The sequence below is a fragment of the Bradyrhizobium sp. CCGUVB4N genome (genome assembly GCF_024199945.1).
Lineage (GTDB): Bacteria > Pseudomonadota > Alphaproteobacteria > Rhizobiales > Xanthobacteraceae > Bradyrhizobium.
Genome location: NZ_JANADP010000001.1, coordinates 3,481,353 through 3,594,482 on the forward strand (window position 1 = coordinate 3,481,353; position 113,130 = coordinate 3,594,482).

110 protein-coding genes and 2 pseudogenes (2 of these 112 running past the window's edge) are annotated in these 113,130 nt (G+C 63.7%); 70 read left to right on the forward strand and 42 right to left on the reverse strand.

Annotated features, from left to right (window positions below):
- The 14 genes and pseudogenes from NLM31_RS15695 to NLM31_RS15760 form a co-directional block, all read right to left on the reverse strand.
- A protein-coding gene (locus NLM31_RS15695) for a PAS domain-containing sensor histidine kinase (RefSeq protein WP_254192798.1) crosses the window boundary here: on the reverse strand, positions 1–495 show its beginning. Its footprint begins 1,836 nt before the window's first position; the window shows 495 of its 2,331 coding nt (coding positions 1–495); it begins with the start codon at positions 493–495; its stop codon lies off the left edge, out of view.
- Between the two features lie 212 nt (positions 496–707).
- A complete protein-coding gene (locus NLM31_RS15700) occupies positions 708–2,081 on the reverse strand; it encodes a cation-efflux pump (RefSeq protein WP_254192799.1) in 1,374 nt (457 codons plus the stop codon).
- Between the two features lie 246 nt (positions 2,082–2,327).
- Positions 2,328–3,299 (reverse strand): zinc-binding dehydrogenase, encoded by a 972-nt coding sequence (locus tag NLM31_RS15705; RefSeq protein WP_254130227.1) that lies wholly within the window; start codon positions 3,297–3,299, stop codon positions 2,328–2,330.
- Between the two features lie 25 nt (positions 3,300–3,324).
- A pseudogene (locus tag NLM31_RS15710) lies at positions 3,325–4,319 on the reverse strand (NAD(P)H-dependent flavin oxidoreductase).
- Positions 4,320–4,674: 355 nt separating this feature from the next.
- A complete protein-coding gene (locus tag NLM31_RS15715; protein ID WP_254192800.1) occupies positions 4,675–5,325 on the reverse strand; it encodes a hypothetical protein in 651 nt (216 codons plus the stop codon).
- 44 nt (positions 5,326–5,369) lie between these two features.
- Complete coding sequence (locus NLM31_RS15720) at positions 5,370–5,573, reverse strand: hypothetical protein (protein ID WP_148754708.1); 204 nt, start codon at positions 5,571–5,573, stop codon at positions 5,370–5,372.
- Positions 5,574–5,740: 167 nt separating this feature from the next.
- The gene (locus tag NLM31_RS15725) at positions 5,741–6,454 is read right to left on the reverse strand and encodes a hypothetical protein (protein ID WP_254192801.1); all 714 of its coding nucleotides are present in this window, start codon (positions 6,452–6,454) and stop codon (positions 5,741–5,743) included.
- Positions 6,455–6,504: 50 nt separating this feature from the next.
- The gene (locus NLM31_RS15730; protein WP_254192802.1) at positions 6,505–7,911 is read right to left on the reverse strand and encodes a hypothetical protein; all 1,407 of its coding nucleotides are present in this window, start codon (positions 7,909–7,911) and stop codon (positions 6,505–6,507) included.
- A gap of 485 nt (positions 7,912–8,396) precedes the next feature.
- The gene (locus NLM31_RS15735; RefSeq protein WP_254192803.1) at positions 8,397–9,170 is read right to left on the reverse strand and encodes a fumarylacetoacetate hydrolase family protein; all 774 of its coding nucleotides are present in this window, start codon (positions 9,168–9,170) and stop codon (positions 8,397–8,399) included.
- 11 nt (positions 9,171–9,181) lie between these two features.
- Positions 9,182–10,201 (reverse strand): 2-dehydropantoate 2-reductase, encoded by a 1,020-nt coding sequence (locus tag NLM31_RS15740; protein WP_254192804.1) that lies wholly within the window; start codon positions 10,199–10,201, stop codon positions 9,182–9,184.
- A 114-nt stretch (positions 10,202–10,315) separates the two neighbouring features.
- On the reverse strand, positions 10,316–10,744 hold the full coding sequence (locus NLM31_RS15745; protein WP_254130234.1) for a CBS domain-containing protein: 429 nt from the start codon (positions 10,742–10,744) through the stop codon (positions 10,316–10,318).
- 195 nt (positions 10,745–10,939) lie between these two features.
- Positions 10,940–12,274: an oxalate/formate MFS antiporter gene (oxlT, locus tag NLM31_RS15750; protein ID WP_254192805.1), complete on the reverse strand. Its 1,335-nt coding sequence runs from the start codon at positions 12,272–12,274 to the stop codon at positions 10,940–10,942.
- Positions 12,275–12,533: 259 nt separating this feature from the next.
- Entirely contained in the window at positions 12,534–13,823 is a 1,290-nt protein-coding gene (gene oxlT, locus NLM31_RS15755) for an oxalate/formate MFS antiporter (RefSeq protein WP_254130236.1), read from the reverse strand.
- 249 nt (positions 13,824–14,072) lie between these two features.
- The gene (locus tag NLM31_RS15760) at positions 14,073–14,210 is read right to left on the reverse strand and encodes a hypothetical protein (protein ID WP_209965316.1); all 138 of its coding nucleotides are present in this window, start codon (positions 14,208–14,210) and stop codon (positions 14,073–14,075) included.
- 298 nt (positions 14,211–14,508) lie between these two features.
- Between NLM31_RS15760 and NLM31_RS15765 the strand changes: the two genes are divergently transcribed.
- Positions 14,509–15,837: an Hsp70 family protein gene (locus NLM31_RS15765; RefSeq protein WP_254192806.1), complete on the forward strand. Its 1,329-nt coding sequence runs from the start codon at positions 14,509–14,511 to the stop codon at positions 15,835–15,837.
- A gap of 216 nt (positions 15,838–16,053) precedes the next feature.
- Here the strand turns inward: NLM31_RS15765 and NLM31_RS15770 are convergent, their stop codons facing one another.
- Positions 16,054–16,497, reverse strand: a complete 444-nt coding sequence (locus NLM31_RS15770; protein WP_254130238.1) for an SRPBCC family protein — start codon at positions 16,495–16,497, stop codon at positions 16,054–16,056.
- Between the two features lie 321 nt (positions 16,498–16,818).
- Between NLM31_RS15770 and NLM31_RS15775 the strand changes: the two genes are divergently transcribed.
- The 5 genes from NLM31_RS15775 to NLM31_RS15795 all read left to right on the forward strand — a co-directional run bounded on the left by NLM31_RS15775 (position 16,819) and on the right by NLM31_RS15795 (position 20,386).
- Positions 16,819–17,790 (forward strand): hypothetical protein, encoded by a 972-nt coding sequence (locus NLM31_RS15775; RefSeq protein ID WP_254130239.1) that lies wholly within the window; start codon positions 16,819–16,821, stop codon positions 17,788–17,790.
- A gap of 171 nt (positions 17,791–17,961) precedes the next feature.
- Positions 17,962–18,345 carry a tautomerase family protein gene (locus NLM31_RS15780; RefSeq protein WP_254192807.1) on the forward strand — a complete coding sequence of 128 codons (384 nt, stop codon included), beginning with the start codon at positions 17,962–17,964 and terminating at the stop codon, positions 18,343–18,345.
- A 109-nt stretch (positions 18,346–18,454) separates the two neighbouring features.
- Positions 18,455–19,414, forward strand: a complete 960-nt coding sequence (locus NLM31_RS15785; RefSeq protein WP_254196194.1) for a hydrolase — start codon at positions 18,455–18,457, stop codon at positions 19,412–19,414.
- Between the two features lie 422 nt (positions 19,415–19,836).
- Complete coding sequence (locus NLM31_RS15790; protein ID WP_028143038.1) at positions 19,837–20,046, forward strand: cold-shock protein; 210 nt, start codon at positions 19,837–19,839, stop codon at positions 20,044–20,046.
- 97 nt (positions 20,047–20,143) lie between these two features.
- Entirely contained in the window at positions 20,144–20,386 is a 243-nt protein-coding gene (locus NLM31_RS15795; RefSeq protein ID WP_254130241.1) for a transcriptional regulator, read from the forward strand.
- Positions 20,387–20,464: 78 nt separating this feature from the next.
- Here the strand turns inward: NLM31_RS15795 and NLM31_RS15800 are convergent, their stop codons facing one another.
- Positions 20,465–21,406 (reverse strand): cupin domain-containing protein, encoded by a 942-nt coding sequence (locus NLM31_RS15800; RefSeq protein ID WP_254196195.1) that lies wholly within the window; start codon positions 21,404–21,406, stop codon positions 20,465–20,467.
- On the opposite strand from NLM31_RS15800, the gene NLM31_RS43010 reads away from it, so the two are divergent.
- The 3 genes from NLM31_RS43010 to NLM31_RS15810 all read left to right on the forward strand — a co-directional run bounded on the left by NLM31_RS43010 (position 21,350) and on the right by NLM31_RS15810 (position 23,082).
- Positions 21,350–21,475 carry a hypothetical protein gene (locus NLM31_RS43010; protein ID WP_256562436.1) on the forward strand — a complete coding sequence of 42 codons (126 nt, stop codon included), beginning with the start codon at positions 21,350–21,352 and terminating at the stop codon, positions 21,473–21,475. The genes NLM31_RS15800 and NLM31_RS43010 overlap by 57 nt on opposite strands.
- 165 nt (positions 21,476–21,640) lie before the next feature.
- On the forward strand, positions 21,641–22,411 hold the full coding sequence (locus tag NLM31_RS15805) for an alpha/beta hydrolase (protein WP_254130242.1): 771 nt from the start codon (positions 21,641–21,643) through the stop codon (positions 22,409–22,411).
- A 143-nt stretch (positions 22,412–22,554) separates the two neighbouring features.
- Positions 22,555–23,082 (forward strand): hypothetical protein, encoded by a 528-nt coding sequence (locus NLM31_RS15810; protein ID WP_254192808.1) that lies wholly within the window; start codon positions 22,555–22,557, stop codon positions 23,080–23,082.
- A gap of 185 nt (positions 23,083–23,267) precedes the next feature.
- Here NLM31_RS15810 and NLM31_RS15815 read toward each other — a convergent pair whose 3' ends face one another.
- Complete coding sequence (locus NLM31_RS15815) at positions 23,268–23,612, reverse strand: ABC transporter substrate binding protein (RefSeq protein ID WP_256562155.1); 345 nt, start codon at positions 23,610–23,612, stop codon at positions 23,268–23,270.
- A gap of 102 nt (positions 23,613–23,714) precedes the next feature.
- Here NLM31_RS15815 and NLM31_RS15820 point away from each other — a divergent pair.
- A protein-coding gene (locus tag NLM31_RS15820) for an IS630 family transposase (RefSeq protein ID WP_254128247.1) occupies positions 23,715–24,657 on the forward strand; the annotation gives its coding sequence in 2 pieces (ribosomal slippage) (positions 23,715–24,053 and positions 24,055–24,657; 942 coding nt in all).
- Between the two features lie 6 nt (positions 24,658–24,663).
- On the opposite strand, the gene NLM31_RS15825 is transcribed toward NLM31_RS15820, so the two are convergent.
- Both NLM31_RS15825 and NLM31_RS15830 read right to left on the reverse strand, forming a co-directional pair.
- Complete coding sequence (locus NLM31_RS15825) at positions 24,664–25,308, reverse strand: ABC transporter substrate-binding protein (RefSeq protein WP_254192809.1); 645 nt, start codon at positions 25,306–25,308, stop codon at positions 24,664–24,666.
- Positions 25,309–25,701: 393 nt separating this feature from the next.
- Complete coding sequence (locus NLM31_RS15830) at positions 25,702–25,851, reverse strand: hypothetical protein (RefSeq protein WP_254192810.1); 150 nt, start codon at positions 25,849–25,851, stop codon at positions 25,702–25,704.
- A 727-nt stretch (positions 25,852–26,578) separates the two neighbouring features.
- Between NLM31_RS15830 and NLM31_RS15835 the strand changes: the two genes are divergently transcribed.
- Positions 26,579–27,112 carry an AAA family ATPase gene (locus tag NLM31_RS15835; RefSeq protein WP_254192811.1) on the forward strand — a complete coding sequence of 178 codons (534 nt, stop codon included), beginning with the start codon at positions 26,579–26,581 and terminating at the stop codon, positions 27,110–27,112.
- A 159-nt stretch (positions 27,113–27,271) separates the two neighbouring features.
- Here NLM31_RS15835 and NLM31_RS15840 read toward each other — a convergent pair whose 3' ends face one another.
- A complete protein-coding gene (locus NLM31_RS15840) occupies positions 27,272–27,751 on the reverse strand; it encodes a GNAT family N-acetyltransferase (RefSeq protein ID WP_254192812.1) in 480 nt (159 codons plus the stop codon).
- Positions 27,752–28,088: 337 nt separating this feature from the next.
- Here NLM31_RS15840 and NLM31_RS15845 point away from each other — a divergent pair, with 337 nt between their 5' ends.
- Positions 28,089–28,364 (forward strand): hypothetical protein, encoded by a 276-nt coding sequence (locus tag NLM31_RS15845; protein ID WP_254192813.1) that lies wholly within the window; start codon positions 28,089–28,091, stop codon positions 28,362–28,364.
- 180 nt (positions 28,365–28,544) lie between these two features.
- Here the strand turns inward: NLM31_RS15845 and NLM31_RS15850 are convergent, their stop codons facing one another.
- From NLM31_RS15850 to NLM31_RS15865, 4 genes are all read right to left on the reverse strand, one after another.
- A complete protein-coding gene (locus NLM31_RS15850; protein WP_254130248.1) occupies positions 28,545–28,727 on the reverse strand; it encodes a hypothetical protein in 183 nt (60 codons plus the stop codon).
- Positions 28,728–29,184: 457 nt separating this feature from the next.
- The gene (gene frc, locus NLM31_RS15855; protein ID WP_254130249.1) at positions 29,185–30,462 is read right to left on the reverse strand and encodes a formyl-CoA transferase; all 1,278 of its coding nucleotides are present in this window, start codon (positions 30,460–30,462) and stop codon (positions 29,185–29,187) included.
- Between the two features lie 63 nt (positions 30,463–30,525).
- Positions 30,526–32,259: an oxalyl-CoA decarboxylase gene (gene oxc, locus NLM31_RS15860; RefSeq protein ID WP_254192814.1), complete on the reverse strand. Its 1,734-nt coding sequence runs from the start codon at positions 32,257–32,259 to the stop codon at positions 30,526–30,528.
- 74 nt (positions 32,260–32,333) lie between these two features.
- Positions 32,334–33,029, reverse strand: a complete 696-nt coding sequence (locus NLM31_RS15865; RefSeq protein WP_254135345.1) for a GntR family transcriptional regulator — start codon at positions 33,027–33,029, stop codon at positions 32,334–32,336.
- Between the two features lie 345 nt (positions 33,030–33,374).
- Between NLM31_RS15865 and NLM31_RS15870 the strand changes: the two genes are divergently transcribed.
- The 8 genes from NLM31_RS15870 (at position 33,375) to NLM31_RS15905 (ending at position 43,351) form a co-directional block, all read left to right on the forward strand.
- Positions 33,375–35,504: an acetate--CoA ligase family protein gene (locus tag NLM31_RS15870; RefSeq protein WP_254192815.1), complete on the forward strand. Its 2,130-nt coding sequence runs from the start codon at positions 33,375–33,377 to the stop codon at positions 35,502–35,504.
- Between the two features lie 61 nt (positions 35,505–35,565).
- Positions 35,566–36,405, forward strand: coding sequence for an IclR family transcriptional regulator (locus tag NLM31_RS15875; RefSeq protein WP_254130252.1), 840 nt, complete (start codon positions 35,566–35,568; stop codon positions 36,403–36,405).
- A 108-nt stretch (positions 36,406–36,513) separates the two neighbouring features.
- Positions 36,514–37,326, forward strand: a complete 813-nt coding sequence (locus NLM31_RS15880) for an NYN domain-containing protein (protein ID WP_254192816.1) — start codon at positions 36,514–36,516, stop codon at positions 37,324–37,326.
- A gap of 85 nt (positions 37,327–37,411) precedes the next feature.
- Positions 37,412–39,214 (forward strand): adenine deaminase C-terminal domain-containing protein, encoded by a 1,803-nt coding sequence (locus NLM31_RS15885; RefSeq protein ID WP_254192817.1) that lies wholly within the window; start codon positions 37,412–37,414, stop codon positions 39,212–39,214.
- Positions 39,215–39,365: 151 nt separating this feature from the next.
- Complete coding sequence (gene gcl, locus NLM31_RS15890) at positions 39,366–41,156, forward strand: glyoxylate carboligase (protein WP_254192818.1); 1,791 nt, start codon at positions 39,366–39,368, stop codon at positions 41,154–41,156.
- Between the two features lie 11 nt (positions 41,157–41,167).
- Entirely contained in the window at positions 41,168–41,953 is a 786-nt protein-coding gene (gene hyi / locus NLM31_RS15895; protein WP_254130256.1) for a hydroxypyruvate isomerase, read from the forward strand.
- A gap of 11 nt (positions 41,954–41,964) precedes the next feature.
- Positions 41,965–42,852, forward strand: a complete 888-nt coding sequence (locus tag NLM31_RS15900) for a 2-hydroxy-3-oxopropionate reductase (RefSeq protein WP_254192819.1) — start codon at positions 41,965–41,967, stop codon at positions 42,850–42,852.
- A gap of 115 nt (positions 42,853–42,967) precedes the next feature.
- Positions 42,968–43,351, forward strand: coding sequence for a DUF1236 domain-containing protein (locus NLM31_RS15905; protein WP_254130258.1), 384 nt, complete (start codon positions 42,968–42,970; stop codon positions 43,349–43,351).
- Between the two features lie 75 nt (positions 43,352–43,426).
- Here NLM31_RS15905 and NLM31_RS15910 read toward each other — a convergent pair whose 3' ends face one another.
- Both NLM31_RS15910 and NLM31_RS15915 read right to left on the reverse strand, forming a co-directional pair.
- On the reverse strand, positions 43,427–44,023 hold the full coding sequence (locus tag NLM31_RS15910) for a thiamine pyrophosphate-dependent enzyme (protein ID WP_254130259.1): 597 nt from the start codon (positions 44,021–44,023) through the stop codon (positions 43,427–43,429).
- A gap of 7 nt (positions 44,024–44,030) precedes the next feature.
- Complete coding sequence (locus NLM31_RS15915; RefSeq protein ID WP_254192820.1) at positions 44,031–44,597, reverse strand: thiamine pyrophosphate-binding protein; 567 nt, start codon at positions 44,595–44,597, stop codon at positions 44,031–44,033.
- Between the two features lie 255 nt (positions 44,598–44,852).
- Here NLM31_RS15915 and NLM31_RS15920 point away from each other — a divergent pair, with 255 nt between their 5' ends.
- The 3 genes from NLM31_RS15920 to NLM31_RS15930 all read left to right on the forward strand — a co-directional run bounded on the left by NLM31_RS15920 (position 44,853) and on the right by NLM31_RS15930 (position 46,771).
- Positions 44,853–45,902 carry a hydroxyacid dehydrogenase gene (locus tag NLM31_RS15920; protein WP_254192821.1) on the forward strand — a complete coding sequence of 350 codons (1,050 nt, stop codon included), beginning with the start codon at positions 44,853–44,855 and terminating at the stop codon, positions 45,900–45,902.
- Between the two features lie 101 nt (positions 45,903–46,003).
- Positions 46,004–46,453, forward strand: coding sequence for a flagellar basal body rod protein FlgC (locus tag NLM31_RS15925; protein WP_254130262.1), 450 nt, complete (start codon positions 46,004–46,006; stop codon positions 46,451–46,453).
- A 105-nt stretch (positions 46,454–46,558) separates the two neighbouring features.
- Complete coding sequence (locus NLM31_RS15930) at positions 46,559–46,771, forward strand: hypothetical protein (protein WP_027531168.1); 213 nt, start codon at positions 46,559–46,561, stop codon at positions 46,769–46,771.
- A 3-nt stretch (positions 46,772–46,774) separates the two neighbouring features.
- Here NLM31_RS15930 and NLM31_RS15935 read toward each other — a convergent pair whose 3' ends face one another.
- The 4 genes from NLM31_RS15935 to NLM31_RS15950 all read right to left on the reverse strand — a co-directional run bounded on the left by NLM31_RS15935 (position 46,775) and on the right by NLM31_RS15950 (position 51,650).
- Positions 46,775–47,353: a GNAT family N-acetyltransferase gene (locus tag NLM31_RS15935; RefSeq protein WP_254192822.1), complete on the reverse strand. Its 579-nt coding sequence runs from the start codon at positions 47,351–47,353 to the stop codon at positions 46,775–46,777.
- 6 nt (positions 47,354–47,359) lie between these two features.
- Complete coding sequence (locus tag NLM31_RS15940) at positions 47,360–49,717, reverse strand: Orn/Lys/Arg decarboxylase N-terminal domain-containing protein (RefSeq protein ID WP_254192823.1); 2,358 nt, start codon at positions 49,715–49,717, stop codon at positions 47,360–47,362.
- A gap of 66 nt (positions 49,718–49,783) precedes the next feature.
- Complete coding sequence (locus NLM31_RS15945) at positions 49,784–50,971, reverse strand: cupin domain-containing protein (protein WP_254192824.1); 1,188 nt, start codon at positions 50,969–50,971, stop codon at positions 49,784–49,786.
- Between the two features lie 199 nt (positions 50,972–51,170).
- On the reverse strand, positions 51,171–51,650 hold the full coding sequence (locus NLM31_RS15950; RefSeq protein ID WP_187437017.1) for an Lrp/AsnC family transcriptional regulator: 480 nt from the start codon (positions 51,648–51,650) through the stop codon (positions 51,171–51,173).
- Positions 51,651–51,784: 134 nt separating this feature from the next.
- Between NLM31_RS15950 and ald the strand changes: the two genes are divergently transcribed.
- Positions 51,785–52,900, forward strand: coding sequence for an alanine dehydrogenase (ald, locus tag NLM31_RS15955; RefSeq protein ID WP_254192825.1), 1,116 nt, complete (start codon positions 51,785–51,787; stop codon positions 52,898–52,900).
- 14 nt (positions 52,901–52,914) lie between these two features.
- Here the strand turns inward: ald and NLM31_RS15960 are convergent, their stop codons facing one another.
- From NLM31_RS15960 to NLM31_RS15970, 3 genes are read right to left on the reverse strand one after another with little or no spacing between them, the layout of a single operon-like run.
- Entirely contained in the window at positions 52,915–54,825 is a 1,911-nt protein-coding gene (locus NLM31_RS15960) for an NAD(P)/FAD-dependent oxidoreductase (RefSeq protein ID WP_254192826.1), read from the reverse strand.
- Positions 54,822–55,463 carry a TetR/AcrR family transcriptional regulator gene (locus NLM31_RS15965; RefSeq protein WP_254192827.1) on the reverse strand — a complete coding sequence of 214 codons (642 nt, stop codon included), beginning with the start codon at positions 55,461–55,463 and terminating at the stop codon, positions 54,822–54,824. Before NLM31_RS15965 ends, NLM31_RS15960 begins: the two co-directional genes overlap by 4 nt.
- Complete coding sequence (locus NLM31_RS15970; protein WP_254192828.1) at positions 55,460–56,953, reverse strand: AMP-binding protein; 1,494 nt, start codon at positions 56,951–56,953, stop codon at positions 55,460–55,462. Before NLM31_RS15970 ends, NLM31_RS15965 begins: the two co-directional genes overlap by 4 nt.
- 171 nt (positions 56,954–57,124) lie before the next feature.
- On the opposite strand from NLM31_RS15970, the gene NLM31_RS15975 reads away from it, so the two are divergent.
- The 7 genes from NLM31_RS15975 (at position 57,125) to NLM31_RS16005 (ending at position 63,417) form a co-directional block, all read left to right on the forward strand.
- Complete coding sequence (locus NLM31_RS15975) at positions 57,125–58,384, forward strand: ABC transporter substrate-binding protein (RefSeq protein WP_254192829.1); 1,260 nt, start codon at positions 57,125–57,127, stop codon at positions 58,382–58,384.
- Positions 58,385–58,474: 90 nt separating this feature from the next.
- Complete coding sequence (locus tag NLM31_RS15980) at positions 58,475–59,377, forward strand: branched-chain amino acid ABC transporter permease (protein ID WP_254192830.1); 903 nt, start codon at positions 58,475–58,477, stop codon at positions 59,375–59,377.
- Positions 59,374–60,393 carry a branched-chain amino acid ABC transporter permease gene (locus tag NLM31_RS15985; protein ID WP_254192831.1) on the forward strand — a complete coding sequence of 340 codons (1,020 nt, stop codon included), beginning with the start codon at positions 59,374–59,376 and terminating at the stop codon, positions 60,391–60,393. The genes NLM31_RS15980 and NLM31_RS15985 overlap by 4 nt, the downstream gene beginning before the upstream one ends.
- A gap of 2 nt (positions 60,394–60,395) precedes the next feature.
- On the forward strand, positions 60,396–61,151 hold the full coding sequence (locus NLM31_RS15990) for an ABC transporter ATP-binding protein (RefSeq protein ID WP_254192832.1): 756 nt from the start codon (positions 60,396–60,398) through the stop codon (positions 61,149–61,151).
- Complete coding sequence (locus NLM31_RS15995) at positions 61,148–61,861, forward strand: ABC transporter ATP-binding protein (protein WP_254192833.1); 714 nt, start codon at positions 61,148–61,150, stop codon at positions 61,859–61,861. The genes NLM31_RS15990 and NLM31_RS15995 overlap by 4 nt, the downstream gene beginning before the upstream one ends.
- Before the next feature lie 166 nt (positions 61,862–62,027).
- On the forward strand, positions 62,028–62,246 hold the full coding sequence (locus tag NLM31_RS16000; protein ID WP_254192834.1) for a hypothetical protein: 219 nt from the start codon (positions 62,028–62,030) through the stop codon (positions 62,244–62,246).
- A gap of 112 nt (positions 62,247–62,358) precedes the next feature.
- The gene (locus NLM31_RS16005) at positions 62,359–63,417 is read left to right on the forward strand and encodes a YeiH family protein (RefSeq protein WP_254192835.1); all 1,059 of its coding nucleotides are present in this window, start codon (positions 62,359–62,361) and stop codon (positions 63,415–63,417) included.
- A 135-nt stretch (positions 63,418–63,552) separates the two neighbouring features.
- On the opposite strand, the gene NLM31_RS16010 is transcribed toward NLM31_RS16005, so the two are convergent.
- The 5 genes from NLM31_RS16010 to NLM31_RS16030 all read right to left on the reverse strand — a co-directional run bounded on the left by NLM31_RS16010 (position 63,553) and on the right by NLM31_RS16030 (position 68,191).
- Positions 63,553–64,425: an ABC transporter ATP-binding protein gene (locus NLM31_RS16010; RefSeq protein ID WP_254130277.1), complete on the reverse strand. Its 873-nt coding sequence runs from the start codon at positions 64,423–64,425 to the stop codon at positions 63,553–63,555.
- A complete protein-coding gene (locus tag NLM31_RS16015; protein WP_254135346.1) occupies positions 64,422–65,279 on the reverse strand; it encodes an ABC transporter permease in 858 nt (285 codons plus the stop codon). The genes NLM31_RS16010 and NLM31_RS16015 overlap by 4 nt, the downstream gene beginning before the upstream one ends.
- A 35-nt stretch (positions 65,280–65,314) precedes the next feature.
- A complete protein-coding gene (locus tag NLM31_RS16020) occupies positions 65,315–66,736 on the reverse strand; it encodes an ABC transporter substrate-binding protein (protein WP_254192836.1) in 1,422 nt (473 codons plus the stop codon).
- A 165-nt stretch (positions 66,737–66,901) separates the two neighbouring features.
- Entirely contained in the window at positions 66,902–67,675 is a 774-nt protein-coding gene (locus tag NLM31_RS16025; protein ID WP_254192837.1) for a Crp/Fnr family transcriptional regulator, read from the reverse strand.
- A gap of 219 nt (positions 67,676–67,894) precedes the next feature.
- Positions 67,895–68,191 carry a DUF971 domain-containing protein gene (locus tag NLM31_RS16030; RefSeq protein ID WP_254196197.1) on the reverse strand — a complete coding sequence of 99 codons (297 nt, stop codon included), beginning with the start codon at positions 68,189–68,191 and terminating at the stop codon, positions 67,895–67,897.
- Between the two features lie 214 nt (positions 68,192–68,405).
- On the opposite strand from NLM31_RS16030, the gene NLM31_RS16035 reads away from it, so the two are divergent.
- The 16 genes from NLM31_RS16035 (at position 68,406) to mmsB (ending at position 86,188) form a co-directional block, all read left to right on the forward strand.
- Complete coding sequence (locus tag NLM31_RS16035; RefSeq protein ID WP_254192838.1) at positions 68,406–69,179, forward strand: ferredoxin--NADP reductase; 774 nt, start codon at positions 68,406–68,408, stop codon at positions 69,177–69,179.
- Positions 69,180–69,282: 103 nt separating this feature from the next.
- A complete protein-coding gene (locus NLM31_RS16040; protein WP_254192839.1) occupies positions 69,283–71,025 on the forward strand; it encodes a fumarate reductase/succinate dehydrogenase flavoprotein subunit in 1,743 nt (580 codons plus the stop codon).
- 30 nt (positions 71,026–71,055) lie between these two features.
- Positions 71,056–71,289 carry a ferredoxin family protein gene (locus NLM31_RS16045; protein WP_008141081.1) on the forward strand — a complete coding sequence of 78 codons (234 nt, stop codon included), beginning with the start codon at positions 71,056–71,058 and terminating at the stop codon, positions 71,287–71,289.
- Between the two features lie 2 nt (positions 71,290–71,291).
- Complete coding sequence (locus NLM31_RS16050; RefSeq protein ID WP_254192840.1) at positions 71,292–72,269, forward strand: HEAT repeat domain-containing protein; 978 nt, start codon at positions 71,292–71,294, stop codon at positions 72,267–72,269.
- 135 nt (positions 72,270–72,404) lie between these two features.
- Positions 72,405–73,577: a fumarylacetoacetate hydrolase family protein gene (locus NLM31_RS16055; protein ID WP_254192841.1), complete on the forward strand. Its 1,173-nt coding sequence runs from the start codon at positions 72,405–72,407 to the stop codon at positions 73,575–73,577.
- A gap of 392 nt (positions 73,578–73,969) precedes the next feature.
- A complete protein-coding gene (gene ytfQ, locus NLM31_RS16060; RefSeq protein ID WP_254130285.1) occupies positions 73,970–74,935 on the forward strand; it encodes a galactofuranose ABC transporter, galactofuranose-binding protein YtfQ in 966 nt (321 codons plus the stop codon).
- Positions 74,936–75,051: 116 nt separating this feature from the next.
- Positions 75,052–76,593 carry a sugar ABC transporter ATP-binding protein gene (locus NLM31_RS16065; protein ID WP_254192842.1) on the forward strand — a complete coding sequence of 514 codons (1,542 nt, stop codon included), beginning with the start codon at positions 75,052–75,054 and terminating at the stop codon, positions 76,591–76,593.
- Positions 76,590–77,582, forward strand: a complete 993-nt coding sequence (locus tag NLM31_RS16070) for an ABC transporter permease (protein ID WP_254130287.1) — start codon at positions 76,590–76,592, stop codon at positions 77,580–77,582. The genes NLM31_RS16065 and NLM31_RS16070 overlap by 4 nt, the downstream gene beginning before the upstream one ends.
- Positions 77,579–78,559 carry a galactofuranose ABC transporter, permease protein YjfF gene (gene yjfF / locus NLM31_RS16075; RefSeq protein WP_254192843.1) on the forward strand — a complete coding sequence of 327 codons (981 nt, stop codon included), beginning with the start codon at positions 77,579–77,581 and terminating at the stop codon, positions 78,557–78,559. The genes NLM31_RS16070 and yjfF overlap by 4 nt, the downstream gene beginning before the upstream one ends.
- Positions 78,556–79,326, forward strand: a complete 771-nt coding sequence (locus NLM31_RS16080; protein ID WP_254192844.1) for a FadR/GntR family transcriptional regulator — start codon at positions 78,556–78,558, stop codon at positions 79,324–79,326. The genes yjfF and NLM31_RS16080 overlap by 4 nt, the downstream gene beginning before the upstream one ends.
- Before the next feature lie 2 nt (positions 79,327–79,328).
- A complete protein-coding gene (locus NLM31_RS16085) occupies positions 79,329–80,255 on the forward strand; it encodes a Gfo/Idh/MocA family oxidoreductase (RefSeq protein ID WP_254192845.1) in 927 nt (308 codons plus the stop codon).
- 2 nt (positions 80,256–80,257) lie between these two features.
- Entirely contained in the window at positions 80,258–81,334 is a 1,077-nt protein-coding gene (locus NLM31_RS16090) for an aldose epimerase family protein (protein ID WP_254192846.1), read from the forward strand.
- Entirely contained in the window at positions 81,334–82,212 is an 879-nt protein-coding gene (locus NLM31_RS16095; protein WP_254196198.1) for an SMP-30/gluconolactonase/LRE family protein, read from the forward strand. The genes NLM31_RS16090 and NLM31_RS16095 overlap by 1 nt, the downstream gene beginning before the upstream one ends.
- Before the next feature lie 74 nt (positions 82,213–82,286).
- On the forward strand, positions 82,287–83,360 hold the full coding sequence (gene chvE / locus NLM31_RS16100; protein ID WP_254130292.1) for a multiple monosaccharide ABC transporter substrate-binding protein: 1,074 nt from the start codon (positions 82,287–82,289) through the stop codon (positions 83,358–83,360).
- A 63-nt stretch (positions 83,361–83,423) separates the two neighbouring features.
- Positions 83,424–85,001, forward strand: a complete 1,578-nt coding sequence (mmsA, locus tag NLM31_RS16105) for a multiple monosaccharide ABC transporter ATP-binding protein (RefSeq protein WP_254135349.1) — start codon at positions 83,424–83,426, stop codon at positions 84,999–85,001.
- Positions 84,998–86,188 carry a multiple monosaccharide ABC transporter permease gene (gene mmsB, locus NLM31_RS16110; RefSeq protein ID WP_254192847.1) on the forward strand — a complete coding sequence of 397 codons (1,191 nt, stop codon included), beginning with the start codon at positions 84,998–85,000 and terminating at the stop codon, positions 86,186–86,188. The genes mmsA and mmsB overlap by 4 nt, the downstream gene beginning before the upstream one ends.
- Before the next feature lie 111 nt (positions 86,189–86,299).
- Here the strand turns inward: mmsB and NLM31_RS16115 are convergent, their stop codons facing one another.
- Positions 86,300–86,455 carry a hypothetical protein gene (locus NLM31_RS16115; protein WP_177195871.1) on the reverse strand — a complete coding sequence of 52 codons (156 nt, stop codon included), beginning with the start codon at positions 86,453–86,455 and terminating at the stop codon, positions 86,300–86,302.
- Between the two features lie 131 nt (positions 86,456–86,586).
- Between NLM31_RS16115 and NLM31_RS16120 the strand changes: the two genes are divergently transcribed.
- The 15 genes from NLM31_RS16120 (at position 86,587) to NLM31_RS16190 (ending at position 101,711) form a co-directional block, all read left to right on the forward strand.
- On the forward strand, positions 86,587–87,162 hold the full coding sequence (locus NLM31_RS16120) for a cytochrome c oxidase subunit 3 family protein (protein WP_254192848.1): 576 nt from the start codon (positions 86,587–86,589) through the stop codon (positions 87,160–87,162).
- A gap of 2 nt (positions 87,163–87,164) precedes the next feature.
- Positions 87,165–87,425, forward strand: a complete 261-nt coding sequence (locus NLM31_RS16125; protein ID WP_254192849.1) for a cytochrome C oxidase subunit IV family protein — start codon at positions 87,165–87,167, stop codon at positions 87,423–87,425.
- A gap of 111 nt (positions 87,426–87,536) precedes the next feature.
- Positions 87,537–87,989 carry a cytochrome c gene (locus NLM31_RS16130; RefSeq protein ID WP_254130296.1) on the forward strand — a complete coding sequence of 151 codons (453 nt, stop codon included), beginning with the start codon at positions 87,537–87,539 and terminating at the stop codon, positions 87,987–87,989.
- A gap of 40 nt (positions 87,990–88,029) precedes the next feature.
- A complete protein-coding gene (locus NLM31_RS16135; RefSeq protein WP_254130297.1) occupies positions 88,030–89,376 on the forward strand; it encodes a cbb3-type cytochrome c oxidase subunit I in 1,347 nt (448 codons plus the stop codon).
- Positions 89,377–89,437: 61 nt separating this feature from the next.
- On the forward strand, positions 89,438–90,250 hold the full coding sequence (locus NLM31_RS16140; RefSeq protein ID WP_254130298.1) for a CbbQ/NirQ/NorQ/GpvN family protein: 813 nt from the start codon (positions 89,438–89,440) through the stop codon (positions 90,248–90,250).
- Between the two features lie 10 nt (positions 90,251–90,260).
- A complete protein-coding gene (locus NLM31_RS16145) occupies positions 90,261–92,174 on the forward strand; it encodes a nitric oxide reductase activation protein NorD (RefSeq protein WP_254192850.1) in 1,914 nt (637 codons plus the stop codon).
- Between the two features lie 79 nt (positions 92,175–92,253).
- Positions 92,254–92,910 carry an HAD family hydrolase gene (locus NLM31_RS16150; protein WP_254192851.1) on the forward strand — a complete coding sequence of 219 codons (657 nt, stop codon included), beginning with the start codon at positions 92,254–92,256 and terminating at the stop codon, positions 92,908–92,910.
- A 7-nt stretch (positions 92,911–92,917) separates the two neighbouring features.
- Positions 92,918–93,868: a sugar-binding transcriptional regulator gene (locus tag NLM31_RS16155; protein WP_254130301.1), complete on the forward strand. Its 951-nt coding sequence runs from the start codon at positions 92,918–92,920 to the stop codon at positions 93,866–93,868.
- Positions 93,869–94,158: 290 nt separating this feature from the next.
- A complete protein-coding gene (locus NLM31_RS16160; RefSeq protein ID WP_254192852.1) occupies positions 94,159–95,469 on the forward strand; it encodes an extracellular solute-binding protein in 1,311 nt (436 codons plus the stop codon).
- 90 nt (positions 95,470–95,559) lie between these two features.
- Complete coding sequence (locus tag NLM31_RS16165; RefSeq protein ID WP_254130303.1) at positions 95,560–96,432, forward strand: carbohydrate ABC transporter permease; 873 nt, start codon at positions 95,560–95,562, stop codon at positions 96,430–96,432.
- Positions 96,433–96,436: 4 nt separating this feature from the next.
- Entirely contained in the window at positions 96,437–97,267 is an 831-nt protein-coding gene (locus NLM31_RS16170) for a carbohydrate ABC transporter permease (RefSeq protein ID WP_254192853.1), read from the forward strand.
- A 15-nt stretch (positions 97,268–97,282) separates the two neighbouring features.
- The gene (locus NLM31_RS16175; protein WP_254192854.1) at positions 97,283–98,290 is read left to right on the forward strand and encodes an ABC transporter ATP-binding protein; all 1,008 of its coding nucleotides are present in this window, start codon (positions 97,283–97,285) and stop codon (positions 98,288–98,290) included.
- Between the two features lie 20 nt (positions 98,291–98,310).
- Complete coding sequence (locus NLM31_RS16180) at positions 98,311–99,084, forward strand: SDR family NAD(P)-dependent oxidoreductase (RefSeq protein WP_254192855.1); 774 nt, start codon at positions 98,311–98,313, stop codon at positions 99,082–99,084.
- Between the two features lie 39 nt (positions 99,085–99,123).
- Positions 99,124–100,770 (forward strand): FGGY-family carbohydrate kinase, encoded by a 1,647-nt coding sequence (locus NLM31_RS16185; RefSeq protein WP_254192856.1) that lies wholly within the window; start codon positions 99,124–99,126, stop codon positions 100,768–100,770.
- 5 nt (positions 100,771–100,775) lie between these two features.
- Positions 100,776–101,711, forward strand: a complete 936-nt coding sequence (locus NLM31_RS16190; RefSeq protein WP_254192857.1) for a carbohydrate kinase — start codon at positions 100,776–100,778, stop codon at positions 101,709–101,711.
- A 6-nt stretch (positions 101,712–101,717) separates the two neighbouring features.
- On the opposite strand, the gene NLM31_RS16195 is transcribed toward NLM31_RS16190, so the two are convergent.
- The gene (locus NLM31_RS16195; RefSeq protein ID WP_254192858.1) at positions 101,718–102,605 is read right to left on the reverse strand and encodes a LysR family transcriptional regulator; all 888 of its coding nucleotides are present in this window, start codon (positions 102,603–102,605) and stop codon (positions 101,718–101,720) included.
- Positions 102,606–102,728: 123 nt separating this feature from the next.
- Between NLM31_RS16195 and NLM31_RS16200 the strand changes: the two genes are divergently transcribed.
- The 6 genes from NLM31_RS16200 (at position 102,729) to NLM31_RS16225 (ending at position 109,644) form a co-directional block, all read left to right on the forward strand.
- The gene (locus NLM31_RS16200) at positions 102,729–104,150 is read left to right on the forward strand and encodes an amidase (RefSeq protein ID WP_254192859.1); all 1,422 of its coding nucleotides are present in this window, start codon (positions 102,729–102,731) and stop codon (positions 104,148–104,150) included.
- 84 nt (positions 104,151–104,234) lie between these two features.
- A complete protein-coding gene (locus tag NLM31_RS16205) occupies positions 104,235–105,185 on the forward strand; it encodes an ABC transporter permease (RefSeq protein WP_254192860.1) in 951 nt (316 codons plus the stop codon).
- Positions 105,182–106,075 carry an ABC transporter permease gene (locus NLM31_RS16210; protein WP_254130312.1) on the forward strand — a complete coding sequence of 298 codons (894 nt, stop codon included), beginning with the start codon at positions 105,182–105,184 and terminating at the stop codon, positions 106,073–106,075. The genes NLM31_RS16205 and NLM31_RS16210 overlap by 4 nt, the downstream gene beginning before the upstream one ends.
- Before the next feature lie 2 nt (positions 106,076–106,077).
- A complete protein-coding gene (locus NLM31_RS16215) occupies positions 106,078–107,091 on the forward strand; it encodes an ABC transporter ATP-binding protein (protein WP_254192861.1) in 1,014 nt (337 codons plus the stop codon).
- Complete coding sequence (locus NLM31_RS16220; protein WP_254192862.1) at positions 107,088–108,092, forward strand: ABC transporter ATP-binding protein; 1,005 nt, start codon at positions 107,088–107,090, stop codon at positions 108,090–108,092. Before NLM31_RS16215 ends, NLM31_RS16220 begins: the two co-directional genes overlap by 4 nt.
- A gap of 58 nt (positions 108,093–108,150) precedes the next feature.
- Positions 108,151–109,644, forward strand: a complete 1,494-nt coding sequence (locus NLM31_RS16225; protein WP_254192863.1) for an ABC transporter substrate-binding protein — start codon at positions 108,151–108,153, stop codon at positions 109,642–109,644.
- 582 nt (positions 109,645–110,226) lie between these two features.
- Here NLM31_RS16225 and NLM31_RS16230 read toward each other — a convergent pair.
- Positions 110,227–110,511: a DUF3303 domain-containing protein gene (locus tag NLM31_RS16230; protein WP_254192864.1), complete on the reverse strand. Its 285-nt coding sequence runs from the start codon at positions 110,509–110,511 to the stop codon at positions 110,227–110,229.
- Between the two features lie 267 nt (positions 110,512–110,778).
- Positions 110,779–111,411, reverse strand: a complete 633-nt coding sequence (locus tag NLM31_RS16235) for a LysE family translocator (protein ID WP_254192865.1) — start codon at positions 111,409–111,411, stop codon at positions 110,779–110,781.
- A gap of 70 nt (positions 111,412–111,481) precedes the next feature.
- On the opposite strand from NLM31_RS16235, the pseudogene NLM31_RS16240 reads away from it, so the two are divergent.
- A pseudogene (locus tag NLM31_RS16240) lies at positions 111,482–112,028 on the forward strand (CorA family divalent cation transporter); the annotation flags it as partial.
- A 229-nt stretch (positions 112,029–112,257) separates the two neighbouring features.
- Positions 112,258–113,130, forward strand: partial view of a cytochrome-c peroxidase gene (locus NLM31_RS16245; RefSeq protein ID WP_254192867.1) — the 5' portion only. It continues 213 nt past the right edge of the window; only the first 873 of its 1,086 coding nucleotides appear in the window; it begins with the start codon at positions 112,258–112,260; its stop codon lies off the right edge, out of view.

Consider the following 113,130-nt stretch of genomic DNA (forward strand, 5'->3'; position numbering starts at 1 on the left):
GCGCGGCGGAGCTGCGAGCAGCTGCGCGGTGGTGATCGCATCGAGCAGGCGGTCGTCGCCCGAAGGATCGCTGTCGATCGGAATGCGGGCGAGGATGCGGCGGTCGATTCCGGCCGAGGTGACGACGACATGGCGGCCCGAGACCCTGGCCCGGGACGGGATCATGTCGGGCAGCAAATTCGGCAGGTTCTCGATGTTCTTCAGCCGCTCCGCGCGCACGGAGGTGACGCGATCGATGCGCTCGGCGAGCAGTTCAGCGAGGGAAGAGATGTCGTTCTGGATCACGAGGCGCTTCTGGCGCGTCTGGTCGACGACCTGGACGAATGCGCCGAGGCAGATCGTGATGAGGAAGGCGATGATGAGCGTCGGCACGGCGCGACGGAGCGCCGGCTCCGCGATCAGGAGCCGATGATAGGCAGGTTTCGCGATCGATTGCGCCAATCCTTTGATCGAATCGGATTGGACACACGCGTTCGCGGCGTCTGCGCGCGCCATGCCTTCGGCCCCCTGGAAACCAGCTTACGACGAGTATCGAAAGCAGCCCCACGTCGCTTTCGAATCACAGCGATTTGAATCCAGTTTGCGCAGGCTGTCGAGAGTCAACGAAAGGTTAACGCGAAATAATTCTTATCCAACACGGAGTTCGTGCGCTTCTCTTCCGCAAACTCACGTGCGCGACGAGTCCGAAACGAGAACGTGTGACTCCATCACGCGCGTGGCGGTTCGGCGTGGCTGATGACGCGCTTCACGCTCGGGAACGCACGACGCAAGCGGCGCTCGATCGCGTCGACATGCTCGTGCACCTTGATCACGCTCATCGACGGCGTGGCGCGGCAATGGAAGTTGACGATCTCGCCGCCCTCGGTATCGCGCACGCGCACATTATGGATGTCGTGGATCTCGCCGCCGGCGGCATATTCGGTGAGCGCGGCGGCGATGGTCTGCACCCGCTCCGGCGCGGCATCGACGCCGAACGGCAGTTCCGGTTCCAGCGGCTCGATATGGACGTCGACCTCGACATCGGCTCCGAACTCTTCCTGGATGCTCCTCTCCAGCGTATTGGCGACGTCGTGGGCGGCCTCGAGTTGCATGTCGGCATCGACCTCGAGGTCGATGCTTACGATCAGCTTGGCGCCGAGATCGTGCACCGTGACGTGGTGGATGGCGAGGCCCGAATTATGCGCGATCACCATGATGCGGTCGCGCACGGTCTCGTTGTCGCGGGCGACCGGTACGGCGGTGAAGGTGAGGTCGGCATCGCCGAAGGCTTTGTCGACGGCGCCTTGCGCGTTGCGCTTGATCTCCTCGACGCGGTCGATCGGGTAGGTTCTGGGCACGTTGACGATGCTGTCGATGAAGGTGGTCGCCCCGACCATGCGCACGCGCAGGCGTTCGACGTCGATCACGCCTGGCACGCTGCGGATCGCGGCGGTGGCCTTCGCCTGGGCGCCTTCCGGCGCGCGGTCGAGCAGCGTCTGCACCGTGGAGCTCGCCATCCGCAGGCCGAGAGCCGCGATCATCACGGCCACCGCTGCGGCGGCCGCCGCGTCACCCCACCAGAAGCCGAAGGCTGCGAGAATCAGGCCGACGATCACGGCGCACGAGCCCATGACGTCGGAGGCGAAATGCAGCGCATCGGCGGCGAGCGCCTCGCTGCGGGTCTCCCGGGCCGCGCGGTGCAGCGCGCGGGCGCGCCAGAGATTGACGACGATATCGATCACCAGCACCACGAACGGGACGGCCGAAATCGTCGGTGGCGGGGTTCCCTCGCGGAGGTGGCTGTAGGATTGCACCAGAATGCCGCCGGCGAGCACGTAGAGCAGGGCGGTCACGCCGAGCGCGGAGATGCTCTCGAGCTTGCCGTGGCCATAATGGTGCTCGTCGTCGGCCGGCTTGTCGGAGACCCGCACCACCGCCCAGGTGATGATGGTCGCGACCAGGTCGATCGTGGAGTGCAGCGCTTCGGAGACCAGCGCCAGCGAGCCGATCGCGATGCCGACCACGAATTTGGCCGCCGCCATGCCGCCGCTGGCCAGGATCGAGATTGCCGCGACCGATGTCTTGTCGTGTTGTCCGCTCATGGCCGGGATTTAGCAGGGCGTTCGCGAACATCAAGCGACGATCCACAGCTATAGTCGCAAGTGAGTTGCAGGAGCGAAGCTATTGCGAATGCTTCCGAATTGAATGCTGGGCTTATGCCGCAAGCTCAGCTCTCGTAGGGTGGGCAAAGGCGCAAAGCGCCGTGCCCACGATTTCTCCGTGATGGATAAAGATCGTGGGCACGCTTCGCTTTGCCCACCCTACGAGATCGGACTCCGGAGCGACGGCTACGGCACCGTCACCACGATCTTCCCGAGGTGCTTGTTCGCCTCCATGTGCTCGAACGCCTTGTCGATGTCATTGAACCCGTAGACCTTGTCGATCGGCAGCTGCAGCTTGCGCGATTCCACCGCGCCCCAGATGTCCTTCCTGACCTCGTCGAAGATCGCGCGGACCTCCTCGATGGAGCGGGTACGGAAGGTGACACCGATATAGCTGATGCGGCGGGCGGCATGCAGGTCGAAGTTGAAGTCGGCATGGGTGCCGCCGAGCCGGCCGACATTGACGATGCGGCCCAGGATTTTGGTCGCGGCGAGGTTCTGGTTGGCGACCTTGCCCGAGACCTGGTCGACGATGAGGTCGACGCCTTCGCCGTTCGTCGCCTTCAGGACCTCGTCCACCCATTTCGGATCGGAGGAGTCGACCGCGAGGTCGGCGCCATATTCGGTCAGGCGGCCGCGGCGATAGGCATCGGTCGAGGAGCCGATCACCATCCTGGCGCCCTTGAGTTTTGCGATTTGCATCGCCATCAGGCCGACACCGGAGCTTGCGCCCTGGATCAGCACGGACTGTCCCGGTTGGACGCCGCCGACGGTGACGACGGCGTTGTGCATGGTGGCGAGCGCGACGGGGAGGGTGGCGGCTTCCTCGAAGTTCATGTTCGAGGGCGCGCGGAACAGCCGGCCGTGGTCGGCGAGCGTGTACTCGGCGAACGCCGCGCCGCCGGAGCCCATGATGCGATCGCCGACCTTGACGCCCTTCGCATCCGGCCCGAGCTCGGCGACTTCGCCGGCCCATTCCATCCCGAGCACGGTGCCGACCCCGCCCGCGGCGCCATGGGCGTGTCCCTTGCGCATGCCGGTGTCGGCGCGATTGAGCCCACAGGCGCGCACGCGAACCAGCACTTGCGTGCCTTTTGGTTTAGGTTGAGCGACCTCGGAAATCCGAGCGCCGTCAGGGCCGTAGACATAAGCCTTCATGAATTACTCTCGCTTCTTGCAGTGATTATTCCGCTGCTTGCGCGCTTGGTTGAGCGATCATGCCTCCGAGCCGGCTGCGAATGATCGCCTCGGCTTCGCGCACGATGCGCGAGATCAGCTCGCCGCAGCTCGGGATGTCCTGGATCAGGCCCTGCACCTGGCCGGCCGACCAGATGCCCTCGTCCGAATTGCCGGTCGCGTAGACCATCTTGCCGCGGGCGCCGGCGACGAGCTCGCGGATGTCCTCGAACTTGGCGCCTTCCTTCTCCATGGCGACGACCTTGGTCGAGATCTCGTTCCTGGCGACGCGCGAGGTGTTGCGCATGGTGCGGAAGATCAGCTCGGTCTCGCGCTCGTCATTGGCGACGATCTTCTCCTTGATGAGCTGATGGATCGGGCTCTCCTTGGTCGCCATGAAGCGGGTGCCCATGTTGATGCCCTCGGCGCCCAGCGCCAGGGCGGCGACGAGGCCGCGGGCATCGGCAAAGCCGCCGGAGGCGATCATCGGAATCTTGACCTTGTTGGCGGCGGCCGGGATCAGGATCAGGCCGGGGGTGTCGTCCTCGCCGGGGTGGCCGGCGCATTCGAACCCGTCGATCGAGATGGCGTCGACGCCATCCGTTCGGCCGAGAGCGCGTGGCGGACGCTGGTGCATTTGTGCACGACCTTGACGCCATGCTTTTTGAACTCTTCGACATGCTCCTGCGGCTTGTTGCCGGCGGTCTCGACCACGGTGATGCCGGCTTCGATGATGGCGGCGCGGTATTCGGCGTAAGGCGGCGGCTTGATCGCGGGCAGGATGGTGAGATTGACGCCGAACGGCTTGTCGGTGAGGTCGCGGCAGCGCGCGATCTCCTTGGTCAGGTCCTCCGGCGTCGGCTGGGTCAGCGCGGTGATGAAGCCGAGCGCGCCGGCGTTGGCGACGGCTGCGACCAGCTCGGCCCGCCCGACCCATTGCATGCCGCCCTGGACGATCGGGTGCTCGACGCCGACGAGTCTTGTGAACCGTGTCTGCAACATCGTCTGTTTCCCCCACCTGCTTGGCAGGCTCTGTTTTCATTTGATGGGCGGAGGATGCCGCCGGGGGTGGAAAATGTCTATTGCGCCGCTGCGCGGTGGGTCATGCGGGCAGTGGGGGGTGATTCCGCAGAGCGGATAATTGCGATGCTCTCCTCCAAGAGATAGGAGGGCGCTCACACATTCTCCGCCGTCGTCCCGGCGAAGGCCGGGACCCATAATCACAGGGAGAGGTTTGGCGACGATTCTTCGTTCGGCACTACGATCGCGCACAGTCGACAGACCTCGCGGTATGGGTCCCGGCCCCCCGTGCGCAATTGCGCACTAGGCCGGGACGACACCGAGAGATGCCGTTACGCTACTCCGCCGACAGCCGCACCATCTGGCGGCCGCCGTTCATGTCTTTCAGGCTGTTGACGAAGTTTTCCGGGCGCTGCCAGCGATAGGGGACCTTCAGGCCCATGTACTCGGCGATGTCGCCGATGAAGCCGGTGCAGTTGGTGGTCTCGGCATTCCAGACCGGCGAGCTCGCCTGCAGTTTCTTGATGTGGGCGAAGACGCGCTTGGCATCGGCTTCGTTGAGATACACGCGATAGCTCGCGGTCAGATATTCGGGGTCGAGATCCCCGTAGCTCGCGCCGGTCTCCGATGGCACCCAGGTGAGGTGACCGAGCACGTAACTCCAGGTGTCGCCCTTGGGCGTGAGGCCCGCGACCTCGACGGCGCGCTCGCTGGTCTTGCCGTACCAGACGAAGGCATGGCCCCAGCTTGCTGCCGTCCGGGCGCGGAAGTCGACGTAGTAGGGACCTTTCTCCGCACGCGCGACCGGGCGCCGCGTCGATTGCGGCGCCTGTTGCGACGAGGAGTCGGTCGTAGCAAGCGCATTTGCATCGGCAACGCGCTTGTTCGCTTCGTGGGCCGAGGCCGATGGCATCATGCATGCGGTCATGGCCGCAAGCCCGAGACCTGCAAGGATGCAGAATCCCGATCGATCAGGTCTGTTCGTCACGCTGTGCCCCTCGACTGTCGGCCGGCTACGCAGATGCTTGCAGCTCAGTAGCGCGCTGCGACCGGGCCGGGCGCCTTGCCGATCGGGGCCTTGCCAATCGGGCTCTTGCCAATCGGCATCTTGCCGATCGGGGCCTGCTCGGCCGGATAGACCGGCACGGGCTGGCGGCGCGGCAGATCCGCAGCGTTCGCAGCCGTCACCAGAGCAAGCGTTGCACCCAGAACAAATACAATCTTCTTCACAGTCATACCCCTAGCAGGTTTGGTCCAAACACGGCTGAGCCGTGCCCCCAGACACGCCTCACACAAGGGCGGCGGAATGCGTCCACAGTGCGGCACCCCCGCGACTTGTTGGCGGCATTGATCGGATCCGCACAGATGTGTTGTATTTCGGAGTGTTTCTGCCCGCCGCGCTTTCAGCGGTCGGCGGTGAGGCGGAAATGCATCTCGATCTTGGCCGGCGATGGCTCGCTCGAGGTGCGCCAGGGTGAAAAGCCGGGCATCGGATCGGGATCGGAACCGAGATCGATCGGCCAACGCTGCGTCGGCACGCCCGGAAGCGTCAGGCTGACGGCGCGGTGGCGCGTCTTGTACATCAGGGACGCCGTGGAAATGATCGCCTTGCGGTCACCGTCATGCGCGCGCCAGTTCGCCGGCAACATGGGGTTGGCATAGCCTTTCGCTTCCTCGACCTCGATGTGCACGTCCTCTTCCTTGTCCGGCAGGGCCATGCCGGGGGGAAGCCGAAACTCGATCTGGAGCGTCATGAAGCCGTGGCTGAGATCGGGCGAGCGGATGAGTTCGTACCATCCCCAATATCCGAGGATGGCCACGATGAGCAGCACGGTGACGGCAAAAGGAAAGGAGAGCCGCGTGGTGCGGGGTGGCGCGGCATCGGCGGTTTCCGCAGGCGGCTGGGGCGCGTCCCGGACCAGACCGAAGCGCACGAACAGCCAGATGCCGGCAACCAGGCCGACCATGCCGCCGATCGGGCCGATGTTGAAGAAGGCCCCCATGGCGATGCCGCCATCACGGTCCGGTCCCGCCAGCATGACGACCAGCGCGGCAAGGCCGGACCAGCCGGCGAGCGCGCCGAGGACAGCGGACAGAAAGCCGAGGATGATACGCATGTGCGGTTGGTCGCAGCCAAGTCAATCGCGGTTCGAACCGGTCAGCGGCTTCACCCGATCCGGTTCAGGCTGTTGCGGATGGTCGAGAAGATGCCGCCGATGTCCTTGCGGAGCGCATCGAGCGCATTGAAATTCTCGAAGATGCGGGCGAGGCGGTCTTCGACCTCGCGCTTGCTCCTGGTCAGCGCGTCGACGCGCGAGGTGAGGGTGACATCGCCATTGGCCTCGATCTCGCCGACGGTTTTGGCGAGAAGATCGCGGGTGGTGCTGACATCCGCGATCATGGCCTCGATGCCGAACACCGGCGCCTTCAGCGGAACGAGATCGGCCTGCGATTTCGACAGCTCCGTCTTGAAGGCGTTCAGGGTCGCCAGCGTTTCCTGCAGCGCGCCGAGGCGCTGGCGCGACTGGAGAACGAAATCGTTCAGCGCGTTCTGGCGGTCGACCAGTGTGTTGCCGTCGGGATCGGTCTCGACGTCGGCGAGCGAGCGTTCGAGCTGGGTCCGGCGCTGGCCGAGCTCCTCGAAATCGAGCCGGATGGTTTTGAGGATGTTGGTGCTGTCGTCGATCCGGGCCAGGCGCTGCTCGATCTCGTTTTTGTTGTTCGACAGCGTCTCGACGCGTGCGCTGAGCGGGGCCTCGCCGCCGGTCTCGAGCTCGTCGACGCTCTTGGCGAGCCGGTCATGGCTGAGGCTGAGCTCGCCGATCAGGGCGTTGATGCCGGCGTCCGACGATCGCAGCGGCGCCAGCTCGGCATAGGATTTCGCCAGATCTTCCTTGTACTGGTTGAGCGTCGCGAACGTGTCCTGCACCGCGTTGACCCGGCCCAGCAGGGTCGAGACGTCGCGGGCGATGTCCTTCAGGCGGTCGGCGAGATTGTTCTTGCGGTCGTCGGTTTCGAGATCGAGCAGCGCGCGCTCGAGCTGGTTCTGGCGGTCGCGGATCTCGGTGAAAACGGGTTCGACCGCGCGGCGCTGATCGGCAACCTTGCCGACCGTCTCGCGCAACGCCTGCTGGTGGCGGCGGATCTCGGCGAGCTGGTCGTGCATGTCGGTGGACTGGTTGCGGCCCTGCTGGAGCAGCGCGCGCTGCTCGGTCTCGCCGAGCTTGTCGTGGAGCGCGGAGACGGCCTCCCTGGGATCGCTCTCGATCAGGTGCTGGACGGTGGTATCGAGGTGATTTTGCAGGGCGTGAGCGACGACGACGTCTTCCCGGGTCTTCTTGAGGCGGTCGCGCAGCTTGTCGAGGCGCCGGTCCTGACGCGAGAGCCGCCAGGCCGAGGTGCCGATCAGCGCCAGCCCCACCACGAGGATCGCGCCGGCTGCGATGCGTTGCGGCATCGGCAGGGCGGCAAACATGCCGGGCAGATGCGTGACGTCGTAACCGAACGCCTGCGGGGCGAGAAACGCGATGGCGGCGAGCAGGACCACCCAGGCAACCAGGAAAAACAGCCCCATCGTGACGCCCCCGCGCCGGCACACATTTTCGCCATGATTGCTATTGGAGAGCGGAACCGAGATCAAGGGCCGGGCGGCGTGCCGGGGGGCCTCCGGGCGCGCGATTCACAGCCGGTTGCGTCGGCCGTTCGCTGCACGGCCGGTGCAGGTTGCCGGGTTCTCCCGACATGGACATTCGCAGCCTGGATGGAGCGCAGCGCAATCCGGGGCGCGGTCCCCTCAGCGCGCGTCGAGGCGAACGGGCGCACCCCGGTCCATTATTTCCCGAGGAAGTTCGAGCGCATCTTGTCGGCGAACCAGACCAAGAAGATCGCACCGAACGCGAGAGCAAAGTACAGAACCGTCCACAAAAGCGCATAACCGGCTGTCGTCATGGCGTCCTCCCTGGCATCAGAAATTGATTGCCGGGAGGATAGCGACGGCCACGATGGCGCAATTTGCGCAGGATCAATTTTGCCGCGCTGCGGCGAAAATCACCGGCGAGGCTACAGCCGAAACTCGTTCGTCAATTCGCCGATGCCGTCGATCGCCACGGTGACCGTGTTCACGGGCTCCTTCATCACGCCGACGCCGACCGAGGTGCCGACCGCGATGAGGTCGCCGGGGAGCAGGGTCATGTCGTGGGAGATCTTGCTGACGAGCTGTTGCGCGCTGAAGATCATGTCGGCGATCGGATAGTTCTGCCGCTCCGCGCCGTTGAGGATGGTGCGCACCGTGAGCTTTGCCGGATCGAGGCCGGTCGCGATCACCGGGCCGAACGGACCGTAGTCGTCGATGCCCTTGGCGCGGGCCCACTGGGGAAAGGTGGGATCGCTGGTGAGGATGTCGTTGGCGGTGATGTCGTTGACGCAGGTATAGCCGAAGATGAAGCCATCGGCTTCCGCCGGCGAGACGCGGGCGCAGGTCTTACCGATGACGATGCCGAGCTCGCCCTCATAGGTGGTCTTGCCGTCGTAGTAGGAAGGACGGCGGATCACGGCGCCGGGCGTCGTGATGGTGGTGGTGGCCTTGAGCAGGTAGAGCGGCTCCGGCGGTTCGGGCTGATTGAGCTTGGCCGCGAGCGCGTGAAAATTATTCCAGAGCGCGACGATCTTGCTGGGCGCGCAAGGCGCGAGCAGCTCGACCTCCGACAGCGCCAGGGTTTTGCCGGTCGCCGCGTTACGGCCGAACAGCTCGCCTTCATGCACGCTGATGCCTGATGCGGTCAGCGTGCCGAAGCCGGTCGCGCCGGCGTGGCGGAAGCGGAGCCATTGTTTCATCTCGCTTGCCATCACGCCACCGCCAGCGCGCGAGGATCGGTAGGCGCGGAGACGCCGTCATAGAGGCCGGCGACGCGGGCACGCTGCGTCACCATCGCCAGCACCGAGTCGAGTGCGGGCGTCGGGATCTTGGTCAGGCGGCCCATTTCCTGCACAACGGTGACGAGCGGGTCGATCTCCATCGGCCGGCCGCGCTCGAGATCCTGCAGCATCGAGGTCTTGTGTGCGCCGACCTTGCGGGCGCCCTCGATGCGGCGTTCGACATCCACGCGGAACTTGACGCCGAAGGTTTCGGCGATCGCCTGCGTCTCCACCATGATCGCGCGCGATAGCGCCCGCGTGGACGGATCGGTGCAGATCACGTCGAGCGTTGCGTGCGTCAGCGCGCTGATCGGGTTGAAGCAGACATTGCCCCAGAGCTTGAGCCAGATCTCGTCGCGGATGCGGTCGAGCACCGGCGCCTTCAGGCCGGCGGCGACGAACAGATCGGCGAGGTGCTGCACGTCCGACGTGATCTCGCCGGAGGGCTCGCCCAGCGGAAAATTGTTGCCGTAGACGTGGCGGATCACGCCGGGCGCCTCGATCTCGGTGGCGGGATAGACGATGCAGCCGATGGCGCGTTCGGCCCCGAGCTCGCGCCATTGCCGGCCGCCGGGATCGATGCTCTCCAGCGTCGAGTTCTCGTACTCGCCGCCGTGCTTGTGGAAGTACCAATAGGGGATGCCGTTGACCGCGGTGACGATGCGGGTGTGCGGCCCGAGCAGCGGCTGCATCTTCTCGATCACGCCGGTGATCGAATGCGCCTTCAGCGTGACGATGATGTAGTCCTGCACGCCGAGCTCGGCCGCGTTGTCGGTGCAGCGGGGATAGACGGTGTGCTTCTCCTCGCCGGCGAGCAGTGTCAGGCCGTGCTCGCGCATCGCGGCCAGATGCGCGCCGCGTGCGACCAGGCTGACATCGGCGCCTGCGCGCGCCAGCTGCACGCCGAGATATCCGCCGATCGCGCCGGCGCCGTAGATGCAGATCTTCATGAAATCCTCGCGGGATCAGAAACCGGAAATTTGGGACGAAAGATCCGGTCCGGCTCGGAGGTGTCCGAGCCGGGGCCGGTAGTCGCAGGGGAAGAGGTTCGCCGCTTTAAGTGATCAGGCTGCCGCTTGCGGCGAGCCGTTCAGCGCCTCGTCCACGGCAGCCGCGATGTCGCGCATGCTGATGACGGAGACGAGGCTGTAATCGTCGATCACGGGCAGGTGCCGGATGTGATTCCGGTTCATCAGGTGCCGGACGTGCTCGATCGTGTCGGACGAGGTGCAGGAGACGAGCTGCTGCACCGATACGAGCTGCGAGACTTTGACGTTGATGGCATTGGCGCCGTGCTCGGCCACCGCGCGCACCACGTCGCGCTCGGTGAACATGCCGACCGCGGTGTTGCCTTCGGAGCGGACCACGTCCTTCACCACCAGCGCGCTGATGTTGTTGGCCCGCATCAGCTTGGCGGCGATACCCACCGTTTCGTTCATTCGCACCGTGACAACGCGCGGCGTCTTCTTGCGCAGAATGTCTCCGACCAGCATGGCAACCTCCCTGGGTGAACGATGAGGGAAGTGTGGTATACATAATGCCAATCGTCAAGCGCTGGTTTTGGCTGATCCGAAAATTCTTGCGGCAGCAATACTGACGTTTGTCGTCGGGACCACGCAGCAGGATTGAGAAAGAAAAAGGGGCGCATCGCTGCGCCCCTTCTGACCGTCGTGCCGGCGTGTGGTCGGCTACGCCGTCCCGGTCTTGGCTCTGGTCTCGGCACTTGCTGTTGCGGTGCTGGCGCTCTCGGCTTCCTTGCCCAGGATGAAGGAGCGGCGCAGCGGCTTGATCACGAACAGCGCCATCAGCGCGGCCGTCGCGTTCAGCGCCACGGCCACCACGAACACGGCCTTCCAGCCATAGGCGGTCGAGATCACGCTTGCGAGCGGGACGAGCAGGGAGGCGGTGCCCTTCGCGGTGTAGAGCATGCCGTTGTTGGTGGTCGCGTATTTCGAACCGAAGGTGTCGCCGCAGGTGGCCGGGAACAGCGAGTAGATCTCGCCGAACACGCCGAAATAAATCGCGGTGGCGAGCACGAACACGAGCGGAACGTGACCGTAGGCCGACAGCGTCAGCAGCATCAGCGCCGCCGTGCCGAAGGCGATGAACATGGTGTGCTCACGGCCGATCGTGTCGGACACGAAGCCGAAGAACGGGCGGCCGAAGCCGTCGAAGATGCGGTCGAGCGAGATCGCGAACGTCAAGGCGGCCATCTGGAAGCCGGCAAGCGAGACCGGCGTGTCGGCGATCTTGAAGTCGTGCGCGATCGGCGCGATCTGGGCCGCTGTCATCAGGCCGCCGGAGGCGACCATGACGAAGACGAGATACATCACCCAGAAAATCGGGGCGCGCAGCACCTGCGGCGGGGTGAAGTCGATCTTGGTCTGCGGCAGGTTGAGCTGCTTCTTCTTCGGCGGGATCGAGAGCCGCGGCGGCTGGATGAAGAAGGCGAGCAAGAACACGATCACGCCCTGGCCGATGCCGAAGGTGAGGAACGCGTGCTGATAGCCGCTCGTCGCGATCATGGTCGCGATCGGCACGATGGTGAGCGCTGCGCCCGCGCCGAAGCCGGCGGCGGTTGCACCGGCGGCGAGGCCGCGGCGATCGGGAAACCATTTCAGCGCATTGCCGACGCAGGTGCCGTACACCGCGCCCGCGCCCATGCCGCCGATGACGGCCGCCGCGTAGAGCACCGGAAGCGAGTCAGCGTAGGAGTTGAGGATCCAGGACAGTGCGATCATCACGCCGCCGAACATGATGACGATGCGCGGGCCGTATTTGTCGACGAACCAGGCCTCGATCGGCACCAGCCAGGTCTCGGTGACGACGAAGATGGTGAAGGCGAGCTGGATCGCGGCGCGACCCCAATGGTACTTGGCATCGATCGGATCGACGAACAGCGTCCAGCCATATTGCAGGTTCGCGATCATCGCCATGCAGACGATGCCCATTGCGAGCTGGAGCCAACGGAAACCGGTTCGTAGGGGCGCAGCGGTCACGGCGCCGTCCGTGCTGGACATCATCAACAACCTCCCAAGCGCCTGTCTGGTCACGACACTGCTGCCCATATGACGGAGTGTCGCAAATATTGTGGCTTATCGTCGCAAGCGCGGGCGGCAGCTTGGTATACCATATTCCAGAATGCAAGGCCTATCTTGCCGCCCGGCTCAAGAAAAGTGCAGGTTCCTTCGGGTTTCCGGTATTGGGGTATATTCGGGCAAAACGAAAACGCCCGGCCGTGAGGCCGGGCGTCGTTCGCGAGATGGTGTTGGTTGGACGAGTTCAGACGCTCGATTGCGCGACCACGACCTTGCGCCAGGGTTTCAGCACCAGGATCGCCAGCAGCGAGGCGAGGATGTTGGCGCCGGCCGCGAGGATGAACACGTTGTCCCAATGGCCGGAAGTCTGCTGCACGTAGTTTGCAAGCGGCACCAGCAACGCGGCGGTGCCCTTGGCGGTGTAGAGCAGGCCGGCATTGGTGGTCGCGAACTTCGCGCCGAACGTGTCGGTGCAGGTCGAGGGGAACAGCGAGTAGATCTCACCCCAGGCAAAGAACACGAAGCCCGACAGGATCACGAACCAGATCGGGTCCTGGCCCCAGAGATAGAGCATCCAGATGCCAAAACCTTCCATGCCGAAGGCGATGAACATCGTGTTCTCGCGGCCGATCATGTCGGAGATCCAGCCGAAGAACGGACGCGTCAGGCCGTTGAGCACGCGGTCGATGGTCGCCGCGAACGTCACCGCGGTCATGGTCATGCCGATCAGCGTGACCGGCACGGCGTCGACCTTCCAGTCGACCGCGATCGGCTTCAGATTCGCCGTCACCATCAACCCGCCGGCGCCGACGATCACGAACATGAAGTACATCAACCAGAAGATCGGCTGACGCAGGACTTCGGTCGGCTGGTAGTTGCGCCGCGTCTGCGCCAGCGCTGCGTTTGCCACCACGGCCGGCACCTGGCCCGGCTTCGGCGCCAGCAGGAAAAACGCGAGAATGCAGATGATGATGCCCTGTCCGAGGCCGAAATAGAGGAAGGTGGTCTGGAAGCCACTATCCTTGATCATGGCCTGGATCGGCGCGACGGTGAGCGCGGAGCCTGCGCCGAAGCCGGCGGCCGTGATGCCTGCGGCGAGACCGCGCTTGTCGGGAAACCATTTCAGCGCGTTGCCGACGCAGGTGCCGTAGACGCCGCCGGCGCCGATGCCCGCGACGATCATGCCGAGATAGTAGCCGTTGAGCGTGGTGGCCTGCGCGTTGATCATCCAGCCGATCGCGCAGAGCACGCCGCCGACGAGCACGACGATGCGCGGACCGTATTTATCGACAAACCATCCTTCGACCGGCACCAGCCAGGTCTCGAACAAAACAAACAGGGTAAAGGCCCACTGGATCGACGCGCGATCCCAACCGAATTTCTTCTGGATGTCGGGGACGAAGAACGTCCAGCCGTATTGGTAGTTGGCGATCATCACCATGGCCGCCACGCCGATCGCCAGTTGCGCCCAGCGATACGTGTCGCTGACGCGGGCGGCTGCAGGAGCCGTTGTTGTCTGCACCATGTCCGTCATGAATCCTCCAATGAGCGCTTCTGTTTTTTTGAGCGAGCGTTAGAGGCATTCTTGTATTCATTATGCCAAGCTTCAAGCGCGCGGCGGCCCATTGTGCGCTTATGACGCAACCCCGTTTTCGAAGCTGCGAGAATGGGCCGATTCCCAAATAGAAATGGCCCCGCAGAGCAGGGCCATTCTTCAAAAGTAGGAGTTCGCTGGTTTTACAACCGCCGCGACAATTCGACGCGCCGGCGCTCGTCCTGGCCCTTACAGGCCGAAGCGGGGCAGGTCGCCGTTGTGGTTCGAGATCTCGGCGCTGGCCATCAGGAAGCGGTCGACGGCGGCCATGAAGCGGGCGAACAGCGAGGCGGAGGGCGCGAGCGCGACGGAAGCGGACTTGGACATCGGAATTCCCTTTCTCAAGACAGTCAGTACTGCTGCCTCATTTCGAAAGGCAATCTATGTATACCAGATGCCACTGTCTATGCATGTCATTGCATGGCAGCATTCGATTTGCCGCATTGCAGCATAATGCTTCGTTAAAAGGGGCCTCTGGAGCCGAAAACCCGCGGTTTGGGGCTCAAAAAGGGTAAGAAAGCGGCTCCGGGCCAGTACGGATCGGCGCTCGAACCCGGCTCTTGGCACCGCAGTGCAAAACGGTTAGTGGTTCGCCCCCTTTTCCAAGCATCTTACAGAGTGGTTCATGTCGAGCGCCTCGCCCGCCGTCTCGATCGGCATCGATTTTGGGACCAGCAACACGGTCGTCGCCCTTGCGGTGGACGATCGCCGGGTCGAGGCCATCCGCTTCGATCATGGCGGACAACGCCACAGCACCTACGTCTCGGCCCTGTGCTTCTGGGAGGACCGGCCGGGCGCCGGCGCCCAGGCCGAAGGCGGCCCATGGGCGATCGAGCAGTTCCTTGAAGGCCGCCATATCTACCGCTTCCTGCAGTCGTTCAAGACCTTTGCGGCGAGCTCCAGCTTCAACACCACCCAGGTGTTCCGGCAGCGCTTCAAGTTCGAGGATATTCTGGCGGCGTTCCTGCGCACGCTGGCGCGCCATGGCGGCGACAAGTTCGGATTCGACGTGGCGAACATCACGGTCGGCCGTCCCGTGCGTTTTGCCGGCGGCAATCCCGACGACGATCTGGCGATGCAGCGCTATCGCGCCGCGTTTGAGCGCCTCGGCGCCGGTCACGCGCGCTATGTTTATGAGCCGGTGGGGGCGGCGTTCTCCTTCGCCCGCCGGCTGGAGCGCGATGCCACTGTGCTGGTCGCGGATTTCGGCGGCGGCACCAGCGACTTCTCGGTGATGCGTTTCTCGCGCGCGGGCGGCGTCTTGCGTGCCGAGCCGCTTGGCCATGCCGGCATCGGCATCGCGGGCGACACGTTCGATTATCGCATCGTCGATCACGTCGTTTCGCCACGGCTCGGCAAAGGCTCGAGCTTTCGCTCGTTCGACAAGGTGCTGCCGGTCCCGAACAGCCACTACACCAACCTCGCGCGCTGGCATCAGCTCGCGCTGATGAAGAGCAACGGCGATCTCCGCGAGCTGCGGGAGCTTGCACGCACCGCGGTCAAGCCCGCGCTGCTCGAGGATTTCATCACCATCGTCGATCTCGATCTAGGCTTCTCGCTGTATCGCGCGGTGTCGGACGCCAAGGTCGCGCTCTCGGCCAGGGACGAGGTCGACTTCCGCTTCAAGGGCGGCGGTGTCGAGATCGGCTCGACCATCACACGGAAAAATTTTGACAGTTGGATCGCCGACGACATCGCCCGCCTGGGCGCCACCGTCGACAAGGTGCTGGGCGAGGCCCGCATTAGCGCGCGCGACGTGGAGAAGGTGTTCCTGACCGGCGGCACCTCGTTCGTGCCGGCGGTACGAAAACTGTTCGCCGACCGGTTCGGCAATGAGCGGCTGATGTCGGGCGACCAGTTCGAGTCGATCGCCTACGGCCTCGCGCTGATCGGGTACAGCCCCGAGCCGGATCGCTGGACCGCGGACGGCGGGCTCAGGAAGGCGGCCGGGTAGCGCGCAATGCGGCCATCCTTCGAGACGCCCGCCTTCGGCGGGCCCTCAGGATGAGGACGGAGTTTGTGGTCGCAGTTTCGACGGGCGCCGATGCCGCTTAGCCTCATCCTTGTAAGTCAGATCGTGCCGGATCGGCTAAGATAGCCGGCGCGGTAACGGACGGGAGACCGCGCAGCGGTCGTCTCGAAGGACGAGGCGTTCGCTGCGCTTGCGCCGCTACTGATTGATCTCCGGCTCGACGAGCCGCGCCAGGTTGCGCAGCGATTCCTGCCAGCCGAGATAGCAGGCCTCCACGGGAATGACGTCGGGAAGGCCGGCCTGCGTGATATCCACCTCGGTGCCGACAGAGACCTTCTTCAGGATCACGGTCACCTCGATCAGGCCCGGCAGGTTGGGATCGTCGAACTTGTCGGTGTAGCGCAGACGCTGGCCCGGAACGAGCTCGAGATATTCGCCGCCGAAAGAATGGCCGTTGCCTGTCGTGAAATTCCGGAACGACATCTTGAACGTGCCGCCGACCTTGGCCTCCAGATGGTGCACGGTGCAGGTGAAACCGTTGGGCGGAAGCCATTTTGCCAGCGCATCGGCCTCGACGAAGGCGCGATAGACCTTTTCAGGGCTGGTCGTGAGAACGCGGTGCAGGCGTACTGTGCTCGGCATGGTCGTTATTCCCTGTGAGTTGCTGGGCGCGAAGACTTTTGCCCATCATGGCCCAAGGACGAGCGTGGCCCCGCGGATCCGACATGGGGCGCCGAATTTTTTCACCTGATGTCGCTGCCGAGTTGACGCCGGTCGTGACGGCGTCGCCTGTATACGGCGCGCGATGTTCGCACAATTTGAGAGCATCTACGCTCCGGTTCACACTCCGAAACACTCAAGCCGGATTTTGGCCTCGCATCTCAGCGATGAGTCCGTTGCCGGTCGCGCCGCATGACGACGCGACCGCGCGATGATTCAATCGCAACTGGGGGACTTCGCGACATGAAGCAGAAGACGCTGCGTTACCGGGCCTTGCGCCGGGTCCGCAGCCTGCCAGCCGAGACCGCTTCGCGTTTGCTCGGAATGCCGGCCATCAGCCGGAAATTGAACGAGGGCTACGAAAAGGCACGGGCCTCTCACAAGCCGCGCCTGCCTCAACTTTCGCCGCTCGATACGGACATCGTCGCCGGGCTGGAGACGAACGGCGTCTACATCACCTCGCTCGCGGCGCTGAACCTGGCTGGGACGGATGCGCTCTGGACGTCGGCGACCGACATCGCGAACGCCTATTCGCTCCGCGCAAGAAGAGGCGAATTCGCCGGCCAGTATACGGTGCAGGTCGGCGCCGAGGAGATGATGCGCCATCCGCACATCGTCCACTGGCCTCTCAACGACCGCATCCTCGACATCGTCGAGACCTATCTCGGCTTGCCCGCGGCATGCGACACGCTGAATTTCTTCTACACCGTGGCCGATGGCCGTCAGGTCGCGGCGCGCCGATGGCATCGCGATGTCGAGGATCGGCGGATGGTCAAGGTGATCGTCTATCTGCACGATGTCGATGAGGAGGGCGGCCCGCTCGAAGTGCTGCATCGCGCCTTTCCGGGCTGCGACCGGCTTGACGGCGCCAATTTTCCGGTTCTGACGCAGGAAATGCTGGAGCAGCGGCTCGGCGGGTCGCTGGCACGCGGTGATGTCACGACCTGCACCGGCAAGGCCGGGACGGTGATCTTCGCGGATGTTGCGAGCCGCTACCATCGCGGCCGCCCGGCGATCGCGCGCGACCGCTCTGCGCTGTTCTACAATTTCTTCTCGCGCTCGCCGCTTCGTCCATTCTTCTGCGAGCGGCACGTGTTCTCGCGGGCGCAGCTCGTCGAACTTGCGGCCGGCCAGACCGCGCGGGCGCGCGATTGCATGCTGTGGCACGCAAACGTACCTCTGCTCGCCCGGATCGTACCACGCGCACGGTTCTAGAAGGGACGAAGCCACAATTCCGCTGTCGCGTCTTCACCGTGGCTTGATTGGATGTCTTGGCATCAATCGCTATCTGCTCCTTCAACGTGATTTGGCCGTGTCCAGACTTGGCCGCGTCCAGATCCTGGCCGCGTCCAGATCATCCCGCCACGAGGAAAAGGAATACAACTCATGCCGTTTGTTCGCATCGATCTTCGCAAGGGCAAATCGAAGGAATACCGGAAGACGCTGGGCGAGATCATTTACGTCGCCATGCGCGAGTTGATCAACGTGCCGCAAGACGACAAATTCCAGGTCATCACGGAGCATGACCACGACGACCTCAATCATGCCGAAAGCTATCTGGGCAATCGCTACAGCCAGGATGTCGTCTTCATCCAGATCACGTTAAACGCCGGCCGCTCCATCGAGATGAAGAAGGCTTTCTACAAGCGTATCGTCGATGAATATCAGAAGCAGCTGGACGGGCGTCCGGACGATATCGTGATCAACCTCGTGGAGACCGCGAAGGAGAACTGGTCGTTCGGGCATGGCATTGCACAATACGCGACGTGACAGGCCGCCGGAGCGGAGACCGGCCGTCAGTTGATGAGTTGAAGCCACAATTCCGCTACGGTTGTTCCCTCAACTCCCGCGCGAAATCGGGGGGCGTCCGTTGCGCAAGGTGGTTTGGGCTTTCGCCATCGCACTCTGCTGTCTTGGCTCATTTGCCAAGGCCGCAGGCATTCAACTTCTCCAATCCGATCCGGCGCTGTCGGGCGCGATCTGGTATCCTTGCACGGCGGAGCCGGCGCATGTGGCGCTTGGCAATCTTGCGGTGCCCACGGTCGATTGGCTGCCCGGCGCTCAAGACTGTCCCGTCACGGGGGCCAAGCTGCCACTGGTCATCATCTCTCATGGCAATAGCGGCTACTTCGCACTTCATCTCGACATCGTCGAAGCGCTGGTGAACGCCGGCTTTGTCGTCGCCGCGATCAACCATCCCGGCAACAACACCAACGACATGTCGGGGCGAGGGATGTCTGTCTGGGCGTCACGCCCAGCGCAGATGGTGCGCTTGCTCGATTTCATGTTGAACGAATGGAAGGACAGGGCGGTGATCGGCCCGACCAGGGTCGGCCTTTTTGGCTTTTCGCTGGGGGGCTTTACCGGGCTGGTGCTGGTCGGCGGTCAGCCCGATTTCCACAGGCTTGCTTGCAAGCCGGACAGCAAGTCGGCGGTCTGCGAGGAGCGGCGCGCCGGCGAGTTTCCATCCGATCCGCCACACGATCCACGGATCAAGGCCGCCGTGATCGTGGATCCGGCCGTGGGCTTTACATTCACCCCTGAAAACCTGGCTGGCATCAAAATCCCGCTGCTGGTCTGGCGGTCAGAACTGGGGGGCGGGGGTGTGGAGGCGGAGAGCGTCGCACGCGTGACCCGCAGTCTGCCGGGCAATCCCGACATTCACGTCGTACCGGCCGGTCATTATGCATTTCTGCCGCCCTGCACGGCGGAGCTCGCAGCATTGAGGCCGCAGGTCTGCACCGATCCCGACGGCTTTGACCGGGCCGCCTTTCACCGCGCGTTCGACGTAGCGGTGGTGAAGTTTTTTCGCGAGCAGCTCGCCGGCGGAGATCGGTGAGCATCGCGTTCGTGAGGAAGCGAGGATGTCTTAACCGCTTTGGTGCAGTCGCATCTCCTTGAAGACGCCTTCGCGCTGCATCTTCTTCACTATCGCGCGGACGCATTTGTCGTTGTGAAGCGACCCTACAACCTACAAAGGATGCCAAAATGCGGTTCGTGACGGCTCGTCCGCCTTTCGCCGGGCAACTTGAGTTTGAGTCCCCAAACCCGCGAAGGTTTCCGTAGAAGCCGCGGGCGCGACTAAATCCGGCTGCTGCCTTGCTTATATGGATGGTGAGGTATACCCTCGTTCTGTTCGTTCAGCCGCTGTGCCTTGTTGAATGCGCCCGCGGGCTCCTTTTCCATCGACATCGACGAATTGAAACGGTTCTGCGTGAGCGTCACGCGGAACGCACATGTGTGCTCTTTGGAGAAGAGATAATGACGACAGGTACTGTGAAGTGGTTCAACGGCCAGAAGGGCTTCGGATTCATTCAGCCCGACGACGGCGGCCAAGATGTGTTCGTTCACATCAGCGCGGTCGAGCGGGCTGGTCTTGCGGGTCTCGCCGAGGGACAAAAGGTCAACTTCGAGGCCAAGACCGACAAGATGCGGGGCAAGGTCAGCGCTGAGAATCTCTCGCTGGCTTAAGCCCTCCAGTGCCGTTTCACGGATGTACTGAAACGGCCATGCGACCCGCTCGATCCCCGGATTGAGCGGGTTTTGTCAGTTTCCGAAAGGGTGAGAGATGAGCGCCAGAAAATCGGCTGAACCGTCACCCGAAAGCATCGCGCGCTCCGACCGTCAGCGCTTGGCTGCTCAAGAAGGCGCGCAAGCGATGGCGGACGCCGAAAAGCAGGCCGTCGACATCCGCAAGAACATGGCACGGCTTCGTGAGCTGCGCGAAGCCAGGGAAGCAGCCGACGCAACTCGTCAGGCATCATTGCCGGCACCGGGCGTCACCAAGCGCAAGAGGAAGCAGCCGCAATAGCTTTGCGCGGGCGGGCAGATGTGCCGGCTTGCGACCACCTTTGCGATGCAAAAGCTGGTCCCGAAAGCCGGTCCAAGGTCAATCAGCAGCTTCCTGCGGAATGTCTGCTTGCCTTGCACCGCTATCAGATTGTCTGGCGGCTCGGTACCGACCGGGCGATAGGCCGTGATGTCGATGGAACAGCTTGGAAAATGCCGCCGCTGTCTCGTAGCCGACCCGGCTGGCAATCCGTGCAATCGGCTCATCGCTGGTTTCCAGCAGGAACGCGGCTTCCGCCATCCGGCGCGCGATCACATAGCGGTGCATGGACTGGCCGACGAGCTTGGTAAAGCGCGCCGAAAATGCCGAGCGGCCGAGCCCGACGCGTTGGCCAAGATCGCTCAGCGTCCAGGGGCGCTCCGGGTTTTCGTGAATGAGCTTGAGTGCCGGTCCGATATGAGGGTCGGATATGGCCCCAAGCCAGCCGCCTTGTCCGGGACTGAGAGATGCGATCCAGCTTCGGAGCACCTCGACAAAGAGGACTTCCGTCAGTCGTGAAAGCGCGACCCGTTGGCCGGGACGCTCGAGCGCGGACTCGCTGACCATGCGGCGCAAGATTGCTTCAAGCCAACCACCATCCGCCATCGGCTTCAGCAGGAGCACGGGCGGAAGCAGCTCCATCACGCTGCCGAACAGCGGCCGTGACACGGTGAAATTGCCGCAGATCATGGTCGAGCGCGGCTTTGCTCCTTTGCCGTGACGAACGACACCAAGACGCGGCGACGAGCGGTCGATATCCATGATCCGCAAAGGCTTGGCCCGGCGATCCGAATAGAACACATGCGGCTCGCCTCGCGTGATGACGACAAAGTCGCCCTCGGACATTTCGATTTGCTGCCCCCGTTCGAGGCTGAGGGTCGCTGAGCCCTGGCTGAGATAGTGAAACAAGGCGTAGGGGCGCGCCGGCAACTCGAGGTGCCAGGGATGGCCGAGCTCGAAGTGAAAAAGCAGCGTGCCGCCGAGACGAACCCGATCGAGCACCTGGGCGAGTATGTCCATGCCGTCCAGATTAGATCGATGGACGATAGGACACAACATCTGGACGATTGATCTCTATCGTCCGGAAGAACGGCGGAATAGGTCACCGGGCGCGGCGAGCCGACATTACGAGCGGCGACCATCCGCCAACGGTGGATGGAAGAACCGCGATCTTGCTGGAAACGCCTGTCCATTCCCCCGGACCGTGTTGGTCCGACCTGCCAACAGGAAGAATTGATGCGAAATATCCTCCTCTCTGCTGCCACCGTACTTCTGGCCGGAACGACATTGGTCGGCTCCGCCTCTTCCGCCGAACTGCCCAAGGGGGCGGTCCCCAACATCGTGCTCGTGCACGGCGCTTTCGTGGACCAGACGAGCTGGCAGCCCGTCGCCGAGATCCTCACGAAGAAGGGCTACAACGTCACGCTGGTCGAAAATCCGCTCACCTCGCTTGCCGCCGATGTGGATGCCACCAAGCAGGCGCTGGCGAAGCAGAACGGCAAGACCGTCCTCGTCGGCCACTCCTGGGGTGGCGTGGTGATCACGCAGGCCGGCAACGATCCGAAGGTGTCGGCACTTGTCTACGTCTCCGCTTTCGCGCCCGACGTGGGACAATCTCTGGCGACCCTCGCCAAGAGCGGTCCGGCGACCGAAGGCGGCGCGGCGATCCATCCCGACGACAAGGGCAACCTCTACATCGATCCCAAGGTGTTCCCATCCGCGGTCGCGGCTGACCTTCCTCCGCAGATCGCGGAAGCCTTGGCGAACCATCAGCTTCCGTTGAACCACACCGCGTTCGAAGCACCGGTCGATGTTGCCGCGTGGCGCGACAAGCCGACGTTCTATGTGATCAGCACGAAGGACAAGGTGATCGCGCCGGAGGTCCAGAAGCTTTTTGCCGCCGGTATGAAGGCCCAGACGACGGAAGTCGCCGGCAGCCATGCGTCGCTCGTCGTTCATGCGAAAGAAGTCGCCGCGGTGATCGAAAAGGCCTCGCTCGCAAAGTGACAACGCTGCTCCCGGCGCCCGCGTGCCGGGAGCGCTCACTGCGACGGCATGCATCTCGTGATGTCCCGCGCCGTTCGCACGACGCAGCGAGAGCTGACATGCGCCGCCAAACGTAGGCTCAGAAGCCGAGAGGAATTTCGAACGTGATCAAATTGCTTCTTGCCATTCTCATGGCCTCGGCCCTTTCCTCCGGCGCGATGGCCGCGTCGCCCGAGATCGGAGAGGAGCCGCTGGATTCGGCTGTGCTGAGCACGATCAAAACGAAATTCGGCACGCTCATGGAATTGGCCAACAGGCACGATTTCGACGCTCTGCATGATATGTTCTGGCAGTCACCCTCGACCCTGTTGGTGGCGAAGAGCGCGATCCAATCCGAGGGGAACTGGGCCGGCTTTTGGGGCAACGACGCGGTTGATCGGAAGCTCCGTGATATCGGCAGTTCCGGCCCGGTCGTGCTCGAACCAGACTATGCGAAGCTCAGGGTTGTCGGCCTGACGCGCGATGTCGCCGAATCCTACGTGCCGATGAACATCACGGTGTCTTATGCGGGACAGGATGGAACACCCAGGCCATTTCTCATGATCATCAACTGGCTTCGCGTCGGGGAGGACTGGAAGATCGCGTCCGAAATCATTCTGCCAATACCGCCTCTACCCGCCACGAAGGGCTAGATGCCGGCCCGTACCGTTCGGGACGAAGCCGATAGGGAGTGCGCCTATCCTGGGGCGTGTACTCATAAGGCAACGAGACATTTCGGGCACGTCTGCTTAGCCTCCAACTGCGGCGCGAGAGCGGACATTCCCGGATCAGCGCCTAGGGCCAACAACGGACTCATGCACCGCAGCAATCAGAATTGTTATTCGATTACCTCGTCGGCGCGTGCAAGCAGCGATGGCGGCACCGAGACTCCAAGCTCCTTCGCCGTCTTGAGATTGACCACTAACTGGAACTTTGTTGGTAGCAGCACCGGCAGGTCTGCGGGCTTTTCGCCCTTCAGAATGCGGCCCATATAAATCCCTCCTTGTCGTATGCCGTCGAATTCGCTCGCGCCATAGCTCGCAAGAGCGCCATCTTCACCAAACGACGGACGGGCTAAAATGGGAAGCTTGTTTCGCATCGCTAATCGCGCAATTCGGTCGCGAAGGCTGGAGAAGAAAAGATTGTCACCGATTAGGAGCGCCCCGACGTGTGCTTGGACCAGCTTAGAGCGGTTTCCACTTTATGTGAATCGGAAGGGTACAGGGGATTCCCTCGGTCGCGCAAATCAGATTCGATTGCTCTGGCTTTAACGACGGGGCGAGCGATGGCGAAGGGATATTCGAAAGACCTGAGAGTGCGTGCGGTGGCACTTGTCGAAGACGGCGAGAGCAGACGGGAAGCCGCGCGCGTGCTCGGTCTCAGCGCCTCGACCGCGATCCGCTGGATCGAGCGCTGGACGAGGACGGGCAGTGTGGCGGCATTGCCCGGCACGGGCCAGAGCCGCTCTCCGCTCGAGGCGCATCGCCAGTGGCTGCTCAATCTCATCGCCGCGGAGCCGGACTTGACACTCGAAGAGATTCGCGCGCGGCTCAAGTCCGAGAAGCGGCTGAAAGTCGGGACGACATCGGTCTGGCGCTTCTACGAACGCCACGACATCACGTTCAAAAAAAACTCTGCACGCCGCTGAACAGGATCGCTCCGATGTCGCTGCCGCGCGCGCCGAGCTGAAGGCCGAGCAATCCAAGCTTGAAGCGCCGCGCCTCGTGTTCATCGACGAGACGGCGGTCACGACGAAGATGGTACGGCATTACGGCCGCTCACCGCGTGGCGAGCGTCTCGTTGCGAGCGTGCCGCACGGCCACTGGAAGACGCTGACACTCGTTGCCGCGCTGCGCATCGATGGCTTGACGGCGCCGTATGTCTTCGACGGGGCGATGGACGGGCCGTCATTCCTCGCTTATGTCGAGCAGATCCTCGCGCCGACGCTGCGCAAAAGAGACATCGTCTTCATGGACAATCTGCGTACCCACAAGATCGACGGCGTTCGCCAGGCGATCGAAGCGGTCGGCGCCAAGGTGCGCTATTTGCCGGCCTACTCGCCCGATCTCAACCCGATCGAAATGGCATTCTCGAAGCTGAAGACCGCGCTGCGCAAGGGCGCGGCACGCACCGTCAAGGCGCTCATGAAACTGATCGGCAAGCTCATGAAGACATTTGCGCCCGACCAGTGCGACAACTACTTTCGACATGCAGGATACGGGGCCTGATCCACATCAAGCGGAAAATGCTCTAGTCATTGCCGGCTCGAGGTCGGCTTCTTTGGTGGCTTCTACAATAACAACTTTGAGCCCGAAAAAATTTATGGCCGATTGAACCTCTGTCGTATCTGCGACGGTATCAAGAAAATTTGGATTGTTTAGCATGCCGACCGTCGTGGTCGCCGGCAACAGCTCATGCACGAGTTCAATAAGTTTAGCGGTTGCTTCGGCACCTGCGCGTAAAAGGACGCCGGTGACGTTTCCTCCGGGATGGTTGAAACTCGCAACAAGTCCGATGCTGACCGGGTCAGCGGTAGTAACAAACACAATGGGAATGGTACTCGTGGCCTGTTTCGCGGCGAGCGCTACGGCCGCGGTTCCGAAGATGAGATCGACCTTTCGCTGCACCAGATCGGCTATCAGCGCCGGCAGACGGTCCGGTTGTCCGTCTGCAGTGCGGTATTCAAACGAAACGTTTTGGCCGACGTAGAACCCCATTTCGTTCAAGCCGCGAAGAAAAGCGGCACGGCCTCTGTCGGGCTGACTCGCTGCGCCCATATTGATCCGGCCAATTACACGCATCGCAGGTTGCTGCGTGCGCGCCACCAGTGGCCGCGCCACCGCGCCACCGAGAGCTGCGATGAACGTGCGCCGCCTCATGTCCCGCTCCCAGGCTCAGGTGACAGCATCGTAGCGGTTTAGTCGGGCGCATTGATAGCCATGAAAGCCATTGCCGCACTGCACAGATAATGTCGCAGTGGGGTCACAAGCCGTAAGCTTCAGTTTGAGCAAATGCTTTCCGGTTCGCGCCTCAGAGCGGACACGGGCGTCTATGAGCACACGTCCTAGGCCGTGTACCCATGAACCGGCCGATGACGCGACGACGGTTGCGTCTGCTTTGCCTCTCTAGCGACCAAGTTCGTGCGCGACGCACTATGTCGCGATGGGCCAGGAGCGGGCATACGGCAAACAGAAGCCCCGGCGCATTTCCGGGGCTCTGTTCCTTCGTTCGTCAGCTTTGTGATTAGATCGTGGCGCACGGCATCGTCGCCGTTACTTCTTTTTATGCGCCAACGTCCGGAGCTTCATCGACTTTTCAGCAGCGGCTACCTTCTCAGATTCTCTTGCCTGCTTGATCGCGAGATCACGCTTTTCTCTTTCTTCCGAAGTCATCTCTCTCAGTTCTAGCGGCTTGAGCGGCATTCAATCCTCCTGTTCCGGCCAAAGGATAACACGGACAATCGTCCTCGCGGCGCTTTTTCACTGATGGGTATCACATCATTACGCCTCGCGAGACATAGCGTTTCGGCCACCCTCGTCACCATACGCTCAATTTTCAAGAAAGCGCGTTCAACTTCTTCAATGGGTCAAACTGAGAAGAACTCTAGCTGGGCAAAGCCGGTCCCGCTTTTCTGCCCATAAGCTTACCATCGCGCACCACGCTGTCGCTCGGCTTCCAGGCGATCATCGAGAGATCTGGCAGGCTACCTCTTAGCCGTGCGCCGTGTTAGCGTCAGCAAATGACCGAGGCACCTTCGCACGACACATTCGAACTTCGGCGGCAGAACGACGATTTGGTCTACCGCTTCAATCGGCAACAAAGGTCTGATGGGAGCGTAGGTTACAAGCGAGAGGACGGCGACCATTGGATAGTCCGAAAGCCGGACTGGGGATGGATCTCCTTCGATTGCGCGACGCAGGCATGCATGGGCCGACCGTGGAATGTGCTGCCTCATGAGCAAGGGGATTTTCCACCGGAAGGGGACTGGGTGAGTCGAAAGGGTGCGAAGTCTTATGTCTACACTCTCGTCTATTCCGCTTGAGAAAGCGGCGAGCGCTTGTCTGCTAGGGACACCCACAATTGGAAATTGCGGCGATAGACCAGTCAGGGTTTGCGCCCAATGTCAGGACCGCGTGTGAGTCGGCGAGGATGGGGCTGGTCATTCTTACAGGTGCTTCGGGTTCGGGAAAAACCACTATCGCAGAGAGAATAGAGCAACAGGATGCGGGCCGTGCTCGCGTATTCAGGTTTGATAGCATCGGGGTGCCGTCGCCGGAAGAACGCATAGCGAAGTGGGGGGTAGGTTCGGGGCCGGGAGGCGGATGGCAGCGGGCGATGACTATCGAGTGGTTGAACCGGATCGCGCAAGAACGCGGTTCTCTCCCGATTCTATTTGAAGGCCAGATGCGCCTGTCGTTCATAGCCGAGGGGCTGGCAACTGCAGGAATTGCCGAGGCTCGCGTCGTGTTGGTGCATTGTGACGATGCAACCCGAACGCAACGGCTGTGCAATGAACGCAACCAACCCGATTTGGCCAACCCCGACATGATGAATTGGGCAAAATTTCTTCGAGCCGAGGCTGAGGCGGGCGGATTTGAGTTGCTGGACACGTCAAAGATTTCGATCGAGGACAGCGTTAAATACGTTTGCGAGCGCCTTGGGATCGAGCCATCTGGCGGATAGCCCGCGAGGGGAAAACTGAAAAAGGACTCTGGCAAAGTAAATCCCATCCGCTTTGTCACCACGAGCCGACCAAAGCGACTCGCGCCGTCAGTTCGCTCTCGGGCCAAGAGCCGACTCCAACTGCGGGCCTAAGCCGACGAGCGCCTGCCCGGTACTGCATCATGTCTCGCCAGGAATGACGTACAGTAGGGAAGGCAGTATGGTTTCGGGCGAGAAATAGAACGGTCCTTCGCCGATCCTGATCGCGCCCATCCGCTTATAAAACTCTTCCGCCGAAGGTTCGGCAGTGATCATGAGGGCTCCGGCCTTGATCCTTTTTGCGCGAGCTACGGCCGCCCCGAAAAGAACTCGACCGATGCCTCGCTTCCAATGCACTGGATCAACATAAAGACCGTAAAGCTGCGCAATTCCCTGGAGCGCCGTCGGCGTCACGGCAACGACACCAACAATCTTGCTTGCGCTGTCTTCGGCCACCTGAACACAATTGGCGCCAATTAATGGGACCGTTACCGTAAGCGCGGGCATGGTTCTGTCGATAAACGCTTCGTCGTGCCCCGCGTGCAACGTCGCACGCACACAGAGGCGCGTTAGCTCACGTTGTTCTTCAGGCTTAGCCTCTCGAACCGTATAGACATCCATTGCCCCCCCGTTTTCCAGCCGCAATCCTGTTCAGATTTGGGGGCGCCCTCGAAAGTCGGCAATGGGTCAGAAGCGGCGGTTGAGGCAAGCGTCGTCCGGTGTCCGGTCTACGCCGGTAGCCGACATCACAACAGGATCAGCAAGGTTCGGCTAAGGGTCAGAAGCGGACGGCCATAGACTTCCCTGGAAAGGTCAACTACGGGCCAGAAATGACCGTCTATTATCGGAGATCGCCCTTTGAAGTGTCCAGGCTCTCTGATGTGATCGATAGCCATCGGCGGAGCTCAGGCGTTGGACGCCGAATGCCCTGCTTTGCGCGACGGCCAATCGATCTGGCATGTTGGAAGAACACGTACGCGGGGAGCAGGATCACAACCATGGCGGTCCCGAGATAACCAGCCCCGAAAAAGAAGGTACAAGCGATCCAAGCGACGAAGAAAACGGTATGCCACAGCAAGGCGAACCCGAGGTAAGTTGTGGCGGTTGGGATACCTTTGCTCATGCTGATCACTTATGCATCCTCGCAATCCGCAGCAAGCTGATCCTCCGGCTTGCCGACCAGCCCATGGTAAAGATTGCGTTTGGCTTATCGAAACGAGAACTTCCGCTTTGAGTCAAAGCCGCGGTTGAGGCAAAGCGTCGTCCGGCGTCCGGTCCACCGCCGGTAGCCGACATCACAACAGGATCAGCAAGGTTCGGCTAAGGGCCACAAGGCGACATCGGCCTTTCTTACGCGGCCCTTAACCGCGCTTGGCGTTATCAGAATCCGACGCCGCCCTTGTGAGCACACGCCCTAGTCTTCGCCGGCCTTTGACCGAGCTTCGCGGGCCAATCGTTCCGCTTTGAGCCGCTCGCGGTTCTCGTGGAGGGAGTGCTGGGCCCTCGCATAGTCGTTCATCGGCTTCTGCGGTTTGACGGGCTTGAACGCCTTGTCGGCTTCGCGCCTGGCGCGATCAGAGGAATGATCTCTCAACATGTGTCGATCTCGATGTGCTTGAAACTGTGTGGCCCGCGAATTCGCCGACGTCCCGTCCGCGTTCGCGGGCTGGTGAAACAGGCGTTGTCCTTGGCGTGGAGAAGTCGGGTCTGGGTAAACAACTGACGCCGACCGGCTCGGTTCCTCGAAAGACTGTCCGATGCCAAATAAAGGCCGGGCTGGTCGCGAACCGGCTAATGGTCGAGGCAGGGCAGAGACGAGCCTCTGCGTCGAGATGCCCTTATGGGCCGGCGTTCGCTTTTTGGATTGTGACAGATTACCCCTGTTTTGCCCGACGCGTCAACAAAAATTCGTAAAATGCGAAATATGCTTCTGCAGCCAAGGGATTGGCTACTGTGCATGGGGTTGTTTTCCAGTTTTGGTTTGGGCTTGGGATTGCAAACAAAAAGGGCCGCCTCGATGGGCGGCCCTTTGGTCTCGCGCGTTGTGGCGTCGCTTATTCAGCGGCCTGCTTCTGCGGCGGGTCGAGCGCGCCGGACTTGTGGATGTCGGCGACCTGGTGGTCGCTGAAGCCGAGCACGGCGCGCAGGATCTCGTCGGTGTGCTCGCCGAGCAGCGGGGAGCGGGTGACGTCGCTCGGTGAATCCGACAGCTTGATCGGGTTGCCGACCGAGATGTACTTGCCGCGGGTCGGGTGATCGACCTCGACCACGGTGCCGGTCGCGCGCAGCGACTGGTCCTCGGCGATCTCCTTCATCGACAGGATCGGGCCGCAGGGGATGTCGTCCTTGTTGAGGATCTCCATCGCCTCGAACTTGGTCTTGGTCATCGTCCACTGCTCGATGCGGGCGAAGATCTCGTTCAGGCGCGGCAGGCGGGCCGGGGGCTTGGCGTAGTTCGGATCGGTCTTCCAGGTCGGCTCGCCGATCACGTCGCAGATCTTCTCCCAGACCGGGGCCTGGGTGATGAAGTAGATGTAGGCGTTGGGATCGGTCTCCCAGCCCTTGCACTTCAGGATGCGGCCGGGCTGGCCACCGCCGGAATCGTTGCCGGCGCGCGGCACGGCATCGCCGAACGGAATGCCTTCGCCGAACTGGCTGTATTCCTTGAGCGGACCGTGGGCGAGACGCTGCTGGTCGCGCAGCTTGACGCGGGCGAGGTTGAGCACGCCGTCCTGCATCGCTGCCGTGACGCGCTGACCCTTACCCGAATGGGTGCGCTGATAAAGCGCGGTGACGATGCCGAGCGCCAGATGCAGGCCGGTGCCGCTGTCGCCGATCTGCGCGCCGGTCACGAGCGGCAGGCCATCGCGGAAGCCGGTGGTCGAGGCGGCGCCGCCGGTGCACTGCGCGACGTTCTCATAGACCTTGCAGTCTTCGTACGGTCCGGGGCCAAAGCCCTTGATCGAGGCGACGATCATCTTCGGGTTGATCGCCTGGATCTTCTCCCAGGGGAAACCCATGCGGTCGAGCACGCCGGGGCCGAAGTTCTCGACCAGCACGTCGCATTTCTTGATCAGCTCGGTGAGGACTTCCTTGCCCTTGGGGTTCTTGGTGTCGAGCGTGATCGAACGCTTGTTGTGGTTGAGCATGGTGAAATACAGGCTGTCCACGTTCGGGATGTCCTGCAGCTGGCCGCGGGTGATGTCACCCACGCCCGGGCGTTCCACCTTGATCACGTCGGCGCCGAACCATGCGAGCAGCTGCGTGCAGGTCGGTCCGGACTGGACGTGGGTGAAGTCGAGAATGCGAACGCCCTCGAGCGCTTTGGTCATTGTGTTGCTCCGTACTCTGTCTGCCCCCGCGAACCGCAGGGAATAAAGGTTGAGGGGGTGGACTTACTTCTTCTTCTGCAGAACGCTCTGCGGATTGAGGTTGCCGATGCGGCCGCTCTCCGAGCCCGCGGCCGGATCGATCACCGCGTTGATCAGCGTCGGCTTGCCGGACGCCATCGCCTCGTTGACGGCGCGCTTGAGCTCGTCGGGCGAGGTCGCATTCACGCCGACGCCGCCGAAGGCTTCCATCATCTTGTCGTAGCGCGCGCCCTTGACGAACACGGTCGTCGCCGGATCGGCGTTGACGCTGTTGACGTCGGTGCCGCGATAGATGCCGTCATTGTTGAAGATGACGACGCAGATCGGCAAATTGTAGCGGCAGATGGTCTCGACCTCCATGCCGGAGAAGCCGAAGGCCGAGTCGCCTTCAACCGCCAGCACGGGGTGGCCGGTTTCGAGCGCAGCCGCGATCGCCTGCCCCATGCCGATGCCCATCACGCCCCAGGTGCCGACGTCGAGACGCTTGCGCGGGCGGTACATGTCGATGACGCCGCGGGCGAGGTCGAGCGTGTTGGCGCCTTCGTTGACGAGGATCGCCTCGGGATGATCCTTGATCACGTTCTTCAGCACGCCGAGCGCGCCGTGATAATCCATCGGCGACTTGTTGTTCATGAGCTTCGGCGCCATCTTGGCGACGTTCTCATCGCGCTTGGTCACGATGGCCTTGGTCCATTCCACCGGCGGTGCGGTCCAGCCCGTAGCGATGGCCTGGTTGAAGGCTGAGACCACCGAGCCGATGTCGCCGACGACGGGCGCGACGATCTCGACGTTGGAGTCCATTTCCTTCGGCTCGATGTCGACCTGGATGAACTTCTTCGGGGCTTCGCCCCAGCTCTTGCCCTTGCCGTGCGAGAGCAGCCAGTTCAGCCGCGCGCCGATCAGCATGACGACGTCGGAGTCCTTCAGCACCGTCGAACGCGCCGCACCTGCGCACTGCGGATGGGTGTCGGGCAGCAGGCCCTTGGCCATGCTCATCGGGAGGAACGGCACGCCGCTCTTCTCGACGAAGGTCTTGATCTCTTCATCGGCCTGCGCGTAGGCCGCGCCCTTGCCGAGGATGATGAGCGGACGCTTTGCGGCCTTGAGCACGTCGAGCGCGCGCTTGACCGAAGCGGGCGAGGGGATCTGCGCCGGAGCCGCGTCGATCACCTTGACCAGCGACTTCTGGCCGGCCTCGGCGTTCATCACCTGGCCGAACAGTTTTGCCGGCAGGTCGAGATAGACGCCGCCCGGACGGCCCGAGACCGCGGCGCGGATGGCGCGGGCGAAAGCGATGCCGATGTCCTGGGCGTGCAGCACGCGATAGGCCGCCTTGCACAGCGGCTTGGCGATCGCGAGCTGGTCCATTTCCTCGTAGTCGCCCTGCTGGAGGTCGACGATCTCGCGCTCGGAGGAGCCCGAGACCAGGATCATCGGATAGCAGTTGGTGGTGGCGTGTGCGAGCGCAGTGAGACCATTGAGGAAACCGGGCGCCGACACCGTGAGGCAGACGCCGGGCTTCTTGGTGAGATAGCCGGCGATGCCTGCGGCGTAACCGGCGTTCTGCTCGTGGCGGAAGGAGATCACGCGAATGCCTTCGGCCTGCGCCATGCGGCCCAGATCCGTGATCGGGATGCCCGGCACATTATAGATGGTGTTGATGCCGTTCAGCTTGAGCGCGTCGATGACGAGATGGAAACCATCCGTCAGTTCCTGCTCGGTGCCCGGTGCTTCGGACTTGGTCGCGGTGTTCAGCATGGGCCTTGTCTCCCTGGTCTCAAGATAACGGGGCGAATTTTTCGCCCTTCTGGTGAATGTTGCTAGGTGAAGAGTTACGTGAACAGTTCCTGGCCATGCGCTTCGACGTAAGCGGCAAGGCCAAGGGTGTGGTCGCGGGCGCGCTTCTCGGCGAGCTCGGTGTCGCGGGCCTCCAGCGCTTCGATCATGGCGAGATGCTCGGGCAGCGAGGTCGCGGTGCGGTCCTTGCGGCCGATCGTCAGCTGGCGATAACCGCGCACGTGCAGCAGCAGGTCGTTGGTGAGATCGACCAGCACCGGTGATTCCGACAGCGAGATCAGCGACTGGTGGAAGGCGATGTTGGCGCGCGAATATTCCTCGACGTGATCCTCGGGCAGGCGGTCCTTGCCGAAGTCCTTGAAGAAGTCGCGCAGCGCCGAGATGTCCTTCTTGCGCGCGGTGGTGGTGATGAGGCGCGCCGCCATGCTCTCCAGCGCCGCCCAGGCGCGGATCATGTCGACGATCTCGCTCTTGGTCCGGCGCACGACCATGATGCCGCGGCGCGGCACGGTCTTCACGAAACCGTCCTGCTCGAGCATTGCGATTGCTTCGCGGATCGGCGTGCGGCTGACGCCCAGGCGTTCGGACAACGCGCGCTCGTCCAGCATCACCGGCTCGGGCGTCGAATAGATGTCCATCTTGAGGATGGCTTCCTTCAAGGCGTCATACGCCTTGTTCTTGAAGCTGCTCTCCGGGGCAATACGAACGATTGCGATGTCTGCCTCGGCCATGTTCGGCAACGCCTTGGTTGGTTTCCGCAGTGACACGACGATTCTCCTCCAGTGGGAGTCGTCTTTTACAGGAATATTTACCGGAAAGTTTTTGGCATACCACATGCCAGAATGTCAAGCTGCCTATTTTTTGCGGCGTTCTAAGGTGGTCTCTGACTTGACAAGTTGGCTTCTGGCATACCAAATGCCATCGCTAGCCATTTTTGATCCAAGCTGGCGGAGTAATCAAGGCATTTCGCCGCTCCGTTCCGCCAAATGGAACAGAGCGCGGCGATGGCAAGTATCACGGGCAGCCGCATCACGCGCGCTTTGCAAAGCAAGAACTGAAGGTCAAGGGAGAAGCTCATGTCCAATTCGAAAGACGTCGTCCGCAAGGTCCTTGACCAGGTCAAGGCCGACAACCGCACCAGCCTGACCGCCCCCGAAGGCAAGGTGGTCTGCGACGCCTACGGCATTCCGGTGCCGAAGGAGGACGTGGCCAAGTCGGCGGGCGAGGCCGGCAAGATGGCGTCTTCCATGGGCTTCCCGGTGGTGATGAAGATCGTCTCGCCGGACATTCTCCACAAGACCGAGGCCGGCGGCGTCATCGTCGGGGTCAAGACGGCGCAGGATGCCGAGAAGGCCTACGAGACCATTCTCGGCAATGCCAAGAAGTACAAGGCCGATGCCAAGATCGAGGGCATCCAGGTACAGCAGATGCTGGCCGGCGGCACCGAAGTCATCGTCGGCTCGATCACCGACGGTTCGTTCGGCAAGCTGGTGGCCTTCGGCCTCGGCGGCGTGCTGGTCGAGGTGCTCAAGGACATCACCTTCCGCCTCGCGCCCGCAACCAAGGAAGATGCGCTGTCGATGCTCGATGGCATTCAGGCACACGAAATCTTGAAGGGCGTGCGCGGCGGCGAGCCGGTGAACCGTACGGCGCTCGCCGACGTCATCGTCAAGGTCTCGCAGCTCGTCACCGACTTCCCTGAAATCGTCGAGCTCGACCTCAATCCTGTGTTCGCCACCGCAAAGGACGCGATTGCAGCCGACGTGCGCATCGTCGTCGACTTCGCCTACAAGCCCAAGCCGAAGCCGCGTCCGACCGAAGAGATCGTCGCGGCGATGAGCCGCATCATGCAGCCGAAGGCGGTCGCCGTGGTCGGCGCCTCTGCCGAGGACGGCAAGATCGGCAACTCCGTGATGAAGAATCTCATCAACGGTGGCTACAAGGGCGAGATCTATCCGATCCACCCGAAGGCCTCCGAGATCCTCGGCTACAAGGCCTACAAGAGCGTCAAGGACGTGCCGGGCGTGATCGACACGGCGGTGTTCGCGATCCCCGCAAAGTTCGTGGCCGCAGCGCTCACCGAATGCGGTGAGAAGAAGATCCCCGGTGCGGTCCTGATCCCGTCGGGCTTTGCGGAGGCCGGTGCACCGGAGCTGCAGGCCGAGATCGTCGAGGTCGGTAAGAAATACGACATCCGCCTGATGGGGCCGAACATCTACGGCTTCTATTATACGCCGGCGAACCTCTGCGCGACCTTCTGCACGGCTTATGACGTCAAGGGCCACGCGGCGCTGTCGTCGCAGTCGGGCGGCATCGGCATGGCCATCATCGGCTTCTCGCGCTCGGCGAAAATGGGCGTGTCGGCGATCGTCGGCCTCGGCAACAAGTCGGACATCGACGAGGACGATCTGCTCGCCTTCTTCGAGCAGGATCCGAACACGAATCTGATCGCGCAGCATTGCGAAGACCTCAAGGACGGCCGCGCCTTTGCGGAAGCCGCCAAGCGCGTCTCCAAGAAGAAGCCGGTGGTCGTGCTCAAGGCCGGCCGCACCTCGGCCGGCGCCAAGGCGGCCTCGTCGCACACCGGCGCGCTCGCCGGTAACGACAAGATCTATGAGGACGTGCTGGCGCAATCCGGCGTGATCCGCGCGCGCAGCCTGCGGCAGCTGCTCGAATTCGCCCGTGGCGTTCCGGTGCTGCCGACCCCGAAGGGCGAGAACGTGCTGATCATCACCGGTGCGGGTGGTTCGGGCGTGCTGCTGTCGGACTCCTGCGTCGACAACGGCCTGTCGCTGATGTCGATGCCGCCGGATCTCGACGCGGCCTTCCGCAAGTTCATCCCGCCGTTCGGCGCGGCCGGAAATCCTGTGGATATCACCGGCGGCGAGCCGCCGATCACCTACGTCAACACGGTGAAGCTCGGCCTCTCGGACGAGCGCATCCACTCGCTGATCCTCGGCTACTGGCACACCATCGTCACGCCGCCGATGGTGTTCGCCCGCAACATGGTCGAGGTGAAGAAGGAGATGGAAGCGAAGGGCTTCGTGAAGCCGATCGTTGCCTCGCTCGCCGGCGACGTCGAGGTCGAGGAAGCTGCCGAATATCTCTACCAGAACGGCATCCCTGCCTATGCTTACTCGACCGAACTGCCGGTCGAGGTGCTGGGTGCCAAGTACAAGTGGGCCCGCGGCGCGGGCCTGCTCTGAGACGTGGAAGTCTCTTCACCTCTCCCCGTCCGCGGGGAGAGGTGATATCAGTCAGGTCGCGATGAGCAAGAACGTGATCCGGCGTAAATCACTAGAAACACGATCGGCAGCAGAGGCCGATCGTGACGGCGGCGTGCAATCCGTCGACCGCGCGCTGTCGATCCTCGAGACGCTGGCTGAGGACGACGAGGGCTATCGCCTTAGCGATCTCGCCGTCCGCACCGGCCTGTCCGCCTCGACCGTGCATCGCCTGCTGGCGACGCTCGAAAGTCGCCGCTTCGTACAGTTCGACCGTGCCGAATCGAAATGGCATGTCGGCGTGCGCAGCTTTACGGTGGGCGCGAGCTTTGCGCGTCGGCGCAATTTTACCGCACAAGCCATTCCTTATTTGCGCAAATTGCGCGATCTGACCCGCGAGACCGCCAATCTCGCCGTGGTCGACGACGAATTCATCATCGTGCTGACCCGCATGGAAAGCCGCGAGATCATGCGCTCGCTGACCAAGGTCGGCGGTCGCGTCGCGATGGTGACCTCCGGCGTCGGCAAGGCCGTGCTCGCGACCTATTCCGACGAGGATGTCGGCGCCGTCATCCGCCATCACGGTATGCCCAGGCTAACCGAGAAATCCATCGTGAGGCCGAGCGACCTCTTTAAGGAACTCGCGACGATCCGGAAGCAGGGCTTTGCGGTGGACGACGAAGAAGCCGAGATGGGCCTGCGCTGCGTCGCCGCTGTGGTCTACAACGCGCTCTCGGAACCGCTCGCCGCGATCTCGGTGTCCGGCCTGACCAGTCGCGTCACCGACGCCCGGCTGCCGGAGATCGGCCGCGTGGTGCGTGAGGTCGCCGCTGAACTGACGGCTGCGCTCGGGGGCGTGACGCCGGTGGTGAAGCCAGCCTGAGTCGGATTTGCAGTCCGGCGTGCCTCGTCGAAAGAAATCACCTCTGGCGGCAAGAGCCCCAACATCGGTATATCCATCAGCCGCTGTCGCGTCTATCTGGGGAATGCCATGCCTTCTGAGCTTCGTTCGCCCCGTCTCGCTGTCCTGATTGACGCCGATAACGCCTCCGCGAAGATCGCCGATGGGCTTTTCGAAGAGATTGCCAAGATCGGCGAGGCCAGCGTTCGCCGCATCTACGGCGACTTTTCGAACGCGCGATCGAGGGGCTGGGCCGATATCTTGTCGAAGCACGCTATCATCCCGCAGCAGCAGTTCGCCTATACGACGGGGAAGAATGCCTCCGACATAACCCTGGTCATTGATGCGATGGACCTGCTTCACAGCGGCCGGTTCGACGGCTTCTGTCTGGTGTCATCCGACAGCGATTTTACCCGTCTCGCCGCCCGCATCCGGGAGCAGGGCGTGGATGTCTTTGGGTTCGGCGAACACAAGACGCCGGAGAGCTTCAGGCAGGCCTGCCGACGCTTCGTTTATACAGAGAACCTGCTTTCCGGCACGGCGAACACTCAAGACGCCGGGGCGGGGGCGACGCCGCTTCAGCCGCACAATGCCGCGACGCCCATCATCAAAAAGGTCATCACCCAGATGGAGAGCGAAGACGGCTGGGTGACGCTCGGGGAGGTCGGGCGACAGCTCGCTAACCTCGCTTCGGATTTCGATCCGAGGACCTTCGGTTTCCGCAATCTGAGCAGCCTCGTGCGAAAGACAAATTCGTTCGAGATCGACGAGTCAAAAGGACGGTCGATGCGGATTCGGGTCAAGCCGGCTGCCGCAGCACCGCCGAGGACGCGGAACTCGCGCAGACCAGCAGCCAGACCTTCGAGGTCAGGGCCTGCGGGTGGGTCGGCGCCTAAAGCGTAAGCAGGGCCTGCCGCTATATTTGAGCTTGCCCAGTCTGGCGCAGGGCGTAACCATCGTCCGACCTTAACGCCATGCGAGGGTCCTGATGACCAAGCTCACCCGTTTCGCCGTCGCGCCGCTCCACGCCATGACGCGCCGTCTCGCAGATGTCGCCTCCGCGCGCGTCGCGCCCGACCTCGTCATTTCCGGAGCGCGGGTGCTCTCGACCTATTCGGAGCGGATCCATCCGGGACGGGAGGTCTGGATCACCGGTGGCCGCATTGCCGCGGTGAAGGCCGCCGGCGCGGCGAAGAAGGCCTGGAGCGACGTTTCGCTCTACGACGCCGCCGGCGGCATCATCGCGCCGGGGCTGGTCGATCCGCACATCCACATCGAATCCTCGATGGTGACGGCCTGCGCCTATGCCGAGGCTGCGCTGCTGAACGGGACCACCACGATCTTCTGCGACAGCCATGAGATCGGCAATGTCATGGATGTTGCCGGCGTCGAGGCGATGCTGGAGGACGCGCGCGAAGCGCCGCTCTCGATCTTTCTGACGGTGCCGTCGACCGTGCCGGCGACCTCGGCCGAACTGGAGACGGCGGGCGGCGATCTTACGCCCGACAAGATCGCCGGCCTGTTCGACCGCTGGCCCGAAGCGGTGGCACTCGGGGAGAAGATGGATTTCGTGCCTGTCACCATGGGCGACGAGCGCAGCCACGCAATCCTAGCGGCTGCGTTGAAGCGCGGCCGGCCGGTCTCCGGCCATGTCTATGGCCGCGAATTCGTTGCCGCCTATGCGGCAAGCGGCGTGACCGACACCCATGAGGCGATCGACCGCGATATCGCCGATGATCTGCTCGATGCCGGCGTCTGGGTTTTCCTGCGCGGCGGCCCGCCGACCACGCCGTGGCACTCGCTGCCGCAGGCGATCCGGACGATCACCGAGCTCGGCGCTTCGCACAAGCGCACCGCGGTTTGCACCGACGACCGCGATGCCGATGATTTGCTGCTGTTCGGCCTCGACTGGGTGGTGCGCGAGGCCGTGAAGGCGGGGATGTCGCCGGAGCAGGCCTGGTCGATGGGCTCGCTGCATGGCGCCACGCGCTTCGCCATGGAAGGCGACATCGGTGGGCTCGGCGGCAGCCGCCGGGCCGATCTCGTTTTGATGGACGATCAGCTCAAGCCGCAATCGACGTGGTATGGCGGCGAGCTGGTGGTCGAGAACCGCAAGATCACGCCGCGGCTCGATCAGGCGCTGTCGCAGCGCTACCAATATCCGAAAGCGGCCTATGTCACCGTAAAGCTGCCGGAGAAGCTCAAGTTGACACCGGAGCTTCCGACGAAGGCCTGCACCGTCAACGCGATCAAGACCGCGCTGCCCGGCATCACGCTGATCCATGAAAAGGTCGCGATCGAGCCGGCCAAGGACTGGCCGTCGCTGTTCGCGCGCTACGGCCTGTGCTTCGTCACCGTGGTCGAGCGCCACGGCAAATCGGCCGGCAACGTTGCTTATGGCCTGCTCAAGGATTTTGGCCTCAAGCGCGGTGCAGTCGCCTCAAGCGTCGGCCACGACAGTCACAACATCATCGTCGCGGGCACGAACGAGGGCGATATGCAAGTCGCGATCGCAGCGATCAAGGCGCAGCAGGGCGGCGTCTGCGTCGTTGCCGATGGCAAGGTGAGGGCGCTGGTGCCGCTGCCAATCGCGGGCCTCCTCTCCGATAAGCGCGTCACGGAGGTGGCCGAGGAGGTCAAGGTGCTGAAGAAGGAATGGGCCGAGGCCGGCTGCACCATCCCCTACATGGGCTTCAATTTGATTCCGCTATCGGTCATTCCGGAAATTCGCATCACCGACAAGGGCCTCGTGCTGGTGCCGCAGATGGAACTGGCGCCGTTGTTCGAGTGAGGCGCTTTCACGTACTTCCCGATCTAACTGCTTGAGAGCACCGTAGTTTTTCTACGGCTGCCGCATCGTGGAAAATAAAATCTGCTTCGTTGAGATCGCATCCCGCGCACCTGATGATCTCGCTCGCTGACTTAACCAAGCGAGGTCTGATATGGCGAAGATGCGAGCTGTCGATGCAGCCGTGCGTATCCTGGAGAAGGAAGGCATCTCGACCGCCTTCGGCGTTCCCGGGGCAGCGATCAACCCGCTTTACTCGGCGCTGAAGAAGCGCGGCTCGATCCGCCACATCCTCGCGCGCCATGTCGAGGGTGCCTCGCACATGGCCGAGGGCTATACCCGGGCCAAGGCCGGCAATATCGGCGTCTGTATCGGCACCTCGGGGCCGGCCGGCACCGATATGATCACCGGACTCTATTCGGCGATCGCCGATTCCATTCCGATCCTCTGCATCACCGGGCAGGCGCCGCGCGCGCGGCTCTACAAGGAGGACTTCCAGGCCGTCGACATCGAATCGATCGCAAAGCCGGTGACCAAATGGGCGGTGACCGTGCGCGAGCCGGCGCTGGTGCCGCGCGTGTTCAGCCAGGCGTTTCATGTGATGCGCTCGGGCCGGCCGGGGCCGGTGCTGATCGACATGCCGCTCGACGTGCAGCTCGCCGAGATCGAGTTCGACGACGAGACCTATGAGCCGCTGCCCGTCTACAAGCCGACCGCCTCGCGAAAGCAGGTCGAGAAGGCATTGGAGATGCTCAATGCAGCCGAGCGGCCGTTGATCGTGGCGGGCGGCGGCATCATCAATGCCGATGCTTCCGACTTGCTGGTCGAGTTCGCCGAGATCGCCAACGTGCCCGTCGTGCCGACGCTGATGGGGTGGGGCGCGATCCCCGACGATCACGTGCTGATGGCCGGCATGGTCGGACTTCAAACGAGCCACCGCTACGGCAACGCCACGCTGCTGGAGTCCGACTTCGTGCTCGGCATCGGCAATCGCTGGGCGAACCGTCACACCGGCTCGGTCGAGACCTACACCAAGGGCCGCACCTTCGTGCATGTCGACATCGAGCCGACCCAGATCGGCCGGGTGTTCAATCCCGATCTCGGCATCGTCTCGGACGCGAAGGCTGCGCTCGAGCTCTTCGTCACCGTCGCCAGGGAGTGGCGGCGTTCCGGCAGGCTCCGCGAGCGCCAGGCGTGGCCGGCGGCCTGCCGCAATCGCAAGAAGACCATGCTACGCAAGAGCCATTTCGACAACGTCCCGATCAAGCCGCAGCGCGTCTATGAGGAAATGAACAAGGCGTTCGGCCGTGACACCACCTATGTCACCGTGATCGGCCTGTCGCAGATCGCAGGAGCGCAGTTCCTCGGTGTCTACAAGCCGCGCAACTGGATCAATGCGGGACAGGCCGGGCCGCTCGGCTGGACGCTGCCGGCCGCGCTCGGCGTGCGCGCGGCCTGTCCGGATCGCGACATTGTGGCGTTGTCGGGAGACTACGACTTCCAGTTCCTGATCGAGGAGCTCGCGGTCGGAGCGCAGTTCAATCTGCCCTACATCCACGTCGTCGTGAACAATTCCTATCTCGGCTTGATCCGCCAGGCCCAGCGTGGCTTCGACATGGACTACCATGTCCAGCTCTCCTTCGAGAACGTCAACGCACCTGAGCTCAATGGCTACGGCGTCGACCATGTTGCCGTCGCCGAGGGCCTCGGCTGCAAGGCGATCCGCGTCACCGATCCCAAGGACACGCAGGCGGCATTCGCCACCGCGCGCGACTTGATGAAGAAGCACCGCGTGCCCGTCGTGGTCGAGTTCATCCTCGAACGCGTCACCAACATCGCGATGGGGACCGAGATCGACAACATCGTCGAGTTCGAGGAGGTGCTGGACCTGCCGCTCGACGAGGTCGGGACCATCAGGTCCGGCGTGCTGCAGCCGGCAGAATAGGGGACCGCATCATGCCGAAATTCGCTGCCAACCTCACCATGCTCTTCAACGAGATGCCGTTTGTCGACCGCTTCGCCGCGGCGAAGGCGGCGGGCTTTGCCGGGGTGGAATATCTCTTCCCCTATGATTTCGACAAGGCGCTGTTGCGCGAGCAGTTGGAGGCCCACGGGTTGACCCAGGTGCTGCACAATCTGCCCGCCGGCAACTGGGCTGGTGGCGAGCGCGGCATCGCGATCTTGCCCGATCGCACCGCCGAGTTTCGTGACGGCGTGTTCCGCGCCATCGATTACGCCAAGGCGCTCGATTGCGACCAGCTCAACTGTCTCGTCGGCATCGCGCCTGTGGATGCCGATCCGCGCGAGCTGCAGGAGACGCTGGTTGGAAACCTGCGCTTCGCGGCTTCGACGCTGGCGCGGGAGAACATCAAGCTGCTGGTCGAGCCGATCAACACGCTCGACATTCCCGGCTTTTTCCTCAACGGCACCGAGCAGGCCGTGCAGCTGATCTCCGAGGTACGGTCGAACAATCTGTTCATCCAGTACGACATCTACCACATGCAGATCATGGAGGGCGATCTCGCCCGCACCATGCAGGAATATCTGCCGCAGATCTCGCACATTCAGCTCGCCGACAATCCCGGCCGGCATGAGCCGGGCACGGGCGAGATCAACTATCCTTTCCTGTTCCGCCACCTCGACGCGATCGGCTATCGCGGCTGGATCGGCTGCGAATACAAGCCGCGCACCACGACGCTGGAAGGCCTGTCCTGGCACGCCGCGCAGACTTTTGAGACCTGAGGACATCTGACATGATCGACATCGGCTTCATTGGACTTGGCACCATGGGACGGCCGATGGCCGGCCATCTTCTCGCCGCGGGCAATCGCGTTCTCCTGCATGACGTCTCGCCGGTCGCGCCGGAGCTGATCGCGGCCGGCGGCATCGCCTGCAAATCGGCCAAGGAGGTCGCGGAGGAGGCGGACGCCGTCATCATCATGGTGCCGGATACGCCGCATGTCGAAGCTGTGCTGTTCGGCAAGGACGGCGTTGCGGGCGGCATCTCCAAGGGCAAGATTGTGGTCGACATGAGTTCGATCTCGCCGTTGGCGACCAAGGAGTTCGCGAAGAAGATCGAGGCGCTGGGCGCGGATTATCTCGATGCGCCGGTGTCGGGTGGGGAGGTCGGTGCGAAAGCTGCGAGCCTCACCATCATGGTCGGCGGGCCCGAGCGCGCCTTCGGCACCATGAAGCCGATCTTCGACAGGATGGGCAAGAACGTCACCCATGTCGGGGCCAATGGCGACGGCCAGACCACCAAGGTCGCCAACCAGATCATCGTCGCACTGACGATCGAGGCGGTGAGTGAGGCGCTGCTGTTTGCGTCCAAGGCCGGCGCCGATCCCGCGCTGGTGCGCAAGGCCCTGATGGGCGGCTTTGCCTCGTCGCGAATTCTCGAAGTGCATGGCGAGCGCATGGTGAAGCGCAATTTCGATCCGGGTTTCCGCATCGAGCTGCACCAGAAGGATCTCAACCTCGCCCTCGAAGGCGCCCGCGCGCTCGGCCTGTCGCTGCCGAGCACGGCGGTGGCGCAGCAATTGTTTTCATCCTGCACCGCCCATGGCGGCAAGGGCTGGGATCATTCGGCGATGGTGCGCGCGCTGGAACTGATGGCGGGCCACGAGATCGCCGCGGCCTGAACTGTTACGCGGTAACACTCTTTCGGATTTGGCGCGTCTTTCGCCACGGCGGAACCGGAACAATGCTCCGGCCCCGCGGTTGAAGGCGCATCAACAAACACTGGAGAGTGTGGACATGAAGACCCGTCTTGCGATTTCGTTGGTTGCCGCGTCGCTGCTGGCGTCGAGTGCAGCCTTTGCCCAGTCGACGACCGAACAGGGCGCCCGGAACGGCGCGCGAGCGGGCGGCGACATCGGCGGTCCGGTCGGTGCGGTGGTCGGCGGCACTGTGGGTGCAGCAGTCGGCGCGGGCCTCGAAATTCCGAATGCGATCCTCGGCGGCATCCCGCGCGATGATTCGGTCGTGGTTCAGGAGCGCGTTGTGGTCGGCGAGCCGCTGCCTCCCACCGTGGTGCTGCGCCCGGTGCCGAATTACACCGAGTATCGCTATGCGGTCGTGAATGATCGCCGCGTGATCGTCGAGCCGCGCACCCGGCGCGTCGTCAAGATCATCGACTGATCGGCGCACTAGCGATTGAAAGATCCGGCCCTGCGGAGGGACCCTCCGCGGGGCCTTGTCGTCTATGACGAGACGTCAGAGCGGCTCGCGGACACCGAGGCCGTGCATGAAGCGCTCGCGGATCTGTACGGGATCCCTGCGGGTGGTGCCGACCCCGGGCTTATCGTCGATGCGCAGTGCGATCAGGCTGGGCTCGTCAGCCGACATCGCTTCGTCGATCAGCCGCTCGAAATCGTCCTCGTCCGCGGCCCAGGCGCTGTTGGTAAGGCCCGAGCCCAAGGCGATCGCGACGAGATCGGCGACACCGGCGGCCGGCGTCGGTTGCGCGCCGGTGATCTGGTAGATGCCGTTGTCCATGACGATCATGATCAGGTTCTTCGGCTTCAACGCCGCGATGGTCGAGAGCGCGCCGAGCTGCATCAGGAGCGAGCCGTCGCCTTCCAGCGCAAAGACGCGGCGGTTGGGCTGCGCCAGCGCCACGCCGAGTGCGATCGGGAAGGCGAGGCCCATGCTGCCCAGCATGTAAAAGTTCTGCGGGCGGTGACCGGCGGCCCAGAGGTCGAAATTGGTGTTGCCGATGCCGCCAACGACCGCTTCCTCATGCTTGAGCTTTGCGATCAGGCGCTTCGTCACATCGAACCGGTTCATCACCTTGGTGTTGCGCGTATCCATGGCGACCTCACTTGTCGAAAGTCTTGCCGCCGGTGAGCAGCGGGTTGAGGATCAGTGCCACCGGGGCCTGCGTGGTGACGGCCTGCTTGATCGAGCGGTCGGCGATGAATTCGAGCTCGTCGAGCCGGGTGATGGTGTGGTGCTCCAGCGCCAGCGAATCCAGCACCGGGCGCATGGTGCGGCAGACCAGGGACTGGCCGTAATTGAATTCGCCGAGCGTGCCGCGCTCGGAGACGAACATGATCAGCGGGATCTGGTAGGGCACCGCGAGCGAGGCGAGCGTGTTGGCGAGCGTGGCAAAGCCCGAGGTCTGCATCAGCACCGCGCTGCGCCGTCCGCCCATCCAGGCGCCGGAGACGATGCCGACGGCTTCCTCCTCGCGCGCGGTAGCGAATGTCGTGAAGAAGGGATCCGCGTGCAGATTCTTGATCAGTGGTGTCAGCACCCGGTCGGGTACGTAGGGAACGAGGCTGACCTCGTTCCGCTTCAGGGTTTGCAGGACGATGCTATGCCAGCTTCTGTCGCCGGACCCCGGTCCCGCCTGGGACGAGGCCTGCTGTTCCGCAATCGCCATCGCGCTCTCCCTTGTGCCGCGCAGGTTTCTTGGTCTTGACCATTGTCTTGGTCGTCGCGGCGGCCTTCCGAAACTTGACGGAGCGGGCGGGATTGTCAACATGTCCGGGCCGGCACCGTGATCTGCGCCAGACGGGCTGCCGAGGCCGGCACCGCCATGTCATAAGCGGGATAATGAGAAAACGGAGGGACGCATGGACGGGGCGCGTATCGCGCTGAGCTTGCGGGTCTCCAGGAGAGAGCCGGAAGGGTCCTGATGTCGGTCAACAGCAAGCGCGTCTTCTACGTCAAATACCTGGCCAACCCGATCTACATCGACATCATGAAGGCGCGGTCCGACGTCCGGCTCGACCGCATCGAGAACGAGAGCCCCGAGGACTTTTACGCTCCGATCCTGAGCGCGGCCCATGTCTACCAGATCGGCGCCGCCCGCGACGAACTGGCGCCGCATTTCCATGTCGATGCTGGCTTCCTGAAGCGCACGCCGAACCTGCTGCTGGTCTCCAGCAACGGCGCAGGCTTCGACCCCGTCGATGTCGAGGCCTGCACGGATGCGGGCGTGCTGGTCGTGAACCAGTCGGGCGGCAATGCGCATTCGGTGGCCGAGCATGCGCTGGCGATGATGCTGACCTTGTCCAAGCGCATCATCCAGTCCGACCGCAAGCTGCGCCGTGAGGCCAACGTCAACCGCAACGAGCTCGTCGGCAACGAAGTCGAGCACAAGACCGTCGGCATCATCGGCCTCGGCAATGTCGGCCGCCGTATCGCAGCACTCTGCAAGGGCCTGCTCGGCATGAAGGTGCTGGCCTATGACCCCTACCTCTCGAAAGAGGTGATGGCGGACCGGGGCGGCGAGAAGGTCGAGCTCGACGACCTCCTGCGCCGCGCGGATTTCGTCTCGATCTCCTGTCCGCTCAACAAGGGCAGCCGCAACATGATCAGCGTGCGCGAGTTCGGCCTGATGCAGCCGCACGCCTATTTCATCACCACCGCGCGTGGCTTCATTCACGACGAGGATGCTCTGCTAGGGGCGTTGCGCGACAAGCGCATTGCCGGTGCCGGCCTCGACGTCTGGTCCAAGGAGCCGCCGCCCCCGGAGCATCCGCTGCTGCAGTTCGACAATGTGCTGGCGAGCCCGCACACGGCCGGTGTCACGATCGAGGCACGTCAGAACATGGGCCGCATCGCGGCCGAGCAGGTGCTGGAGACGCTCGACGGCAAAAGGCCACCGCGCATCATCAATCCCGAGGTCTGGCCGGTTTACGCCGAGCGCTTCAAGCAGGCCTTCGGCGTGACGCCGGGGTAGGGCGCGAAGGGCTGTTGGTTACCACGATGAAAATGCAATGCGCTGCATCTTATCGATGGCATGAATGAACGCGTATGACTTGTCCCGGTAGATTAGGGGGCATGAACATACTTTCGATTGCGACATCCGGACTTTCTGCCGCGAGCTTGCGCGTGAACGTGGCCGCGAGCAACATCGCCAATGTCAGCACGACCGGCCCGCTACCCACCTCAGGCGGATCGAGCACATCGGCTGGTGCCGGCAGTTCGAGCACCAGCTCGACTTATCCCGCAGCCTATGTGCCGCTGCGGGTCGATCAGGTCGCCCAATCGAGCGGCTCGACGCCGGGCGGTACGATCGCGACGGTGTCGACCGTTTCGCCAAGCTATACGGCACAATCCGACCCGAACGCTCCCTTCGCAAACCCGGACGGTCTGGTCGCTGCGCCGAACGTCGATCTCGCCAGCGAACTCGTTCAGCTGGCGACCGCGAAGTACAGCTTCATTGCCAATGCGAAGGTGATTCAGGCCTATTCGGAAACGACAGAGTCGCTGCTCGATATCAAGACGTGATGGCTGACGGATCGCGCCGATACCGGATTTGATCTCGGTCAAAATTCGCCTCCCCGAAACCAGGTAAAAGGGATTAGATTGTTGCCGGGGCAGCAGGGAGGTCCCATGTCAACTTATGTTGTCAGGTTCATGAAGGACGTGCTCGGCCAGTATGGCCGGCAGATCGAGGTCTGTCAGGGCGCGCTCGAGATCGACGCCGCCGACGAGGACGAGGCCAGGGAGCGGGCGAAGGCGAGGTTTTGCAAGGACCAGGCGCTGCATCACTGGTCGCTGCATGCCGACCGCATCCAGGTCAGGCCGGCCGACTTTCCGTCGTAAGGTTTAACGTCCCGGTGCCGTGAGCGATGGCGGCGCGGTGACGCCGGCGCCGAGCGAACGCTGCACCATGGCGGTATCGGACCAGTGGCCGTGCCGATAGGCGACGCCGCAGAGCAGGCCGACGCGCGCAAATCCGAACTTCTCGTGCAGCGCCAGCGAGGGCGCATTGTCGGCATCGATATAGCCGATCAACTGGCGGAAGCCAGCCGCCGCACAAGCGTCGATCAGCTCCTGGAGCAGCAGCCGTCCGACGCCGCGACCGAGATGCTCGTGGTGCACATAGATCGAGTGTTTGGCCGTGTAGCGATAGGCCGGGCGCTTGCGGAACAGCACCGCGTAGGCATAGCCGACGACCTCGCCGCGATAGGTCGCAACCAGATGCGGCAGCCGGGTCTGCTTCAAGTTCTTGCGCCGGTCGCGCAGATCGTCGGGCTCCGGCGCGCCGGTTCCCTCGACGTCCCGTGGCACGCCATTGCGGACATGATGGCGGTAGATCGCCAGCATCGCCTCGATATCGTTCTCACGTGACGGCCGGATCAGAACCGGCTCGTCATCGGTGCGTGCAATCGCTGTTTCGTTCATCGGCACCTACTCGGCAACGACGTAAGTATAAAGCCCAATGCGACCGCGCGCATCGACCTCCTTGTAGACGCCCTGGATTTCCACATCGAAGCCTGGGAACGTGTTGAAACAGGTCTCGAACATCTTGAGATAATCCACCATGGGCTTGGCCCGTTCCGTCAGCCGCTCGCCGGGAACGATGGTGGCGATCCCGGGGGGATAGACCACAAAGGGCGTGGTGGCGATGCGGCCGGCGATGGCCTCGATCGGCAGATAGTCGACGTCGTTCTTGAACAGGAAGCGCGCGGCATCGCGCGGCGACATCGCAATCTCCGGCATGTGCTCGGGCATGAATTGCCGTGCCTGAAGCGCGCTGACGTCGGCGGCGCGGAAGAAACGGTGCATCTCGCCGCAGAGGTCGCGCAGCCGCACGCCGGCGTAGCGTGCCTGCCGCCGCTGGTAGAATTCCGGGATTGCGTCGGCCAGCAGCGCATTGTCGTCGTGCAGTCGCTTGAACGCGACGAGGCCGGAGATCAGTGTGCCGGCCTTGCTCGCCTCGACGCCCGGCGTGAGCAGGAAGAGCAGTGAGTTGAGGTCGTTCTTTTCAGGCACGATGCGGTTTTCGCGCAGATATTGCGCGACGACCGGGGCAGGGATGCCGTGATCGGCATAGGCGCCGGTGGTGCGGTCGAAGCCGGGGGTCAGCAGCGTCAGCTTGTTCGGATCGGTCATGGCAAAGCCTTCGGCCATGCCGGCGAAGCCGTGCCAGTTGCTGTCGGGGCCGAGCTGCCAGAGCGCGGGATTGGTGGCGAGCTCGTCGGTCGACAGCGTCTCCCAGGCAACGTTATGCGCGGCGCCGGGGCGGCCGACGTCGGGGATGGCGACGCGATCGGGCACGAACGGCTCGAAGAACCAGCGCCGGTCCGCGTTCTGTTCTTTCTCTTCGAACTCCCGGCGCATCGCGCGGATTTTCTTGCGCAGCTCGATGCCGAGCCTGATCGTGTCGTCCCACAGCACTTCGCCGGAGCGACCCTTCATCATCTGCGCGCCGACGTCGAGCGAGGCGAACAGCGGATAGAACGGCGAGGTCGAGGCGTGCTGCATGAAGCTTTCGTTGAAGCGGCGGTGCTCGACGCGGCGCTTCTGGCCGCGGATGTGGCGGTCCTTGATGTGGATCTGCGAGGCCTGCGAGAAGCTGGCGAGCTGCTTGTGGGTCGACTGCGTTGCGATGATGCCCGGCGCCTCCGGCGGAAGGTTGGCAAGCCCCATGGCGAAGCGGCCGGCATAGAGCGGATGGAACTTCATGAAGCCGGCCCAGGCCTCGTCGAACAGGATGTATTCGCAGAGATGGCCGATGCGCTTCAGGATCATTTCGGCATTGTGGATCGTGCCGTCATAGGTGCATTGCTCGACCACGGCGACGCGGAATGGCCGCTCCTTGCGCCAGGCGTCCTTGTCCGTGACCAGCGGATGGTTGCGGATCGCCTCGCGCAGCGCCTTCTCGTCGAGCACGTCCCAGCGCATCGGTCCGATCAGGCCCCAGGCATTGCGGATGGTCGGGACATAGACCGGGATGCCGCCATTGATCATCAGCGCGCCGTGATGGGCGGCCTTGTGGTTGTTGCGGTCGAACAGCACGAGGTCGCCGTCGGTGACGAGCGCGCCCAGCGCAACCTTGTTCGAGGTCGAGGTGCCGTTGAGCACGAAGTAGGTCTTTTCAGCGCCGAAGATCGCTGCCGCCTCCTTCTGCGCCTTCAGCGCCGGCCCCTCATGGGTGAGGAGATCGCCGAGATCGAGCACGGAATTGTCGAGATCGTCGCGGAACACGGATTCGCCGAGATGCTCGACGAACACCCGGCCGATCGGGCTGCGGTTGTAGAACACCCCACCATTGTGGCCCGGGCAGGTCCAGAGCTGGTTGCCTTCCTCGGCATAGTCGACCAGCGCGCCGAAGAACGGCGTCTTGAGCGTCTCGGCATATTGCTTGAGCCGGCTGATCAGGTTCTTGGCGATGAAAGTCGGCGTCTCCTCGGACAGGAAGACATAGCCGTCGATGAAGTCGAGCACCTCGACCGGCAGGTCCTCGAAGCGCTTGCGCCGGATCAGCAGGATGATCGGGAAGTCGAGGCCGCGGCGTCGCATCAGGTTGATCAGTGCCGAGGTCTTGCCCTCAAGCCCCTTCTTGCCCCAATCCACCACCATGCAGCCGATCGCGGCATCGGTCTGCACCGCCATTTCCGCGTCTTCCAGCTTGCGGGCCCTGACCACCTCGAAGCCGGAGCGCTGGATCTCCTCGATGATCTGGTTGAAGCGGACGCCCTCGAGGTCGTCGGCGTCGAAAACAGGTGCGGCGAACAGGAAGTTGAAGCGCTTGAAATAGTCCATGGCGTGTCCCGAATGTGCAGAGACTGACAGGTCTCGGCACATTCGATGACAGTTCTATGACAGTGCTCAGCTTGCGCTGGCGATGACCATCCGCTTGCGCCCGAAATTGGCCACGGCCGCCTCCGAGACGCCGAAATTATTGGCAAGCAGATGGCGCGGCGCCTTCGCCAGCCAGTCGCCGAGGCTGCTTTCGTGGTAAGTGCCGCTGTCGAGCACACCGATCACTTCGGCATCCTCCTGGCCGATGTTCTGGATGGAGTGTCCGCAATTGGCGGGGATGTAGGCGCATTCTCCGGCCGAGATGTCTGCAACCGCGACCCGCTTGTCGAACGCGAACAAGGTCACGCGCGTACGTCCCTTCAGGACGTAGTGCCATTCGTTGGCGTCGGTGTGCCAATGCGGTTCGTGCATCGCGCCGGGTTTGAGCTTGAGCACGGTTCCGGTCATGGTGCTCGAGACCGGAAACTCCTTGGCGGAGGCGACGTAAAGCTGACCGCCCGCCGTGCTCACGCGCGGCTTCTGCGCCATCAGTGCGAAGCGGTGGGTGCGGTCGCGCTCCAGCGCCCGGGCGACTTTTGCCTGCGGACCGTCGAGCGCCAGCACCTCGCCCTGCATGATGTAGGTCTCGGCCTTCGGATTCGGGCTGAAGGTCTCCGTGGAAACGCCCAGCGCCTGGGACAAGGCCGGCGCGTCGTAGCGGCTCATCCAATCGCTGATCCCGAAGGTGCCGTGCTCGGAATAGAGACCGTCATCGAAGGCGAGGATGGCGTGACAGGGGGCTGGCCCCAGCGTCTGGATGGCGTGGCTGTGACCCTTCGGGAAGAACCAGAGATCGCCAGGCCCAAGGTTGGCGACTTCGAGCTGGCCCTCGGGATCGACCACCGTCACCTGGCAATGGCCGTCGACGAGATAGGCCCATTCGGCCGAATTGTGCCAATGCATTTCGCGGGCGCCGCCCGCGTTGACGAACAGATGCGCGCCGGCAATTCCGGTCGCGAGCGGAAGCGTGCGGGTCGTGACCTCGCGCGCCCAGCCACCGGATGTGGCCTTGATCGGTCCCTTGTCGAGCGAGGCCGTGAACACCACGGGATCACCTGATTTCCGCGGGATCGTCTTCAGGAACTCGGATGCCGGGGCGACGTCGTAGCCGGCAGCATGTCCATCGGGCGCTGCGAGCGCGGATTTGGCGGCGCCGAGGACTCCGGCACCGAATGCAACGGATTGAATGAAAAGACGGCGGCTGGATTTGAACATCGAAGACCTCAAAACCGAAAGGTTGTATGAAACGGATCGCGAAAACGGCGATGCTGCACACCTTCATAGGTCCGCGAAGGCGCCCGTTGCGCCTCAACCGTTCGGCTGAATTGGCCTCAATTATCTTTGATGCCGGAATGAATGCGACTGTGAAGTGATGCGCTTGACGGCGCGACCGCGCGCGCCGCGGACGACTCGGCTACCGCTTCGTCTCGCCGAACACCACCGTCGGCACCGCGCGATTGACGACTTCGCGCAAGGCAAAACTCGATTGCACCCGCGCCACGCGTGGCAGGCGCGACAGCTCGGTGCGATGGATACGCTCGAAATCCTGGATGTCGCGGGCGAGCACGATCAGGATGTAGTCGTCGGTGCCCGACATCAGGAAGCAGCGCACCACGGAGGGGCACTTCACCACCTCCGCCTCGAACGCCTTCAGCGCCTCGTCGCTCTGGCTCTCCAGCGCGATGCGCACCAGCACCGTGGTGGTGAGGCCGAATTGCGCCAGATCGAGCGCGGCCTGGTAGGCCTGGATGTAGCCGTCATCCTCCAGCGTTTTCTGCCGCCGCGCCAGCGCGGTGCTGGAGAGGCCGACCTTGTTGGCGAGCTCGGTGTGGCTGGCGCGCGCATTGGTTGTGAGTTCCGCGAGGATCGCGAGATCTTTCCGGTCGAGGGCCAAGGTTTTGATTCCAGCGTCAAAGGACATTTCCACGACCGAAACGGGCGCGGGACGGCCAAAGCTAGCGGATATTTGCACGAAACCAAACCGGCCTCGTCGCTACGATCACGGGGGGAATCAAAAAGGAGCTGAGGATGCGTGTCGGTGTGCCCAAGGAGATCAAGGTCCAGGAATATCGCGTCGGGCTCACCCCGGGCGCGGTCCGCGAATACGTCGCAGCCGGACATGAAGTGACGGTCGAGACTGGCGCCGGCAGCGGCATCGGCGCGTCCGACGAGGTCTATCAGCGGGCAGGGGCCTCCATCGCCGCGAGCGCACGCGACATCTTTGCCAAGTCCGACATGATCGTGAAGGTGAAGGAGCCGCAGAAGGGCGAATGGACCCAGCTCCGCGAAGGCCAGATCCTGTTCACCTACCTCCATCTTGCGCCGGATCCCGAACAGGCCAAGGGCCTGCTCACGTCCGGCTGCACCGCGGTCGCCTATGAAACCGTCACCGACGCGGCCGGTCACCTCCCCCTGCTCGCGCCGATGAGCGAAGTCGCCGGCCGCCTCGCCATCGAGGCCGCCGGCGCCGCGCTCAAGCGATCGGCCGGCGGTCGCGGGCTGCTGCTCGGTGGTGTGCCCGGCGTGCAGCCGGCGCGCGTCGTCGTGCTCGGGGGCGGCGTGGTGGGAACCCAGGCCGCGCGCATGGCCGCAGGCCTCGGTGCCGAAGTCACTGTGATCGACCGCTCGATTCCTCGTCTTCGTGAGCTGGACGATGTCTTTCTCGGGCGGGTACGCACCCGTTTCTCGACCATCGAGGCGGTCGAGGAGGAGGTGTTTTCCGCCGATGTCGTGATCGGCGCAGTGCTGGTGCCCGGCGCCAGCGCGCCAAAGCTCGTGACGCGTGCGATGCTCAAATCGATGCGGCCGGGGGCCGTGCTGGTCGATGTTGCGATCGACCAGGGCGGCTGCTTCGAGACCTCGCATGCGACCACGCATGCGGAGCCGACCTACGAGATCGATGGCGTCGTGCATTACTGCGTGGCCAACATGCCGGGCGCGGTGCCGGTGACGTCGAGCCAGGCGCTGAACAATGCGACGCTGCCGTTCGGTTTGATGCTCGCTGCCAAGGGCTTTGCCGCCGTGCTGGAAAGTCCGCATCTGCGCAATGGGCTGAACGTGCATCGCGGCCGCATCACCAACAAGGCGGTCGCGGAAAGTCTCGGGATGGACTTTGCGCCGGTGGGGAGTGAACTCGCGGCCTGACGATGTGGTGAGGTTTATGCCTTCGTCAGCCGGTACTGCCCGAGATCCGGATCGTGCGTCATGCGCCAATAGTCCACGAAACGCCACGGCATCGCCGAAAACACGCGGCCGCTCGCGTTGCGGTAGTAGGTGCTCATGCCCGGATGGGTCCAGATCATCGCCTCGTGCTCGGTATCGACCTTGCGGACATAGTCGTCGAGTACGTCCGGGCGGACGTCGATGGCGGCAACGTCGTGCTCGATCATGTTAACGAGGCAGGCGGAGATGTAACGGCTCTGGCATTCGGACTGGAAGATGACGCTGCCGCCATGAGCCGGCCCTGAGTTCGGGCCGAGCATGCAGAAGAAGTTGGGGAAATCTGGCACGGTGAGACCGAGGAATGCTGTCGGATTGTCGTTGGCCCAGGCCTCGCGCAAATTCCTGCCGTCGCGACCGCTGATGTTGAGGCGCGCGGCCATCTCCGTCACTTTGAAGCCGGTCGCGACGACGATGATGTCGGCGGGACGGCGCTCACCGTCGGCGGCGACGATGCCGCTTTCATCAAAATGGTCGATCGCGTCGGTGACCAGCTCGACATTGTCGCGCGTCAAGGTCTTGAACCAATTGTTGTCGAGCAGGATGCGCTTGCCGTACGGCGGATAGGTCGGCACGCATTTTTCGATCAGGTCGGGCCGGTCCTTCAGCTCGGTGAGGATGAAGTCGGTCAGCTCCTGACGATGCCGGTCGTTGCCTTTGTTGACGGCACGCTCCGGATGGGGCCAGGCCGGATCCTTGCGCAGGAACGGCAGCAAGCCGTCGCCATAGCGCCAGAACATGTTGAAGCGGTACCACTGCACATAGAAGGGAAGGTGCGCGAGCAGCCAGCGCGCGCCTTCGCTGATCGGGTCGGCATAGCCCTTCACCGGCCGTGCCCATTGCGCGCTGCGTTGGTAGACGGTGACCGAGGCGACACGGTCCGCGATCGCCGGCACCAGCTGCATCGATGTCGCGCCGGTGCCGATCACGGCGACATGCTTGCCGTCGAGCTTGATGTCGTCCGACCACAGCGCCGAGTGAAGTATCGTGCCTTTGAAGTTTTCTTCGCCCTTGAAGTGGGCGCGTGAGGGATCGTTGAGCTGCCCGATGGCCGAGACCAGCGCGGTGGATTCGAAGGTCTCGTCGCCCGCCTGCGTCTTCAGCGTCGAGATCCAGCGCCGCTTGCCGTCGTCCCAGCGCGATGCCGTCAGCTCGGTGTTGACGCGCAGATGCTTGCGGATGCCGTATTCGTCGGCGACCTTGAGCAGATAGCCGAGCAGCTCCTCGCGCTGGCAGAAATAGCGCGTCCACGCATTGCCCGAGCCGAACGAGTAGGAATAGGAGTGGTTCGGCGTGTCGACGCCGCAGCCGGGATAGCGGTTGATCCACCAGGTACCGCCGAGTTCGGCGTTCTTCTCGACGATAGTGTAGGGGATGCCGAGATGGCCGAGCGCCACGCCAAGCGCGATGGCACAGACGCCGGCGCCGACGATCAGAACGTGCTGGTCCGCAAGCTTTCCGTCCGAAGGCTGCTTGGTCCAGCGCGGCTCGCGCGACACAAAGCCCATCTCCTCGCGCATCAGCGGTGCATATTCCGGCGCGACGTTTTCGCCGAGGCACGCGCGCATCATCTTCAGTAGCAGCTCTTCGCCGGGATCGGTGATGACAGGCGTCGGGGTGCCATCGGCAAAGAGCTTGACGACGGCGGCGCGGATTTCGTCCTGGATCTCGCGGGGCACACCGGCCTCGGGGTCGGGGATGAGACGGATGTCGCGCTTGGGCAGATAGGGCGGTTCGAGCCAGCGCGTGTCGCCGGTCATGTGCACCAGCACCATCAGCAGGCAGCGGATGTCGGCTTCGGCAATCGCCGAGGCGAGGTCGAGCGGCTGGCGGGGAGATTCGATGTTCATGGCGTGTCCTGATCTCCGGATGCACTGAAGAGGCCGCGCGTCATCAGCTTGCGATAGGCGGAGATGACGTGGTCCGGCACGGCGGTGACGCCGTCGGCCGAATAGGAATAGCGTCGGCTGAGATATCCACGCGAGCCCATCAGCATGTGCACGATCGCCTCGAACTCCTCGTCGCTGTAATCCGCGATTGCGCCTGACCCTCGCGCGCGACGCAAGATGCGGACATAGGCGACCGAGATGTTGTCGAGATGCTTCTGGTAGCCGATCGGCGCAAAAAACTCGGCCTCGTTGAGGATGCGCAGGAATTCCGGCACCTCACGGATGAAGTCGAAGAAGGCGGAGAAACGCGCGATCTCCTGTCGTGCCGCGTCCGCCGTGCCCGTGCGCGCGCGGATGAACTCGACCATGTCGAGGCCGATCTTGGGCAAGAGCTGGTCGAGCAGTTCCTGCCGGTTCTCGAAATGATTGTAGAACGTGCCTTGCGCGACGCCGGCTTCTTCGGTGATCCGGGCGACGGAAGCTTCGGCATAGCCATGCTTGCCGACGACCTTGGTCGCGGCGTCAAAGATCTTCTGCTTGGTCCAGGCGTTGCGCTCGACGCGGTTGAGCTTCGTGACCTTGGCATTCGCTTGCGTCATTCAGACGTCTCCAGCTCGGCGCGCAGCACGCGCTTGAGAATTTTACCCGACGGATTGCGCGGCAGGCTGTCGCGGATGATCAGCTCTTTCGGTACCTTGAAGCTCGCCAATCGTGCGCGGCAGTGCTCGGTGAGGGCAGGGAGCGCAAGGCTTGTGCCTTCGGTCAGCACGACAATGGCGACGGGACGCTCGCCCCAGCGTGCATCGCGCAGGCCGATCACCGCGACCTCGCGTACTTCAGGCAGATCGTAGATCACGCGCTCGACTTCGGAGGAGGCGATGTTCTCGCCGCCGGAGATGATCATGTCCTTCTTGCGGTCGGTGAGATACAGAAAGCCGTCGTCGTCGAGATAGCCGATGTCACCGCTGCGGAACCAGTCGTCGAAAAAGGCAGACGCCGTCTTCTCCGGATCCTTCCAGTAGCCGCGTGTGATCTTCGGTCCGCGCAGGCAGATCTCGCCGTTGACGTTCGGCGGCAGCGTCTTGCCGTCCTCGTCGCGGATCTCGATCTCGACATGGGCAATGGCGCGGCCGGTCGAGCCGATCTTCTCGATCTCGCGGCCGGCTTCCATAAAGGTGTCGCCGCCCACGGTCTCGGTCAGGCCATAGGCATCGATGTAACGCGCATTGCGGAAATACTCGGAGAAGGCACGGATGCGCAACTCCGGCGTCTTCTCGCCGCCGCCGATCGCCCATTTCAAGCTCGAGACGTCGTAGCGATCGCGGGTCGGGCAGGTGAGCATCGCCGTGGTCATGACGGGCGCGAACCATGCGGCGTTGAGCCTGTCGTCGGCGATCGCCGCAAGCGCGGTCTCCGGCTCGAAATTGCGTTCGACATGGATGAAGCCGCCATGCCAAAGCACGGCGATGCCGGGCAAATCGAGCGCGCCGACGTGATAGAGCGGACCGACGACGAGCAGGCGTGTATCGGTGCTGATGCCCAGCGCGATGGTCTGGTCCGCCGACTTCCAATAGAAATTGGCGTAGGTCAGCATGACGCCCTTGGGGCGGTCGGTCGTGCCCGAAGTGTACATCAGCCGCATCAGGTCGGATGGCTGGCGCACATGCATCGGAGCCGGGGGCGCGTCACTCGCAAGCCGCGTCACGCTCTGCTGCGCGGCTTCGTCGAGTACGACAATCGTCGCGCCGGCTGCATTCGCCGCCAATTCCTCGTCGACGATCAGCAGCCGCGCCGCGGCATTGCCGACGATGTAGCTGACCTCATCGCGCGAGAGCCGAAAGTTGATCGGCAACAACACTGCGCCGAGATGGCTGGTGGCGAAGACGAGCTCCAGGAACGCCGCGCTGTTCTTCATCAGGACGGCCACGACGTCGCTCGCCCCGATGCCCTGGGCCGCAAGCCAGCCCGCGGCCTGTCGGACGCGCGCGTCGAAGGCGGCGTAGGAAATCGCCTCGCCGCGGTATTTCAGCGCGGGCCGGTCCGGCGTTTGCCGGGCGTGAAAGGCGATGAAGCTCGAAAGATTGATCATTTGACGGGCTTTGGGCCAGTTACGGCCCTGTTTCCTCGGATGATGAATTCTGACTCATAATTCATAATTGGCTTGACGTCACCCCCCTTGCTCTGAAATCCTCATGCCTACGGAGACGAGACGATCTCCGACAGGAATCAGGAAACGCCGACCCGAAAGAGGGAGGGGAAGATGACGAGAACCCGCACGCCGGGCATCAGCCGCCGTTCGACACTGGCGCTGATGGGCGCCGGCGCGATGACGTTTGCCGCCCCATGGGTGGCACGCGCGCAGGCCAAGACCATCAAGATCGGCATGCCGACGATTTTGTCGGGCCGCGTCGCACAGCTCGGCACGTCGTCGCGCAATGCGGTGATGCTCGAGGTCGACAAGGTCAACGCCGCCGGTGGTCTCGCGGGCCGACAGATCGAGATGGTAATCCGTGACTCCAAGGGCCAGCCGCAAGAAGCCGCCCGCGTCGCGCGCGAACTCGTCAATACCGATGGCTGCGAATGGCTGATCGACGGCGAGGCGTCGTCCGGTTCGTTCGCGGTGCATGAAGTGGCGCGCGATCTCGGCGTGCTCTGCGTCCACACCTGCTCGGAAGCGTCCTCGTTGACGGCCGATCCGAAGCAGCACATCCCGAACGCGTTCCGCTGTGTGCGGCAAGGCATTCACGATTCCATCGTCGGCGGCAGCTACGCGGCTGCGATAGCGAAAGCGAAGGGCCTGAAGAAGTGGGCGACCTGCTCACCGGATTACGCCTATGGCCGCGACACCACGGGCGAGTTCACGCTGTATCTCAAGCGCTTCGCGCCCGACGTCGAGGTCATCAGCGAATCCTGGCCAAAACTGTTCCAGCCCGACTACACCGAGGTCGTGACCAAGATCCTGCAGGCCAAGCCGCAGGCGCTGTACTCGTGCCTATGGGGCGGCGATCTCACTTCCTATATCGACCAGGCCAACATCTACGCGATGTTCACGCAGATGGAGGTGTTCGCGGTCAACATGGCCGACTACACCGCGCTCACCGTGGTGAAGAACCTGCCCAAGGGCATTCATTCCGGCAATCGCTACATCAAGACGTTCCCGACCACGCCGGAGAACGCCGCCTGGGGCGATGCCTACAAAGCCAAGTACAACGAGTATCCGACCAACTGGTCGTGGCAGAACGCGACCGCGGTGATGTTCCTCGCGGACGCCGCCAAGAAAGCGAACTCCACCGACGGCAAGAAGATCGCGGAGGTGCTGAAGGGCCTCACCATCAAGTGCCCGTTCGGCGCCGACGGCACCGTGACGATGCGCGGCGACGACCACACGCTGGTCGGTTACGCCATCGGCTGGGGTACCACGATCCCACAGGAGCCTTACGTGCCCGAGGTCAAGGCCGGTGACTGGAAGACGATCTTCGAGCTCGAGACCGAGTGGAAGAAGAGCAAGGGTTATATCTGATCACGCGCAGGGCGGGGACGGGCAGCCGTCTCCGCCATCTTTGTTTCGTTTTCCGCGCCGCCTTTGGCGCACGACAATGAAAGTGCTCCCGTGGATCTCGACGCGCTCACCGGCTGCCTCTCCAGCTCCGCCTGCCTGGTGACGCAAACCACCAGCGGCCTCATCATCGGCATGTTGCTGTTCCTGGTCGCGGTCGGGCTGACGCTGATCTTCGGCGTGCTGAAGGTCGTCAATTTCAGCCATGGCGCCTTCTATATGTTCGGTGCCTATTTCGCGATGACAGCCTATCATCTCACCGACAGCTTTGCGCTGGCGATGCTGGCGGGCGCGGCCGGCACCGCCATTCTCGGCCTGATCTTCGAGCGCTTCTTCATGAGTCGCGTTTATGGCGCCGACGTGCTGATGCAGCTCCTCGTCTGCTATGCCTTCGTGCTGATCTTCGACGACGTCGTGCGCATCATCTGGGGACCGGAATTCAAGTCGATGGGTATGCCGGCGGCGTTCCAGGTGATGCCGCTGTTCATCGCGGGCGGCGTGGTGCCGCCGTATTACCTCCTGCTGATCGGCATCGCGCTTGTTGCGGCGATCGTGCTCGGCATTGGATTGTCGCGCAGCCGCATCGGCAAGGTGATCCGTGCCGCGGCGCATAATCCCGGCATGGTGTCCGCGCTCGGCATCAACACCGGCCTGATCTATGGCGGCGTGTTCGCGCTCGGCGGCATGCTGGCGGGTCTGGCCGGCGCGCTGGCCGCGCCGGTGCGGTCGTTGACGCCCGGGATGGGCTTCTCGGTGCTGATCGAATCCTTCATCGTCACCGTGATCGGCGGCATGGGCTCGATCCTGGGCGCTCTGATCGGTGCGCTACTGCTTGGCCTGATCAGGTCCTTCGGTTCGCTCGGCTTTCCCCTGTTCACGGAAGGCCTGATGTACCTGTTCATGGTGATCGTGCTGGTCTCCAAGCCAACCGGCCTGTTCGGCAAGGAGGCGGCATGACCGAACTGGAGGCCGGGCGCGCGCAAGCGCTGGCACCGGGGCGCGACGGCGCGTTGCTGCATCGCTACCGCGACGTGCTGATCGCGCTGATTGCCTTCGCCGTGCTGGCGAGCCTGCCGCTGTTCACGGGCAGCAAGGCGCTGCTCGATTTCGTCATTCGCTGCTCGGCCTACGGCCTGTTCGCGACCTCGCTCAATCTGCTGGTCGGCTATACCGGCTTGACCTCGTTCGGTCACGGCATGTTCTTTGGCCTTGGTGCCTACAGCTTCGGCCTGATCATGCAGAAGCTCGGCGTACCCATTCCGGTCGCCTTCGTCGCAACGCTTGCGATCACGGCGGTCATCGCCGCCATCATCGGCGCGATCTGCGTGCGGCTGAAGGAGATCTATTTCGCCTTCGTCACGCTGGCCTTCCAGATGCTGATCCACTCGACCATTTTGTCCTGGGCCTCCTTCACCGGCGGCGACCAGGGCCTGCGCGGCGGTATTCCGCGCCCGGTGTTCCTCGGCATCGATCTCGCCAATCACGTCCATCTCTATGTCGCGAGCTGCGCGCTGCTGATCCTCGGCCTGCTGGCGATGCGCCAGATCGCGCAATCTCCGTTCGGCTACACGTTGCGCATGATCCGCGACAACGCCGCGCGCGCGAGCTTCCTCGGTATCGACGTCTGGCGCGCCAAGCTGACCGTCTTCGTGCTGGCGGCGCTGTTCGCCGCGATGGGCGGCATGGTGATGGCGCTGTTCGTCTCCGGCGCCTATCCGGAGTTCGCCTACTGGACGATCTCGGGCGAGGGCATCTTCATCAACATGCTCGGCGGCGTCTCGACTTTTTTGGGGCCGATGGTCGGTACCGTGCTGCTGCTCCTGCTCAACGACACCGTCACGCGTTTCACTGAATATCATGGCATCGTGCTCGGCGTTGTCATCCTGTTCTTTGCGCTGGGCCTGCGCAAAGGCCTCCTGGATTTCGTCGCCGAATGGTTTGCGCACCGGCGCGATGCAGGCGAGGGGCGCTAGCGATGCTCGAGATCCGCAACCTCGTAAAGTCGTTCGGCGGCGTGAAGGCGACCAACGACGTCTCACTGGACTTCCCCGACGGCTCGCTCACCGCGGTCATCGGCCCGAACGGCGCCGGCAAGAGCACCTTCTTCAACCTCATCACCGGCGCGCTGAAACCTGACACCGGCCAGGTCCTGCTCGACGGCGTCGATCTCGCCGGCCGTTCGCCGCCGGAGATCGTGCGTCACGGCATCGGCCGTGCCTTTCAGGTCGCGAGCATCTTCAGGTCGCTAACGGTGCAGGAGACCATGCTTGCCGCCGTCAGCGCCGACCAACGCTCGTCGGCAGTGCTGCACAAACGCTTTCCGCTGCCGGAGACGCGCGACCGCGCCGAACATGTGATGGAGCTGCTGGGCCTCGCGGGAAAGCGCAATCGCACCGCGGCGACACTGTCGCATGGCGACCAGAAGCTGCTCGACATCGCGCTGGCACTGGTGCTCGAACCAAAGGTGTTGCTGCTGGACGAGCCGACCGCCGGCATGGGCCCGGAGGAGCGCTGGCGCATGATCGACAAGGTGCGCGAGCTCTGGGAGACCCAGAAGATCACCGTCGTCTTCATCGAGCACGACATGGACATCGTGTTCAAGATCGCGCCCAAGATCGTCGTGCTCTGTTACGGCCGCATCCTCGCGACCGGCACGCCGGACGAGATCCGCAGCAACAGCGCCGTGATCGACGCCTATCTCGGCACCGAGCATGCCGGAGCCGCCGCATGAGCGCTGCCGTCATCGAAGTCGCCGATCTCGACGTCTATTACGGCACCAGCCAGATCCTGTTCGGCGTCGGCCTGTCGGTGCGGCAGGGCGAGACCATGGCACTGCTCGGGCGCAACGGCGCCGGCAAGTCGACGACGATGAAGGCGATCATGGGCCTGGCGCCACCGCGGCGCGGCAAAGTCAGTCTGCGCGGAGCGGTCGTCTCCGGCCGGAAGCCGCATCACATCGCGCGCGCCGGGCTCGGCTTCGTGCCGGAGGATCGTCAGATCTTCCCGGAGCACACCGTCGAGGACAATCTCGTCATCGGTCGCAAGAAGGGTCCTGACGGCCAGGACGAGTGGCCGATCAAGCGCATCTACGAGGTGTTTCCGCTGCTCGAGCCGCTGCGCCATCGCATCGCCGGCCGCCTGTCCGGCGGCGAGCAGCAGATGCTGGCGATCGCGCGCACGCTGATGGGCAACCCGGCGCTGCTGCTGCTCGACGAACCGAGCGAAGGGCTCGCGCCGATCATCGTGCAGCGGATCGGCGAGTTGTTGCGGCAGCTCCGCCAGCTCGGCTCGACGGTGCTGATCGCCGAGCAGAACATGCATTTCTGCCTGGGGCTGGCGAGCCATGCCACGGTCATCGACAAGGGCCAGATCGTCTATGCGGCCGGGATCGACGAGCTGAAGGCCAATGACGCCATTCGGCGGCGCTATCTGGCCCTCTAAGCCGGGCCGCCGGTGTCCAAATGGGCCGGAAGAAGAAAACTATTGCGTCATGGGCGCCCGGCGGAAGGAGTTTCCCCTTCGGGGGGCAAATACGCCAATCGCTTCCATTGCCGTTTGGGGCCGAAACGACGACATTCCATCCAGAATTTGATGGATTGACATAGCCATGGAACGCACTGGATTTGAGCCCTTCGGCGAGCAGCTGGTCTCGGCAACGGATACCCAGCCGAAGTCGCGCGCCGCAAAGCTCGTGCTGCGGGCCGGCACGGGCCTGTTTTGGTCGCTGGTCGCCGCGATTGTGGTGGCGCGCGCGGCTTTCTTCGAGCCGGGCGTCTATGACAGCTTCAGCCACATGGCTTCGCTCGCCAAGAAGCTGTTGTTCTGAGCCGGGTTATTCCGGGGCTGAGGATAGAACTTCCCTCGGCCCTGATATGCTGAAAACTTATTCCCCAACCCGAGCGCCGTGCGTATAAATCTTTCTCCTCTGGGAGAGATTTGTGTCGCAGAATCAAGCATCCAGCCCGGCCGATTCCAAGCCGACCACTGCCGTAAGCCGCATTCTCGCGCTGATTCCCGGCATTCTTCTCTGCATCGCCGTGGCCGGCGTCTCGGCCCTGCTCGAACGAGCGGAGCTGGGCGTTTTCGAGCATCCCTATGTCGAAGCGCTGGTGATGGCGATCCTGCTCGGGATGGCCGTGCGCAGCTTCTGGAAGCCGGCCCCACGCTGGCAGGCCGGCATTGCCTTCAGCGCCAAGCAGCTGCTTGAAGTCGCGGTCATGCTGCTGGGCGCCTCCATCAGCTTTGCCGCCATCGCGGCCTCGGGCATCGCCCTTTTGGCGTCGATCGCGGCCGTGGTCGTGGTGGCCCTTTGCGTCTCCTTCGGTCTTAGCCGTTTGCTTGGCCTGTCCACGCGGCTGTCGATCCTGATCGCCTGCGGCAATTCCATCTGCGGCAATTCCGCCATCGCGGCGGTGGCACCGATCATCGGTGCCAACAGCGACGAGATCGCATCCTCGATCTCCTTCACCGCGATCCTCGGCGTGATGATGGTGCTGGGCCTGCCGCTGCTGATCCCGCTGTTGCAGCTCACCGCCACGCAATACGGCATCCTCGCGGGCTTGACCGTCTATGCTGTGCCGCAGGTGCTCGCGGCGACGGTGCCGGCCGGCCTGATCTCCACGCAGATCGGCACGCTGGTCAAGCTGATGCGCGTGCTGATGTTGGGGCCCGTGGTCGTCGGCCTGTCACTGGTGGCCTCGCGCTGGCAGACCGGTGCCAAGAAGACCAATGTCGGCTTCTTCCGCCTGGTGCCGTGGTTCATCCTCGGCTTCCTCGCGCTGGCGACGTTGCGCTCGCTCGAGATCGTGCCGGGCACGGTGGTGGGACCAGTGACGAAGATCACCAGCTTCCTCACGGTGGTGTCGATGGCTGCGCTGGGCCTCGGTGTTGACGTGCGCGTGCTGGCGAACGTCGGAGGCAGGGTGACGGCGGCGGTAACGCTGTCGCTGATGCTGCTGCTGGGGATCAGCATCGCGCTGGTGCACTGGTTCAAGTGATCAGGGCGACGCTGCCGTAGGGTGGGCAAAGGCGTGGCAGCGCCGTGCCCACCATCTTTCGAACGTCGAGATAGTCGTGGGCACGCTTCGCTTTGCCCACTCTACGAGACTGCCATGCCCGCTAGCGGGAGTGAATCAAATCACATCCGCCAGGGAATGGCCATGCAGCTCGATGTTGAGCCCCTGCATGCCCATGTCGCTGATCTCACCGCCCATCGCCTTCAGGCTCTCCTCGCGGATCAGCGACATCAGCCCGCGCCGCAAGGCCAAAAACTCCGACGACATCATCATCGACTGCTGCCGCGGCCGCTCCAGGGGAATCGGGATCTCGGCCTTGATCGAGCCAGGACGTGCGGTCATGCAGTAGACGCGGTCGGAGAGGAAGATCGCCTCGTCGATGTCGTGGGTCACGAACAGCACCGAAATCTTCAGCCGCTGCCACATGTTGGTGAGGATCTGCTGCATGATGACGCGGGTCTGCGCGTCGAGGGCGCCGAAGGGCTCGTCCAGCAGCAGGACCTTCGGGCCCGTCGCGAGCGCGCGGACGATGCCGACGCGTTGCTTCATGCCGCCGGAGAGCTTTTCCGGATAGTGCTTCTCGAAGGCTTCGAGGCCCGCGAGCCCGAGCAGCGTGCGCGCGGCGCGTTCGCGCTGCGAGCGCGGCATGCCACGCATCTTCAGGCCGAACTCGACATTCTCCCGCACCGTCTTCCAGGGGAACAGCGAATATTGCTGGAACACCATGCCGCGCTCGGCGCTGGGGCCATTCACGCGCTCCCCATCGACCGTGACAATGCCCGTGGTCGGCTTGAGAAAGCCCGCGACCGCATTGAGCAGCGTCGACTTTCCGCAGCCGGAAGGGCCGACGATGGAGACGAACTCGCCCGGCTTGACGTGGATCTGCGTGTCCGTGACGGCCTGAACCGGCCCCTCGATGCTGTCATAGCTGAGGGAGAAGTTTCTGACCTCGATGTGGCCCTTCGGTTCGCTCGCCAGAATCTCGCTCATCTCGTCGACCTCCACGGCATCACCAGATGTCCTGCGGCCCTGATCAGCAGGCTCGATCCGAGGCCGAGCACGCCGATCGCGATCATGCCGAGCGCGATGTCGGCATACTGGACCAGCGAATAGGCTTCCCAGGTGAAATAGCCGATGCCGTACTGGCCCGAGATCATCTCGGCCGCGATCAGCGACACCCAGGCGACGCCCATGCCGATGGTGAGGCCGGTGAAGATGTGCGGCAGCGATGCCGGAAAATACACCTCGCGGAAGATCGAGCGCTCGCGCGCGCCGAGACATTGCGCGGCGCGCACCAGCACGGGATCGACCAGCGACATGCCGTGGAGCGTGTTGACCAGGATCGGGAAGAACGAGCCGAGGAAGGTGATGAAGACGATGCTCTGTTCGTTGGTCGGCCACAGCATGATTGCCATCGGCACCCAGGCGATCGCCGGGATCGGCCGTAGCACTTCGGCGACCGGGAAGATGATCTCATGCACCAGCTTGAAGCGGCCCATGATCAGGCCGAGCGGCACCCCGACGATCGCCGCCAGCGAGAAGCCGATGAAGATGCGGCGGCAGCTCAGCACGATGTGCATCAGGAATTTGGGATCGTGGATCGCCTTGGTGAAGCTCGCATAGACCGCCAGCGGCGAGGGCACATTGGTGAAGCGCACGAAGAATACGACGCGGTAGGTCGTGAGCAGATGCCACACCAGCAGGAAGGCGAGCAGTGAGATGATGCCGATCGCGGTCGCGCGCAGTCGTCCCTGGTTCAGCCGGTACCAGCGCAACGCGAGCGTGCCGAAAGAGGGCGGCGGCGCGGGCGGTGCGGGAGCCGCCTCCACGGTTGCGGCTGGCATGCTGTCGTCGCGCTGTCTGAGGATCGCGGGGCTGCTCACGTCTTCCCTCCGCTGACGGCCGTCTTCACCGCGTCGTCGAAGCCGAGCACCTTACCGCTGATCTTGGCGGCGTAGGCCTCCGCGTCCTTCTTGAGCAGGAACGGCGCGACGTCGCCATTGCCGACCGCGAAGAAGGCCTGGTCGGCGAACAACTTGATGCCGCGCGTGGTGTCGAAAACGTAGGCGACGTTGATCTTCTTGCCCTTGGCCTTGAAGTCGGCATAGGCGCCGAGCGTGCAAGCAGCGGACGAGAACGGCAGGATGCCGGCGTCGTCGACCCAGACCTCGCCGGCCTTGCGCGGATCGGTGATCGGCTTCCTGCAGAACGCGTCTTCGCCGGTGATTTCGTAGTTCTTGGTGCTTCCAAGCTGTGCGTCATAGTCGAGCTTCATCTCAGCATACGCCTTGCGGATATAGCTGTCGTCGACCCACTTCTTCGGATCGAACTCCTTCATGCGGCCGAGATTCTGCAGCACCTTGACGTCGGTCGCGGCCGCATCGATCAGCGCCGGCTTGACCGTCGGGTCTGTGGTCATGTTGCCGCTGGGACCCAAGAAGATGTAGACGACTTCCTTGTTGATGCCGGTCCATTCCTGGATCTTCTCGGCGGCGAGCTTGGGATCGTCACGCAGCCACTGGTTGGCGGCGATCAGCGCCTTGAGGTAGGCGACGACGACCTCCGGATATTTCTCGGCGAAATCGGTGCGGACGACGATGCCGTGGAAGGTCGGCAGATTCGTCTCGACGCCGTCAAAGATCTTTCGCGCGAAGCCGCGGAAGGGGAGCAACTCGGCGAAGGGGACGAAGTCGGCATGCGCGTCGATCTTCTTCTCCTGGAGGTTGGTCGAGCCGACCTCCGGGCTCTGGCTGACGAGCTGGAAGAAATCGGCCGCATAGCCGCGGTCCTGCATCGCCTTCAGCACCATGCCGTGCGCGGCGGAGCCGAAGGGTACGCTGACGAGCTTGCCCTTGAGATCGGCGAGATCGTAATAGGGCGAGTCCTTGTGGACGACGATGCCGTTGCCGGAGCCGGAAAGGCTGTAGGCGGCGATGCCGATCAACCGGCTCTTGCTCTCGGGATTGCTGTCGAAGGTGAAGCCGTTCACGATCAGCGGATAGTCGCCCATCATGCCGATCTGCAGCTTGTTCGCCATCATCGCGTTGGTGACGGGCGGACCGGACGTGAAATTCTGCCACTCCAGCTCGAACTTGATGTTGGCGTATTTGCCCTCCTTGGGCAGGTATTTTTCGAGGAGATGGAGCTGGCGGATGACGACGCCCGCGGTCACCGTGTTGGTCGTGGTGTCCTGCGTTCCGATGCCGAGGGTAACGGTTTCCGCCGAAGCCGGCTGCGCGAGGAGCAGCGCCAGCGACGTCACCGACATCGCGATCGAGAGCGTGGGAAGATGGCGGACCATTTTCATCCTCATTCGGTTGGATGTGCTGTGGTTGCCATGATTGGGGGAGGGCACCGACAGGGCAAATCCGGAATGATGACCGCAGTCGATTAGTTGCCGGGAAAAGCTGATTGCATACTCCTTGGGCAGCCCTGCACTATAAAGCCGCTTGCCTGTGCACCGGCTCTAGTCGCCGCTCTGGCCGCGCATCTCTTCCAGAATGTCGGTCCGGCACACCACGATCTGCGAGCGCTTGGTCACCACGATTCCCTTCTCCTGCATGCGCTTCAGGCTGATCGTGACCCATTGCCGGGTCGCGCCGACCATGTGAGCGATGTCAGCGTGGGTGAAGGCAGCCGCAATCACGCGCCCGTCGGCGTCCTCGACGCCGTAGAGCTCGACGAGATGCAGCAACAGATGCGCGAGGCGCTGCGTGATCGAGCGCGTTCCCAGCATCTGGGCCAGCGCAGAATAGCATTTGCCCTTGAAGGTCAGGCCCTCGATGAGGCCGATCGCGAGGTTCGGGATCTCTGCGGCAAGCGACCGCAGTTCCTTTCCGGGCAGGTGCACCACGCTGCAATTGCTGGATGCGACGCCGGACCATTGATGCACGGTGCCTTCGAACACTTCGGGCCCGCCGACGAAATTGCCGACATGCCAATAGGCGAGCGTGATCTCGCGCCCGAGTGGCGAGGTGTAGAACACGCGGATACGACCGCTCTCGATCAGCCAGATGCCGTCATGCTTGCCACCCTGGCTGAACAGCGTCTGGCCGCGGTTGAGCACTTTTCGCCGGCCCTGCTTCAGCACCAGCTCGCGCTCGCGCTGGGTGAGCTTGTCCATCAGTGGCGGCGGCCCGCCGATCCATTGCTGGTTCTCGGTCAGCAGCAGCGAGGAGCTGCCCGCAGGCCGGACTGCCGGGGGGACAGTCCCGCGAACCGCATTCGCCGCCTGCAACATCGTCTTCCTCCGGAACGTTGAAATCGTTCTAAAGAGGAGCAATGTCCGTGCCAGATGGGGACTGGAACGAAGTCTCGCCATCCACCTCGATGTCATCGCCCGCGAAGGCGGGCGATCCAGTATTCCAGAGGCGTCAATGGGTTACGGACAGGCCGCGGCGTACTGGATTCCCCGCCTTCGCGGGGAATGACAGCGGAGCGGGGGGGGGACGCTCGGCGCCTATCGCCCCGCCAGGCTCAGCAAATACGGCTTCGGATAAATGCCGCGATTGTGCCCATCCGAGAACGAGATGTTCACCCCATAACCGAGGTCGCCGATCTCGGTGATGGCGATGCCCGGAAACGCTTCCGGGAAGCGGTCGTCGAAGCGGGCGCGAGTGCAGTGGGCGCATTTGCAGGAGAGACGGAGTGTCTCCGCCGGGACGCTGAGTGCGCCGCCTTCGGTGGTGCGGACGAGGAGCGTCGCGAGATCGGCGCTTGTTTCGTAGTCGGCCACGGTCGGTGCCACCAGGGTCATGGTCATGATGAACGTCCTGCTAGTCTCTACGTCGGCGCCGGCACGCGCGAATAGCAACTAATTGCCAGTATCGGCGTGGTCGCGCGTTCTTGCTGCCTCGCCTTCAATCACCGCCCGCGAAATGTGAAACTAATCGACCGGGAATTTCACTTCCGAATTGCCGGACTCCCGTCTCTCCGAAACCTTGTGCGTCATCGAGGGCTAAGGAGAGACCATGAGCGCATTTCAGAAGGAAACGGTTTTGTCGGTCAGGCACTGGACCGACTCCCTGTTCAGCTTCACCGCGACACGTGATCCCGGCTTCCGCTTCCAGAACGGTCAGTTCGCGATGATCGGCCTGGAGGTCAACGGCAAGCCGTTGATGCGGGCCTACAGCATGGCCAGCGCCAATCACGAGGAGGCGCTCGAATTCTTCTCGATCAAGGTACAGGACGGCCCGCTGACATCGCGCCTGCAGAAGATCAGGGAAGGCGACATCATCCTGGTCGGCCGCAAGGCGACCGGCACGTTGATCACCGGCAATCTCATTCCCGGCAAGCGCCTGCTGCTGCTCTCGACCGGCACGGGCCTCGCGCCGTTCGCAAGCCTGATCAAAGACCCCGACGTCTACGAGAATTACGAGACCATCGTGCTTGCCCATGGCTGTCGCCAGGTCTCCGAACTTGCCTATGGCGAGCACGTCGTCGACGGCCTGCGCAATCACGAATTTTTCGGATCTCTGATCCGCGACAAGCTCGTCTACTACCCGACCGTCACCCGCGAGCCGTTTAGGAATCGCGGCCGCATCACCGATCTGATCGCCTCCAACCAGCTGTTCGACGACATCGCCCAATCCGGTCTCGATATCGCAACCGATCGCATCATGCTGTGCGGCAGTCCGGCGATGCTCGAGGAACTCCCCGCGATGTTTTCCGCGCGCGGTTTTGTCGAGGGCAACCACAGCCAGCCCGGCCATTTCGTGATCGAGAAGGCCTTCGTCGAGCGCTGAGGCGCAAATCGGCTCCCGGCGACAACTAATTGCTATCGCCGGGACGTCCCCTGAACAAATCTGATGCAAAGGCGCCGGACACGCGGCGAACCAGGAGCAAGCGATGGCACTAGATCAGATCGTCGACGGACTTTCGGAGGTTTCCTGCGATGTGCTCGTGATCGGCGGCGGCACGGCCGGCCCGATGGCAGCGCTGAAGGCGAAGCTGAAGAATCCGAAGGCCAATGTCGTTCTGCTCGAGAAGGCCAACGTCAAGCGCTCCGGCGCGATCTCGATGGGGATGGACGGGCTGAACAACGCCGTCATCCCCGGCTATGCAACGCCGGAGCAGTACACCAAGGAAATCACCATCGCCAATGACGGCATCGTCGATCAGAAGGCGGTCTATAAATACGCGCAGAACTGCTACAAAATCATCGAGGAGCTCGACAGCTTCGGCATTCGCTTCCTGAAGAACGAGAACGGCGACTACGCCGTCAAGAAGGTCCACCACATCGGCACCTACGTTCTGCCGATGCCGAACGGCGAGACCGTGAAGAAGGCACTCTACCGCCAGCTCCGCCGTGCCCGCATCCTCATCTCCAACCGCTACATGGCGACGCGGCTGCTGAAGTCCGGAGACGGCCGTATTGCCGGTGCGATCTCCGTCAACACCCGTACCGCCGAGATCCTGGTGATCAAGGCCAAGGCCGTGATCCTCTGCATGGGCGCCGCCGGCCGGCTCGGCCTGCCGACCTCCGGCTACATGTTCGGCACGTACGAGAATGCCGCCAATTCCGGCGACGGCTATGCGATGGCCTATCACGCCGGCGCCGCGCTCGCGAACCTCGAATGCTACCAGATCAATCCGCTGATCAAGGATTATAACGGCCCGGCCTGCGCCTACGTGGCCGGTCCATTCGGTGCCTTCACGGCCAACAACGAAGGCTCCCGTTTCATCGAATGCGACTATTGGTCCGGCCAGATGATGCTGGAGTTCTATAACGAGTTGTTGTCAGGCAAGGGCCCGGTGTTCCTCCAGCTCAAGCATCTCCATCCCGACACCATCTCGGAGATCGAGTCCACGTTGCACAAGGTGGAGCGGCCGACGCGCGGGCTGTTCCAGCAAGGACGTGGCGTCGATTACCGCAACGACTCGATCGAGATGCACATCTCGGAGATCGGTTTCTGCTCCGGTCACAGCGCCTCGGGCGTGTTCGTCGACGACAACGCCCGCACCACCGTGCCAGGTCTCTATGCCGCCGGAGACATGGCAAGCGTGCCGCACAATTACATGCTCGGCGCATTCACCAACGGTTCGGTCGCCGGTATCGACGCGATGGAGTTCGCCGACAATCACGACTTTGCCGAGTTCGATGCGGCCGATGTCGCGAAGGAGCGTGACCGCGTGCTGGCGCCGACCAGGCGCGAGGACGGCATTCCGCCGAACCAGGTCGAGTACAAGACGCGCCGGCTGGTGAATGACTATCTTCAACCGCCGAAGGTTACGCGTAAATACGAGCTCGGCATGCGCCGTCTCGCCGAGACGCGCCAGGACATGCAGGAGCATATGATCGCGCGCAATGCGCATGAGCTGCTCCGCGCGCTGGAAGTGCAGTCGATCATGGACTGCGCCGACATGGCCGTGCACGCCTCGCTCTACCGCGAGGAAAGCCGCTGGGGCCTTTACCACTGGCGCACGGACTTCCCCGAGAAGGACAACGAGAACTGGTTCTGCCACACGCTGCTGAGCAAGCAGAACGGCAAGATGACCAGCGAGAAGCGCGCGGTCGAGCCCTATGTCGTTCCGATCGCGGACGACGAGAAGGATCTCTACGACAAGCAGCGCATCCGCGCCACCGCCTGATCCACCGCACCTAGCAACAGGAGACATCAAATGCCTCTCGCGTCCTATCAGACATCGGTCCCGGTGGTCGTCGACGACGCCAAATGCATTGCCGACAAGGGCTGCACCGTCTGCGTCGACGTCTGCCCGCTCGATGTGCTGCGCATCAGCGACATGACCGGCAAGGCCTACATGGCCTATGACGAATGCTGGTACTGCATGCCCTGCGAGGCCGATTGCCCGACCGGCGCCGTCACCGTCAACATTCCCTATCTCTTGAGGTGAGCATGTCGAGCCCGTTCGAATCCTACGACGATCTCGAAGACGCCGACGAGCGGCTTCAGGCCGCCGATCCCGCCGAGCGCCGCGTCGCCATCATCGCGCTCGGTCATTCCGGCGACCCCGCCGCGGTCGGTCATCTCGCCGGTATCGTGACCGATCCCGACGCCGGCGTCCGTCAGCAGGTCGCGATGGCGCTCGGCGAATTCGACGGGCCGGAGGCCGCAAGCGCGCTGGTGAAGCTGCTGGTCGACCCGGAACGGATCGTTGCAGCGGCTGCGGCCGACAGCATGGCCGAGTTCAAGGATCCTGCCTGTGCAGATGTCATCCTGCCATTGGTCAAGCATGCCCATGCCTTCGTCCGCATGGGCGCGCTGCGCGCGCTGAAGGAGTTGCGGCGCAAGGATACGCTCAAGCCCGCGCTGGAAGCGCTGCAGGATTCCGATGCCGCCGTGCGCGTGCAGGCGATCGGCGTGATCGGCTTTCTGAAACTGGAGGAATCCATTCCCGCGCTGACCGCGCTGATCAACGATCCCGATGCGCATGTCCGCCGTGCCGCTGTGAGCGCGCTGGCCTTTTCGCAGATGAAGCCCGCGGCCGAAACGATCACGCGAGCCTTGAAGGACGCCGATTGGATGGTCCGCGAGATGGCGGCGGAAACGCTCGGTCTCAACGTCAACGGTTCGATCGCCGCCGACCAGCTCGTCGGCGCTCTCGCCGATGAGTTCTGGCAGGTGCGGCTGAAGGCGATCCGCAGCCTCGGCAAGATGAAGATCGAGCGCGCGGTGCGGCCGATCGGCAATTGCATCAACCACGACCAGGCGAATTTGCGCAAAGAGGCGGCCGCCGCGCTCGGCGAGATCGCCCATCCCGATGGTGAGGCGTTCCTGGCCGTCATCGCCGACGATGCCGATCCGGATGTCCGCAAGAATGCGCGCTGGGCGCTGCAGCAGATCGCGGCGCGTAAAGCGCGAGCGGGGGCATAAAGCCGCGGGCGGGGGCATAGCGGCGGCGCGGCCTGCCGCTCTGGACTTCCCCCGCCAGACGTTTATTGGTCTTCGCCAATGGGATCGGCCGCTCGCGAAAGTGGCCGATTCTGAGAAACAGCGAGGACGCCGGCCATGACGAGTTTGACGGTTAAGGACCTTCTTCCCGAGGATGGAACGAAGGGAACGTTGGTCGGTCGCGTCTGGCTGCCGCAGGCGAGCGGCCCGGCCGTGGTTGCCGTGCGCGCCGACGGTGTCTTCGACGTCACCGCGAAATTCGCGACGGTCAGCGCCCTCTGCGAAGAGGACAATCCGGCCAAGGCCCTTGCCGCGACCAAGGGCGAGCGCATCGGCGATCTCGAAGCCATCGTCGCCAACACGGCACCCGATGGGCGCGACCCGAAAAAGCCCTGGCTGCTCGCGCCGGTCGATCTCCAGACCTTGAAGGCTGCCGGCGTCACCTTCGCCATCTCGATGCTGGAACGCGTGATCGAGGAGCGAGCCAAGGGCAATCCGGCCTCGGCCGAAGCGATCCGGAAAGAAGTGACGCGGTTGATCGGCGACGATCTGTCAAAACTCAAGCCCGGCTCGGACCAGGCGATGCATCTGAAGCAGGTGCTGATCGACCAGAACGCCTGGAGCCAATATCTCGAAGTCGGCATTGGCCCCGATGCCGAAGTCTTCACCAAGGCGCCGACCCTGTCCTCGGTCGGGACCGGAATGGATGCCGGACTGCATCCGAAGTCGACCTGGAACAATCCGGAGCCGGAGCTCGTGCTGTTCGTCTCCAGCAGCGGCAAGATCGTCGGCGGTGCGCTCGGCAACGACGTGAATCTGCGCGACTTCGAGGGTCGCTCGGCGCTGCTGCTGTCGAAGGCCAAGGACAACAACGCCTCATGCTCGATCGGACCGCTGCTGCGCCTGTTTGACGAAACCTTCACGCTCGACGATGCGCGCAAGCTCGATATCAGCCTGAACGTGACGGGCGCGGATGGTTTCGTGCTCGACGGCCATTCCTCGATCAGCATGATCAGCCGCGATCCGACCGACCTCGTCGCGCAGACCATCGGCAAGGTGCATCAATATCCTGATGGCTTCGTTCTGTTCCTCGGCACGATGTTCGCGCCGGTCAAGGATCGCGAGGCGCCGGGGCAGGGCTTCACCCACAAGCGCGACGACATCGTCACGATTTCAGCGCCTCAACTCGGCAAGCTCGTCAACCGTATGCGCACCAGCGACGAGTGCGAGCCCTGGACGTTCGGCATCGGCGCGCTGATGAAGAACCTGGCGCAGCGCAAGCTGATCTAGTTTCTTCGCCGCTCCCAGCGCTCAGTTCTTCCGTCATGGCCGGGCTTGCCCCGGCCATCAACGTCTTGCTCCGGTACGAGGAATGTGGATGCCCGGGCCTTCGCCGCGCCGAAGCGGCTTCGGCCGCGCAGGCGGGACAAGCCCGGGCACGACGAAAACACGCGATCGCAAATCGCCTTCATCTCCGCGTTGCATCAGTGGAACAAGGTCGTGTTTGGCGCATCATCTGCGCGGCCGTCGGCATCCCCGCGTCATTCGTCCAAATAGTCAAATAATATGACTATACGAGCGCAGACTTCCGTGAAATAGTCCCTCCCGCCGCCTCAAAGGCCGGCCTGAGGGTGTCATGTTACCAAATGGCGCCCCGGACAACATTTTGGGAGACACGCCTGATGACCTTCAAAGCCCTTTTTGCGGCCAGCGCCACGGCCGCGTTGTTGCTCGCGCTGCCGGCCAATGCGGCCGAGCTCACCGTCGGCTTCTCGCAGATCGGATCGGAATCCGGCTGGCGCGCGGCCGAGACGTCGGTCTCCAAGCAGGAGGCCAGCAAGCGCAAGGTCAATCTCAAGATCGCCGATGCGCAGCAGAAGCAGGAGAACCAGATCAAGGCGATCCGCTCCTTCATCGCGCAGAACGTCGACGCGATCTTCCTCGCACCCGTGGTGTCGACCGGCTGGGATTCGGTGCTGAAGGAAGCCAAGGAAGCCAAGATCCCGGTCGTGCTGCTCGACCGCGACATCGATCCGTCCGGCAAGGACCTCTATCTCACCGCCGTCACCTCGGACAGCGTGCATGAAGGCGCGGTCGCTGGCGAATGGCTGGCCAAGACCGTCGGCGACAAGGCCTGCAATGTCGTCGAACTGCAGGGTACGGTCGGCGCAAGCGTCGCTGCCAATCGCAAGAAGGGTTTTGACACCGCCATCGCCAAGCACGCCAATTTGAAGGTGGTGCGGAGCCAGACCGGCGACTTCACCCGCGCCAAGGGCAAGGAAGTGATGGAAAGCTTCATCAAGGCCGAAGGCGGCGGCAAGAACATCTGCGCGGTCTATGCGCATAATGACGACATGATGGTCGGCGCCATCCAGGCGATGAAGGAGGCGGGCCTCAAGCCGGGCAAGGACATCCTGACCGTCTCGATCGACGCAGTTCCCGACATCTTCAAGGCGATGGTGGCCGGCGAGGCCAATGCCACGGTCGAACTGACGCCGAATATGGCGGGGCCGGCCTTCGATGCCGTCGCGGCGTTCAAGGAGAAGGGCACCGTGCCGCCGAAGTGGATCCAGACCGAATCCCGGCTTCTCACCGCCGCCGACGATCCGCAGAAGGAATACGACAGCAAGAAGGGCCTCGGTTACTGAGGCGGGCGTCTCGCCGGGCCGCTCCGTGCGGTCCGGCACCCCCTTCGCATCCGCCGCACGAACGAATAGGCTGGGTGTCCGCAGCATAAGCGGGCGCCGGTGGGAGTGACGTCGTTATGGAGAATAGCCTTGATCCGGCTCCTTCCCTGTTGGAGGTGCGCGGGATCAGCAAGAGCTTCGGTGCGGTGCGCGCGTTGCAGGAGGTCGGCTTCACGCTTCGCGCCGGCGAGATCCATGCGCTGCTCGGCGAGAACGGCGCCGGCAAATCCACGCTGATCAAGGTCGTCACCGGCGTGTTCCCGCGCGATGCCGGTGTTGTCCGTCTGGGCGGCGAAGAGGTTGCGCCGCGCTCGGCCAAGGCCGCGGTGCAAGCCGGCATTGCCACCGTCTACCAGGAGGTCAACCTGCTGCCGAACCTGTCGGTGGCGCAAAATCTGTTTCTCGACCGCCAACCGATGCGCTTCGGCATCGTGCGCGAGGGCGAAATGCGCCGCCGCGCCAAAGCGCTGCTCACGGAGTTCGGCCTCGATATCGATGTCGCAGCGCCACTCGGCAATTATTCGGTGGCCATACAGCACGTCACCGCGATCGCGCGTGCCGTCGATCTCTCCGCCCGCGTGCTGATCCTGGACGAGCCGACCGCGAGTCTCGACCGTCATGAGGTCGAGATCCTGTTCGGCATCATGCGCCAGTTGGCCAAGCGCGGCATTGGCATCGTCTTCGTCAGCCATTTCCTCGATCAGGTCTACGAGATCTCCGATCGCATCACCGTCTTGCGCAACGGCCGCCTGGTCGGCGAGCGCGAGACCGCTTCGCTGTCACGGCTCGAACTGATCCGGATGATGCTCGGCCGCGAGCTGGCCGAGACCACCAGCGCGCGGGCGGCGGCGAGCGAACAGAATGCGCGCGAGGTGTGTGCGAGCTTCGAGAATTACGGCAAGGCCGGCTATGTCGCCCCGTTCAATCTCGAGCTACGCCATGGCGAGGTCGTTGGTCTCGCCGGCCTCCTCGGCTCGGGCCGCACCGAGACGGCGCGGCTGGTGTTCGGCGCCGAGCGCGCCGATGGCGGGCGGGCGAGGGTGGAGGGTGCGCCCGTGCGGCTGCAATCGCCGCGCGATGGCGTGCGCCACGGCTTCGGCTATTGCCCGGAGGAGCGCAAGACCGACGGCATCGTCGCCGAACTCACCGTGCGCGAGAACATCGTGCTGGCGCTTCAGGCCAAGCGTGGGCTGCATCGGCCGCTGTCGCGCCGTGAACAGGACGAGCTCGCGCGCCGTTACGTCAAGATGCTCGACATCCGCCCGCCCGATGCCGAACGGCCGGTCGGCCTGCTTTCCGGCGGCAATCAGCAGAAGGTTCTGCTGGCGCGCTGGCTTGCGACATCGCCGCGGCTGCTCGTGCTGGATGAACCCACGCGCGGTATCGATGTCGGCGCGCATGCCGAGATCATTCGCCTGATCCGCGAGCTCTGTGACGACGGGCTGGCGCTGCTCGTGATCTCCTCGGAGCTCGACGAGATCGTGACCTATTCCGACCGCGTGGTCGTGCTGCGCGATCGTGCCCATGTCGAGGAGCTCTCGGGCGAGGCCATCGACGTCAGCAACATTCTCGCGGCCATCGCCGCCGATGGCGCAGCGATGCAAGAGGCCCGGGCATGACAGCGTTGTTGCCGCGCCGCGGCCTTGCCCAGATCCTCGCGCTGATCGTCATCCTCGCGGTCGACCGCGTGGTGTCGCCGCAATTCTTCGATCTGCGTCTCCAGGACGGCCGACTGTTCGGCAGCCTGATCGACGTGCTCAACCGCGGTACGCCGGTGGCGCTGCTCTCGCTCGGCATGGTGCTGGTGATCGCGACGCGCGGCATCGATCTCTCCGTCGGCGCTGTGATGGCGATCTGCGGCGCCATCGCCGCGAGCCTCGCCGACAGCCACGGCCTGCCGGTGGTGCTGGCGGCCGCGCTCGGCGCGGGGCTCGTCTGCGGGTTGTGGAATGGCTTCCTCGTCGCCGTGCTTGGCATGCAGCCGATCGTGGCGACGCTGATCCTGATGGTCGCCGGTCGCGGCATCGCCCAGCTCATTACCGAAGGTCGTATCGTGACCTTCACCTCGCCGGATCTGGTCTGGCTCGGCAACGGCGCCATTCTCGGCGTGCCGGTGCCGATCGCGATTGCGCTCGGCATGCTGATCCTGACCGGCGCGGTGGTGCGCGGCTCGGCACTCGGGCTCCTGATCGAGGCGACCGGTGGCAATGCGCGGGCGAGCGAACTTGCCGGCGTCGGCACGCGCGCGATGATTCTGGCGGTCTATGTCTGGTGCGGCGTCTGCGCCGCGCTCGCCGGTGTGATCGCTGCGGCCGACATCATGGGCGCGGATGCCAACAATGCCGGCCTGTGGCTCGAGCTCGACGCCATCCTTGCGGTGGTGATCGGCGGCACCTCGCTGTTCGGCGGCCGCTTCAGCCTTGTCCTGGCGGTGCTCGGTGCGCTGATCATCCAGACCATGAACACCGGCATTTTGCTGTCAGGCTATCCGCCGGAGTTCAACCTGCTGGTCAAGGCCGTGGTGGTGCTCGCGGTGCTGTTGCTGCAATCGCCAAAACTGTCAGGCTTTGCCGGCATCATGGCGCGGCTGCGGAGGACGAAACCATGAAAGGCCTGCCGCCCGTCCTGATCACGGCCATCGTCCTCGTCGCAGGCTTCGCCCTCTGCGCGCTGCAGTTTCCCAACATCGCCTCGACCCGCGTGGTCGGCAATCTCCTCACCGACAACGCCTTCCTCGGTATCGTCGCCACCGGCATGACCTTCGTCATCATCTCCGGCGGCATCGATCTCTCCGTCGGCTCGGTGATCGGCTTTACCACCGTGTTCGTGGCGCTCGCGATCGAGCGCTGGGGCGTGCCTCCGCTGGTCGCTTTCGTCGCCATCCTCGCACTCTCGGCCGCCTTTGGCGCTGCTATGGGCGCGATCATCCACGTCTTCGACCTGCCGCCCTTCATCGTGACGCTCGCCGGGATGTTCCTGGCGCGCGGAGCCAGCTTCCTGCTCTCGACGGAATCGGTGCCGATCACCGCGCCGGTCTATTCGACCGTCTCGGACTTCGCGTTGCGCATGCCCGGGGGCGGGCGATTGACCGCGATCGCGATCATCATGCTCGTGATCGTGATCGGCGGTGCCTTGCTGCTGCACCTCACCCGGTTCGGTGCCAACGTTTATGCGCTCGGCGGCAGCCGGGCCACGGCGAGCCTGATGGGCGTCGCGGTCGGCAAGATGACAGTGAAGATCTACATGCTGTCGAGCCTGCTTGCGGGCATCGCCGGCATCGTGTTCTCCTTCTACACCAGCGCCGGCTATTCTCTCTCTGCCGTCGGCGTCGAACTCGATAGCATCGCGGCCGTGGTCATCGGTGGCACGCTGCTCACGGGCGGGCAGGGCTCGGTGATCGGTACCTTCCTCGGCGTGCTGATTCAGGGCATGATCCAGACCTACATCAATTTCGACGGGACGCTGTCGAGCTGGTGGACCAAGATCGCGACCGGCGTCTTGCTGTTTGCCTTCATCGCCCTGCAGCAGGGGCTGGTCGCGCTGGCGCGACGGCCGGTGGCGAAACGCGCGGGAGCCGACTCATGACCTCGCGCATCGTCGTCATCCCGACACGGCGGGCCCATTCCAACCACGCGGAGGTCGCCCGCTCAATCGGCGTCGACATCATCGCTAGCCGCTATGCCGAAGGGGCGCGGCTTCCGGGTGACGCCGAGCTGATCGCGATGTTCGGCGTGTCGCGGCCGGTGCTGCGCGAGAGCGTGAAGACGCTGGTCGCCAAGGGGCTTTTGACCACCAAGGCGCGGGTCGGCACCGTCGTGCGCGAGCGCACCGCCTGGAACATGTTCGACGCCGACGTGCTGGCCTGGCATCTCGACGCCGGCATCGACAAGCGTTTTCTCAACGACCTCGCCGAGATCCGCCTCGCGGTCGAGCCGCGGGCCGCGGCGCTGGCGGCGGCGCAGCGGTCCGAGGAGGATATCGCGGAGCTTCGCCGCAGCATGGAGCGGATGCGGCTGGAGGCTTCCGATTCCGTCGGCTTTGCCGATGCCGATCTCGCACTGCACGTTGCGGTGGCGCGGGCATCGGGTAATCTGTTCATGCGCTCGATCGGGCATGTGATCGAGGCCGCCCTGCGCGCCTCGTTCCTGCTCAGTGCCCCGGTCGAGCCGGAGGACCGCGATACCGTGCTGCTCTGGCACCAGAAAATCGTCGACGCGATCACGTCCGGCGATGCCGGGGCGGCGTCGGAGGCGATGGTCTACGTCATTCACAACGGCATGCGCCGCCATGAGGGCACCGAGATCGAGACGGCCCCCGCCGAGCAGCTGCCGTCTGCGGAAAGTGGAGAATAAGCGTGACTGAACTTCGCATCGCCATCGTCGGCTTCGGCAAGATTGCGCGCGACCAGCATGTCGGCGCGATTGCCGCAGTGCCAGGCGCGATGCTCGCTGCAATCGCGAGCCGCAACGCATCGCTGCCGAGCGTACCGCATTTCGCGACCGTCGAGGAGTTGTTGGAGAAGGGACCGCAGATCGACGCGGTGTCGCTCTGCACGCCGCCGCAGGTGCGTCGCGCCCAGGCTGCCGCGGCGCTCGCCGCGGGCAAGCATGTCATGCTGGAGAAGCCGCCCGGCATCGGCGTTGCCGAGCTCGGTCCGTTGATCGCGATGGCGGTGGAGGCAGACCGGACCCTGTTTGCAACCTGGCATTCGCGCCATGCACCTGCGGTCGAGCCGGCCCGCGAATGGCTGGCTGCGCAGCGGATCAGATCGGTGCATATCAATTGGAAGGAAGACGTCCGCGTCTGGCATCCCGGCCAAGCCTGGATCTGGGAACCGGGCGGGCTCGGCGTGTTCGATCCCGGCATCAACGCGTTGTCGATCCTGACCCGCATCCTGCCGAAGCCGGTGTTTGTCACCGCGGCTGAACTCGCTTTTCCCGCCAATTGCCAGTCGCCGATTGCCGCCAATTTGACGTTGACCGATATCGACGGCCTGCCGATCACAGCTGAATTTGACTTCCGCCAGACCGGGCCGCAGAGCTGGGATATCCTGGTCGAAACCGACGAAGGCCGGATGACCTTGTCCCGCGGCGGCAGGGTCATGGCGGTCGACGGCAAGGTTGTCGCCGACGCACCTGATGAGGAATATCGCGAACTGTATCGGCGCTTCGTCAAGCTCGCCGCGACCGGCGCGAGCGACGTCGACCTGGCGCCGCTTCGTCTCGTTGCCGACGCTTTCCTGCTCGGCAGGCGCAACATCGTCGAACCGTTTGTGGACTAGACATGGCTGGCTCAAGAACAACAAAAGACGCTTTTGGAACGCTGCCTGATGGACGCAAGGTCGAGCGCATCGTGCTGCGCGGGGAGGGCGGGTTCGAGGCTCGCATCATCACCCATGGCGCGGTGATCCAGGCGCTGATCGCGCCGGACGCGAAGGGCGGTTGCGACGACGTCGTGCTCGGCCATGATGCCTTTGACGGCTATCTCGCCGAACGGAAGTTTTTTGGCGCGACCGTCGGCCGCTATGCCAACCGTATCGCCAACGGGCAGTTCTCGCTCGATGGCGAGACCTTCCGGCTGCCAATCAACAACGGCCCGAATGCGCTGCATGGCGGCCTCGATGGCTTCGACCGCAAGCTCTGGGACATTGCCGAGCTCGACGATGGCGCCAGCCCCGCAGTCACGCTGACCTACACCAGCCCGCATGGCGAGGAGAATTATCCCGGCAAGCTCGATGTACGCCTGACCTATCGCGTCACCGGCCCGACCGAGCTGTCGCTGACGATGGAGGCACGGACCGACCGCCCGACCATCGTCAATTTGACCAACCACAGCTTCTTCAATCTGGAAGGCGCGACCTCGGGCAAGTCCATCCTCGATCACAGGCTGACGGTTGAGGCCGAGCATTTCCTGGCGATCGACCCCACTGCGATTCCGCTGCCGGAGCCGCCGCGCGCAGTGGCGGGCACGCCATTCGATTTTCGTGAGGCCCACGCGGTCGGCGCGCGCATCCGCGAGAACGATCAGCAATTGCGCAACGGCAAGGGCTACGACCACACCTACTGCCTCGCGCGCGACGGCAAGCTTGCGCTCGCGGCCCGGCTGGAGGCGCCACAGTCGGGGCGGATCATGGAACTGCTGACCGATCAGCCCGGCTTGCAGGTCTATTCCGGCAACTATCTCGACGGCACGATCTCAGGCAAGGGCGGCAAGCTGATCCGGCAGTCGGATGCGTTGTGCCTGGAGCCCCACATGTGGCCCAATTCACCGAACCGGCCTGATTTTCCGAGCCCGCGCCTTGATCCCGGCGGCGTCTATCGGCATCACACCGTCTATCGCTTTGCCGTGAGGACGCCATGATGGAAGAGGTGCCGACCTCGGTTCTCTCCGCCGAACACTGTCACCTCGGTGAAGGTCCGACCTACGATGTCGCCACCGATACCGCGTGGTGGTTTGATATTCGCGAGGGACGCCTGTTCGAGGCGCATCTCGGCGGTGGCACAATCCGTGTCCATGCGCTTGGCCGGATGGCGAGCGCGCTTGGACGGATCGATGCCGAACGCCAGCTGGTCGTCGCGGAAGATGGTTGTTACGTCCGCACGCTCGCCGATGGCGCGATGACGCTGTTCTGCCCGCTCGAGGCGGATAATCCCGCGACGCGCTCCAACGATTGTCGCGTCCATCAATCCGGCACGTTCTGGATCGGCACCATGGGACGCAAGGCCGAGCGGGGGGCGGGCGCGATCTACGCATTGCACCGCGGTAAAATCTCGACGCTGTTTCCCGGCATCAGCATTCCCAACTCGATCTGCTTCTCGCCCGATGGCGCGACCGGCTATTTCACCGATACCGCGCGCGCCGTGCTCTATGCGGTGCCGCTCAATCCCGCCACCGGCCTGCCGCGCGGCGAGCCGGAGGTGCTGCTGCGCCACACCGGCATCGGCGGGCTCGACGGCTCCGTGTGCGATGCCGATGGGCAAATCTGGAACGCTTGCTGGGGCGCGGGCCGCGTCGATGTCTACTCGCCGCAAGGCGAGCACCTGCGCTCGTTGCGGGTGCCGGCCAGGCAGGCGAGCTGTCCCGCTTTCGTCGGCGCCGATCTGTCGCGCCTGCTCGTCACCTCGGCCTGGCAGGATATGGATGCGGAGGCGCGCGCCGCCGATCCACAGGCCGGTTGCACCTTTCTGCTACAAGCCTCCGCGCGCGGTCGCGCGGAGCCCGACGTCAAGCTCGCATAGGAGATCCCAAGCCGACCTTTACCTCTGTTCTCGACGACACTAAGAAGCAATCTGACACCCAAAGGGAGTGAAGCATGTTGAAATTGAAGACGACATTTCTCGCACTGGCGCTGGCCGGTGCTGCATCGATGGCCGCAGGCGTCACCGCCTCCGCCCAGGACAAGGCGACCGTGGGTATCGCGATGCCGACGAAATCCTCGGCGCGCTGGATCGACGACGGCAACAACATGGTCAAGGTGCTGAAGGAGCGCGGCTACAACACCGACCTGCAATATGCCGAGGACGACATCCCGAACCAGCTCTCGCAGGTCGAGAACATGGTGACCAAGGGCGCCAAGGCGCTGGTGATCGCCGCGATCGACGGCACCACGCTGTCCGACGTGCTCAAGCAGGCCAAGGCAAAGGGCATCACCGTGATCGCCTATGATCGCCTGATCCGCGGCACGCCGAATGTCGACTATTACGCGACCTTCGATAATTTCCAGGTCGGCGTGCTGCAAGCGGAATCGATCGAGAAGGGGCTTGGCCTCAAGGAAGGCAAGGGTCCGTTCAACATCGAGCTGTTCGGCGGCTCGCCCGACGACAACAACGCCTACTTCTTCTACAACGGCGCGATGAGCGTGCTGAAGCCCTATATCGACAGCGGCAAGCTCGTGGTCGCCTCCGGTCAGATGGGCATGGACAAGGTCGCGACCTTGCGCTGGGACGGCGCCACCGCCCAGGCCCGCATGGACAACCTGCTCAGTGCCTACTACGGCAACAAGAAGGTCAACGCGGTGCTGTCGCCCTATGACGGCCTCTCGATCGGCATCATCTCCTCGCTGAAGGGCGTGGGCTATGGCAGCGCCGATCAGCCGATGCCGATCATCTCGGGACAGGATGCCGAGGTGCCCTCGATCAAGGCCATGCTGCGCGGGGATCAGTACTCGACCATCTTCAAGGACACCCGCGATCTCGCCAAGGTGACCGCCGACATGGTCGACGCCGCGCTGGCCGGCAAGCAGGTGACGGTCAACGACACCAAGACCTATGAGAACGGCTCCAAAACCGTGCCGTCCTATCTGCTGAAGCCGGTCGTGGTGTATAAGGACAATTGGGAGAAGACCCTGGTTGACAGCGGCTACTACAAGAAGTCGCAGTTCCAGTAAGACTCTCGAGTTTCCCTCTCCCCGTTCGCGGGGGGAGGGATCTAACGGATGGGACGCAACGCAATGACCGCCATGCTGGAGATGCGTAACGTCAGCAAGAGCTTTTCCGGTGTGCAGGCTCTGCGCGACGTCAATTTCTCGGTCGAAGCTGGCCAGATCCACGCCCTTGTCGGTGAGAATGGTGCTGGCAAGTCGACCTTGATGAAGGTGCTGAGCGGGGTCTATCCGGCAGGCAGCTACGAGGGCACCATCGTCTTCGAGGGCGAGGAACGCCGCTTCCGCGACATCAACGATTCCGAGGCGCTCGGCATCATCATCATCCACCAGGAGCTGGCGCTGATCCCGCTGATGTCGATCGCGGAGAATATCTTTCTCTCGCATCCGCCATCAAAGTTCGGCGTGATCGATCGCGACCAGGTCTACAAGCGTACCCAGGAGTTGCTGGCGCAGGTCGGTCTGAAGGAATCGCCGGATACGCTGATCACCGATCTCGGCGTCGGCAAGCAGCAACTGGTCGAGATCGCCAAGGCGCTGTCCAAGCGTGTCCGGATGCTGATCCTGGACGAGCCGACGGCGAGCCTAAACGAGGCCGACAGCGCCGCCTTGCTGGAACGCCTGATGAAATTCCGCGAGCAGGGCATCGGCTCGATCCTGATCTCGCACAAGCTCAACGAGGTTGCCAAGGTCGCGGACCACATTACCGTGCTGCGCGACGGCCGCACTGTCGACGGCATCGACTGCCGCGCCGAGCCGATCCAGGAAGACCGCATCATCCGCAGCATGGTCAACCGCGATCTCGCCCATCGCTTCCCCGAGCGAAGCGCGAAGATCGGCGAGCCCGTGCTCGCGGTTTCGAACTGGTCGGTCTATCACCCCATCCATCCCGACCGGCAGGTGATCAAGAACGTCAATTTCGGCGTCAGGCGCGGCGAGGTCGTCGGCATCGCCGGGCTGATGGGCGCCGGCCGAACCGAGTTCGCCATGAGCCTGTTCGGCCGCTCCTGGGGCACCCATATCAGCGGCCGCATCGCCCTCGAAGGCCATGAGATCTCCCTGCCGAGCGTCGCAGCTGCAATCGATGCCGGCCTTGCCTATGTCACCGAGGACCGCAAGCAGCTCGGCCTGATCCTGGCCGACGACGTCCGCAAGAACATTACGCTGGCAAGCCTCAACCAGGTCGCGCCGGGGCGGGTGATCGACGACATCGCCGAGCTGAAGGTCGCCAGCGACTACCGCAACCGCATGCGGATCCGCTGTTCCGACGTCTACCAGGAGACCGGCCAGCTTTCCGGCGGGAACCAGCAGAAGGTCGTGCTGTCGAAATGGCTGATGACCGACCCCAAGGTGCTGATCCTGGACGAGCCGACCAGGGGCATCGACGTCGGTGCCAAATACGAGATTTACTGTATCATCAACGAGCTTGCGGAAGCCGGCCGCGGCGTGGTGGTGATCTCCTCGGAGATGCCCGAGCTGCTCGGCATCTGCGACCGCATCTGCGTCATGAACGACGGGGCCTTTGTCGGCGAGTTCCCGGGCGCCGAGGCGACACAGGAAAAGATCATGCGCGCCATCATGCGCAACGAACGAAGCAACGGTAACGGCGCGGTCGAGGCCGCGGAGATGGGAGGATCGCAGCCATGACCGACAAGACGGTTTCGCTGCCCGAGGAGCGCCGCCACGGCAGCTTCATCAAGAACAATCTGCGCAACTACGGCATGCTGATGTCGCTGGTCGCGATCATGCTGTTCTTCCAGGTCATGACCGGCGGTACGCTGCTGCAGCCGCTCAACCTGACCAATCTGGTGCTGCAGAACAGCTACATCGTCATCATGGCGCTGGGCATGCTGCTGGTGATCGTCACCGGTCATATCGACCTGTCGGTCGGTTCGGTCGCGGGGTTCGTCGGTGCGGTCGCCGCTCTGCTCATGGTGACCTACAAGGTCGACTACACGCTCGCCTTCCTCATCTGCCTCGCTGTCGGCGCGGCCATCGGCGCCGCGCAGGGTTATTGGGTCGCCTATTTCAAGATCCCGTCCTTCATCGTGACCCTGGCCGGCATGCTGGTGTTCAAGGGCCTCGCGCTCGCGGTGTTGCAGGGCCAGTCGCTCGGCCCGTTCCCGTCGACCTTCCAGAAGCTGTCGTCGGGCTTCATTCCGGAACTGCTGCCCGAGGCCGGCACGCTGCATCCGACCTCCATGCTGATCGGCGCGGTGCTGGCGCTGGGTCTGGTCTACGCCAGCGCCAAGGGCCGCGCGCGTGAGGTCTCGCACGGCATCGAGGTCGAGCCCTTTGGCTTCTTTCTCGGCAAAAGTGTCGTGCTGGCCCTCGCGGTGCTCTATTTCACCTATCTGATCGCGACCTATCGCGGCCTGCCCAACGTGCTGGTGATCATGAGCGCCCTGATCGCGCTCTATGGTTTCGTCACCCGCCGTACCGTGATCGGCCGTCAGATCTATGCCGTCGGCGGCAACGCCAAGGCGGCAGGCCTGTCGGGCATCAAGACCGAGCGGCTGACCTTCTTCACCTTCGTCAACATGGGCGTGCTGGCCGCGCTCGCCGGGCTCGTCTTCGCAGCCCGCCTCAACACCGCGACCCCGAAAGCGGGCCTCGGCTTCGAGCTCGACGTCATCGCCGCCTGCTTCATCGGCGGCGCATCGGCCTATGGCGGCGTCGGGCGCGTCGGCGGCGCCGTGGTCGGCGCCATGATCATGGGCGTGATGAACAACGGCATGTCCATCCTCGGCATCGGCATCGACTACCAGCAGGTCATCAAGGGCCTGGTGTTGCTCGGAGCCGTGTGCATCGACGTTTACAATCAGCGGCGGTAGCTATATCGGCGATGCCGTAGGGTGGGCAAAGGCGCAGCGCGCCGTGCCCACCGTCTGTCCCCGATGAGAGAGAAGTGGTGGGCACGCTTCGCTTGGCCCATCCGGCAGCTGTTATTGCGTCGTGAACAGCACCGTCGCGATGGCGACGGAGAGGCTCACCGCTGAGACGGTCGCCACCGTCGACAGCACACCCATCTTCCGCAACGCGATCGCGAACACGATGATGATCGGCGTCGCGGTCATCAGCCCGAGTTGTGCTTCGCTCATCCTTGTTCGCTGCTCCGTGAAACGCTGAGGCGGTTCTTACCGCGCACCAGCGTCTTCCAGTTTGTCCTGCGACAAATTCCGAACTGGATCGGTGAGCTATGGCTGGCCGGTGTCCTGATCCGGAAGAGCAGATGTCGGCGGCGGAGTGCGAGCAACCGGGATCCGGTTGGGGGATTTTGGAAGATCTCCCCGGCGATCCCATGATCTGGGTGCTGATCTTCAGCGAGCTCGCCGCGTTCGGCCTGTTTCTCGGCGCGTTCGTGGTCGCGCGTGCGATCCATCCGGCGCTGTTCGCTGAGGGGCAGGCGGCGCTCGATTCGAGCCTTGCCGGGCTCAATACGATCGTGCTGGTGACCAGCGGCTGGGCCGCGGCCCGGGCGACAGGATCCGCGCGGGCCGGTGAGAAGCGGGCATCGCGCCGCTGGCTCCTCATCGCCATGACGCTCGGCGGATTCTTCATCGCCATCAAGCTTGCCGAATATGCCGGGGAGATCGGTCGCGGCATTGGCCTGGAGACCAGCACCTTCTTCACGCTCTACTTTCTCCTGACGGGCTTTCACCTCCTGCACGTCGGCCTCGGCATCGTGATCCTCGCCGTGGTCTGCCGCCGCGCCGAGACGGTAGGTGTCGAGACCGGCGCCGCGTTCTGGCACATGGTCGATCTGGTCTGGATCGTCATGTTCCCGATTCTCTATCTGGTGCGATGACGATGCCGGATCGGCTTGACATCAGCTGGCTCGTGTTGATCGGCCTCGCGCTCGCAACGCTCCTGCTGCCGCCGCTGTTGCCGCGCCCGCTGCTCGCCAACGCACTGGTCTTGATCCTTGCGCTCATCAAGGGCCGGCGGATCGCGCTCGCCTTCCTCGACCTTCGCGCTGCGCCGGTGCTCTGGCGCGGGCTCGTCGGCGCCTGGATCGCGATCCTCGTGCTGTTCGCCTGGCTCGCCTCGGCGATCGTCAGCTTGATCTGACGCGGTCAACGCTCGCGCTCATTGCGCCGCGACAAAGACCCGTCCGCGCCGATCGGCAAGATACAGCATCACTGCTCTTTCACGACACGACTCACACGGAAAGGACTGGCAATGGCTGAACGCCTGACCAAGTCGGCGGCTCGAAACGTCTTCTACGGCGGCTCGGCCTTTTTCTTTGCAATCTTCCTGGGGCTGACCGCGCACAGCCACTACTACATGGTCACGACCTCGACCGACGCGCCCACCCTGACCGCATCGGTCGCGCGCGGCAAGCATGTCTGGGAGCGCAACTCCTGCATCAACTGCCACACGCTGCTGGGCGAGGGCGCCTATTTCGCGCCCGAAGTCGGCAATGTCTGGGATCGCTGGGGCGGCAAGGAAGATCCGGCCGGCGCGCGCGAGACGCTGAAGGCCTGGATGCAATCGCAGCCCTCGGGCGCGGAAGGGCGGCGGCAGATGCCGCAATTCAACCTGACCGACCAGGAGCTCAACGATCTCGCCGATTTCCTGCAATGGGTCAGCACGATCAAGCGCCAGGACTGGCCGCCGAACAAGGCCGGCTGAACCGGCCCGCATTCTTCTTTCAAGACAGAGAGAAATCGAGATGAAATATCAGACCCAGAAAGTCGCGATGCTGTATTTCTACGGCGCGCTGACGCTGTTTCTGGCCCAGGTCGTCTTCGGCCTGCTTGCCGGAACCATCTACGTCCTGCCCAACACGCTGTCGGTGCTGTTGCCGTTCAACATCGTCAGGATGATTCACACCAACGCACTGATCGTTTGGTCGCTGATTGGCTTCATGGGCGCGACCTACTACCTGTTGCCGGAGGAGACCGAGACCGAATTGTTCAGCCCGCTGCTGGCAAAGATCCAGTTCTGGATGTTCTTCTGCGCGGCGGCCGTGGCCGTGGTGGGTTATCTCTTCCACTACCATGAGGGCCGCGAATTCCTCGAACAGCCCTTCATCATCAAGGTCGGCATCGTCGTGGTCTGCCTGATGTTTCTGTTCAACGTGACCATGACGGCGCTCAAGGGCCGCAAGACCACGGTCACCAACATCCTGCTGTTCGGCCTGTGGGGCGTTGCGATCTTCTTCCTGTTCGCCTTCTACAACCCTGCCAATCTCGCGGTCGACAAGATGTACTGGTGGTACGTCGTCCATCTCTGGGTCGAGGGCGTCTGGGAGCTGATCATGGCCTCCGTGCTCGCCTTCCTGATGATCAAGCTCAACGGCATCGACCGCGAGGTCGTCGAGAAGTGGCTCTATGTCATCATCGGCCTTGCGCTGTTCTCCGGTATCCTCGGCACTGGCCATCACTTCTACTGGATCGGCGCACCCGGCTACTGGCAGTGGATCGGCTCGCTGTTTTCCACGCTCGAGGTCGCGCCGTTCTTCACCATGGTGATCTTCACGGTGCAGATGACCTGGAAGGCCGGCCGCAAGCATCCGAACCGCGCTGCGCTGTTGTGGTCGGTCGGCTGCTCCGTGATGGCATTCCTCGGGGCGGGCGTCTGGGGCTTCCTGCACACGCTGTCGTCGGTGAACTACTACACCCACGGCACGCAGGTCACCGCTGCGCACGGCCATCTCGCCTTCTTCGGCGCCTACGTCATGCTGAATCTGTCGGTGATGGCCTATGCAATCCCGCAGATCAAGGGACGCGCGCCCTACAATCAGTGGCTCTCCATGACCAGCTTCTGGATCATGTGCACGGCGATGATGGTGATGACGTTCGCGCTGACTTTTGCCGGCGTGATCCAGGTCCATCTCCAGCGCGTGCTCGGCCAGAGTTACATGGACGTGCAGGATCAGCTCGCCTTCTTCTACTGGGTGCGGCTCGGCTCCGGTGTGTTCGTCGCGATCTCTGCGCTGATGTTCGTCTGGGCGGTGCTGGTGCCCGGCCGCGAAAAGCCGGCGACCATCCCGGGCGCGTTGCAGCCGGCCGAATAAGCGAGAACGGCGGCCGCGACGATCGCGGCCGCCTGCCCAAGAGAATTTCCGGAGAAGGACCATGAAAGCAGCTCTTCACGCCGTGCCGGCCTCCGCGCCAGCGCTTCCGGCCTATGTCCCCAGCGGCAATGAATGCGTGCTGTTCGAGCATGCCTGGCGGCATCGCTTGCCGGTCCTGCTGAAAGGGCCGACCGGCTGCGGCAAGACGCGCTTCGTCGCACACATGGCGGCGCGGCTGGGATTGCCGCTCCACACCGTCGCCTGTCACGACGATCTCACCGCCGCCGATCTCACCGGCCGATTCCTGCTGAGGGGCGGCGACACCGTGTGGACCGACGGTCCGCTGACGCGCGCGGTGCGGGAAGGCGGCATCTGCTATCTCGACGAAGTCGTGGAGGCACGCAAGGATGTCACTGTGGTGCTGCATCCGCTCTCGGACGACCGCCGCATCCTGCCGCTGGAGCGGACCGGCGAGGAGCTTGCGGCGCCCGACAGCTTCATGCTCGTGGTCTCCTACAATCCCGGCTACCAGACGCTGCTGAAAGCGCTGAAGCCGTCGACGCGGCAGCGCTTCGTCGCGATCGAGTTCGGCTTCTTGCCCCCGGAACAGGAGGTTGCGGTGGTGGCGGCCGAGAGCGGTCTCGCGCCCGATTACGCGCGGCCACTGGTCGCGCTGGCCGGTCGGCTCCGCGCGCTGAAAGGGCATGATCTGGAGGAGGGCGTCTCGACCCGCCTCGTCGTCTATTGCGCCACCTTGATTGCCGCGGGAGCGTCGATCACCGAGGCCGTGCTCGCCGGCATGATCGAGCCGTTGACCGACGATCCCGACGTCAAGGCTGCGCTGCTCGACGTCGCGCGCGCCGTGATTTCCTGAGAGGGCTGTGATGCTCGATTTCCTCGAGCTTGAAGAAACCGTCGGCCGGGCCTGGCATCGTCTCGTCGGCGGCACCGCGAGTTACCCGGTTCATGCCGACCACGCCGTCTCGCTGGCTGATATCCGCCCGCGCATCGCCGTGATGTTCCGTGCGCTCGGTGGCGAGGCGGGCGTCCAGATCGCGAGCGCGCGTGCTCGCCGGACCGGACACCGGCTCGGATGGCGACAGCGCATCGGGCTTGGCGACGAGCGCCTTGAGCAGCCCGGGCGTGATCCCGCCACCATTTTCCTGCCTGACAGCATCGCAATCTTCGCCGACCGGGAATTGAACGCCGCGCTGTATCGGTGGCTCGCGGCCTGGTTCGCATTTGCACCCGTCGATACGATCGGCGAGGCCGATCCGCTGCGGCGCGATCTCCTGAATCTGCGGCGGGTCAGCGAGATCGCGGTACTGGTGCTCACCGAATGCCCGGGCCTTGCCGAAGACTACGCCCGGCTCGCTGCTGCTGTGGCGATGGCCCGGCCGCGCCGGCCGCTGCCGCGCATCGAGCAGGACATGGAGCAGATCGTGCTCACGCTGCTCGGCGCCGATGTGCCACCCGCGGGCAAGTTGTGGCCAGCCATGATGGGAACAGGTCCGTTGCCGGACGAGGCCCCGCCGGGATATCAGGCCATCCTGCCGTGCCCGCTGTGGGGCGATTGCTGGACGCGCGAGTTCGCACCGGCGGGAATGCAGGATGACGAGGTGGGCGGAAGCAGCGCGGCCACGCCGCCGGACGAGCGCAAGCGTTTCGCCGTCCGCGAACGCGACGATGGCGCCGATCGCCGGGATCCCTTTGTGCTCAACCGCTTCGAAAAGATCCTGGCGATGGCCGAGATGGTCAATGTCGATCGCCCTGCGGACGACAGTGATGACGAGGACGCGCAGAAAGCGGCCGATGATCTCGAGGAGATCACGCTTGGACACCGCAGCGGCAAGCCCGCGACCCGGCTGAGATTCGATCTCGACCTACCGCCGGAAGCGCTGGATGCCTCGCGATTGAATGCGGAGGTGACCTATCCCGAATGGAATTATCGCAGCCGGTCCTATTTGCCCGATCATTGCCGCGTGCTCGCCGGCGTGGCGTCCGAGCGAGGTGAAATTTGGACGCCCGACGAGGGCATGCGCCGGCACATCCGCCAGGTTCGCCGCCGTTTCGAGATCTTGCGGCCGCGCCACGAATTGATGCGCGCGCAAGCCGATGGCCACGACCTCGATCTCGATGCGCTGGTGCGGGCGCGTTGCGATCTGCGCGCCGGCAGCGGCGCGCTTGATCGCGTTCATGTGGCGATGCGGCCGCAAGGACACGATCTCGCCGTGACCTTGCTGGTCGACGTCTCGCTCTCGACGGATGCGTGGGTTGACGGCCATCGCGTGCTCGACGTCGAGAAGGAGGCGCTGCTCGTGCTTGCCCACGGCCTTTCGGCCGGCGGCGATCACCACAGCATTTTGACCTTCACCTCGCGCCGGCGCGCCTGGGTACGGCTCGAGATGGTCAAGGCGTTCGGCGAGCCGATGAGCGGGGCGGTGGAGCGCCGCATCGGTGCGCTGAGGCCGGGCTATTACACCCGGATCGGCGCCGCGGTGCGCCACGCCTCGGCCGAGCTCGCGCGCCAGCCCCAGCGCAAGAAGCTTCTGCTCGTCCTGACCGACGGCAAGCCGAACGATGTCGATCACTATGAGGGGCGCTTTGCGGTCGAGGACACGAGAAAATCGGTGCAGGAGGCGCGGCGGCTTGGCATCGCCGTGTTCGGCGTGACGGTTGACGCTACCGCGCAGTCCTATTTTCCGACGCTGTTCGGCCGCGGCGGCTACGCCATCGGCGGCAACATCAGCCGGCTGCCCGCCGCGCTGCCGGCGATCTATCGACAGGTGGCCCATTGAACCAGCGCGACAAAGCCCGCGACGCCGTGTTTCCCTGTGAGCTATTGCCCAGCAGGTGGGTATATGATCGAATACCCGGATGGACCCGGGTCGGCCAGAACTGATCATCTTCGATTGCGACGGCGTGCTCGTCGATAGCGAGCTGCTCAGCTGTCGCTGTCTGTCCGAGGTGCTGGCGGAGTTCGGCTTTCAACTCAGTGTGCAGCAGGCTCTCGAACTCTTCCTCGGGCGCAGCACCAAGGCGATCGAGCAGCACTATCGCGATCTCGGGCAGGTTCTGCCTGACGACTTCCTTCCGCGCCTGAAGGCACGCGTGCTCGATACCTTTGCGGGGGCGCTCCAGCCGATCCCCGGCATCGGTGCCGTGCTGTCCGGATTGAAGATGCCGCGCTGTGTCGCATCGTCGAGCGACCTCGACCGCGTCTCGCTGTCGCTCGATGTCACCGGCCTCGCGCCGCATTTCGGCGACCGGCTTTACACGGCGCAGATGGTCAGGCACGGCAAGCCGGCGCCGGATCTCTTTCTCCACGCTGCCGGGAAAATGCAGGCCAGCCCTTCGCGCACGCTGGTGATCGAGGATAGCGTCAGTGGCGTGCAGGCCGCCAAGGCGGCCGGCATGATGGTCTGGGGATTTGTCGGCGGTGGCCATTATCGCGCACGCGATGGCCGGGCTATATTGTCCGCCGCCGGAGCCGATCGGGTCTTCGCGCGCATGAGCGATTTCTGGGAGGCGTGAGGCCGGCATGGCCGTCGAGAACGAAAAATCCAGGCTCGACGACGCCGCGCGTGCCGGCTGGCTGTATTTCATTGCCGGCCACACCCAGGACGAGATCGCAAAGATGCTGCAGGTGTCGCGCGCCTCGGCGCAGCGGCTGGTGTCGCTGTGCCTCGCCGAGCGGCTGATCACGTTCCGGCTCGAGCATCCGATCGCCGCCTGCATGGAATTGGCCGCGCGCCTGAAGGAGCGGTTTGACCTCAGCCATTGCGAGGTGGTGCCGGCCGACCCTGCGGCCCCGCAGGCGACCGCCGGCATTGCCGAGCGCTGCGCCAATCTGCTGGACGCAACGCTGCGTTCGGAAACGCCCGTCATCGTCGCGCTCGGCACGGGGCGGGCGGTGCGCGCCGCGGTCGAGCGCGTCACGCCGATCGACCGGCCCAACCACCAGATCGTCTCGCTGGTCGGCAACATCTCCGCCGACGGTTCGGCGAGCTTCTACGACACGGTCGGCCGGCTCGCCGACCGCACCGGCGCGCGGCATTACCCGATGCCGCTGCCGTTCCTGATGTCGTCGGAGGACGAGCGCAACAAGATGGTCCGCATCGAGCCGATCGCGAAGGTCAAGGCGGTCGCCGCCAAGGCGGATCTCCGTCTCGTCGGCATCGGCCAGATGGACCAGAAGGCGCAGGTCCATGTCGACGGCTTCGTCACGCGTGATGAATTGTTTGAGATGATGCGGCAGGGCGCCATCGGCGAGATCACCGGATGGGCCTATGATTCCAAGGGCCGCCTGCTCAAGGCCGGCACCAACAAGCGCCTCACCAGCATTCCGCCGGAGGTTCCGGCGAAGACCACGACCATCGGCGCGGCGATCGGTGCGGCCAAGGTGCCGGCGATCGCGGCCGCGCTGAACGGGGGCCTGATCAACGGCCTGATCACCGACGAGGCGACGGCACGGGCGATCCTCGAGCGGTAGGGCGGGCGGTCTTGCGCCGCGTACCACTGTCATCGCCCGCCATTGTGCGCCGGGGCGGGCGATCCAGTACGCCGCGGCCCATCTTGGGGCAAACCAACTGACGATACGGAGTACTGGATGCCCCGCCTTCGCGGGGCATGACAGCGTAGGTGGACGTCATCCCTTCCCGCACCGCAGCACTCATAAGTTGCGGGAACGGCTGCGCGCCTGCTTGACAAGCGTCGCACCTCGTCCGAACATACGCCCAACGCGTGGGCATATGCTCAAAAGCGCGGGCTAGGGAGGTCACCGTGAAACATGTTTTGGGCGCCGTCTGCGGCGCGTCCGTACTGCTTGCCGTCCCCGCGATGGCCGAAACGACCCTGACGATCGCCACCGTCAACAACGGCGACATGATCCGCATGCAGGGGCTGACCAGCGAATTCACCAAGGCGAACCCGGACATCTCGGTGAAATGGGTGACGCTGGAGGAGAATGTGCTGCGCCAGCGCGTCACCACCGACATCGCCACCAAGGGCGGCCAGTTCGACGTCCTGACCATCGGCACTTACGAGGTGCCGATCTGGGCCAAGAAGGGCTGGCTGGTGCCGCTCGCCAATCTCGGCGCCGACTACGACGTCGCCGACCTCCTGCCGAAGATCAAGGACGCGGTCTCCGTCGACGGCAAGCTCTATGCCGCGCCGTTCTACGGCGAGAGCTCGATGATCATGTACCGCACTGATCTGTTCGAGAAGGCCGGCCTCAAGATGCCGGAGAAGCCGACCTGGGATTTCGTGATCGATGCCGCCAAGAAGCTGACCGACAAAAATGCCGGCACCTACGGCATCTGCCTGCGCGGCAAGGCCGGCTGGGGCGAGAACATGGCGTTCCTCTCGGCGATGGCCAATTCCTACGGCGCGCGCTGGTTCGACGAGAAGTGGGAGCCCCAGTTCAACACGCCGGAATGGAAGACGACGCTCACCACCTACGTCAATCTGATGAAGGACGCCGGCCCTCCCGGCGCGAGCTCGAACGGCTTCAACGAGAACCTTGCCCTGTTCAACGCCGGCAAGTGCGGCATGTGGATCGATGCGACGGTGGCGGCGTCCTTCGTGACCAATCCGAGTCAGTCCACGGTTGCCGACAAGGTCGGCTTCGCGCTCGCGCCCAACACGGGGCTCGGCAAGAACGCCAACTGGCTGTGGGCCTGGAACCTCGCGATCCCCGCCAGCTCGAAGAAGACGGAAGCGGCCGAGAAGTTCATCGCTTGGGCGACCAACAAGGACTATACCAAGCTCGTCGCCTCGAGGGAGGGCTGGTCCAACGTGCCGCCGGGCACGCGCACCTCGCTCTACCAGAACCCTGACTATGTGAAGGCCGCGCCTTTCGCCAAGATGACGCTGGCCTCGATCGACGCGGCTGATCCGAACAAGCCGACCGTGAAGCCGGTTCCTTACGTCGGCGTGCAATACGCCGCGATTCCCGAATTCCAGGGCATCGGCACGCAGGTGGGGCAGCAATTCTCTGCAGCGCTTGCCGGGTCGATGACGGTCGATGCGGCGCTTGCCGCCGCGCAATCCGCCACCGAGCGCGAGATGAAGCGCGCCGGCTACATCAAGTAAACCTGAGCTCTCCCTGAGCTCAAACTTGCGGCCATCCACTCGTTGCTCGATGGATGGCCGCCCTCTTCACCCCAAGCGGAGAGTCCGAGGATGGCAACCCGGCAGACGCAATTCCTTGCGCGGTCGCTCCTGACCCCGGCCGTCGGGCTCCTGTTCATCTGGATGATCGTCCCGCTCGCGCTGACGCTGTACTTCTCGACGCTGCATTACAGCCTGCTCGATCCCGGCTCGGAATCGTTCGTCGGACTTGAGAACTTCCGCTACTTCCTCACCGATCCCGCCTTCCTTGCTTCCCTTCAGAACACGCTGGTGCTGGTCGGTTCGGTGCTGGCGCTGACGATCCTGCTCGGCATTCCCCTGGCGCTGCTGATGGATCAGCCGGTGATCGGCCGCAATATCGTGCGACTGATGGTGATCGCGCCGTTCTTCGTGATGCCGACGGTGAGCGCGCTGGTCTGGAAGAACCTGCTGATGCACCCGGTGTCCGGCCTGTTCGCCTGGCTCGCAAAGCTGGTCGGGCTGACGCCGATCGACTGGTTCACGGACGCGCCGCTGTTCGCCGTGATCCTGATCGTGGCCTGGCAATGGCTGCCGTTCGCGACGCTGATCCTGCTGACTGCGCTACAATCGCTCGATGAGGAGCAGAAGGAAGCGGCCGAGATGGATGGCGCCAGCGCGATCTCGACCTTCATCTACATCACGCTGCCGCATCTGGCGCGCCCGATCACGGTGGTGATCCTGATCGAGACCATCTTCCTGCTCACGGTGTTCGCGGAAATCTTCGTCACCACCGGTGGCGGGCCGGGCCTGCAAACCACCAACATCGCCTTCCTGATCTATTCGCAGGCGCTGATCCAGTTCGACGTCGGCAGCGCCTCGGCGGGCGGCCTCGTCGCTGTGGTCATCGCAAATGTCGTCGCCTTCTTCCTTGTCCGCATCGTCGGCCGCAACCTGGAAGCTTGAAATCATGGCGCGCAAGTCAACGACGCAGAAGGTGGTGGTTTCGACGATCGGGGCGTGGTTCTTCGGCTTCCTGATCTTCTTCCCGATCCTGTGGATGGTGCTGGCGAGCTTTAAGACCGAGCTCGAGGCTTTTGCGATCCCGCCGTCTTTCCTGTTATTCCACTGGACGACTGAGAACTACGCGACGGTGCAAGAACGCAGCGATTATTTCCTCCACGCGATGAATTCGATCATCATCGCCGGCGGCTCGACGCTGATTGCGCTCCTCATCGCGATTCCCGCAGCGTGGTCGATGGCGTTCTCGCCGACCAAGCGCACCAAGGACATCCTGCTCTGGATGCTCTCGACCAAGATGATGCCGCCGGTCGGCGTGCTGGTGCCGATCTACCTGATCTACAAAAGTTTTGGTTTGCTCGATACCCGCATCGGCCTCGTCTTCATTCTCTGCCTCGGAAATCTGCCGATCGTGATCTGGATGCTCTTCACGTACTTCAAGGAGATCCCGCGCGACATCCTGGAGGCCGCGCGCATGGACGGCGCCACCATCGGCCGCGAGCTCGTCTATGTCCTGACGCCGATGGCGATTCCGGGCTTGGCGTCGACCATGCTGCTCAATCTGATCCTGGCCTGGAACGAGGCGTTCTGGACGCTCAATCTGTCGACCTCGAACGCCGCGCCGCTCACCACGTTCATTGCGTCCTATTCCAGTCCGGAAGGACTGTTCTGGGCAAAGCTGTCGGCGGCCTCGACGCTGGCGATCGCGCCCATTCTCGTCCTCGGTTGGTTCAGCCAGAAGCAGCTCGTGCGCGGGCTCACTTTCGGTGCGGTGAAGTAAAGGGGCTGCCGGATCATGGGTCAGATTACACTTCAGGGCGTGCAGAAATCGTTCGGCCCGGTGCACATCATCAAGGGCGCGGATCTCGACATCGCCGACGGCTCCTTCGTCGTCTTCGTCGGTCCCTCCGGCTGCGGCAAGACCACGCTGCTGCGGTTGATCGCGGGCCTCGAGGACGTCACCGGCGGCGCCATTCTGATCGACGGCAAGAACGTCGTCGACACGCCACCCGCCAAGCGCGGCCTGTCGATGGTGTTCCAATCCTACGCGCTCTATCCGCACATGAGCGTACGCGGCAATATCGGCTTCGGCCTGAAGATGGCGGGCTTGCCCAAGGACGAGATCAACCGCAAGGTCGAGGCGGCCGCCGCGACGCTGAACCTCACGCCTTATCTCGACCGCAAGCCCCGCGAGCTCTCCGGCGGCCAGCGTCAGCGCGTCGCGATTGGACGCGCCATCGTCCGCGAGCCCAAGGGGTTCCTGTTCGACGAGCCGCTGTCCAATCTCGACGCCGCCTTGCGCGTGCAGATGCGCATCGAAGTGACGCGGCTGCAGAAGCAGCTCGGCACCACCGCGATCTATGTCACCCATGATCAGGTCGAGGCCATGACCATGGCCGACAAGATCGTCGTGCTCAACGCCGGCAAGATCGAGCAATATGGGTCGCCGCTGGAACTCTACGAGCGGCCCGCCAATCTCTTCGTCGCCGGGTTCATCGGTTCACCCAAGATGAATTTCGTCACCGGCGACAGCGCCGCGCAACAGGGCGCCGCCACGATCGGCGTGCGTCCGGAGCATCTCAAGATCGAACGCGAGGGCGCCGGCGGCTGGCAGGGCACGATTTCGGTCGCGGAGCATCTCGGCAGCGACACCTTTCTCTATGTCGATGCCGGGCCGCTCGGAATGCTGACGGCACGCTACATCGGCGAATTGAGCCTGCACGCCGGCGACCGGGTGTCGCTGGTGCCGGACCCCGCGCGCATTCACCGCTTCGACGCAAGCGGCAACGCGCTTCGGAACTAACAAGAAACGGGAATACGACCATGTACCTGGAAAAATTCAAGCTGAGCGGCAAGACCGCGTTCATCACCGGCGGCGGGCAAGGCATTGGTCTTGCTTGCGCGGAGGCATTGGCCGAGGCCGGCGCCAAGGTCATCATCGGTGATCGCGACAGCAAGGTCGCCGGTGACGCCAAGACCAGCCTGAAGGCAAAGGGTTTTGATATCGAGACCGCGATCATGGACGTCACCGACACCAAGCGCGTGGCGGAGGTCGCCAATGATCTCGTGGCCCGCCACGGCAAGGTCGACATCCTCGTCAACAATGCCGGCATTGCGCGCAGCGAAACCCCCGCCGAGACCGTCACCGACGAGCACTGGCTCAACGTCATCGATGTCAATCTCAACGGCACCTTCTGGTGCTGCCGCGAGTTCGGCAAGCACATGCTCAAGGCCAAGAGCGGCGCCATCGTCAATGTCGGCTCGATGTCCGGCTTCATCGTCAACAAGCCGCAGGAACAGTGCTTCTACAACGCCTCCAAGGCCGGCGTGCACCATCTGACCAAGTCGCTGGCCGCGGAATGGGGCGCGCGCGGCATCCGCGTCAATGCGGTGGCCCCGACCTATATCGACACGCCGCTCAACGCCTTCGTGAAGAGCACCCCGAGAATGTACGACGCCTGGATCGGTGGAACCCCGATGGCCCGGATGGGGCAGGTCGAGGAGATCGCCTCGGTCGTCCTGTTCCTGGCATCCGAGGCCGCGAGCCTGATGACGGGCAGCATCGTGCTGGTGGATGGCGGCTATACTTGCTGGTAGGCTTGCGTCAAAATTTGACGAGAGCTTCCGGGAGCGACAATGCCGCGAGCCTATATCGGCGTCGACGTGGGGACCACGAGCACGCGAGCAGGGGTGTTTGACGAGGCGGGCGCGTTGCTTGCGACCGCCAAGCATCCGATCCGGATCTGGCACGAGGCCGGCGACATCGTCGAGCAGTCGTCCCAGGACATCTGGGAGGCTTGTGTCAAATCTGTGCGGGCGGCGATGGCGGAGGCGGCCATCGCGCCCGACAGCGTCGGCGGCATCGGGTTCGACGCCACCTGTTCGCTGGTCGTGCTCGACCGCCAGGGCGAGCCGGTCACGGTCAGCGCCTCCGGCGACAAGCAGCGCAACGTCGTTGTCTGGATGGATCATCGCGCCATTGCCGAGGCGCGCTTGATCAACGAGACCGCCGACGACGTGCTGCGCTATGTCGGCGGCTCGATCTCGCCCGAGATGGAGATGCCGAAGCTGTTGTGGCTGAAGCGGCATCTGCGTGCGAGTTTCGACGCCGCCGGGCATTTCTTCGATCTGGCGGACTATCTGACCTGGCGGGCGACCGGATCGTTGCAGCGCTCGACCTGCACAGTCACTTGCAAATGGAACTACCTGGCGCATGACGGCGGCGGCTGGAGCGCGCCGTTCATCCAGCGCATCGGCCTGTCTGACTTCGTCAGCGAGAAATACGCCCGCATCGGCACCGAGATCGTCGCGCCGGGCACGCGGCTCGGTACCGGTCTGACGCGCGTGGCCGCCGCCGATCTCGGCCTGTCGCCGGGCACGCCGGTCGGCGCCTCCTTGATCGACGCCCATGCCGGCGGCATCGGCGCGATCGGCGGCCGTGACGGATCGGGCGGAACGACGGATGTCACCGACCGCCTGGCCTACATCATGGGTACGTCGGCCTGCATCATGGCGACGACAAAAGAGCCGTGCTTCGTGCCCGGCGTCTGGGGTCCCTATTACTCCGGCATGGTGCCGGACTTCTGGCTCAATGAAGGCGGCCAGTCGGCCGCGGGCGCGGCGATCGATCATCTCCTCAAATCGCATCCCGGCCACGCCGAGGCGAGCGCGGCGGCGCGCAGCGAGGGCATCGACCTGATCGAGTTCCTCGAGCGCCGTATCATCGCCCGCGCGGGCGATGCCAGCCGGGCCGCGCTGCTAGCCCGCGACGTTCACGTGCTTCCCGAATTCATCGGCAACCGTTCGCCTTATGCCGACCCTGATACGCGCGCCGTGATCGCGGGCCTCGATCTCGACACCGATGTCGGTTCGATGGAGCGGCTGTTCATCGCCGGCCTGTGCGGGCTGGCCTATGGCCTCGCCGAAGTGATCGAGGCCTTTGCCGCGCACGGCGTCCATGCCGGAATCATGATCATGGGGGGCGGCGCGAGCCGCAGTCCGCTGGTGCGGCAGATCATGGCGGATACCACCGGCCTTACCGTCGCGCTGCCGCAGACCAAGGAGCCGGTACTGCTGGGTGCTGCGATGCTGGGGGCGGTCGCCGGTGGGGCCTATGCCTCGATCGGCGAGACCATGGCCAAAATGTCGGCGCTCGGACGCAAGAGCGAGCCGACCGCGCCGGACATGGCCGTGTTTCACAAACGCAAGCGGGAGGTCTACAAGCTGCTGCGCGAGGTCGATCGCGGCAGCCGGGCCGCGATGGCTGACCTCGCCAAGGGTTGAAACGGATGCTGATTTCCTGCGGCGATGCGCTGATCGATTTCGTGCCGACGAAAACCGCCGACGGCCGCGAAGCGGTGATGCCGGCGGTCGGCGGCTCCTGCCTCAACGTTGCGATCGGCATCGCGCGGCTCGGCGCGCCGACCGGTTTTGTCGGCGGCATCTCGACCGATCTGTTCGGGCGCATGATCGCGGATCATGCTGCAGCCTCGAACGTCGAGCTTGGTCTCGCCACCCGCAGCGATCACCAGACCACGCTTGCCTTCGTCCGCATCGTCGCAGGCGAGTCGCATTACGCTTTTTATGACGCCGAGACCGCGACGCGGAATTGGACGTTTCGGCGCGGGAGCATTCCCTTCAATACGATCGAAGCCCTCCATGTCGGTTCGACCACCCTGGTCAACGACCAGGGTGCTGCCGAGACCAGGGCCTTGATTGCGGACGCACGCGCTTCGTCGACGATCTCCTTCGATCCGAACTGCCGGCCCAATCTGGTCAAGGACAAGCCGGCTTATCTGGCCCGCATGGCCGAGTTCGCCGCCAGTGCCGATCTCATGAAGATGTCGGATGTCGACTTCGCCTATCTCTTCGGCGAGGAGCCCTATCAGCAACGCGCGGCTGCGCTGCTGGGGCAGGGTACAAGGCTCTTCGTCATCACCCGCGGCAACAACGGCGCCGTCGCCTGGCATGCGAAGGCAGGGCAGATCGAGGTCGAGGCACCCAAGGTCGAGGTCGCCGACACCATTGGCGCCGGCGACAGCTTTCAGGCCGCGTTGTTGTTCGCCCTGCACAAGCAAGGGCGCCTCGTCCGGCAACAATTGAAGGACATCGGCGCAGACGAGCTGCGCCGCGCGCTGTCCTTTGCCGCCAACTGCGCCGGCCTGACCTGCACGCGCCCCGGTGCCGATCCGCCCTGGAGCCGCGAGATCAGCTGGAGCTGGTAGTTCGCCTCACAGCTTTGCGACGATTTTCTCGGCGCACTTCAGAAATTTTGGGATCAGCGGGCTCTGCGAATCCCGCCGCCAGCACACCGCGATGTCGATGGAATCGGCAGCGTCGCGCAGTGGCCGGAACACGATGCCCCGCGGCGCGCCGAGCTTGGCGCAGGCGGGCAGGATCGCAAAACCTTCGCCGGCGAGAACGAGGCTCATCGCCGAATTCACCGTCTCCACCCGGCTTGCGATCGGCATCACGACCTGGTGCCGCCGCAGCAGAGCTGCGACCGCGGAAGAGGCGGGGTCTCGCTCCGGCGGCGGCAACGCCACCAGGGGACGGCCCTGCAACCGTGCCATAGGCACGGCGCCAAGACGCGCGAGCGGCGAGCGGTTCGGCATTGCCAGCATGAAGCGCTGCGTTCCGATCCGCGCCACCTGGATTTCAGGGTGGTGGATCGCCGGCATGCACAGCGCCACCGTGACGCTCCGGTCGAGCAAACGTGCCTCGCGCGTCGACGCACTGAGGTCGACGAAATCGAGATCGACGCCGGGAATGGATCGCCGCAGTTCGGGGATCAGCCGTGGTAGCACGGCGTTCGCCAGCACGAACATGTAGCCGACCGAGATCCGGCCGCGACGACCGGCTGCGACCGCACGTGCGGCCTCGATGCCGTCGGCCGCAAGCGCCAGCGCCTCACCGGCGCGCGCGAGCAGGGCCTGGCCTGCGTCCGTCAGATCCATGCCGCGCGTCCCGCGGTGGAACAGCGGCGCGCCGACCTCGGCTTCGAGCTTGCGGATCTGGACCGAGAGCGGCGGTTGCGCCATCCGCAGCCGCTCTGCAGCCTTGCCGACGCTACGCGTCTCGGCCACGGCGACGAAATAGCGGAGACGGCGAAGATCCATAGGCATACCGAAAACGTATGGGTTGATCACCAAAATCGTATTGGACGCCGAGTTAACAAAACTGTCATTCTCATTGTCAATGCATTGGGCCAACGAGGGCCCGCTTCGGAGCATGATCTGACGATGAACGGCGATCCCTGTCTGCTGTCCGCAACCGAGTTGCGTGATCTGATTGCGCGCAAGCAGATCTCCCCCGTCGAGATCGTCGGCGCCGTGCTCGCGCGCGCCGAGACGCTCCAGCCTGAATTGAACTGCTTCATCACGCTTTGTGGCGACGAGGCGATGGCAGCGGCCCGCGAAGCCGAACGGAAAGTGATGACGGGCGAACCGCTCGGCCTGCTGCATGGGCTGCCCGTCACCGTCAAGGACATCGTCAACACCCGCGGCGTGAAGACGACTTTTGGTGCCGTTCCCTACAAAGACAACATTCCCACCGAGGATGCCGTCGCGGTCGCAAAGCTGCGCAGCGAGGGCGCGATCCTGATCGGCAAGACCACGACGCCGGAGTTCGGCAGCAAGTGCCTGACCGATTCACCGCTGTTCGGCCGCACCCGCAATGCGTGGAGTGCGGAGCGTTCGTCCGGCGGCTCCAGCGGTGGTGCTGCCGTTGCGGTGGCGAGCGGCATTGCGCCGCTGGCGATCGCCACTGATGGCGGCGGCTCGACGCGGATTCCCGCCGCCTGCAACGGTGTGGTGGGCTTGAAGCAGAGCAACGGCGTGATCGCGCATAGCCAGGCGCTCGATGCATTCGGCAACCAGACCTATGTCACGCCGACCACGCGCACCGTGGCCGACACCGCATTGATGATGCAGGCGATGGCGGGCGAGGATGCCTGCGATCCCTGGTCGATCGGCATACCCGTGCCTGACTTTATCGGCACTGCCGCGCCGCGCGGCGACCTGCGCGGCCAAAAGATCCTGTTCTGCGCCTCGCCGCCCGGACGACCGGTGTCGGCGGATGTTGCCACGGCGTTCAAGGCGAGCCTGGACCGGCTCGCGAGCCTGGGTGCCGAACTCGAAGAATTCTCCGGCGAAGGGTACGATGTCGAGCCGATCTGGCGGGCTATCAACCACACCGTCTGGCGTTCGCGGTTTTCGAAACTGGTAACAGAGCATGGCGACGTCCTCAGCGAGGCCTTCGTCAAGCAGATTGCGCTTGCGACCAATGTCAGCGGCGTTGACTATCAGGAGGCGATGTTCGCGCGAACGGCGTTGTTCCGTCGCGTGCAATCCCTGCTTGTGCGCGGGCACCTTCTGGCGATGCCAACCATCACCCGCACGGCGCTGCCGATCGACCAGGATTTGTTCGGCACCATCGAGATCGATGGGACGCAGTTTGACAGCGTCCGGCCGCACTGGTTCCCCTGGACCATGCCGTTCAACATGACCGGCCACCCTGCGATCAGTCTGCCCTGCGGCTTTGGTCGCGACGGCCTGCCGATCGGGCTCCAACTCGTCGGCCGCTTCCGGGCCGATGCGGAATTGCTGCGCGTCAGCGCGCTGTTCGAGGCCTCGGCCGACCTGCTCGGCCGCCGGCCGGGCTGAGATGGGGCGCATGCGGCAAAACTCTTGCATCGGGCGTCCGGACATGTTGATCGTGCCGCCGATGAGCCCTGACCCCGACCGCGCATGAGCGTATTTGTCCTTCGACGTGTCCTGACTTTGCTGGCGACGCTGGTCGGCGCATCCGTGATCATTTTCCTGGTGCTGGACGCGCTGCCGGGCAATGCCGCGCAGATGCTGATGGGTGCCGACGCCTCGGCCGACGCGGTGCGCGCGCTCACCGTCAAGCTCGGGCTCGATCAGCCGCTGGCGGTTCGCTACCTGCAATGGATCAAGGGGCTGCTCGTCGGCGATCTCGGCAATTCCTATGTCTACGGCACGCCGGTCGGCAGCCTGATCGCGGAGCGGCTGGTGCTGACCATTCCGCTCGCGATCTTGTCGATGCTCATCACGGTGGTGCTGGCGCTCTCGGCCGGCATCTACACCGCGGCCAACCACAACAAGCTCGGCGACGTCGGCGTGATGTCGCTGACCCAGATCGGCATCGCGCTGCCGAACTTCTGGTTTGCGATTCTCCTGGTCCTCCTGTTCGCCGTGCGGCTGCAATGGCTCTCGGCAGGCGGCTTCGCCGGTTGGGATGAAGGTATCTGGCCCGGCGTCAAATCGCTGCTGCTGCCGTCGATCTCGCTTGCCGTGGTGCAGGCCGCGATCCTCGCCCGCGTCACCCGCTCGGCCGTACTCGAAGTGCTGCGCGAAGATTTCGTTCGCACCGCGCGCGCCAAAGGGCTCGGCAAGCGCGAGGTGCTGTGGAGCCACGTGCTGCGCAATGCGATGATCCCCGTGATGACGGTGATGGGCCTGCAATTCGCCAACCTGCTCGCCGGCACCATCGTCATCGAGAACGTGTTCTATCTGCCGGGCCTCGGCCGCCTGATCTTCCAGTCGATCGCCAACCGCGACCTGATCGTGGTGCGCAATTGCGTGATGCTGCTGGCTGCCATGGTCGTCATCGTCAATTTCGTGGTCGACGTGCTTTATGCCTTCATCGATCCCCGCATCAAGGTGCACGACCTGTGAGCGCGCCTCTGACGAGTTCGGTTGATGCGCCGGTCGCAACGCGTCCCCTGCCGGCCAAGACTTTCTGGGGCCGCGCGCTGCGCCATCGCAGTTTTGTGCTGGGCGGCGTGCTCAGTCTGCTGGTGGTCGCGTCGGCCGCGCTCTCGTTGGTGTGGACGCCGTGGTCGCCCTACGAGATCGACATCGCCTCGAAACTCCGGCCGCCCTCGGCCGCGCACTGGCTCGGCACCGACTCCTTCGGCCGCGATATCGTCTCGCTGTTGCTCGCCGGCGCCCGCTCGACCATCCTGGTCGGCATCATCGCGGTCAGCATCGGTCTCACCTTCGGCGTCTGCCTCGGCCTGATCGCGTCGGCCAAGCGCGGTTGGACCGAAGAGATCATCATGCGCTTCTCCGACTTCACCTTCGCCTTTCCGGCCGTGCTCTCCGCGATCATGCTCGCCGCGGTCGCGGGGCCGGGCATGCTGACCTCGATCATCGCGATCGGCATCTTCCAGATCCCGACCTTGACCCGGCTGACGCGCGGTTCGGCCAATGCGATCTGGGCGCGTGAATTCGTGCTGGCGGCGCGTGCCTCGGGCAAGGGTGCTTTCCGCATCACCATCGAGCACGTGCTGCCGAACATCCTGTCGATCCTGATCGTGCAGGCGACCATCCAGTTCGCGCTCGCCATTCTCGCCGAGGCGGCGCTGTCCTATCTCGGCCTCGGCACGCAGCCGCCGCAGCCGTCCTGGGGCCGCATGCTGAACGATGCGCAGACCATGCTGTTCCAGTCGCCGATGCTCGCGGTCTATCCGGGTGCGGCGATCGCGATCGCGGTGCTCGGCCTCAACCTGCTCGGTGACGGCTTGCGCGATCTGCTCGATCCCAGACTGGCGCGGGAGCGGTAACGATGGCTGATCCCGCAACCATGCCGCTGATCGAGGTCGACAATCTCGGCGTCCGCCTCAACACCAGCCGCGGCCCGGCGCAGGCCGTGCGCGGCGTCAGTTTTGCGCTGAAGCGCGGCGAGACGCTCGGGCTCGTCGGCGAATCCGGCTGCGGCAAGTCGGTCACGGCGCTGTCGCTGATGGGATTGCTGCCGGACAGCGCGGTCGTCACCGGCAGCATCAAGCTGGATGGACGCGAGCTCGCGCGGCTGCCGGACGCGGCCTACTGCGGCTTGCGTGGCAACCGCATCAGCATGATCTTCCAGGAGCCGATGACGGCGCTCAACCCGATGCACACGATCGGCCATCAGGTCGCCGAGCCGCTGCGGCGCCACAAGAAATATTCCGCCGCGCAGGCGCGCAGGGAGGCGATCGCGTTGCTTGACCGCGTCGGGCTGCCTGATCCCGCCAAGCGCATCGATGCCTATCCGCACCAGTTCTCGGGCGGCCAGCGCCAGCGCGTCACGATTGCGATGGCGCTCGCCTGCGAGCCGGATCTCCTGATCGCGGACGAGCCGACCACGGCGCTCGACGTCACCATCCAGGGCCAGATCCTCGATCTCATCGCCGACCTCGTCGAAGAGCGCGGCATGTCGATGATCCTGATCTCGCATGATCTCGGCGTCATCGCCGAGAACGTGCAGCGCATGATGGTGATGTATGGCGGCACGGTCGTCGAGAGCGGGCCGACCGACGAGGTGTTCCGCCGCATGGGCCATCCCTATACGCAGGGCCTGTTCCGCGCGCGTCCGCGGCTCGGCGCGCGCAAGGGGACACGACTGACGACGATCTCGGGCACGGTGCCGGAGCTCGCCGATCTGCCGGTTGGTTGTGCCTTCGGTGAACGCTGTCCGCTGGTCGAGGACAAATGCCGCGCGACGCTGCCGCCGATGGTCGAGGTCGGCCCCGCGCATGTCGTGCGCTGTGTCCGCACCGATGTCTCGATGGCCGCGAATGTCGGGGCACTGTCCGCATGACCGCAGCTCCGCTTCTCGACGTCAAAGATCTCGAGCAGCGTTACACGCTGCCGCGCGAAAGCCTGTTCCGTCCACCGGGACAGGTGCGGGCGCTCAATGGCGTCAGCGTGCAGGTCCAGGCCGGCAAGAGCCTCGGCATCGTCGGCGAGTCCGGCTCCGGCAAATCCACCTTTGCGCGCGTCGTGATGGCGCTGGAGCGGCCGGCCGCGGGACAGGTCACGCTGCTCGGCCGCGATCTCAACCGCATCTCCCCCGATGAATTGCGCCGTGCGCGGCGCGATTTCCAGATGGTGTTTCAGGATCCTTATGGATCACTCGATCCGCGCCAGACCATTGCGCGTATCGTCGCCGAGCCACTCACCGTGCTCGATGATGCCGACCGCACGACGTTCCGCGCCCGCGTCGCCGCGGTGCTGAAGCAGGTCGGCTTGCGCGATGCGGACATGGACAAATATCCGCACGAGTTCTCGGGCGGACAGCGCCAGCGCATCGCGATTGCGCGTGCGCTGATCACCCAGCCGAAGCTGATCGTCGCGGACGAGCCCGTCTCTGCGCTCGATGTCTCCGTGCAGGCCCAGGTGCTGAACCTGATGCAGGACCTGCAGGAGCAGTTTGGGCTGAGCTACATCCTGATCAGCCACGACCTCGCTGTCGTGGACTATCTCTGCGACGAGGTCGCGGTGATGTATCTCGGCCGGGTGGTCGAGCAGGGGCGCCCCGAAGATCTGTTCGAGCGCTGCGCCCATCCCTATACGCGGGCGCTGCTGGACGCCGTGCCGCGGGCGCGTGCCGGCGGCGGCCGGCGGCGGCGCGGGGCCCAGACGATCGCCTCGCAATCGGCGGCTGCGACCGGATGCCCCTATGTGGCGCGCTGTCCGCTCGCCGACCAGCATTGCCGCGAGGTTCCGCCCTTGCTACGCAGGGTGGGCGAGGGACATCTCGCCGCCTGCCACAAGGCGGAGGCGGTGATGGCATTGCCGCAAGCGGGTATGGAAGGCTAATGTCGCCCGCAGGATTGGCGTAGCCTCAGGAATACAGAAGAAGGCCGGGGAGTTAGGCATGTTGAAGAAGCTAACGATCGTCGCTTTTGCCGCAGCATTGGCCGCGGCGCCGCTGCCGGTGCTGGCGCAGAGCAAGAAGGACAGCGTCGTCATGGGCATGACGCTGGAGCCGCCGGGGCTCGATCCCACCAACGCAGCCGCCGCCGCGATCGCCGAGGTCACGCTCTACAACATCTACGAGACCCTGACCAAGATCAACGAGGACGGCTCGGTCGCGCCGCTGCTTGCCGAGAGCTGGACCGCGTCGCCCGACCTGAAGACCTATACGTTCAAGCTGCGCAAGGGCGTCAAATTCCAGAACGGCGAGGCCTTCGATTCCGCGGCCGTCAAGTTCTCGTTCGAGCGCAACGCGGCCGCGAACAGCACCAACAAGGACAAGAGCCTGTTCCAGGCCTTCGAGAAGGTCGACGCGCCCGACGCCGAGACGATCGCGCTCACGCTGAAATATCCCGAGCCGAACCTGCCGTTCCTGTTGGGGCAGGCGAGCGGCTCGATCGTCGAGCCGAAGAGCGCTGCGACCAACGTGACCCAGCCGGTCGGCACCGGGCCGTACCAGCTCGGCGCCTGGGTCAAGGGCTCCTCGCTCACGCTGAACAAATGGGCTGACTATCGCAACGCGTCCGCGATCAAGCTGTCCAAGGTGACGATCCGCTTCATCGGCGATCCCGCCGCGCAGATCGCGGCGCTGCTGTCCGGTGACGTCGATGCGTTCCCGCGCGTCACCACCCGCGGCGTCGCGCAGTTCAAGAGCGATCCGCGCTTCACCGTGCTGGTCGGCGGCTCCAAGGCCAAGACCATCGTCGCCATCAACGAGAAGAAGAAGCCGCTCGACGACGTGCGGGTGCGCCGCGCGATCCTCGCCGCCATCGACCGCAAGGCGATGATCGACGGCGCGGTCGAAGGTTTCGGTACGCCGATCGGCAGCTTCTACACACCGGGTTCGCTCGGCTATGTCGACACCACCGGCGTCAATCCCTACGACCCCGAGAAGGCGAAGAAGCTGCTGGCTGAAGCCGGCGTCACCACGCCGCTCGAACTCAGCCTGAAGCTGCCGCCGCCGCCTTACGCGCGGCAGGGCGGCGAGATCCTCGCAGCCCAGCTCGCCAAGGTCGGCATCAACGCCAAGATCGAGAACGTCGAGTGGGCGCAGTGGCTGTCGCAGGCGTTCGCCCCCAACGGGCCGCACAATTACGACCTCACCATCGTCTCCCATGTCGAGCCGTTCGATCTCGTCAAGCTGACCGAGCCCGACTTCTATCTCGGCTACAACAGCGACGCCTTCAACGCGCTCTACAAGCAGATCGTGTCGACGCCCGATGAGGCCGGCCGCGCAAAGCTGCTCGGCGATGCCCAGAAGATGCTGGCGACCGACGCGGTGGCCGGCTTCCTGTTCCAGCCGCAATGGCCGACGGTCATCAACAAGAAGCTGAAGGGCGTCTGGAAGGAAGTCCCGCAGTTCGAGAACGATTTCTCGGCCTGGTCCTGGGAGTAGACCCGGTCACCGAAGTCAAATCCGACGTCGCAATTTTGGCCTCTTCCCATCGGGAGAGGCCATTTTGTTTGGCTGCATCAAAACAAAATCTGCAAAACAACCCCATGCTCAGTAGCCGGGGCCAGTGCTTTCAACGGCTTGCGCGAATCCGCTGTGCGATTTGACCCGTCGGGCAAAACAGGGGCATGATGGCATCATCGGAGAAGGCCGCCGCCCATGCTCATTCGGCAGCGCCGCTCCTGTTGATCCCCGACGTTGAACGTTTGGATCCCTTCTGTAATCCGAACTGGAAGGTCAAGCCATTTTTTCTAAGACCCCAATGTCTCGTTTTGAGGTAGAAGCTTCCAGTTGAAATTTCACTTTGCCCGTTTGCTGCAGACCGCCGCGTGATCTTCACGTCGATTGGCGCAAGTTCCTCGTGATGATGCACGCGGACAATGAAAGTGGGGAGTTTGAACCACAGGAGTTCCGGCCGAATGCAACGCTGCCGTCCTTTCCTTGGTTCGGCGCTCGTAGGCAGAAGCGGACTTCAACCAACGGGAAACCGCCGTCGAATTCATCGACGATGACCCGAACCTGAAATCATAGCTCGTCCAGGTGAGGGGCGACGACGTCTCGAGTGTCTTTGCTGCTCACTACTGGGACAATCTCAAGAGTTGCGCCCGAGCCACGCCACATCAAAACCCACTCTTGGAAAAGCCGCAAATCATCACACTCCATGAGTTGAAAGCAGCGGGCAAAGTTGGGCTCAACCCAGCTGTCGACGTACTTGAGGCCGTCGGGCAACATGCGTCCGCCGTCGCGCACGCGCTTATAGATCGGCAACATATCGTTGTCTTTAAAACGCTCGATGACCATAAAAAGCATCGGTTCCTCCATTTTTGCTTCATGCGCTACTTGCTCGCACGTTACCAGAGCCGCATCGAGAGAGCGGCGCCAGATTGCCGGAAATGGGGTCGCGACCTTGGCTGAGGTCGCACAAAGGCGGTCCGTATCTGAGCGAGGCCGACATTGACGACGATTTGCGGGAACGCACCCTGACGGCTCCGAGAAATCGACAGCCAACGAAGGCTGGCGGACCTCGCGGCAGGATCTAGGCGATAGTCTGCAGGGCCATTCGAGCTTCGAGGGAAACTAACGCTTCTCCTCGAAAGCTAATTTTAAGGCAAGGCTGGCGAACACCGTTCCCAGCAGATACTGAGGCCAACGGCCAAGGCCACCTTGCTTCAGGAATCTTACGCCGATGCCACTTGCAACGGCAATCACAAGCCCATTCACAACGAGGCCAATTGCGTTGAGTATTGTCGCAAGCGTCATGACCTGAACGACTACCGATCCAGCGTCAGTTCGGACAAACTGGGGGAACAGCGCCAAGACGAACAACGCCATCTTTGGGTTTAGCAAATTTGTGAGCAACCCCTGTCGAAACACCACTATCGCAGAGCGTTGGGGGCCCGCTCCAGACACCGGGGCGAGCAGGCTACCCGAGGCAAATGCACGCCATGCTAAGAACAAAAGATAAGCGGCGCCCGCATAGCGCACCGCGTCGTAGGCAACAGGGACGAGCACGAACAATTGAGAAAGGCCGAAGGCCGCGGCTAACGCATGGCAATAGGTTCCAGCTTGTATCCCCGCGAGTGTTGCAAAACCGGCGGATCGCCCCTGCGCCATGCTGCGACTTGCAATCAGCAGCATGTCAGGTCCTGGAGTAGCCGTCAGCGCCAGGCACGCCAAGGAAAACAGCGCGAGCGTGTACAAGTCGAGCATCTCTATTGAACTCCTAATCCAGACGCGACGGAAATATACGCGCAAGAACGCGGCAGGAGAAGCAGTATGCCTTGGCGGCCCGCCGTCCCGACGGTCACGCTCTACTCGCAGGCAAGGGCCGGCGACCGAAGCCGCGAAGCGTCTCCGTCCCGTGCGATCCGGCGCGAGGATGCGAGGCGCTGGAGAACATCGGCGAGCTGGCCGATCGTCTCGCCAAGGCGCGCGATGTCCTGCTCGGCGTCGGGCGTATCGCGTCCTACGCCGACAATGTCGGGAGCGAGTGGATTACGGCGGCGTCGAAGAAGCGCCTCGAGGCGGTCTCGAAGGACGTCGCTTCGCTGAACGATTACGAGACGCGATTGTCGGACAAGATCCAGCTGCTGCTCGATGCGGTGCTGGGCTTCATCAACATCCAGCAGAACGAGCTGTTCAAGATCCTGACGATCGTCTCCGTGGTCGGCGTGCCGCCCACGATCGTGGTCGGTGTCTGGGGCATGAACTTCAAGAACATGCCGGAGCTGAGCTGGACGTTCGGTTATCCGTTGTCGCTGTTCGCCATCATCGCGAGCGGCGTGCTGCCCTTGATCTGGTTCAAGCGGCGCGGCTGGTTCGAGTGAACGCGACACAGCTGCCCGGTCGGTCGTTCGTCCTGTCATCGATGCCGCGCCACGTCCCGGTTGTTGCCGATTCTTCCTGCACTTTCTGCTTGCGGAATTGCCGAAAATCGACAAGGCCGCACCATTCTTATTTAATGATTTGCCGATACGTTCATCCTGTTTCTGAACGGATTCGTTTCGTTGCGGATTTTTCGGTGTCGCAAATGACACCCTTTTGGGGGGAATTTGCATGCCGGCGCCGGGCTCCTTTCGCGCGTGCATTGTTGCCGGAACGATCGCATCGGCCGTGCTCGGCGCACTCGGTTTCAGCACGATCGGTTATGGCGCAGCCGTGGTCGGTGAAAGCCGCAAGGTCGAGATCACACAGAAGGCGCCGAGCGGCATCGACGCGCTGAAGTCGCAGTACCGCAGGCCCGCCTCGATCCCGTTTCCGAAGGACAATCCGTATACGCCCGAGAAGGCCGCTCTCGGCAAGAAGCTCTATTTCGATACGCGCCTGTCGGTGAGCTCCGCGCAGTCATGCGCAAGCTGCCATAGTCCCGGTTTCGGTTGGGGCGACGGGCTCGCGGTCGGCGTCGGTCACGGCATGGCCAAGCTCGGCCGCCATTCGCCGACAATCGTCAACGCCGCCTGGAGCGCAATCTTCATGTGGGACGGACGGCTTCCGACGCTCGAAGAGCAGGCGCTCGGTCCGATCCAGTCGCCCGGCGAGATGAACATGAAGCTCGACGATCTGATGGCGCGGCTGGCGAGCATTCCCGAATACAAGCCGATGTTCGAGGAGAGCTTTCCCGGGCAGGGTATGAAAGCGAAGACGCTGGCGCAAGCGATCGCCACCTATGAGCGCACCGTGGTCTCGGAGCGCGCGCCGTTCGACTCCTGGATCGAAGGCAACGAAAAGGCCATCTCCGAAGCGGCCAAGCGCGGGTTCGCCGTGTTCAACGGCAAGGCGCAATGCGCCGCGTGCCACGAGGGCTGGAACTTCACCAATGAGGGTTTTCAGGATATCGGGCTGCCGAGCAGCGATATCGGCCGCGGCGAATATTTGCCCGCAGTCATCAAGATGCAGCACGCGTTCAAGACGCCGGGCCTGCGCGAGATC

Coding starts and splice junctions, on each gene's coding strand:
- NLM31_RS16095 (WP_254196198.1), top strand. CDS start 81,334: ATGGAAGAGGTGCCGACCTCGGTTCTCTCCGCCGAACACTGTCACCTC.
- NLM31_RS15720 (WP_148754708.1), bottom strand. CDS start 5,573: ATGACTGTGAAGAAGATTGTATTTGTTCTGGGTGCAACGCTTGCTCTG.
- NLM31_RS16150 (WP_254192851.1), top strand. CDS start 92,254: ATGGACCCGGGTCGGCCAGAACTGATCATCTTCGATTGCGACGGCGTG.
- NLM31_RS16135 (WP_254130297.1), top strand. CDS start 88,030: ATGAAATATCAGACCCAGAAAGTCGCGATGCTGTATTTCTACGGCGCG.
- NLM31_RS16225 (WP_254192863.1), top strand. CDS start 108,151: ATGTTGAAGAAGCTAACGATCGTCGCTTTTGCCGCAGCATTGGCCGCG.
- NLM31_RS16170 (WP_254192853.1), top strand. CDS start 96,437: ATGGCGCGCAAGTCAACGACGCAGAAGGTGGTGGTTTCGACGATCGGG.
- NLM31_RS15735 (WP_254192803.1), bottom strand. CDS start 9,170: ATGAAACAATGGCTCCGCTTCCGCCACGCCGGCGCGACCGGCTTCGGC.
- NLM31_RS16090 (WP_254192846.1), top strand. CDS start 80,258: ATGGCTGGCTCAAGAACAACAAAAGACGCTTTTGGAACGCTGCCTGAT.
- NLM31_RS16180 (WP_254192855.1), top strand. CDS start 98,311: ATGTACCTGGAAAAATTCAAGCTGAGCGGCAAGACCGCGTTCATCACC.
- NLM31_RS15970 (WP_254192828.1), bottom strand. CDS start 56,953: ATGATCAATCTTTCGAGCTTCATCGCCTTTCACGCCCGGCAAACGCCG.
- NLM31_RS16080 (WP_254192844.1), top strand. CDS start 78,556: ATGACCTCGCGCATCGTCGTCATCCCGACACGGCGGGCCCATTCCAAC.
- NLM31_RS16125 (WP_254192849.1), top strand. CDS start 87,165: ATGCCGGATCGGCTTGACATCAGCTGGCTCGTGTTGATCGGCCTCGCG.
- ald (WP_254192825.1), top strand. CDS start 51,785: ATGCGTGTCGGTGTGCCCAAGGAGATCAAGGTCCAGGAATATCGCGTC.
- NLM31_RS16230 (WP_254192864.1), bottom strand. CDS start 110,511: ATGCTTTTTATGGTCATCGAGCGTTTTAAAGACAACGATATGTTGCCG.
- NLM31_RS16195 (WP_254192858.1), bottom strand. CDS start 102,605: ATGGATCTTCGCCGTCTCCGCTATTTCGTCGCCGTGGCCGAGACGCGT.
- NLM31_RS16140 (WP_254130298.1), top strand. CDS start 89,438: ATGAAAGCAGCTCTTCACGCCGTGCCGGCCTCCGCGCCAGCGCTTCCG.
- oxlT (WP_254192805.1), bottom strand. CDS start 12,274: ATGATGTCCAGCACGGACGGCGCCGTGACCGCTGCGCCCCTACGAACC.
- oxlT (WP_254130236.1), bottom strand. CDS start 13,823: ATGACGGACATGGTGCAGACAACAACGGCTCCTGCAGCCGCCCGCGTC.
- NLM31_RS16015 (WP_254135346.1), bottom strand. CDS start 65,279: ATGCCAGCCGCAACCGTGGAGGCGGCTCCCGCACCGCCCGCGCCGCCG.
- NLM31_RS15910 (WP_254130259.1), bottom strand. CDS start 44,023: ATGGATACGCGCAACACCAAGGTGATGAACCGGTTCGATGTGACGAAG.
- NLM31_RS15805 (WP_254130242.1), top strand. CDS start 21,641: ATGCGAAATATCCTCCTCTCTGCTGCCACCGTACTTCTGGCCGGAACG.
- NLM31_RS43010 (WP_256562436.1), top strand. CDS start 21,350: ATGGCCGAGCTCGAAGTGAAAAAGCAGCGTGCCGCCGAGACGAACCCG.
- NLM31_RS15965 (WP_254192827.1), bottom strand. CDS start 55,463: ATGACGCAAGCGAATGCCAAGGTCACGAAGCTCAACCGCGTCGAGCGC.
- NLM31_RS15935 (WP_254192822.1), bottom strand. CDS start 47,353: ATGAACGAAACAGCGATTGCACGCACCGATGACGAGCCGGTTCTGATC.
- NLM31_RS15790 (WP_028143038.1), top strand. CDS start 19,837: ATGACGACAGGTACTGTGAAGTGGTTCAACGGCCAGAAGGGCTTCGGA.
- NLM31_RS15920 (WP_254192821.1), top strand. CDS start 44,853: ATGTCGGTCAACAGCAAGCGCGTCTTCTACGTCAAATACCTGGCCAAC.
- NLM31_RS15875 (WP_254130252.1), top strand. CDS start 35,566: ATGAGCAAGAACGTGATCCGGCGTAAATCACTAGAAACACGATCGGCA.
- mmsB (WP_254192847.1), top strand. CDS start 84,998: ATGACCGACAAGACGGTTTCGCTGCCCGAGGAGCGCCGCCACGGCAGC.
- NLM31_RS16040 (WP_254192839.1), top strand. CDS start 69,283: ATGGCACTAGATCAGATCGTCGACGGACTTTCGGAGGTTTCCTGCGAT.
- NLM31_RS15740 (WP_254192804.1), bottom strand. CDS start 10,201: ATGAAGATCTGCATCTACGGCGCCGGCGCGATCGGCGGATATCTCGGC.
- NLM31_RS16065 (WP_254192842.1), top strand. CDS start 75,052: ATGGAGAATAGCCTTGATCCGGCTCCTTCCCTGTTGGAGGTGCGCGGG.
- NLM31_RS15880 (WP_254192816.1), top strand. CDS start 36,514: ATGCCTTCTGAGCTTCGTTCGCCCCGTCTCGCTGTCCTGATTGACGCC.
- mmsA (WP_254135349.1), top strand. CDS start 83,424: ATGACCGCCATGCTGGAGATGCGTAACGTCAGCAAGAGCTTTTCCGGT.
- NLM31_RS16050 (WP_254192840.1), top strand. CDS start 71,292: ATGTCGAGCCCGTTCGAATCCTACGACGATCTCGAAGACGCCGACGAG.
- NLM31_RS15835 (WP_254192811.1), top strand. CDS start 26,579: ATGGGGCTGGTCATTCTTACAGGTGCTTCGGGTTCGGGAAAAACCACT.
- NLM31_RS15765 (WP_254192806.1), top strand. CDS start 14,509: ATGTCGAGCGCCTCGCCCGCCGTCTCGATCGGCATCGATTTTGGGACC.
- NLM31_RS15850 (WP_254130248.1), bottom strand. CDS start 28,727: ATGTTGAGAGATCATTCCTCTGATCGCGCCAGGCGCGAAGCCGACAAG.
- NLM31_RS16190 (WP_254192857.1), top strand. CDS start 100,776: ATGCTGATTTCCTGCGGCGATGCGCTGATCGATTTCGTGCCGACGAAA.
- NLM31_RS16185 (WP_254192856.1), top strand. CDS start 99,124: ATGCCGCGAGCCTATATCGGCGTCGACGTGGGGACCACGAGCACGCGA.
- NLM31_RS15840 (WP_254192812.1), bottom strand. CDS start 27,751: ATGGATGTCTATACGGTTCGAGAGGCTAAGCCTGAAGAACAACGTGAG.
- hyi (WP_254130256.1), top strand. CDS start 41,168: ATGCCGAAATTCGCTGCCAACCTCACCATGCTCTTCAACGAGATGCCG.
- NLM31_RS15760 (WP_209965316.1), bottom strand. CDS start 14,210: ATGTCCAAGTCCGCTTCCGTCGCGCTCGCGCCCTCCGCCTCGCTGTTC.
- NLM31_RS16115 (WP_177195871.1), bottom strand. CDS start 86,455: ATGAGCGAAGCACAACTCGGGCTGATGACCGCGACGCCGATCATCATC.
- NLM31_RS15705 (WP_254130227.1), bottom strand. CDS start 3,299: ATGAAGGCTTATGTCTACGGCCCTGACGGCGCTCGGATTTCCGAGGTC.
- oxc (WP_254192814.1), bottom strand. CDS start 32,259: ATGCTGAACACCGCGACCAAGTCCGAAGCACCGGGCACCGAGCAGGAA.
- NLM31_RS16215 (WP_254192861.1), top strand. CDS start 106,078: ATGGCTGATCCCGCAACCATGCCGCTGATCGAGGTCGACAATCTCGGC.
- NLM31_RS15960 (WP_254192826.1), bottom strand. CDS start 54,825: ATGAACATCGAATCTCCCCGCCAGCCGCTCGACCTCGCCTCGGCGATT.
- NLM31_RS16220 (WP_254192862.1), top strand. CDS start 107,088: ATGACCGCAGCTCCGCTTCTCGACGTCAAAGATCTCGAGCAGCGTTAC.
- NLM31_RS15730 (WP_254192802.1), bottom strand. CDS start 7,911: ATGGGGCTGTTTTTCCTGGTTGCCTGGGTGGTCCTGCTCGCCGCCATC.
- NLM31_RS15770 (WP_254130238.1), bottom strand. CDS start 16,497: ATGCCGAGCACAGTACGCCTGCACCGCGTTCTCACGACCAGCCCTGAA.
- NLM31_RS16145 (WP_254192850.1), top strand. CDS start 90,261: ATGCTCGATTTCCTCGAGCTTGAAGAAACCGTCGGCCGGGCCTGGCAT.
- gcl (WP_254192818.1), top strand. CDS start 39,366: ATGGCGAAGATGCGAGCTGTCGATGCAGCCGTGCGTATCCTGGAGAAG.
- NLM31_RS16025 (WP_254192837.1), bottom strand. CDS start 67,675: ATGTTGCAGGCGGCGAATGCGGTTCGCGGGACTGTCCCCCCGGCAGTC.
- NLM31_RS15940 (WP_254192823.1), bottom strand. CDS start 49,717: ATGGACTATTTCAAGCGCTTCAACTTCCTGTTCGCCGCACCTGTTTTC.
- yjfF (WP_254192843.1), top strand. CDS start 77,579: ATGAAAGGCCTGCCGCCCGTCCTGATCACGGCCATCGTCCTCGTCGCA.
- NLM31_RS16200 (WP_254192859.1), top strand. CDS start 102,729: ATGAACGGCGATCCCTGTCTGCTGTCCGCAACCGAGTTGCGTGATCTG.
- NLM31_RS16045 (WP_008141081.1), top strand. CDS start 71,056: ATGCCTCTCGCGTCCTATCAGACATCGGTCCCGGTGGTCGTCGACGAC.
- frc (WP_254130249.1), bottom strand. CDS start 30,462: ATGACCAAAGCGCTCGAGGGCGTTCGCATTCTCGACTTCACCCACGTC.
- NLM31_RS15975 (WP_254192829.1), top strand. CDS start 57,125: ATGACGAGAACCCGCACGCCGGGCATCAGCCGCCGTTCGACACTGGCG.
- NLM31_RS16070 (WP_254130287.1), top strand. CDS start 76,590: ATGACAGCGTTGTTGCCGCGCCGCGGCCTTGCCCAGATCCTCGCGCTG.
- NLM31_RS16000 (WP_254192834.1), top strand. CDS start 62,028: ATGGAACGCACTGGATTTGAGCCCTTCGGCGAGCAGCTGGTCTCGGCA.
- NLM31_RS16035 (WP_254192838.1), top strand. CDS start 68,406: ATGAGCGCATTTCAGAAGGAAACGGTTTTGTCGGTCAGGCACTGGACC.
- NLM31_RS15945 (WP_254192824.1), bottom strand. CDS start 50,971: ATGTTCAAATCCAGCCGCCGTCTTTTCATTCAATCCGTTGCATTCGGT.
- NLM31_RS16155 (WP_254130301.1), top strand. CDS start 92,918: ATGGCCGTCGAGAACGAAAAATCCAGGCTCGACGACGCCGCGCGTGCC.
- NLM31_RS15885 (WP_254192817.1), top strand. CDS start 37,412: ATGACCAAGCTCACCCGTTTCGCCGTCGCGCCGCTCCACGCCATGACG.
- NLM31_RS15830 (WP_254192810.1), bottom strand. CDS start 25,851: ATGCCGCTCAAGCCGCTAGAACTGAGAGAGATGACTTCGGAAGAAAGA.
- NLM31_RS15825 (WP_254192809.1), bottom strand. CDS start 25,308: ATGAGGCGGCGCACGTTCATCGCAGCTCTCGGTGGCGCGGTGGCGCGG.
- NLM31_RS15925 (WP_254130262.1), top strand. CDS start 46,004: ATGAACATACTTTCGATTGCGACATCCGGACTTTCTGCCGCGAGCTTG.
- NLM31_RS16120 (WP_254192848.1), top strand. CDS start 86,587: ATGTCGGCGGCGGAGTGCGAGCAACCGGGATCCGGTTGGGGGATTTTG.
- NLM31_RS15865 (WP_254135345.1), bottom strand. CDS start 33,029: ATGGCCGAGGCAGACATCGCAATCGTTCGTATTGCCCCGGAGAGCAGC.
- ytfQ (WP_254130285.1), top strand. CDS start 73,970: ATGACCTTCAAAGCCCTTTTTGCGGCCAGCGCCACGGCCGCGTTGTTG.
- NLM31_RS15795 (WP_254130241.1), top strand. CDS start 20,144: ATGAGCGCCAGAAAATCGGCTGAACCGTCACCCGAAAGCATCGCGCGC.
- NLM31_RS16010 (WP_254130277.1), bottom strand. CDS start 64,425: ATGAGCGAGATTCTGGCGAGCGAACCGAAGGGCCACATCGAGGTCAGA.
- NLM31_RS16165 (WP_254130303.1), top strand. CDS start 95,560: ATGGCAACCCGGCAGACGCAATTCCTTGCGCGGTCGCTCCTGACCCCG.
- NLM31_RS15985 (WP_254192831.1), top strand. CDS start 59,374: ATGACCGAACTGGAGGCCGGGCGCGCGCAAGCGCTGGCACCGGGGCGC.
- NLM31_RS15900 (WP_254192819.1), top strand. CDS start 41,965: ATGATCGACATCGGCTTCATTGGACTTGGCACCATGGGACGGCCGATG.
- NLM31_RS16130 (WP_254130296.1), top strand. CDS start 87,537: ATGGCTGAACGCCTGACCAAGTCGGCGGCTCGAAACGTCTTCTACGGC.
- NLM31_RS16235 (WP_254192865.1), bottom strand. CDS start 111,411: ATGCTCGACTTGTACACGCTCGCGCTGTTTTCCTTGGCGTGCCTGGCG.
- NLM31_RS15995 (WP_254192833.1), top strand. CDS start 61,148: ATGAGCGCTGCCGTCATCGAAGTCGCCGATCTCGACGTCTATTACGGC.
- NLM31_RS15780 (WP_254192807.1), top strand. CDS start 17,962: ATGCCGTTTGTTCGCATCGATCTTCGCAAGGGCAAATCGAAGGAATAC.
- NLM31_RS16055 (WP_254192841.1), top strand. CDS start 72,405: ATGACGAGTTTGACGGTTAAGGACCTTCTTCCCGAGGATGGAACGAAG.
- NLM31_RS15915 (WP_254192820.1), bottom strand. CDS start 44,597: ATGGCGATTGCGGAACAGCAGGCCTCGTCCCAGGCGGGACCGGGGTCC.
- NLM31_RS16020 (WP_254192836.1), bottom strand. CDS start 66,736: ATGGTCCGCCATCTTCCCACGCTCTCGATCGCGATGTCGGTGACGTCG.
- NLM31_RS15700 (WP_254192799.1), bottom strand. CDS start 2,081: ATGAGCGGACAACACGACAAGACATCGGTCGCGGCAATCTCGATCCTG.
- NLM31_RS15990 (WP_254192832.1), top strand. CDS start 60,396: ATGCTCGAGATCCGCAACCTCGTAAAGTCGTTCGGCGGCGTGAAGGCG.
- NLM31_RS15905 (WP_254130258.1), top strand. CDS start 42,968: ATGAAGACCCGTCTTGCGATTTCGTTGGTTGCCGCGTCGCTGCTGGCG.
- NLM31_RS15870 (WP_254192815.1), top strand. CDS start 33,375: ATGTCCAATTCGAAAGACGTCGTCCGCAAGGTCCTTGACCAGGTCAAG.
- NLM31_RS16030 (WP_254196197.1), bottom strand. CDS start 68,191: ATGACCCTGGTGGCACCGACCGTGGCCGACTACGAAACAAGCGCCGAT.
- NLM31_RS16205 (WP_254192860.1), top strand. CDS start 104,235: ATGAGCGTATTTGTCCTTCGACGTGTCCTGACTTTGCTGGCGACGCTG.
- chvE (WP_254130292.1), top strand. CDS start 82,287: ATGTTGAAATTGAAGACGACATTTCTCGCACTGGCGCTGGCCGGTGCT.
- NLM31_RS15775 (WP_254130239.1), top strand. CDS start 16,819: ATGAAGCAGAAGACGCTGCGTTACCGGGCCTTGCGCCGGGTCCGCAGC.
- NLM31_RS15725 (WP_254192801.1), bottom strand. CDS start 6,454: ATGCGTATCATCCTCGGCTTTCTGTCCGCTGTCCTCGGCGCGCTCGCC.
- NLM31_RS16175 (WP_254192854.1), top strand. CDS start 97,283: ATGGGTCAGATTACACTTCAGGGCGTGCAGAAATCGTTCGGCCCGGTG.
- NLM31_RS15930 (WP_027531168.1), top strand. CDS start 46,559: ATGTCAACTTATGTTGTCAGGTTCATGAAGGACGTGCTCGGCCAGTAT.
- NLM31_RS15745 (WP_254130234.1), bottom strand. CDS start 10,744: ATGCTGGTCGGAGACATTCTGCGCAAGAAGACGCCGCGCGTTGTCACG.
- NLM31_RS15845 (WP_254192813.1), top strand. CDS start 28,089: ATGTTGGAAGAACACGTACGCGGGGAGCAGGATCACAACCATGGCGGT.